The following is a 104,564-nucleotide window of genomic DNA, read 5'->3' on the forward strand; positions in this document are numbered from 1 at the left end:
AGGACCTCGCCGAGGTGCGCCACCTCCTGCACACCCGCGCCGAAAAGCTGTAGGGAGTGTAAGGAAGGGCCCCCTATTAACGCCTCCGGTAGAGGAAGGGCCCCCTTTTAACAACGTGCCGCCCGACGCCCCGTCGTGCCGGCCGAATGTTAATAAGGGGCCCCTGCTATACACCAGGCGTTAAAAGGGGGCCCTTCCTTACACCTCGACCCAGACGGTGGTGTCGGTGGGGACGTGACCGGACTCGTCGAGCGGGCCGCTGCTGTGCAGCAGTTTCCCGGCGGGTGGCGGTACGGCGGCGGCACCGAAGTTGGTCAGTACGACCAGATTGCCGTTGCGGAACGCCAGCACCTCGTCGCCGGAGGCGAGCCACTCCAGGGTGCCCCGCCCCAGCCCGCGCTCACGCCGCAGGTGAAGCGCGGTCCGGTACATCTCGTACGTCGAGCCGGGCGTCCCGCGCTGGCGGTCCAGCGCGTACTCGGCCCAGATCGGTGGCTGCGGCAGCCAGCTCGCGTCGGTCGGCCCGAAGCCGTACGACGGGGCGTCGGCCTCCCACGGGATCGGTACCCGGCAGCCGTCCCGGCCCCGCTGGGTGTGCCCGCTGCGCTCCCAGGTGGGGTCCTGGCGGGCCTCGTCGGGCAGCGTGGTGTGCTCCGGCAGGCCGAGCTCCTCACCCTGGTAGAGGTAGGCCGAGCCGGGCAGGGCGAGCATCAGCAGGGTGGCCGCCCGGGCGCGGCGCAGACCGGTGGCCGCGTCCGGCTGCTCGTCGTCGACGCCGATGCCGTTGGGGCGGGGGGCGGTGCCGATCGGCAGCCCGAGCCGGGAGGCGTGCCGCACCACGTCGTGGTTGGACAGCACCCAGGTGGTGGGGGCGCCGACGGCATCGGTGGCCTCCAACGACCGGGTGATCACGGCGTACTGGGCCGGGGCCGTCCAGGAGGCGAGCAGGTATTCGAAGTTGAACGCCTGGTGCATCTCGTCCGGGCGGACGTACCGGGCCAGCCGCTCGGCCGGCTCCACCCAGGCCTCGGCCACCAGGATCCGCTCGCCGGGGTAGCCGTCCAGCAGCCGCCGCCACTCCCGGTAGATCTCGTGTACGCCGTCCTGGTCCCACATCGGCGGGCGGGGTTTCTCCGCCTCCTGCCCGGACAGGATCTCCTGCGGCTCCCGCCAGTCGGCCAGGTCGGCCTGCTTGATCAGGCCGTGTGCCACGTCGACCCGGAAGCCGTCCACCCCGCGGTCCAGCCAGAACCGCAGCACGTCCAGGAACTCCGCCCGCACCTCGGGGTCGTCCCAGTTCAGGTCGGGCTGGCCGGGGTCGAACAGGTGCAGGTACCACTGCCCGTCGGCGACCCGGGTCCAGGCCGGCCCGCCGAAGACGCTCTGCCAGTCGTTGGGCGGCTCGGCGCCGTCCGCCCCGCGACCGTCGCGGAAGACGTAGCGCTGCCGTTCGGCGCTGCCCGGCCCGGCGGCCAGGGCGGCCTGGAACCACCGGTGGGCGCTGGAGGTGTGGTTGGGCACCAGGTCGACGATGACCCGCAGATTACGGGCCCGAGCCTGGGCGATGAGGTTGTCGGCGTCGGCGAGCGTGCCGAAGAGGGGGTCGACGTCGCGGTAGTCGGCCACGTCGTAGCCGGCGTCGGCCTGCGGTGAGGGGTAGAACGGGGAGAGCCAGATCGCGTCGACGCCCAACTCGACCAGGTGGTCGAGGCGGGCGGTGATGCCCGGCAGGTCACCGATGCCGTCGCCGCCGGAGTCGGCGAACGAGCGCGGGTAGATCTGGTAGATCACCGCCTCGGTCCACCAGCCGGTGGCGGGGACGGCGGCCTGTTCCTGGTGCGTCGCGATGGTGTTCAGGGCGTACTCCCATGGTCGTGCCGGCAGCTCCGCCGGGCGACGGTGTGGCTGTCGTTCAGTGTGCCCGCGCCGGTGCGGTCGACTCACGCACAACGAGCCGAGTGGGCAGGATCACCGTGCCCATGTCGGTCCCGCCGCCCCGCCCGGCGAGCGGGTCCAGCAGCATCTTCGCCGCGAGCCGGCCCTGCTCCGCCGCCGGCTGGGCGATGGTGCTCAGGCCGAGCACGCCGGAGAGCGCGTGGTCGTCGATGCCGATCACGCTGACGTCCTGCGGGACCCGCAGGCCGGCGTCGCGCAGCGCGGTCAGCGCCCCCATCGCCATCTCGTCGCAGGCGGCGAAGATGGCCGTCGGCGGGTCGCCGCGGCGCAGCAGTTCCTCGGTGGCCCGGGTGCCGCCGTCGATGTCGAAGCCGGATTCCACGTCAAGAGCCGGGTCCGGCCGCAGTCCGGCCGCGCGCAGCGCCTCCTGATAGCCCCGCCGCCGGTCCAGGTGCGCGGTGAAGGCGAGCTCGTCGTCGGGGTCGCCGGAGATGTGCGCGATCCGCCGGTGGCCCAGGTCCAGCAGATGCCGGGTCGCGGTCCGCGCCGCGGCGACGTCGTCGATGCGTACGCAGGGCCAGCTCGGCACCGCGGCCCCGGAGCTGATGGTGACCCCGGGCAGGTCGAGCGCGGCCAGGGCGCTCATCTCCGCGTCGCGCAGCGGGGTGGCGACCAGCATGATCGCGTCCACCCGCTTCTGCAGGGCGGCGGTGCGCACCAGTCGCTGCCGGTTCCGCTCCCGCCCGCCGAGGTTGTGCAGCAGCAGGTCGTAGCCGGCCTCGTGGAGGAAGTCCTCGACCGCCTCGACGACCACACCGAAGAACCATCGGGTGATCCGGGGGACCACCACGGCGACACTGCCGGTCCGGCCGCCGGCCAGCCGTGACGCGCTCGGCGATACGGCGTACTGCAACTGCTCGGCCGCGGCCAGCACCCGGCGGCGGGTGGCTGCCGACACCGTCGGCAGTCCGCGTAGCGCCCGGGAGACGGTGGCCGTGGAGACTCCGGCCAGCCGGGCGACGTCGTCGATCTTCGTCACGCTAACCCCGATCACGCCCGTCGTGGGGGGGCCGCCCAGGCGGCGGCACCACGAGGGATCAACCCTTGACGCTGCCGGTGAGCAGCCCCCGAACGAAGTAGCGCTGCAAGGACAGGAACACGAGCAGTGGTACGACGATCGAGACGAACGCCCCGGCGGTCAGCCGTTGCCACTCGTTGCCCCGGGTGCCGGCCAGTTCGGCCAGGCGGACGGTGAGTGGCGCGGTGACCTCGCTGCCACCGGCGAAGATGAGCGCGACCAGCAGGTCGTTCCAGACCCAGAGGAACTGGAAGATGCCGAACGCGGCCAGGGCCGGCGCGATCAGGGGAAGAACGATGGTGCGGAAGATCCTGGGGTGGCTGGCCCCGTCGACCCGGGCCGCCTCCATCAGGTCCTTCGGTAGTTGCGACATGAAGTTGTGCAGCAGGAACACGGCGAACGGCAGTGCGAAGCAGGTGTGCGCGAACCACACCTGGGCGAAGTTCTGCGCGCCGTCGAGGTTCCAGGCGGGCATCAGGGTGACGCCGCCCAGGCTGAGTCCGCGTGAGAAGAAGCTCAGCAGCGGCACCAGGGCCATCTGCAGCGGCACGATCTGTAGCGCGAAGATGCCGATGTACACCCAGTCCCGGCCGCGGAAGTTCATCCACGCCAGCGCGTACGCGGCCAGGGACGCGAAGGCGAGCGGGAACAACACCGACGGCAGGGTGATCACCAGCGAGTTGATGAAGTAGTTGGCGAGCTGCCCGGAGGAGGAGGACTGCCCGAACAGCACGTCCTGGTAGTTCTCGAGGGTGAATTCCGGGTTGCTGAAGAAGTTCCACCAGCCGGTGGTCTTGATCTCCGCCTCCGGTCGGAGGGAGGAGACGAACAGACCGAAGGTCGGGATGGTCCAGACGATCGCGATCACGATCGCGACCAGGGTGGCGATGCGACTGTTCAGTCGCCTGCCCACCCGGGCGGCCCGGGTGGACCGCGGCTCGGTGGCCTGGGTGCCGATGGCAGCCGGGGGAGTGGTGGTGGTCATCTCAGCCCTCCCGGCGCTGTCGACGCAGGTTGCGGATCTGGAAGATCACGATCGGTACCACCAGGACGAAGAGGAAGACCGCGAGCGCGGAGCCCTGCCCGTTCTCGCCGTACCGGAACGCCTGGTTGTACATTTCGTTGGCGATCACGCTGGTGTCGTAGTTGCCGTTGGTCGCGGTGCGGACGATGTCGAAGACCTTCAGCGTGGCGATCGAGATGGTGACCACCACCACGATCAGCGCGGGTCGGATGCTGGGCAGAGTGATCTGCCGGAACATCTGCCACGGGTTGACTCCGTCGAGGCGGGCCGCCTCGACGATGTCGGCCGGGATGGCCTTGATGGCGGCGGAGAGCACCACCATGGCGAAACCGGCCTGGATCCACACCATGATCACGATGAGCAGCAGCGTGTTCAGCGGTGAGTCGAGCAGCCACTGCCGGGGTGCGCCGCCGAGGCTGACCACGATCTGGTTGAGCAGGCCGATCTGTTCCTGGTCCTCGTCCCGGTAGGCGTACACGAACCGCCAGATGATGCTGGCGCCGACGAACGAGATCGCCAACGGCATGAAGATCAGCGACTTCGCCAGCGACTCCAGCCGGGCCTTGTCGACCAGTACGGCGTAGAGCAGGCCCATGGCGGTGGCCACCAGCGGGACCAGGGTCACCCAGACCAGCGTGTTCAGCAGCACCCGGACGATCGCGTCCTCGGCGAACATCCAGCGGTAGTTGTCCAGGCCGACCCAGTTCTGGCTGCCGCTGTCCATGAACGACAGCAGGGTGGTCCGGACCGCCGGGACGACCAGGCCGATCAGGAGCAGCAGCACCGTCGGTAGCAGGAAGAAGAGCGCGAACAGCCCCTCCCGGGGCTTGGTTCGGCGAGGCGGCGGAGAGCCGCTGACGGACGCCGCGACGAGTTGCGCCTCGCGATGCCGGGCGAAGAAGGCCGGTACCGCGTCGAGCAGGACGATCAGACCGCCGACCACCACCGCGAAGGCGACCAGCCCCCACAGCAGCATCATGAGCTTCGGGGCCTGGTCGGCGAAGTCGAAATTCATCAACCCTCCCAGGGAACGGAGCCGGTGGGCCGGTCCGCGCGCGCGGACCGGCCCACCACTGGACTCACTTCCAGCTGCCCTCGATGCCCTTGAGCACGGTGGCGGTGTCCTTGCCGTTGATCCAGTCGACCATGCCCTTCCAGAAGGTCCCGGCGCCGACGGCGGCGGGCATCAGGTCGGAACCGTCGAACCGGAAGACCGACTTCTCGTCCTGCAGGGTCTGCACGGAGAGCTTGTCGATCGGGTTGGCGACGTTGGCCAGGTCGAGCTTCTTGTTCGCCGAGACCCAGTCGCCGATCTTCGCGCGGCTGTTGGCGTGCTCACCCGAGGCGAGGTAGGTCTGCACCGCCTGCACCTCCGGGCGGTCGCTGAAGGCGACCACGAACTCGCCGCCGCCGAGCACCGGCTTGCCCTTGGCCGGGTCGATGGCCGGGAAGTAGAACGCGAAGACGTCGCCGTCCTCGGCCACCCTGGTGCCCGACGGCCACTGGTTGGCGTAGAACGACGCCTGCCGGTGCAGCGCGCACTTGCCCTGCGTGATCGGTACGCCGGCCTCCTGGAACGCGGTGGTGGCGATGCTGCGTACCCCGCCGAAGCCGCCGTTGACGTACTTCTCGTTCTTCAGGATGGTGCCGGCGCGGTCCACCGCCTCAACGACCCGCGGGTCGTTGAACGGGATCTCGTGGGTGGTCCACTGGTCGTAGACCTCGGGGCCCTGCGTGCGCAGCAGCACGTCCTCGATCCAGTCCGTGGCCGGCCAGCCGGTGGCCTCCTGGGACTCGATGCCGGCGCACCACGGCTTGACGCCGCTGTCCGCGATCGTGTCACTGAGCTTGATCATATCGTCCCAGGTGGTCGGGACGGTCCAGCCCTTCTCCTGGAACATCTTCGGCGAGTACCAGACGAACGACTTCACGTTCGACCCGAGCGGCGCACCGTAGAAGGTGCCGCCGACGGTGCTGTACTTCAGCCAGTCGGCCGGGTAGTTCTCCTCGGCCATCGCCTTGGTCTCGGCGCTGGCCGCCTTGATCTGGCCGCGCTCGGCGAACCGCTGGAGCAGACCCGGCTGCGGGATGAAGGCGATGTCCGGGGCGTTGCCGCCGTCGGCGCGTACGGGCAACTGGGCCTCGAACTCGCCACTGCCTTCGTGGTTGATATCGATCCCGGTGCACTCCTCGAACTGCTTCCAGGACTGGTCGAGCCGGTCGGCCTCGATCTCCCGGATCGACGAGTAGATGGTGACCTTCTTGCCGTCGTGGCCCTGGTACTTCTCATAGGGAGCGCACTCGGCGGCACCGGCGTTGTTCTTGCCACTGTTGTCGTTGCTTCCGGTGCCGCACGCGGTGGCGCCGAGCGCCAGCCCGATCGCGCCAGCGATCGCGAGGGCCTGGCGTGGCCTGGCGTGGAACGCCATGCCGTCCTCCTTCCTAGCCGGCGCTGGCCAGGGTTGCATCCGGTTGACCGCGCGCCGGTCCGATGGGCGTTTCCACATGTAAGCGCTTGCATCCGGCGCGGTCCAGCCCGGAACGGACACGACCGAGTAACAATCCGAAAACCCGCTGGCTGCGGCTGAGCACCGCCGCGGGTGGCCGCGATGAATCCGCGGTCAGCCGTTCAGCTGCCAGACGGAGTAGTTCAGCGCGGCGGCGAAGGTGACCCAGGCCCAGTAGGGCAGCATGAGGGCCGCCGCGGGGCGGCTCACGCGCCGGAAGAACAGCACGGTCGCGCCGATCGCGAGCCAGAGCAGGACGACCTCGGCGAAGGCCAGCCCGTACCGTCCGGCGGCGAAGAAGAGCGGGGTCCAGGCGGCGTTGAGCACCAGTTGCACCACCCAGGCGACCAGCGCGGGGCTGAACCCCACCCGGCGCCAGGCCAGCCAGCCGGCCAGCGCGATCGTCACGTAGAGCACGGTCCAGACCGGCCCGAACAGCCAGGGCGGCGGGGCCCAGGTGGGCTGCTCGATGCTGGCGTACCTGGCCGCAGCGTTCGAGGCGGCCAGGCTGCCGACAGCGGCGGCGGCGAACACGGCCGCGACGAATCCGGCCAGCCCCCACCACCGTCGGGCCGTGCCGGTACGCCGTCGCGAGTGTTCCGTGGTTGTCCGCACGGGATCAGGGTTCGCCGCGGGCGGGGACGATAAACCTGCCCTCGCGGGTGGGCTGCTCCGGCGAGACCGACAGACACGCCGAGGTCGCCGCGTCCGGTGACTCCGGTCGGGAGGACGGAGTTCCGGTCACGACGACCTCGGCGGTCCGGTGCGCTGCGGCGCCCTGCGCCGCCGCGTCAATTGAAGATGCTGACGCCACCCGGGCCGACCAACAGCCCGACCACGATGAGGACGATGCCCCAGAGAATCTGCCGGCGGAACAGCGCGAGCACGCCGGCGACCACCAGTACCACTGCGAGAATCCAGAGAATCAGCTCCATGATTGCTGAATACCCCCGGCCCCGATTCCGGAAACCTGGGCCTGATCAAGGTGATCGCCCAGATGGAAGATGCTGTACGCCTGCTTGATCACCGGGTGGGCCACGTTGCGAACCCGTACTCCGCCGGGCGTGGTGCCCCGTTCCGAGCCGTGATGTGCGTGTCCGTGCAGGGCCAGCGCGGTCGGCGCCGAGTCGATCGCCTGGCCGAGCTGGTAGCTGCCCAGGAACGGGTAGATCTCCAACGGCTCGCCGGCGAGCGTGTCCGGCACGGGCGAGTAGTGGGTCAGCGCCACCAGCAGGTCGCAGTCCAGCGAATGCAGCGCCTCGGCCAGCCGGTCGGCGCTCTCGGTCGTGGTGCGGACGAACGCCTTCATCTCCGGCTCACCGAAGTCGCTGGCGCAACGGCCGGCGAAGCCGCCGCCGAAGCCCTTGACCCCGGCCACACCGAGCCGGCCGCCGGGGGAGTCCAGCACCACGCCGTTGCCCTCCAGCACGACGATGCCGGCCTCCTCCAACGCCCCGACCACCTGCGGCACCTGGTCGCACTGGTGATCGTGGTTGCCCAGGACGGCGACCACCGGCACGCCCAGCCCACCGAACTCCCGCGCCACACAGCGCGCCTCGACCTCGGTTCCGTGCCGGGTCAGGTCGCCGGCGAGCAGCAGTACGTCGGCATTGCCGGGCATTTCCTCCAATGCCGGCCGGAACCGGCCGACCACGTCCTCGTCCAGATGCACGTCGCCCACGGCGGCGATCCGGATAACCATCGAACCTCCCTCAGGGCAGTTGCTCGATCTCCGTGGGCGCCTGTTTACGGATCACCCCGATATCGCTGGTGATCGGCACGTCCGGGAAACGTTCGGACACCCGGCGCAGGATCTCGTCCCGCCGCTGGGCGCTCTCGACCTCGCCGTACAGCACGAGGGCGCGTTCGGTGCGGACCACGCTGATGCCCTGTTCGGCGACGGCCGGATCTTCGGTGAGCAGCCGGTGAATCTCCGCCTCGACGTACTCGTCGGGTGGCCCGGCGCCGAGGCCGCGGTGCCTGGTCACGGTAATCCCCTCCCGTCGGCCATGCCCGGTTGCGGCACGACGTCCAGCCTGTCCAGCAGCACCAGGAACGCCTCGGCATACGGCGAGCGCTGCGTTTCCTTGCGTACCCGTTCCCAGTCGATCTGCTCCCGCAACGATCGGGCGAGCGGCAGCCCGCGTGCGAAGTCGCAGTAGTGCTGGGAGAAGCTGAGCAGCTTGTGCACCATCAGCTGGGTTGCCGACAGCACCGGCATGTGGATGGCGTCGACCGAGCGGACCACCGTGTCGGCGAAGGTCTCCTCGGTCACCGGCGTCTCGATCGGTCGGTGGATCAGGTCCACCATCCGGCCGCCGTCGTAGACCTTGACGAGCCAGTCCTCCGGCGGCCGCTCGGCGGTGAAACCGGCCGCCACCAGCGCCTCCAGCGCGGCCGTCACGTCCGGCTCGCGGATCAGGAAGTCGACGTCGTGTTCGCTGGAATGCCCGCCATGGGCGTAGACGGCGAAGCTGCCGCCGAGCGCGAACGGGATGTCGGCCTGCTTGAGCACCGCGGCGACCTTCTTCAGGGTGTGCAGGAGAGTCTCGTCGTCCCGCTCGGCCATCTCGCCTCTCCCGTCGACTCGGCACCGGGTGGATGACCGATCCGTACCCGGCATTCCGGTCGTCCACACCTGAGCCGCTCGCGCAAGGGTGCGAACGGCATCAAACGGGACCAACCACGCGGTCCGCGTGCCTGGGCCGGATAACCTGTCGGGAGTGGCCAGATCAACGCGAGTCAGGCGGCCGGTACGGGCAGCCGCGGCAGGCAGCAGACCCCGACTCCGCACGGTGGCTCTGATCGGCATCGACGGTTCGGGCAAGACCACCCAGGCGCATCAACTCGCCCAGGCGCTCACCGTGGCCGGGCATCCCGCCACCTACCATCGCAACGCGGGCGGCCGGCGCTGGTTGGGCCGGGCGGCGTACCGGCTGGGGCGGCCGGACGCCCAGGCGCTGCTCGGGCGGACCGGGATGCTCGTGGTGGAGTCCGTGCTGCGCTGGCTGGCCATCGCGATGGCGTTGCTCGGCGGCCTGCTGACCGGTCGGGTGGCGGTGATGGACCGCTACGCCGCCTGCCAGTACGCCAGCCTGCGGGCACACGGCGGGGCACAGCGCTGGGAACGGCTGGTCCGCGCCGCGTACCGCCTCTTTCCGCGACCGCAGGTGACGTTCCTGCTCGCGGTGGACCCGGCGGAGGCGTACCGACGGATCGAGCGGCGCGGCACCGACCACGAGAGCCTGGGTTACCTGACGGCCGCCGACCTCGCCTACCGCACCCTGCCCGAGTACCCCACCTTCGTGGTGATCGACGCCGCCCGGCCGGTGCAGGAGGTGGCCCGGGAGATCCAGGGGCATCTGGCCGGCTGGCTGGCGGCCGGCGACGGATCGACCGCCCGGCGTCCGGGGTGCGACAGGTCGCGGGTCGCCGCCCCGGCGTCGCCGGGTCTGATCCCGGCTCAGGCCCGGCCGTAGACCGGCACGGCGGCACCGCTGGTCGGCGCGGACTCGTCCGAGGCCAGAAAGCGGATCACCGCCGCGATCTCGGCCGGATCGACCCACCGGGAGTGGTCGGCGTCGGGCATGGCGGCCCGGTTCGCCGGCGTGTCGACGACGCTGGGCAGGACCGTGTTGCAGCGTATGCCGGTCGCCTTGTACTCCACCGCCACGGCGGAAGCGAAGGCGAGCACCGCCGCCTTCGCGGTGACGTAGCCGGCGACGCCCGGAAAGGGGTTGAGCGCGGCGCGGGCCGCCACGCAGACCACCGCGCCCCCGCCGGCGGCGACCAGGTGCGGCAGCGCCGCCCGGGTGACCAGATGGGTCGGGCGCAGGTTGAGGGTGAGCATCCGGTCGAACTCGTCGACCGGGGTCTCGTGCACCAGGCCGCTGCTGGCGTACCCGCCGACCAGGTTGATCACGGCGCGCAGCGGCGCCTCCGGGTCGCCGGCGGCCACCTCGGCCGCCCGCGCCGCGTCGGTCGGATCGGTGAGGTCCGCGACGAGCCGGACCGGCGCGTTGGCGCCCGGGTCGGTGGTCACCGTCGGCGGTTGGCGCTGTGGTGCGACCACCCGCCAGCCCGCTTCGACGAACACGGCGCTGACCGCCGCGCCGAGCCCGCCCGTGCCCCCGGTTATCAGCACACTGCGATCTGCCATGAAGACACGTTAGTACGGCGACGGCGGCACATCCTGCCCGGAGCGGGCATAGGAGCGGGCCGTCGATTGTTCATCTGGGCGTGGGGTATTACCACCGGCGTGGATGAACCATCCGGTCCGCGTACGCGTATCTGGCAGTGACCAGGATCGCAGCACGGTGGGTGACCCGGGTCGCTGTGCCCGTGCCCAGGCAGTGTTGCCATGGAAATGGGACGGCCGGCGATCCGTCGACCCGTCGACCTCACGAGGTGGCTGTCAGCGCGGGGCGAGCAGGGTGCTGACAGCAAACATGGACCGCACTCTCAGCTGATTATCAGGCATTCGTGACACTTTCGACCCATGACATGGAATCCCCGACACGTCTCAGCTGTTGTGTAGGTGCCAGCACTGGTGGGCACAGCGGAGGTTACGGGGGAGGGCTGATGAGCGTGGAGACGGCTAGGAACCGGGCAACCGGCGCGAGCGAGGGGACCGTGGGCAACGTGGACAAGAACATCGGTATGCGAACTGATGAGGTCGCCGAGGAGCGCGACCTGGTCGGAGTCTACCTGCACGAGATCTCCCGGACGCCACTGCTGGACGCCGCCAAGGAGGTCGACCTCTCCAAGGCCATCGAGGCGGGCCTCTACGCCGAGCACCTGCTCGGCGCGGATCGCGTCCCCGACGGCGCCACCCCGCAGGAACTGGCCCAGCTGGTGGCCGAGGGTGAGCAGGCCAAGGATCTGTTCATCCGGGCCAACCTACGGCTGGTCGTGTCGATCGCCCGGCGCTACGTCCGGTCGGGCATGCCCATGCTGGACCTGATCCAGGAGGGCAACACCGGTCTGGTCCGGGCGGTGGAGAAGTTCGACTACGAGCGTGGCTACAAGTTCTCCACCTACGCGACCTGGTGGATCCGGCAGGCGATCAGCCGGGCCATCGCCCAGCAGGAGCGCACCGTACGACTGCCGGTGCACCTGGTCGAGGACGTCAACCGGATGCGCAACGTGACCCGCCAGCTCACCCGCGAGCTGGGCGGCGACCCGGAGCCGGAGCAGATCGCGGCGGCCCTCGGGGTGACCGTCGAGCGGGTCAGGGAACTGGTCCGCTGGTCGCAGGACACCGTGTCGCTGGACACGCCGGTCGGCGACGACGGCGACACCAAGCTCGGCGACCTGGTCGCCGACAGCGACGCCCCCTCGCCGGAGGACATCGTTCTCACCGGGCTGGAGCGGCAGCGGATCGAAGGGCTGCTCAACCACCTGGACGACCGCTCCGCCGGCATCATGCGGGCCCGCTACGGGCTCGAGGACGGCCGGGAGCACTCGCTGACCGAGGTGGCTTCGCGGTTCTCGCTGTCCCGGGAGCGGATCCGGCAGTTGGAGATCCAGGCGCTCGGCCGGCTCCGGGAGCTGGCCCGTGCGGAGGGCCTACAGGCGGCCTGACCTGGTATTTGAGTGACGGCGAACGGCCGGCGTCCCGCTATCGGACGCCGACCGTTCGCCGCTCTGCCCGGAGGGCTCAGCGGACCCGGCCGTAGCCGTACGGCGTCAGCAGATCCACGTTCCGCTTCTCCACGTTGCGCCCGAAGGTCGGCGCGTGAATGACCTGCCCGTCGCCCACGTAGATCGCCACGTGCCCGAGACTGCGGTAGAAGACGAGGTCACCGGGGCGTAGCTCGCTGCGGCTGATGTGTGCCACCACGCCCCACTGCATCCGGGTGTTGTGCGGCAGCTGCTTGCCCGCGGCCCGCCAGGCGGCCGAGGTCAGCCCGGAGCAGTCGTAGCCGTTCGGCCCGTCCTGCCCCCAGGCGTACGGCTTGCCCAGCGCGCCGTAGGCGTACCGGACGGCGGTGCCGGCCAGGCCGGAGACGGCTGGCGCGTCCTTGGCGCTGTTCGACCGGTTGGCCGGACGCTCGGTGGCCCGGCCGTACGCCTGCCGGCGCAGCTCGTACAGCCTGGACAGGTCGCGTTCGATCCGTCGCTTCGTCGCGCTCAGTTCCTTGGACCGCGCCGCCTGCTGGCCGAGCGTCACGTCGAGCCGGGTCTTCTCGCCGAGCAGCCGCTGCTGGTCGGTGGTGTAACTGGCGATGCTCGCCTGGCGCTGCCGGGTGAGGTGGTCCAGCGTGCCGAGCCGGTCGAGCACCGACACCGGGTCGCCGCCGTGCAGCAGCGCGTCAACGGTGCCGAGGTTGCTGGTCCGGTACGCGGTGGCGGCCATTTCGCCGACGTCCGCCCGGCTCTGCGCGGCCTGCCGCTCGAGCGGGCCGATCCGCTCCCGCAGCCGATCCACGGCGGCCCGGTTCTCCTTGATCTTTTCGCGTAGCTCGTTGTGGGCCTCCACCACCCGTTCCAACTCGGCGGAGGACTTCTCGATCCGCCGGGTCAGCTCGGCGGGCGAAGGCTCGGCCCGGGCCACCGTGGCGGGCGCCACCAGCGCCAGCGTGAAAGCGGCGACCGTCAGGGCGCGCAGCGTGTGTATCAGGGGCGACAAGAGCGGGTTGCTCCTCTCCCAGGCCGTGGCGGGCTGCTGAGGCCCGGCGGCGGCATCGACCCGGTGCCGTCCGGATGGACGGCGGCCGACCGGGCCGACCCGCCCAAGGTAGTACGGGGCAGGTGTCATCCGCAGGGAAAGGCGTGACCGGTGGGAACGCTGAGGCGAAACTCATTCCGTTCGCAGCGATATGTCCCGTTATCTAATCCGATGCCGGAAGAGTCGCTCTCGACGCATGACGCCGGTCGGCTGACCGTCATGCCGGGTGGAGGTGGCGAATGACGCACACAATGAATCGCACGGCCGCACATTCCCGCCCCGCCGGCATCCGATTGGGCAGGCGGACGGGACCGGCCCGGCCTCACCGAGCGTGAAGGGAGGGGCCGTGGATCCTGACGGTACGACGACGCGAACGTCTCGCTCACCCCGCGACGCCGCCGGCCGAGGACCGGCGCTGCTCTACGCCCGACCAGGCATCATCGTCACGGCGGACCGGTTCACCGTCGGCAGCACCAGTTGGCGGATCGCCGAACTGACCCACCTGCACACCACCCGGGGACCACACGACCGGGTCGCGGTCCGCGCCGTCCTGGTCTCGACAGCGATGATCGTCGGTGCCGGCCTGGTGCTCGGCTTCACCGGGGGGCTGCAACGGCTCACCGCCGGGGCGTACCTCCTGCTCGGCGCCGTGTTCCTGGTGCCGGTGCTGCTCGCCGTCGCCGGCGACCGGTGGCGTCCGCCGCCCCACGAGCTGTGGGGCCGACGCGGAGACGCGGAGGAACTGCTGTTCAGCAGCGACGACGAGCAGCAGTTCGGCCAGGTGACCCGGGCGTTGCGCCGGGCGCGGGAGATGAACAGCTACGGCGGCTGGGACGACCCGTTCGCCACCATGCAACCGTGGCGACCGCAGCGCTGACCCGGGCTGGCGGCGTCGGTCGTTCGCCGGCCAGGCGCTCGCTCGGCGTGCCGACTAGCCGGCCACCGGTTCCGGGGCCTGCTCGCGCTCCCGCTGCTCGGCGACGACCAGGGAGCTCACCCGGCGCTCGGCCCAGAACGAGAGGAACGGCACGGTGCCGGCCAGCATCACCAGCACCATGCGCTTGAGCGGCCAGTTGGCCCGCCGGGACAGATCGAAGGCGGCGACCAGATAGACCATGTACAGGAAGCCGTGCGCCTGGCCCACGGTCTCCACCACGACCGGGTTGCCGAAGCCGTACTTCAGCGGCATGCCGATCACGACCAGCAGGATCAGCACCACACCGACGATCCAGGCGATCACTCGGTAGCGGGTGAGGGCAGCGCGCACTTGTCGTCCGTCCTTCCGGGCCGGCTCAGCCGGGGTAGTCCTCGGGCTTCGCGCCCGGGTTGGCGTTCAACCATGACAGGTAACGGTTGTAGGCAGCCAGGTCGGCGTCCTCCCCGCCGTCGTCGACGGCGACCCGGGTGACACGTACCGGCCGACGGACCGCGGGCCGTGGCCGGTCGGCACCGGCGGTGGCCTGCTCGGTGGCCACCGGGCCGGTGCCCGGGGCCGGAGCTTGGGACTCACCGGTGGTGGGCGCCCCGCGCAGCGCGTGCTTGACCTCACGCCACCAGACGAACACCACGAATCCCGCGAAGACGGGCCACTCCACGGCGTAGCCCCAGCTGATGGCGTTCCCCGCGGCGGCCCGGCTGACCTGCCACCAGCCGAGTCCGAGGAAGGACGTCACCAGCACGACCATGGCCACGTGGCGAGCTATCCACGACGGGGTCCAGAGCCGCTTCATGCGACGAGGGTACCGCCACGACCGCCACTCTCCGACGACGTGTCGTAGTCGCGGCGATGGTTTGGCCGCAGCCGGCGTGGGCAACCGTACAGATGCCAACCCATGACGCACGAGGGGGCGCGAGATGACGGCATCGGGACGACAGGACGGATTTCCCGCCGGCGGCACCGAGGTGAGCCCCGAGCAGCGGATCCCCGAATGGGGCGACGACCGGGTGGCGACCCCGACGCTCGACGGAGACCTGCTCGGCATCGACCCGGTCGAGCTGACCGACGCGGATCTCATCCGCGAGATGCAGAGCCTGCACCGCACCCGGCTGGACACGCTGCGGCACGCCACCGACTCCGCGCTGGCCAACCACCTGCGACGTACCGCCGACCTGGAGACCGAGTACCTCGCCCGGCACCCCGGGCGGGAGGTCGACCCGAGCCGGCTGCGGGACGCGTGATGGCGTACGCCGAGCGGGGGATGTCCGCCCCGCCCGAGGTCGTGTTCAACACGGCGATCGACCCGGCTCGGGCCGCCGCCTGGCTGCCCGAGCCGCTGCTGTCCGCGTTCCGCAACGGCGACACCGCGCAGCTGCGGGCCCGCTGGGACGCGCCGGACACGGACTGGGCGGCGGAGCTGACCGTGCAGCCGGTCGACGCCGGCGGCGCCCGGCTCCGGCTCGATCTGGCCGGCGGCGGCCAGGAGGCCGGCCGGCTGGCCGAGGAGGCTCTCACCAACCTGGTCCGGGCGGTGGCCGACAACCTGCAGGCCGGTTGACCCCGGCCGAGCCGGTCCCGGTTTCAGGACGACCGATCACAACGTGACCCGAAGGAGGCCGGGTGGGCGAACTCAAGCAGAAGGTGACACGGTTACGCCAGGCATACGCTCCGCACGAGCACCGGCCGCTCGGCGGCTACCTGGCGTCGATGGGCACTTTCGCCGGGGTGACCGCTGCCATCGCAACGCTGGTCAAGGCGGCCGGTCGTACGGTGCCGGAGCGGCCCGCCGCCTCCGACGTGGTGCTGCTCTCCATCGCCACCCACAAGCTCAGCCGGCTGCTGGCCAAGGACGCCGTGACCAGCCCGCTGCGTGCACCCTTCACCCGTTACGACCGACCGATCGGCAGCGGCGAGGTGCTGGAGCAGGTCCGCGACTCGGGCAGTCCGACCCGACACGCCATCGGCGAGCTGCTCAGCTGCCCGTTCTGCCTGGCGGTCTGGGTGTCCACCGGATTGACCGGCGGCCTCGTGCTCGCGCCGAGACTGACCCGGCTGGTCGCCACCGCGCTGACCGCGGTGGCCGCGTCGGACTTCCTCCAGATGGCGTACGCGATCGCGCAGCAGAGCGCCGAGGGCCACAAGGACTGAGCTCCTGGTCCGGATCGCGCGCGGCGACATCGATGCCGCCGGCTCGGGTTTCTCCCCGACCGGCGGCATCGTGACGTCGGGTCAGGCGTCGAAGTGTCCTCGCGCCGGGCCCCGGCTCAACGTTGCATGCCGGACCAGCCGCGCGGCGACTCCGGCTCGCGCTCGTCCTCGTCCGCGCCGGTGATGATGTCCCGGTCGACGGCGGTGCGGTCGTGTTCGTTGGCGAAGTCCGGTTCGGGGAGCGTGTCCGTACCTTCCGGTGGCTGGCCGAGCGCCGGCATCCGCTCGTGGCGCTGTTCCTCGGGCTGCGACATGCTGCTCCTCTTCTCCTCGCCGGGCCATACCTGGCGGCCGGTGGCCTCGGCGGCGCGTGGGATGCGAGCGCCTGGTCAGCCTGCCGAGCCGCCCAGCAGGTCGGCCAACTCGTCCACCGCGTACTCGCCCTGCGGCAGCGCGTTCAACCGGGAGAGCAGCTGTGCCGGCAACTCCGCGGCGACCGCGCGGCGGTAGATGTCGACCTGACTGATCCGCTCCTGACCGTGGTAGAGCTCGTCCAGCAGTTCGTCGAGCGGCCGGGTGTCCACCTCCTCGGTCCCTACCTCGTCCGGCACGGCGGCAGCCGTACCGGGCAGGTCGGTGAGGGGCGGATCGATCGCGGCGGTGTCGACCACGGGCACGTCGGACAGAATGGCGTCCGGCAGTCGCACGTCGCGCGTGGCCGCCGTCTTTGCCGTGGGTGCCTCGGTCACGGGTACGTCGTCGCTCACCCCCGTCGGCTACCCGCACCCCCACCCCCCAAACCCACCCCCCTCCCCTCCCCACCTCTCCCGCCTTCGGTCCACCCTTGACCCCGTCGATCATGAAGTTGTTGTGCTGGAAAGCGTGTTCCCGTGACAACAACCTCATGATCAACGCGACGGGGGCAGGGAAGGGAGGGGAGGGGGAGGAAGGGGAGGGGGTCAGGCGGGTGTGGGGTCCAGGTGGGCGGAGTGGGTTCGGCGGGTGCGCACGGCGGCGGCGAGGTGAGTGAGGACCTCCTCGGTGGTGTCCCAGCCGATGCAGGCGTCGGTGATCGACTGGCCGTACGTCAGCTCCCGGGTCGGGTCGAGATCCTGCCGGCCGGGTGCGAGGAAACTCTCCAGCATGATCCCGACGATGCCGGACTGCCCGGCGGCGATCTGCGCGGCCACGTCGGCGGCCACCGTGGGCTGGTTGCGGTGGTCCTTGCCGCTGTTGCCGTGGCTGACGTCCACCACCAACCGCTCCGGCAGCCCGGCGGCGCGCAGCAGGTCGAGCGCCCCCGCCACCGACGCCGCGTCGTAGTTCGGCTGCCCGCCACCGCCGCGCAGTACCAGGTGGCCGTCCGCGTTACCCCGGGTGTGCATGATCGCCGGGGTGCCGGAGACGTCGATGCCGGGGAAGACATGCGGCACGCCGGCGGCCCGGATCGCGTCCACCGCCGTGGCGATGCTGCCGTCGGGGCGGTTCTTCATGCCGATCGGCATGGACAGGCCGGAGGCGAGCTGGCGGTGTACCTGGCTCTCCACGGTGCGGGCCCCGATCGCGCCCCACGCCACGGTGTCCGCGATGTACTGCGGGGTGATCGGGTCGAGGAACTCGCAGCCCACCGGCAGGCCGAGGCGCAGCACGTCGAGCAGCAGCGTCCGGGCCATCCGCAGGCCGTTGTTGACGTCACCGGAGCCGTCCAGCCCGGGGTCGTTGATCAGGCCCTTCCAACCCACCGTGGAACGCGGCTTCTCGAAGTAGACCCGCATCACCACCAGCAGGTCCTCGGCGACCCGCGCGGCCGCCTCGCGCAGCCGGTGGGCGTACTCCAGGGCGGCGGCCGGGTCGTGCACCGAGCAGGGGCCGACCACCACCAGCAACCGGTCGTCGTCCCGGTCGAGCACCCGACCGACGGCACGCCGGCCGGCCAGTACGGCCGAGGTCAGGCTGTCGTCGAGGGGCAGTTCGTGGTGCAGCAGGGCCGGGGTGGTCAGCGGTACGACACGGTCGATCCGCTGGTCGATGACCCGGTGGTTGTCCGGGGTCGTCACGGTGGGCATCCTTTCGCCGACCGCACCCGGGGCCGGTGCCCGGGTCGAGCCGGCTGCTCGTACGCGAAAGGGCAGGAACGAAAGCTCCTGCCCGGCCGGCTCGAAAACGGTGACGTCAGATCATGGTGAGGTCACCGGCCTGCGAGCCGGCTGCCTAAACCATCGATACGACCGTGTCACGCCGGTAAGCGTACCCGACGGTGGCCGAACCCTCACCCCCTCGTCGGCGCCGCCTCGTTCGGTGTTCACCCCCGTCGATGAGGCTGCGGGCAGTTCCCATCGAACGTCATCGACCGGAGGTGCGGAATCCGACTGCCCGCCGGATTCACCAGCCGGGTCGTCGCAGCTCCCGCCAGGCGGTGGCCGGCACGTCGTACACCTTCAACGCGGACGGCAGCATCGCCTCGGCGTACCGGATCCTCTCCGGCACCAACCAGAACTGCGCCGGCGGCGTGCGACCCCGACCGCAAGGTGATCCACCTGACCGAGGACGAGAGCAACGGCTGCTTCTACCGGTTCCGGCCGAGGAACTGGGGCAACCTCTCCGCCGGCACGCTGGAGGTGCTGGTTGTGGGCGCCGCCACCAGCGGTCCGGTGACCTGGGCCCCGGTGCCCGATCCCTCGGCAGCGAGCACGTCGACCCGTAACCAGATCTCCGGCGCCAAGCGCTTCAACGGTGGCGAGGGCTGCTGGTACGCCGGCGGCACCTGCTGGTTCACCACGAAGGGCGACAACCGGGTCTGGGCGTACGACGCCGTCGACCAGCGCATCTCCCTGGCGTACGACGATTCGCTGGTCTCCGGCACCGCGCCGCTGACCGGGGTGGACAACATCACCGGTGCCCGCTCCGGCGACCTCTACGTCGCGGAGGACGGCGGCGACATGGAGATCTGCGTGATCACGCCCGACGTCTTAACGCGACGCGTTAAGAAGGGGCCCTTCCTTCCTCGCGTGCCGGCGGTTGGGGTGGGGTATGGGAACGGTATGAGTGATGAACTGAGCGACCAGGAGCGGGTGGAGTCCCGCGCCCACCTGTTGCCGGAGGAGGCTGCCGCCGGCAGCGACGACGCGCAGGCGCAGGCCGACGCGATCCTCACCGAGTCCGACGTCCGGGAGGCCGATCGCAACGCCGCCCCGGACACCGTCCTGGAGCGGCGCACCTCGGATCAGACGGTGACGCCGGTGGAACCCCCCGACTGATGCCCCCACGCCCACCGGCGTTGATCATGAGGTTGGCGGCAGTGACTGCGATCAACATCGCCGCCAACCTCATGATCAACGGGGTGGGGTGCGGCTCGGCGGGTGGGAGATCGGATAGCGTCGGGGCCATGCCCGACAGCGGTTACCCCTGGCCCATCTCGATGACTCGACTGGACAACGGCCTGCGTGTGGTGGTCAGCGAGGATCGCACCGCCCCGGCGGTGGCGGTCAACCTCTGGTACGACGTCGGCTCGCGGCACGAGCCGGCCGGACAGACCGGCTTCGCGCACCTCTTCGAGCACCTGATGTTCGAGGGCTCGATGCATGTGGCGAAGACCGAGCACATGAAACTGGTGCAGGGGGCGGGTGGGTCGCTGAACGCCACCACCAACCCGGATCGCACCAACTACTTCGAGACCGTCCCCGCCGAGCATCTCGAGCTGGCGCTCTGGCTGGAAGCCGACCGGATGGGCGGGCTGGTGCCGGCGCTGACCCAGGAGACGCTGGACAACCAGCGGGACGTGGTCAAGAACGAGCGTCGCCAGCGCTACGAGAACGTGCCGTACGGCGACGCCTGGTTGCGGTTGCTGCCCCTGCTCTATCCGCCGGGCCACCCGTACCACCACGCCACCATCGGTTCGATGGCCGATCTGAACGCCGCCGACCTGGCCACCTTCCAGGCGTTCCACCAGACCTACTACGCGCCGAACAACGCCGTGCTGACCGTGGTCGGCGACACCGGCGTCGACGAGGTCGTCGCGCTGGCCGAGAAGTACTTCGGCGCCCTCCCGGCCCGGGCGGAGATCCCGCCCGCACCCGACGGCCGGGTGGTGCCCGCCACCGGTGTGCCGGCCACCGAGACGGTGGTCACCGACGTGCCGGCGCCGCGGGTGTACGTCGCGCACCGGACCCACCCGTTCGGCAGCTCGGGTTACGACGTGGTGACCGTGCTCGCCACCGTGCTCGGCAGTGGCCGGGGCAGCCGGCTCTACCAGCGGCTCGCCGACGGGGAGCGGATCGCCCAGCCGGATCTGGTCGGGGCGTACGGGGTGGATCTGGCGCACGCGCCGGCGCCGCTGATCGCCACCGCCACCGCCCGTACCGGGGTCGGCGCCGAGCGGCTGGCCGCCGGGCTGGCCGAGGTGGTCGACGAACTGGCCACCGTGCCGGTGACCGCCGCCGAGCTGGACCGCGCGAAGGCGCTGTTGACCACCGCCTGGTGGCGGCAGATGTCCACCGTGGACGGTCGGGCGGACGCGTTGGGCAGGTACGCCACGCAGTTCGGCGACCCGGCCACCGTCGCCGACCGCCTGCCGGCCTGGCTGGCGGTGACCGCCGACCAGATCGCCGAGGCGGCCGCCGAGGTGCTCGCCGCCGACGACCGGGTGACCCTGATCTACCACGCCGAGGAGAAGTCGTGACTCTGATCGCCGATCGTCCCGGTCCGGGTGCGGCCCGCCCGTACCGTTTCCCGCAGGTGGTCCGCCGGGACGTCGCCGGCGGCCAGGTCGTCGCCGCGCACCTGCCCGGGCAGAACCTCGCCGTGGCGTTGCTGCTGCTCGACGCGGGGGCCGGCCGGGAGCCGGTGGGCTCCGAGGGGCTCGGCGGGGTGCTGGCCAAGGCATTGGAGGAGGGCACCGCCCAGCGGGACGCGACCGCGTACGCGCTCGCCATCGAGGCGCTCGGCACCGAACTGGTGACCGGGCTCGACTGGGACACCTTCCAGGCCAGCGTCCAGGTGCCGGTGGACCGGCTGGGCGCGGCCGTGGAACTGCTCGCCGAGGCGGTGCGCACCCCGAAGCTGGACCCGGAGGACGTACGGCGGGTCCGCGACGACGAGGCGACCGCGCTGCGGATGGACTGGGCCAACCCCGGCCCCCGCGCCGACGCGGTGCTGCGCGCCGACCTGTTCGGCGTCGACAACCGGTGGGGCCGCCCGATGTACGGCACCCCGGACTCGGTGGCCGCCCTGGACGTGGAGGACGTCACCGTCTTCCACTCCGAGTGGTTCATCCGGCCCGGGACCCTGGTGGTCGTCGGTGACCTGGACCGGATCGACCTGGACGCGCTAGCCGCGTCGGCGTTCGCCGGCACCGTCGGCGGGCCGGTGGACCGGGGCGCGCCGATCGAGGTGCCGTTGCACGCCAACCGCCGGATCATCCTGGTCGACCGGCCCGGCTCGGTGCAGTCCACGCTGCGCCTCGGTCACCCCGCACCGCACCGCGCCCACCCGGACTACGTGCCGATCGCCCTGGCCGGCACGGTGCTCGGCGGCGCGTTCACGTCCCGGCTGAATCACCTCATCCGGGAGGTACGCGGCTACACGTACGGCATCCGGGGTGACTTCGCCTCGTCCCGCCGGTTCGGCCGGTTCGCGGTCAGCTCCGGCGTGCAGACCGCCGTCACCGCACCGGCCCTGGTGGAGGCGGTCGGGGAGATCGCCCGTACCCAGGCCGGCGGGGTGACCGAGGACGAGCTGGCGGTGGCCCGGTCCTGGCGGGCGGGGCAGCTCTCGGTCGAGTTGCAGAGCCCGCGGGCGATCGCCGGGGCGCTGACCACCCTGGTGGTGCACGACCTGCCCGACGACTACCACGCCCGGTTGCGCGAGTCCCTGCTCGCCGCCGACGTGGCGCAGGTGTCGGCGGCGGCCGCCGCCCACCTGCACCCGGAGTCGCTGACCCTGGTCCTGGAGGGAGACGCCGCGCTGATCCGCGACGAGTTGGCCGCCACCGGCCTCGGCGACCTGATCGACCACGCCCCGACGGCCTGACCCGCCGTGTCGGAAGTGTGATGTTGGTCGCGGTGGTGGTGGGGTGGGACTGAGAAGTTGCGGCGGGGGAGGGTGACGAGGCCGGTTCTTCCGCCGGATCCGACCGATCGCGGGCCGGCTGTTCGCCGGGCGGCGGCCCGAGCCGGTCGGTGTCGGGCCCGGGCGGTGGGAAACCGTTCCCGGTGGACGTGCCGGGCTGGGTAGCCTCGCGGGCATGAGGATCGGCATTGTGGGGGCCACCGGCCAGGTCGGTGGCGTCATTCGGCAGGTGTTGGCGGATCGGGAGTTCCCGGCGGAGCAACTGCGGCTGTTCGCGTCGGCCCGTTCGGCGGGGCGTACGCTGCCGTGGCGCGGCGAGGAGGTCACCGTCGAGGACGCGACCACCGCCGACTACTCGGGGCTGGACATCGTGCTCTTCTCCGCCGGCAAGAGCACCGCGAAGGAGCTGTCGGCGCGGGTGGCCGCCGCCGGGGCGGTGGTCATCGACAACTCGTCGGCTTTCCGGATGGACCCGGACGTGCCGCTGGTCGTCGCCGAGGTCAACCCGCAGGCCGCCGCACGCCGGCCGAAGGGGATCATCGCCAACCCGAACTGCACCACGATGGCCGCGATGCCGGTGCTGCGCCCGTTGCACGCCGAGGCGGGGCTGATCAGTCTGGTCGTCTCGACGTACCAGGCGGTTTCCGGTGCCGGGCTGTCCGGCGTCGCCGAGCTGGACGAGCAGGTCCGCAAGGTCGCCGAGAGCGCCTCCGGGCTGGCCTTCGACGGCGCCGCGGTGGACTTCCCCGCCCCCCGCTCGTTCGCCCGGCCGATCGCGTTCAACGTGCTCCCGCTCGCCGGGTCGATCGTCGACGACGGGTCGGAGGAGACCGACGAGGAGCAGAAGCTGCGCCACGAGAGCCGCAAGATCCTCGAGATCCCCGAGCTGAAGGTCTCCGGCACCTGCGTCCGGGTGCCGGTCTTCACCGGGCACTCGCTCCAGATCAACGCCCGGTTCGCCCGGCCGATCAGCCCGCAGCGGGCCCACGAGCTGCTCGCCGACGCGCCCGGGGTGGCGCTGTCGGAGGTGCCGACGCCGTTGCAGGCGGCCGGGCAGGACCCGACCTTCGTCGGCCGGATCCGCGCCGACGAGACCGTCGAGCACGGGCTCGCGCTGTTCTGCTCCAACGACAACCTGCGCAAGGGCGCCGCACTCAACGCCGTGCAGCTGGCCGAGCTGGTCGCCGCCGAGCGCTAGCGAGGGCGCCGCCACGGCCTCCCGCCACGGGCGTTACTGGTCGGGGCCGTCGGGTAGACGCATGGCTGCCCTACACCGAGAGGGAGGCACCATGACAACGGTCGGAGAGTTCATGACGACCCGGTTGGTGACCATGGACGGCAACGACACGCTGGTCGCGGCGGCCCAGGAGATGCGTGACTCCGCAATCGGCGACGTGGTGGTGACCGACGGCGACAAGGTTGCCGGCATCGTCACAGACCGCGACATCACGGTCCGGGGCGTGGCGGAGAACATGGACCCGGACACCACCCGGCTGAACCAGATCACCACCAAGGAGGTGGTGACGGTGAGTCGGTACGACGACGCCGTCGCCGCCGCCGACCTGATGCGGACGTACGCCGTACGGCGGCTGCCGGTGACCGAGGACGGCCGGCTGATCGGCCTCGTGTCAATGGGCGACCTGGCGGTCGAGCGCGAGCCGCAGTCCGTGCTGGCCGACGTCAGCGCCGACGATCCCAACAACTGATCCGTCCCGTAGGCGAGCCGGCTTCCCGATCCCGGGGGGCCGGCTCTCGCCACTTCCAACCCGCCGGGGAAGTGGGCTCACCCGATCCGGGCGAGATTGATCCCCCGCCGGGCGGGCACCCGTCGTCGGACGCGAGGAAGCCGGTCGGCGCAGCAGACGCCCGCGGCCGGCCGGAACCGACGGGGAGGACAGGAGCCGATGGCGGACGCGACCATGCGGTTCTTCGAGGACCTCGACCAGCGGGGGTACGACCCGCTGCTGGCGAAGATCTCCGGGACCCTGCGCTTCGACCTGCATGAAGGGCCACAGACCACGCACTGGCTGGTGCGCATCGACCGGGGCAGGATCCAGGTCAGCCGGCAGGACATGGAAGCGGACACGGTGATCGGTGCCAGCCCCGCGATGATGGAGGGCATGGTCACCGGCCGGGAGAACGGGCTGGCGGCGCTGCTGCGCGGGGACATGACGGTGAGCGGTGACGCTCGCCTGATGGTGGAACTGGAACGGATCTTCCCCGGGCCGCCGCACGCCCAGGGGCCGCGCTGGTACGGGAAGGGGGTGCGCTGATGGCGGCGTCCGACACCGTCCGGATCCTGGACGGCAACACCTTCGTCGTCTCCGAGTCCACCGGAGACATCGAGGCCACGCCGACGGAGCCCACCGGGCTGTTCTCCATCGACACCCGGTTCCTGTCGAAGTGGATCCTCACGGTCAACGGCGAACGGCTCCACGCCCTCTCCTACGACGATCTCCAGTACTACGAGGCCCGTTTCTTCCTGGTGCCCGGAGTGGCCACGCATTACATCGACGCGAAACTGTCGATCATCCGGGAACGGAGCGTGGGTGGCAGCTTCCGGGAGAGCATCACCATCCTCAACCACGACGAGAAGGCGGTCGACCTGGAGATCAGGGTCGACGCCGGCGCCGACTTCGCGGATCTGTTCGAGGTCAAGGACGAGATCCTGAACAAGAAGGGCGAGATCTACACCGAGGCGGCGCCGGACCGGCTACGCCTGGGCTACCGACGCGGGAACTTCAACCGGGAAACCATCATCTCCTCCTCCGTTGCGGCGCGGTTCGACCGCGACGGGTTCGCGTACTCCATCCACCTGGAACCGAACGAAGAGTGGCACACCTCCATCGACGTACAGACTCGGGCGCTCGGTCCGGGCGGCCGGGACCTGCGGATGGGGTTGCAGGTGCACGGCGCCGAACGGCTCGCCCTCCAGCAGGACCTGGCGGAGTGGATCGCCAACGCGCCGAAGGTGAACAGCGAGCACGGGGAGATCTGTGACACGTACCGGCGGTGCCTGATCGACCTGGCCGCGCTGCGCTTCTCGCCGCTGTCGCTCGGTGGCCAGACGCTGCCGGCTGCCGGCCTGCCCTGGTTCATGACCATGTTCGGCCGGGACAGCATCCTGACCTGCCTGCAAACCCTGCCGTTCACGCCCGACCTGAGCCGCACCACGCTGCGGATCCTGGCCGCGCTCCAGGGCAGCCGGTTCGACGACTTCCGGGAGGAGGACCCGGGCCGGATCCTGCATGAGATGCGCTACGGCGAAACCGTCGCGTTCGAGGAGCAGCCGCACTCGCCGTACTACGGTTCGGTGGACGCCACGCCGCTGTTCGTGGTGCTGCTCGACGAGTACGAGCGGTGGAGCGGCGACGTCGCGCTGGTCAAGGAGTTGGAGCAGGAGTGCCGCCGGGCGTTGCGGTGGATCGACGAGTACGCCGACCTGGTGGGCACCGGCTACGTCTGGTACCAGCGGCGCAACACCGAGACCGGGCTGGACAACCAGTGCTGGAAGGACTCGTGGGACTCGATCTCGTACGCCGACGGCACGCTGCCGCCGTTCCCCCGGGCCACTTGCGAGGTGCAGGGGTACGCGTACGACGCGAAGGTGCGCGGGGCGCGGTTGGCCCGTGAGTTCTGGGACGACCCGGCGTACGCCGAACAGTTGGAGCGGGAGGCGGCGGCGCTGAAGGAACGGTTCAACCGGGACTGGTGGGTCGCCGACGGCGGCTACTACGCGCTCGCGCTCGACCCGGACGGACGGCAGTGCGACGTGCTCAGCTCCAACATCGGCCACCTGCTGTGGAGCGGGATCGTCGATGAGGACCGGGCCGAGCAGGTCGCCCAGCACCTGATCGGTGAGCGGCTCTTCTCCGGTTGGGGGGTGCGGACGCTGGCCGAGGGGGAGGTCCGCTACAACCCCATCGGGTACCACAACGGCACGGTCTGGCCCTTCGACACCTCCTTCTGCGCCTGGGGGCTACGTCGGTACGGCTTCGCGGAGGAGGCGGCCATCATCGCCAACGGGATCCTCGGCGCTGCCCGGTACTTCGACGGCCGGTTGCCGGAGGCGTTCGGCGGCTACCCGCGTGAGCAGACGAAGTTCCCGGTGGAGTACCCGACGGCGTGCAGCCCGCAGGCGTGGTCGACCGGTGCGCCGCTGCTGCTGCTGCGTACCATGCTCGGCTTGGAGCCGCACGAGGGGCACCTGGCGGTCGAGCCCCGGCTGCCGGCGGGCATGGGCCGGATCGAGCTGTTGGACATCCCGGGCCGCTGGGGCCGGATGGACGCCTTCGCCCGGGGCCGACTGGACCTGCACCGGCTCGCCGAGTGACCGATCCGGCCCGGGGTTCACGTCCCTACCGGCGCGTAACTTACCCGGGATAATGTTCCGGCATGCCGGAACTCGTGTATCCGCCCGTGATCGCCGCCGCCAAGACGATGTTCCGGGTTCTCGACCTGAAGCTCACCGTTGAGGGCTCGCATCATGTGCCGCGCGCCGGCGGGGCGGTGCTGGCCAGCAACCACGTGAGCTACCTGGACTTCATCTTCTGCGGCCTGGGTGCGCTGGAGTCGGGGCGGCGGGTCCGGTTCATGGCGAAGGACTCGGTGTTCCGGCACCGGGTGTCCGGGCCGCTGATGCGCGGGATGCGACACATCCCGGTGGATCGGCGCGCGGGCGCCGAGTCGTACGCCGCCGCGGTGGCCGCGCTGCGGGCCGGCGAGGTGGTCGGGGTCTTCCCGGAGGCGACGATCAGTCGCTCCTTCACGGTCAAGGAACTCAAGAGCGGTGCCACCCGGATGGCCCGCGAGGCCGCCGTCCCGGTGCTGCCGGTGGCGCTCTGGGGCACCCAGCGGTTGTGGACCAAGGGCCGCCCGCGCACGCTCACCCGCCGGCACACGCCGATCACCGTGTTGGTCGGCGAGTCAATGGATCCCGCCGCCTATCCGGACGCCGCCGCGATGAGCGTGGAGTTGGGTGAGCGGCTGCACGCGTTGGTCGAACGGGCCCAGCGGGAGTACCCGGACCAGCCGACCGGGCCGACGGAGCGCTGGTGGCTGCCGGCGCACCTGGGCGGCACCGCACCCACGCCGGAGCAGGCCGCCGCCCTCGACGCCTCCGCCCACCGCCCCCACCCCGCCTGACCACCCCACCCCACCCCCGCCCCCGCCCTCCGCCCCGCCGATCTTGGACTTTGTGTCGCCGCATAACTGGCAAAAGGCCCCAAAGCGGCGACCGAAACTCCATGATCGGCGGGGGTTACTGCTGGCCCGACGCCGCGCTGTACGACAGGTGGTCGGCGTGTCGTGGGCGGTAGTAGTCGTCGCGGGAGTGGAACTCCACCGGCAGCGAGCCGGGCAGGACCACCCGCGCCTGGTTGGGGCGCGGCGCGACGAAGGTGAGCCGCGACAACGCGTCGCGCTCCGGCGGGGACAGATCCACCAGCTCGGGCCGGGCCAGCCGGAACGCGGCCACCGCCCGGCGGATCTGCTGGCTCAGCTCGTCGACCTGCGGGCTCGGCCCGATCAGCGCGAGCGCGGGCTGCTGGATGGTGCGCAGCGCGTCGCAGACCACCAGCACCCGGGCGGGAGCGTCCTCGGTGGCCGGCACCGACTCCAGCCGGGACGGCCACTGCCAGCGGACCTGTCCGCTCACCAGCGCCGGCATCCGGCGTCCGCGGCGATGTCGGGCACCGACGAGACCCAGCTGCGAGCCGGTGCTGGCGTACGCCATCCGGCGGTCGGTGACGGTGAGGGCGACCGGGGCGGGCAGCGCCCATCGCAGCCAGGTCTGGCTCGGGCCGAGCAGGTGACCCGCCACGTGCAGCCGGTGGCGCCCGAGCACCCGCTCACCGTCCTCCGGCACCAACTCGTGCCGCCGGTCCAGCAGCGGGCCGGTGCCGTCGTCCGCCGCGTCGAAGCGATGCGGCGCGATGAAAAAGGGGGACGCGTCATGGTGCATCGTCACGGACCTCCGGTTCGGACGGCAGCTACGGACGAGCTTCGCCCAACCCGACATCCGTGTCATGACGCCCGTTAGGGGGTCGGCCAATCGGTCGCCGCGTGTGACCGGTAGATGCCGATCTCCTCCGGTCGGATGAGCCCGTCCTCGATCGCCCGCGCGAGCAGTGCCGCCTTCGTCGCCGCCGGCCTGCCCACCCGGCTGTATTTGATCCTCGCCCGGTCCACGTACTGCTTCACGGTGTGCTCGCTGATCCGCATCCGCCGGGCCACCGACGCCTTCGACATGGACTGGAACCACAGCAGCAGGGCTTCGCGTTCCTTGTCGGAGAGCACCGGCCGGTCCGGCCGCGAATCGCCGACCATCGCTCCGGCCAGCGCGGGTGCCACGTACGGGCGGTCGGCCGCCGCGTCCAGGACGGTCGCCACACAGTGTTCCCGTCCCTCGTGCTTGGCGAGGAAGGCCACCGCCCCGGCATCGAGGGCGGCCAGCATCGTCTGCGGGTCGGAGTGCTCGGAGTAGACCACCACCCGTCGGCCGGCGGTGCTCAGTTCGGCCAGCTTGTCCAACACGATCCGGCCGTGCAGCCGGAGGTCGAGCAGGATGACGTCGGCGGTGGGGGCGGCCCGCAGCACCTCGTCGGGATCGTCACCGGTGGCCAGTACGGCCAGCCGTGGCTCGGTGGCCAGCCAGGCGCGTACCCCGTCGATGACCACCGGGTGGTCGTCCACGATCGCCACACCGACGGGTCGCCCCGGCTTCACCGGTGCCAGCGTGTCTGCGTCCATCTGATCTTCCCGTCCCGTTCGTAGCGGTGCTCGACCTGTCCATCACCATCCTCCGGCGGGGGCCCGTGGGCATCGGGACCCGCCGCATCGGGGGTGACCAGCGCGACCACCACCTCGTCCGAGCTGGAGACGACGGTCAGCCGGGCCCAGTCCCGCGCGTCCGCGAGAACGGCGATGAGCGGGTCGGTCAGGCTCCGGCGGACCTGCACCGGCAGCGGCGGCGGTGTGCCGATCGTGACCAGCTCGATCGGCAGGCCGTTGCGTTCGGCCAGGTCGGCCGCGGCTCGCAGCTCGTGTAGCAGTGGATGGGGTACGTCGTCGGATTCGGCGATCAGCCGGCGTAGCCGGGCGGCGGCGTGGGTGCAGCGCCGCTGCACCTGCGGGTCGGCCGGATCGGCCCGGCCCTGCGCCAACTCGGTCAGCACCTCCCCGGCGGCGGCGCTGACCAGTGCCAGCCGTTCGCGCCGGTCCCGCCGCGCCTGCTCGGCGGCCTCGCGTTCGGCCACCATCGTGTTGGTGGTGGCGGCGGTGGCGGCGCGGTCCCGGGAGAGCGCGGTGAGCGTGGCACCGCCGGCGAAGACGGCCGCGGGCAACGAGGACGTGCCGTAGAGGGCCATGGTGGCGCGGGCCAGATCCGCGGCCTCGGTGGCGCCGTACAGCACGACGGCCGTCAGCCCGGTGCACGCATGGGCGGCCAGCAGGGCGAACAGCCAACGCACCGGCCGTTGCCAGAGGGCCACCACGAAGAACCAGGCGAGCCCGCCCCAGACCCAGTTGGCCGGGCCGAACAGCTGCGAGCGGCCCACCGCGGCGAAGACCGCCACGTCCACGGCGAGCAGCAGCACGGCCAACGGGGGTGCGGGCAGCGCAGCGTCGCGCAGCAGCCACACCCCGGCGAGCCCGCCGAGCACCGCCACCAGCAGCCAGCCGCCGACCACCACCTGCGGCGCCGCCAGCTCCGACCGGGCCGCCAGCACCGCGGGCAGCCCGATCGCCAGGTGCCAGACCAGCGCGATGGTCACCACCCCGATCCGGGCGCCCCGGTCGGAGATCCGCACCACCGCGGCCGCCGCCCGTCCGGCCCGGGTCGCCATGACCAGTTCGGGGGTACGCGGCACCGGAATGCGCTCGGTCTGTGCCATGCCGGTGGTGCCCGGTTCAGCCGACATCGGACCACTCCAGCCGGATCCGGGTACCGCGACCGGGCGCGGATTCGATGTCGGCCCGGCCGCCGACCGTCGCCATCCGGCCGCGTACCGCCTCCCGTAGGCCGTACCGATGCGCGGGAACCGCGGCCGGATCGAAGCCGGGACCGTCGTCGATCACCTCGACCGCGACGGTGCCGGCGAGGCGCCGCAGCCGCAGCAGGGTCGAGGCGCCCGGTGCGTGGCGGGCCACGTTGGCGAGCGCGGCGTGGGCGCTCTCCGCGATCGCCTCGGCGACCGGCGGCGGCACCGTGCACGGCGGAAGGTCGGCGTTGACAGGCAGGTTGGGCAGGCGCTTCAGCACCGCCCGCAGCCGTTCGTCCACTCGGGCCGTACCCGGCATCGATCGCGCCTCGGCCAGGGCGGCGAGGGTACGCAGGTCGGCCGCGCACCGCTGGCGCAGTGCCACGGTGGGGCCGGCGACCGCACCCTGCCCGACCATGGTGAGCGTGGCCAGGACGGTGTCGTGCAGGTCGCGGTTCTGCTGCCGCTCCGCCTCCCGCGCGGTGCGCTCGATCAGCGCCTCCCGGGTGGCTCGCTGGTTGGTCAGGAAGGCGGCATCGGCCCGGGCGATGCGTCGCCGCAACACCGCGGTCAACATCGCCGCGCAGCCGATCTGCGTCAGCAGGGTCGCCGCGTGGGCGCTGGCCTCGGCGTCGGCACCGGCCGTGCGAGCGCCGATCACGTACGCGACGATGACCAGCAGCCCCGCCGGGATCGACCAGCGTGCCGGTGCGGCCGCCTGCGCGTTGATCACGGTGGCGCTGGCCAGCACCGCGATCCAGCTGACCTCGCCGGGCAGCACCTCCGGTGCGACCAGGACCGGGATCGCCAGGCAGGCGGCACTGGTCAGCGCCACGTCCCCGGCGACCAGGGTCGGGCCGAACCCGTGCCGCCGGGCGCGCAGCGCGTACCAGATCGACCATGCCGTCAGCGCCACCGTCGCCGGCAGCAGCAACTCGGTCCGCACCGGCGGGGTGCGCACGGCGAGCGCCACCGCCGCGCCGACCAGGCCGCAGGAGAGCCGCAACAGCGCCGGCAACCGGGTGAACGCGAACGCGAACGCGCCGGCGGCCGGACGCTCCACCGTGTCGGGTGCTGACCGGGCCGGCGGCATCGGTCCGACCGGCGGCGGCGCGCTCAAGTGGGGCAAGGCCGGCATCGGGGTAGGCGTCCTTTGCGACAATTGACCCGATCCGGGTCCGCGCTGCGGAGATCGACGCCGGAGAATAGCACGGGGCAGGGGCGCCGGCGACGCTTGGTGATGATCGTGTCGGCGATGCGTCCGCCCGCCACGCGTCGTGGAGTCGGTGCTCTTTCCGCCCGAGCTGTATGGTATTTGTGAATGTCTATGAATGAGGGGGGTGGCATGAAGATCCGACTCGCGGTCGGTGCCGCACTCGCCGCCGTGCTGGTCGCCGGCGTCGGTGCCGGCGGTCTCGCCGGCGCGGCACCGACCGCCGAAGCCCAGCCCGCCGCCGTCGGCGCCCCGATGCCCGCCGGCGGCGTCCCGGTGCCCGGCGTCGCGGCCGGTCAGCCGCCCGGGGCGCTCGCCGTCGGCGACTTCGACTTCACCCGGCCGGAGACGGCCGCCACCGGGCTCCAGGTGCCGTGGGGAATGGACTTCCTGCCCGACGGCAGCGCCCTGGTCGCCCAACGCCCCACCGGCCAGGTGGTGCGGGTACGCCCGGGCCAGCCACCCGAGCCGGTGGCCCAGATCTCCGGTGTGACCGCCACCGGCGAGGGTGGCCTGCTCGGCCTCGCCGTCTCACCGAGCTACGCGCAGGACGGCTGGATCTACGTCTACTTCACCACCGCGACCGACAACCGGATCGCCCGCTTCCGGCTCACCGCACCGCAGAACCAGGAGCCCATCCTCACCGGGCTGGCCCGGGCGTCGTTCCACGACGGTGGCCGGATCGCCTTCGGCCCGGACGGGCTGCTCTACGTCGGCGTCGGTGACGCCGGACAGACGTCCTCCGCGCAGGACCCGCAGAGCCGCAACGGCAAGATCCTGCGAATCCGGCCGGACGGCTCGGTCCCGCCGGGCAACCCGATCGCCGGCTCGCCGGTCTACAGCCTCGGCCACCGCAACGTGCAGGGCCTGGCCTGGGACGCCCAGGGCCGGCTGTACGCCACCGAGTTCGGCCAGAACGCCTGGGACGAGGTCAACCTGATCGTCGCGGGCGGCAACTACGGCTGGCCCACGGTCGAGGGGCGGGCGGGCGACCCCCGGTTCCGTGACCCGCTGCTCACCTGGACCACGGCCGAGGCGTCGCCGAGCGGCGCGACCATCGCCGGCAACCGGCTCTTCGTGGCCGCCCTGCGGGGCACCCGGCTGTGGAACGTACCGCTGAACGGCTCCGGCGGCGTCGGCACCCCGACCGCCGAACTGCTCGGCACGCACGGGCGGCTGCGCACGGTGGAGTACGGCCCGGACGGCTGGCTCTGGGTGACCACGAGCAACCGCGACGGCCGGGGCACCCCGGCGGCGAACGACGACCGCGTCCTGCGCTTCCCACCCCGCGACCTTTCCACGCCGCCGCCGACGCCCACGCCGCCGGTGACCACCCAGCCTCCGACGTCAACGCCCACGCCGACGCGGACCCCCACCACGCCGCCGCCGACCACCACTTCGCCGCCCACCACCGGGCCGGCGTCCTGTGTGGTCGACTGGACAGTCAACCAGTGGAACAACGGCTTCACCGCCGAGGTCCGCGTCACCAACCGCGGGCCCGCCCTGACAAGCTGGACCCTGACCTGGTCGTTCACCGGCAACCAGCAGGTCACCAACGCGTGGAACGCCCAGGTCACCCAGTCCGGGCGGAACGTGACCGCGCGCAACGTGGCCTGGAACGGCAACCTGCCGACCAACGGCACGGCCAGCTTCGGCTTCCAGGCCACCTACTCCGGCACCAACACCCGCCCCACCGACTTCCGCCTAAACAACACCCCCTGCCAAACCGCCTGACCGACCCTCACTTTCCGGTTTCTCTTGGTTGATCATGAGGTTAGCGGCAGTGGTTGATCTCCACATTGCCGCTAACCTCATGGTCAACGCTGAAATGGAATAGGTGCGCGTTTCCTTCAGGAGGTTTCGTGCCGGACCTGATCGTGATGCTGCAGCGGCGGATCGACGTTAATGCCCAGCGTGCGGTGGACGCTTATCAGCGCGACGTACCCGAGTACGCGATGCCGTCACCGGGTCAGCTCGCGCACATGCTCGACTTCGCACGCTTCATCAGGCGGGTGAGTCTGAACCGCGCCCGAGACGACACTCCCCTCAAGGAGGACGACCTGGCGGCCATCGGCGACGTTGGCCGGCGGCGGGGTGAGGACCGGCTGTCGCTGGCGTCGCAACGGCAGGCGCTCAGCACGCACACCGCACTGATGCTGGGCGATGTGGTGGAGGCCGCCGGCCCGGCGAACACCGAGGACGTCCTGCACATGGCGACCTGGCTCGGACGGGAGGGCTCCCGGGCCCGCTCCGCCTACCTCGGCGGGTACCTCGCCGGCGTCGCCCAGACCTGGTCGGTGTCGGCTCAGGTCCAGATGCTCGCCCAGTCGCTGCTGGCCGACGAACCACCGCCGACCGGCATCGCGCGAGCGGTCGGCGTACGCCTCGGGCATCAGTGCCTGGTGACGGTCGTCCGGTGCGACCCGCCGGACCTGACCGCCCCGGAGCGCAGACGCATCGCCGAGGCGGCGCTGTCGTCGTGGCGGATTCCGATGTCCTGGCTCGGGCCGACGGAACTCGCCCTGCTCCCACCGACATCAGTCGACGTCACCGCGTCGGCGCTGTTCATCGACGGTGGCGTGCACGGTCCGGTTGGGGACCGCACCCTGGACCTGGTCCGTGGCATCGCCGTCGACTCGGGTCGGCGGTGCGCCGCCGGCGCGGTCGTCGGACCGGTGGGTCACCTGGCTGCCGCGCTGGACCAGGCTCGACAGATCAGTCGGCTGACACCGCCGGAGCCCAAACCGGAGCGCCTCCACACGGTCGCGGACAGGTTCGTCGAGCTCGGTGTCGCCCACTCACCACAGATGGACAGTTGGCTGCGAGATTTCATCACCCTGCTCGAAGCCGGCCCGGATCTGGTGCGCACTCTCGACACGTACTACCGGCACGACATGTCTCGACCTGCAACGGCGCACGCGTTGACCATCCACCCGCGTACGCTCGACTATCGCCTTCGGCGGGTACACGAGCTGACCGGGCTGCGTCCCGCCTCCACCCGCGGCGTCCGGATCCTGACCGCGGCCGTGGCCCGGGTGTTCGCCGAGCGAGGGTGGGAAGCGTGACGGGACGGGTGCGGGTCGACCAGCGCCTGCTGGCGGTGGTCGACCCGGCTTGTCCGTGCCATGCGTTTCAGCAGCTCACCTCGGTGATGGGCGACTGCGACACCAACCTCAATGACGGCGGGTAGTACCCACCGGGGGCGGTGAATGTGTGAATGCCCCTCAGGATGTAGTAGTTCGGCACACCCTGACAGATTGTCCAGGCGACGCTGGTGTAGGTCTTCGTTCCGGAGCCGTAGTTGAGGCTTCCCACCCCCACGAGGAAGAAGCCGCCGCCCGGGACGTACTGGTACAGCTCGGCCTGGGCGCCGACGTAGGGAACAGCGGCGTCACACCAGGAATCCGCCTTGCCGTTGAGGCTGCCCGGGATGCCGTTGCCACCGGTGGAGGCGTGTGGATTCTGGGCCTGGCCGAAGCAGTTGATCACATGTTCTGCCGCAATGGCGGCCGGTCCACGGGCGGTCGGTTTCCGGCTGAACGTGGGGGCCACCGCTGCGGCCTGCGCTCCGGCCAGGGCATCCGCCGCATCCAGCACGGCCTGGGGGATCCTCCCGGCAGTGCTGGCAGACTCTGCTGCGCTGGCTGGAGACGGGACGGCGGCCACGCACACCGCCAGAAGCGCGGCAAGCCCGGTGCCGAGCATACGACGTCTGAGCATTTCCCCTCCTGCAATCGTTCCTCGGAAGCACGGTGAGGAAACTATTCAGTGGGCGGTACGCCAGCGTCATCGTGATCGATCACAAACCTGCACCCTGATCGACGCCCCCGATTGTCAACCCGCACAACGACGCCGGCACGGCACCCGGACCGTCGAGGCACCAGCGAAACCTGGATGGCGCTCGCGCGCGGCTTGCCCTGCCTGACCTCGATGACGAAGACAGCCCGTCAGCGGTGGCGAGAGCTGGCGGTACGACGGGCCGACGGGCGGTCAGGGATCGCCCTAGGCTGACGCCATGTCGGCGGAGCATGAAGCGATTGACCTGGATGAGGACGACCAACAGTCGGTGGAGGTGGGCAGCGTTCCTGACCGCCTCATCTCCAGGCGGAGGATGAGTGTCCGGCTCGTCGCTGCCTTTCTGCTCGGCGTGGTGCTTGGTGGGTTCGGTGTCAGCGAGCTGTGGGGCTCGCGGGAGGAGCGGGAGCGGAATGCTTCGGTCGCACTCGTGGCCTTTCCTGCATCCATCGGTAGCGGGGGTTCGGACGTCCCGGGCGTTCTCCAGATGGACGGGCAACTGGCATTGATCAACGCTGGCCCTGCGCCGATCACGGTTCGTGCAGCGACTGGGGAAGGACCGGGTGCCCTGGTCCGTGACACCGGCAAGTCTCAGGTGCTACGCCCCGGCGGTACCGGCTGGATCGATGTCAAGCTGCGCCTCGAATGCACGACCGCGTTCGGGAGTGAGCCGATGTCGATACGACTCTCGGTCGAGACCGCCGATCGACAGATCAGAGAGGTCAGCTACCCCATCGCCCTGGTGGGGAGCATCTGGCACGTTAAGACTGAGCAGCCGTGCGCGCACTACCGCGAGATGGAGAAGCGTGGCGGCTAGCGCTGAAGTGGATCTCCTCGTCGACACCCCCACTTGGCTGTACGGGGGCCGTGGCGACCTACTGGACCGGGAACGACAAGCCGTTGACCCCGGGTGAGGGTGGTGCGCCCGGCAGGATTCGAACCTGCGGCCTTGGGATTAGAAGTCCCCTGCTCTATCCGCTGAGCTACGGGCGCGTGGTACCGCGCGAGAAGGGTACCGCCGCATCGGGTCGGCGTGCTGAAACGGGTGGCCGGGTCAGTGCCGCGGGCGGGGGATGTCGGGGTGGATGGCTGTCGGGCCGGCGGCGAGGAACGCCTCGGCCCAGCGTCCGACCTCGGCGAAGACCTTCTCGCGTACGGCGGGGCCGGAGAGTGTCAGGTCGTGCAGGCCGCCGTCGAAGCGGGCCAGCGTGATGTGCTGGCCGAGGCGGGGCGCCCAGCGGACCATGTGCTCGACGTCGAGGACGGCGTCGGCGAGGGTCGCCGACTCGTGCCACTTGCGGCCCCGGAACGAGCGGGTCGAGCAGGCGAGCAGCACCGGCACCGGGATGTCCAGCCCGGCGCGCAGCCGCCGCTGACCGGTGCGGACGGCGTCCAGCCAGCCGGCCCGGACGGGGAAGCCGGCGAGCGGCTTCCAGGCCAGGTCGTACGTCCATTCGCCGCGATGGTCGGCGTGGAGGCTCTCGCCGTACACCGTGGGGAGCGCGAGCGGCAGGACCCGGTGCGGCGCCCTGCGGCCCAGGCGCGCGACGGCGGCCGCGAGGGGTCGACGCACGAACCAGGGGGCGTTGAGATCGAAGAAGGGGCTGTTGAGGAAGAGGCCGTCGATCAGGCCGGCGTCCCGGCGGGCGTGTGCCCAGAGCGAGATGATCAGGCCGCCGGTGGAGTGGCCCATGGCCAGCAGGGTGTCGTGGCCGTCCTCGGTGCGGACGATCCGCGCGGCGGCGTCCAGCTCGGGGAAGTAGTCGCCGAGGTCGCGGCAGAAGTTGGCGGTCTGGTGCGGCAGCAGGCTGCGGCCGTACTTGCGCAGGTCGAGGGCGTAGAAGTCCCAGCCCCGGGCGGCGAAGAAGTCGGCCACGTGGGTCTGGAAGAAGTAGTCGACGAAGCCGTGCACGTGGAGCACGGCCCGGCCGGTGGGGCGCTCGGCCCGGCGGCGGACCAGGGTGGCGACCACCGGACCTTCGTCGTCGCTGCCCAGGTCGATGGTGTGCCGCTCGTAGGGCGGGCCCAGCAGGTCCGGTTCCATCTCGCCGACGGTACGCCGGCACGCTACCGAGGGGTAGCCCCCGCCCGCCGCATCACAGCGGGCGGGGGCGTACGTCGTTACCTCTCCTCGGTTGTCGTTCCGGCACCGGCCAGGGCGTCGGTCGGTGCCTGGGCCTGACCGGGTGGGGTGTTGACCCGCAGGTGCTTGTTGTTGCGCGGCTCCTGCCGGGTCTTCGCGTCGTTGAGCTTGCGGCGCAGGTCGTCGCGGACGTCGTTGAGCGCGGCCCGTAGATCCTCCTCGCCCGACGTGGTGACGATCTTCGGCCAGCCGGCGATCCGGCACTCCAGGGTGATCCGCTGACCCTTCGCCTCGCGGTCCTTGACCGAGAGTTCGAGGTCGGTGGCGTCGGCGTCGAAGGTGGCCAGGCGGGCGTCGAGCGTGGCGAACTGAGTGACGATCCAGTCCCGGTCGGCCTGCGTGAAGCCGGCGTTGAACCGGAGGCACTTCGCCACGGTGGCCGGGTTGGCGCTCATCGCCGCACCTGACCGGGGACGTGGGCGGAACGGATGGCGGTCATCTTCATGATCGTTGACCTTTCGTTCGACGTCGTGTTCACAGGTGCGGTTGAAAGATCCCTACCCAGGTCGGGTGCGTCCGGAACGCTGTCTCTCTTTGATCATCACCCACCGCCCACCGGCACCCCAGGGCCACAAGCCCCACCCCACCGGGACCTTGGATCAGCACCCCATCCATCCCCGTCGATCCGGCCGACGACCCCTACATCTCGTTGATCATGAGGTTAGCGGCAGTTTGGAGATCAACCACTGCCGCTAACCTCATGATCAACGCCGAAGTGGCCCTGCGGGCGGGTGGGCGCTCGCCGCCCGGCGGGCAGGGTGCGGCCGGTGCCCGCCGAGCCGCAGCCCTAGCACATCGGGGCCTTGATCAGGCGTTTGTCCACAAGCGGTCCGGTTGTCCACAGGTGCGGGGTGTGGGGCTGCCGCCGGGTCGTGCGGCGGTGCACGCTCGGTCCCGAGCCGGCTCGCGAAGACAGAACCCCGATCCCGCTGGAGGGACGATGTTCGATACCCATGTAACGATCGTCGGAAATGTGCTGACGGCGCCGGAGTGGCGTCGCACTACCCAGAGCAACACCCTGGTGGCCAACTTCAAGGTCGCCTCGACCGCCCGCCGTCTCGACCGCGACAGCGGGCGCTGGGTAGACGGCAACAGCCTGCGGGTACGCGTGAACTGCTGGCGCAAGCTCGCCGAGGGGGTGGCCGCCTCGGTGATGCTCGGCGACCCGGTGGTGGTCTGCGGGCGGCTATACACCCGGGACTGGACCGACGACGCCGGCAACCACCGCACGCTCTACGAGCTGGAGGCGGTCGCGGTCGGTCACGACCTGTCCCGGGGGCGCGGGCGGTTCCTGCGCAACCGGCCCACCCTGAGCACGAGTGTCGTCTCCGACGCCGAGGCCGAGCAGCGGGTGCACGGCGAGGCCACCGAGTCGGTACCGGACGACGAGGCGCCCGCCCGGTTCGACGACCAGCCGATCGACGACGATTTCGAGCTGGCCGCCGCCATGCCGTCGCGGGTCGACGCGGCGCGGCGCAGTCCCGCCCGCGACGGCATCTTCCCGGACGATCCGTTCGACGACCTGATCAGCCGCGGGCAGGCCCGCGCCGACGAGTTGGCCCCGGTCGATGCCGAATCCCGGCGGACGTTCTCGGACGAGCTGGCCGCGATCGATGCCGAGGACCAGCAGGATGCGTCCGCCGATGAGTTGGCTGCGGTGGGCGCCGACATCCGGGCGGTGTCCCCCGACGAGCCGGCGTCGGTGGACTCCGAGACCAGCGTGACCGGCGGCGGATCGGCGGGACGCCCGGAGGAATCGGGAACGGGCGTCGTCGGCACCGGTCGCGGGCGGCGGGGCCGCGGCCGGCAGCCACAGCCGGTCTGACCATTGGGCGTGGTTCGCCAGCCATCCGTCGAAGTCGTCGGTCTCCGGGCCGTTCGCCGGCTGGCTGGCGGGCCCTGCTCCGCTCGATCCGCGGGGCGGGCGTCTACTCGGAGCGGACCGGAACCCAGTCCGTGAAGCGCGTGTGCAGGTTCGTCGGGAGTTCGCCGGAGTTCAGCTCGGCGAGTTGCGTGGCGGCCTCCTCGCGCAGGGCCACCAGGTAGACCATGAGCCCCGGCATGTTGCCCCTGTATTGCGCCAGCAGCAGCAACTTCGCCGGAGAGCAGGGCCACCCGGCACCGCACGCCCGGCAGCGCCACGTCGGGCGGGCCACGACGTGATCCCGTACGTGCGGCCGGGGCTTCACCGGTCCGCCCTCGATGCGTTGGCGCGGCCACGCCGACGCTCGGCGTACGGAACCGGTGGCACCTGAACCGGGCGCAGTCCCGCCGGCATCACGAACAACTGTCGCTTGTCGACCGCGTCGCCGTACCGGTCGAGCACGTAACAGTCGACCCATGCCCATCCGTGGTACGTGCGTCGTGCGGTCAGTTCACGGATCACGCGGACCAGGATCGGCTGGCGGAACTGCACCGACGCCGCACGGGTCAGCAGATACACGCCGGGAGCGATCCGGGGTGTCCCGTCCTCGCGCGGGCCGTAGGCCCGCCCGGGGGTACGCGGTACCCATCGGGCGTCAGGGGCAGCGTTCGTGGGCCTCTGCACAGGCACGGGTCAACCTCCGTCTACGCGCGATATTGGGAAGGGGCCGCCCCGCGAAGGTGCTCGCCCGGTGGGGGCGGCCCCTGCGAACACTCACGGGGGTTGCCGGTCCGGCCCGCGAATGCCGCCTGATGACACTCTGGTGTGGAGGTCGTTACTCTCGGAAGGTGCCTGCGGTGTTCGGGCTGCGCTGGCGGAGCTGCCCGGAGTTCTGCGGCAGCGTGGGTAGCCGATCTTCAGTTTGAGGAGTCCTGAATGCCTGATGTGCCGAACCCCGTGGCGGCCTTCATCGTTCGCGAGATCCGTCGGGGCCGAGGGGCAGCAGGCATGACGCAGGAGGCGTTTGGTCGTGGCGCGGGCTTTAGCGCGTCCCATGTCAGCGCCGTCGAAGGCGGCACTAGGGCACTGACGGCGGACTTCATCCGAGGAGCCGACCGCGCGCTGAACAGCGGTGGACTGTTCGAGCGCCTAGCAGGAGAACTAGGCACCCCATCCTGGTTTCTGCCCTGGCTCGACGCTGAACGCGGAGCGACACAGCTTCGCTATTTCGAGCCGAACCTGATCCCGGGTCTGTTGCAGAGTGAGGCGTACGCTCGCGCCGTACTACGGCTTGACCCCTGCCTCACCGATGAAGAAGTAGACCGCCGGGTCGCCAGTCGACTTGAACGGCAAGCCGTCCTCACGCGTGAGTCCCCGCCTCGACTTGTGGTTGTCGTTGACGAAGGCGCGATTCGTCGAGTTGGTGACGAGGCCGAGAAGCTGATGGCCGAGCAGCTGTGCCACGTTTTAGCATGCGCAGAGCGACCCAACATCAGCATTCACGTCATCCCGGCGGACGCTGGCCTCCATGCCGGGCTGTCCGGCCCGCTGTCGTTGGCGCACATGCCAGATGGGAGCTGGATAGGACACCTTGAAAGCCAGCTAGGCGGCGATGTCGTGGAGCGGCCAGCTGACCTGGATACGCTCTTCGAGCGATGGGAGAGCGTCCGGACCGAGGCCCTGCCCCGGAAGCAGTCTCTAGACCTGATCAAGGAAGTGGCGAACCAATGGACTTGAACGGCGCGCAGTGGCGAAAGGCCACCCGTAGCGGTACCAGCGGTGGTAACTGTGTCGAGGTTGCCGACAACCTTCCCGGCGTGGTCCTCGTCCGGGACACGAAGGACCGCGATGGCGGAACCCTGACCTTCGGTCCGATGGCATGGAAGGCGTTCGTCGCCCAGGTGGCCGAGCGGGCCTGACCGAGACGCGCGAGAGCGCCCGTCCCCATGCCGGGGCGGGCGCTCCTGTTTATCTCGGGTCCGTTTCCGTTTGGATCTTGGTGCGTTAGCGCCCTCCTGGGGGCGTTCTCGGACCAAGATCCCTGCTCGCAGAGGGGGCGGCGAGCGGGGGAGGGGCTGGGTGCCGGGGGCGGCAGTAGGCTGGCGGGTCGGGGGTGGTGCGGGTGCGGTACTCGGGTGCGGCGGCCAATGCGGCGGGACTGGTGGCCGGGTACGCGCTGGACGCGGTGCTCGGTGACCCGCGTCGCGGGCATCCGGTTGCCGGCTTCGGGCGGGCTGCTGCCGCCCTGGAACACCGTCTCTACCGGCCCGATCGGCTCTCCGGGGCCGCCTTCACCGCACTCGCCGTCGGCGGGCCGGTGCTGGTCGGGGCGGCCGCCGCGGTCGGCACCCGGCGTCGGCCGGTGGCCCGGGCGGTGCTGGTCGCGGCCGGCACCTGGGCGGTACTCGGTGGACGCAGCCTGCGGCACGAAGCGGGTGCTATGGGCCGGGCACTGCGTGCCGGCGACGTGCCGGCCGCCCGGCAGCGGCTCGGAAATCTCTGCGGGCGGGACCCGTCGGCCCTGGACGAGCCCGAACTGGCCCGAGCGACCGTCGAGTCGGTCGCGGAGAACACCTCCGATGCCGTGGTCGCCCCGCTGTTCTGGGGTGCGGTCGCCGGGCTGCCGGGTCTGCTCGGCTACCGCGCGGCGAACACGCTCGACGCGATGGTCGGTCACCGGTCGGCCCGCTACGCGCGCTTCGGCACCCCGGCCGCCCGCCTGGACGACCTGCTCAATCTGGTGCCGGCGCGACTGACCGGCCTGCTCACCGTCGCCCTGGCACCGGTCGCGCACGGCGACCGGGAGCGGGCCCGGCGGGTGTGGCGGCGGGACCGGGCCGACCATCCCAGCCCCAACGCCGGGCAGTGCGAATCGGCGATGGCCGGGGCACTGGGCGTACGGCTGGGCGGGCGCAACGTCTACTTCGGCCGCTCCGAGGTGCGCCCGTTCCTCGGCGACGGCCCTCGTCCCGAGGCGCGCCACCTGAAACGGGCGGCTCGGCTCTCCGGTGCGGTCGGGCTGGCGGCGCTCGGGCTCGCCGCGACGTACCCCCTGACCGTCGGCCGCCTGGCCGGAGCCCTCACCCGCCGCGCCACCCGCGCCGGTGCCGCCGGTGCGGCGAGCCGGCCGGGGGCCGGTGCCGAGCGGGCGGGGCGCTGACGGTGACCGGAGGACTGCTGGTCGCCGGGACCACCTCCGACGCCGGCAAGAGCGTGCTCACCGCCGGCATCTGCCGCTGGCTGCACCGGCAGGGCGTGAAAGTGGCGCCGTTCAAGGCACAGAACATGTCCAACAACTCCGCCGTCGTCATCGGGCCGGACGGCCGGGGCGGCGAGTTCGGCCGGGCCCAGGCGATGCAGGCGGCGGCCTGCGGAATCGCCCCGGACCTGCGGTTCAATCCGGTGCTGCTGAAGCCGGGCAGCGACCTGTCCAGCCAGGTCGTGCTGCTGGGCGAGGCGGTCGACACCATCACCGCCGACACGTTCCGGTCGCTGCGACCCCGGCTCGCCGAGACGGCGTACGCCGCGCTGGCGGAGCTGCGGGAGGCGTACGACGTGGTGATCTGTGAGGGTGCCGGCAGCCCCGCGGAGATCAACCTGCGCGACGGCGACTACGTGAACATGGGCCTGGCCCGGCAGGCCCGGTTGCCCACCATCGTGGTGGGCGACATCGACCGGGGCGGCGTTTTCGCCGCCATGTTCGGCACCCTGGCCCTGCTGGACCCGGCCGACCAGGCGCTGCTCGCCGGCTTCGTGGTCAACAAGTTCCGGGGCGACCGTGGCCTGCTCGCCCCCGGGCTGGAGATGCTGCGCCGGCTCACCGGGCGGCCGACGTACGGGGTGCTGCCCTGGGCGCTGGACCTGTGGCTGGACGCGGAGGACTCGCTCGCCTACGGGCGGGTGCTCGGCCGCCCGGCCGGCCCGCACGGCACCGAGTGGCTGGACGTGGCGGTGGTCCGGTTGCCCCGGATCAGCAACGCCACCGACGTCGAGGCGCTGGCCACCGAGCCCGGGGTGCGGGTGCGGCTCACCGTCGAGCCGGCCGAGTTGGCCGCCGCCGACCTGGTCGTACTGCCCGGCTCCAAGTCGACCGTGGCCGACCTGGCCTGGCTGCGCGAGACCGGCCTGGCCGACGCGGTCGCCGCGCACGTGGCGGCGGGTCGGCCGCTGCTGGGCATCTGCGGCGGCTTCCAGATGCTGGCCCGCGCCATCCACGACGAGGTGGAGAGCCGCCGGGGCAGCGTTCCCGGCCTCGGCCTGCTCCCCATCGAGATCACCTTCGAGCCGCGCAAGACCGTCCGGCCGGCGGTGGGCAGCGTCGCCGCCGATCTCCCGGTCCGCGGTTACGAGATCCACCACGGGTACGTCTCGGCCGCCGACCCGGAGCTGTCCCCGCTGCTGCGGGATCACCGTGGTGGCGGAGAGGGAGCCGTCCACGGCGTGGTGCACGGCACGCACTGGCACGGCACCTTCGAGTCCGACGAGTTCCGCCGCTGGTTCCTGACCCGGGTGGCCCGCCTCGCCGGGCGTACCGGATTCCGGGTCGCGCCGGCCAACTCGTTCGCTGCCGCCCGCGAACGCGCCCTCGACCTGCTCGGTGATCTGGTCGAGGAACACCTGGACACGACGGCGCTGTGGCGGCTGATCGAGTCCGGACCCCCCGCCGACCTGCCGTTCGTCCCACCCGGCGCCCCGCCGCGCTGACCCCTGCCGCCCGGTCAGTAGCGGACGTCCGCCGGCTGGTCGGTGAAGGGCAGGCCGGCCGAGCGCCAGGCGTCCACTCCGCCGATCATGTCGGTGGCGCGGTGCAGGCCGAGGGCGCGCAGGCTCGCCGCGGCGAGGCTGGAGCTGTAGCCCTGGCGGCACACCACCACGATCTCGATGTCGTACCCGGTGGCCTCGGGGATGCGCCAGTCGCTGGCCGGGTCGAGCCGCCACTCCAGCACGGTCCGGTCGATCACGATGACGCCGGGCAGGTCACCCTGCTCCCGGCGCTGCGCGTCGGTGCGGGTGTCGATCACCAGTGCACCCCGACCGGCGGCCTGCACCGTCTCCTGCGGGGTCAACCGGGTCATGCCCGCACGGGCCTGTTCCAGCAACGCCTCGACGCCGGGACTCATCACGGAATGGGACACGACACGATCATGCCCGCCCGCCCTCGGACTTGCGCTCCGAAGCGGCGCGGGACAACCCGATCGGTAACGTCGGTGCCCGTGGTGGTGACGGTCTTTGAGGCGTACGCCGGATTGGCGCGTCGGGTGCTGGCCCGGCCGGCGTGGCTGGGGCGTACCCGGTTGGTGGCGGTCGACGGGCCCAGCGGCGCGGGCAAGACGGTCTTCGCCGCGCGGCTGGCCGACGCCCTTGCCCGCCTTGGCAGTGGCCGGCCGCCGGTGGTGAACACCGACGACCTGCTCGACGGGTGGGACGATCAGCTCACCTTCTGGCCCCGGCTGGAGGAATCGGTGCTGACGCCGCTACGCGCGGGGCGGGCCGGGGCCTACCACCGGTACAGCTGGGTACGTCGCCGCTTCCTGCCCCGCCCGGTGCCGGTGCCGGCCGCGCCGGTGCTGATCCTGGAGGGGGTCAGCGTGGCCCGCGCCGCTGTCGGCCCCGAGCTGTCCCTGGCGGTCTTCGTCACCGCCCCGGCAGCGCTGCGGCTGACCCGGGCGGTGGCGCGCGACGGCCCGTCGATCCTGCCGGAGCTGCGCCGCTGGCACGACGGCGAACGGGCCCACTTCGCCGCCGACGACACCGAGGCCCGCGCCGACCTGCTGGTCGACGGCGCACCCACACTGCCCCACGACCCCGACCGCTACTACCAGCGGATCGCCCGCCATCCACGGCCGGCTTGAGAGCCCGGCGGCCGGGCTGCCATCCCGGCGATACCACCCGCTACGGCCGGCATACGATGCCGGGCATGACCACACCGATCATGACCGAGGCCGAGCTGCGGGCCGCCGTCGCGCGGGAGTTGCCCGGCGTCCGGGCCGACCTGGAGCGGCTCGTCCGTATTCCCGGCATCGCCTTCGACGGCTTCGACCACGCGCACGTGGAACGGTCCGCCGAGGCGGTGGCCGAGCTGCTGCGCGGCTGCGGGCTCGACGTGCAGATCGCGCGGGCCGGTGGCCAGCCGGCGGTGATCGGCCGGAAGGCGGCGCCGCCCGGGGCGCCCACGGTCATGCTCTACGCCCACCATGACGTGCAGCCGGTCGGGGACCGGACGCTGTGGGAGTCCGACCCCTTCGAGCCGGTCGAGCGGGACGGCCGGCTCTACGGGCGGGGCGCCGCCGACGACAAGGCCGGCATCATGGCGCACGTCGCGGCGCTGCGCGCGTTCGGCGACCAGCTGCCCGTCGGCGTGGTGGTGTTCGTCGAGGGCGAGGAGGAGTACGGCTCCGACTCGCTGGAGCAGCTGCTGGCCGAGCACCGGGAGGCGATCGCCTCGGACGTCATCGTGATCGCCGACTCGACCAACTGGGACGTCGGCGTACCGGCCCTGACCACCTCGCTGCGCGGCATCGTCAACTGCTTCGTCGAGGTGCGCACCCTGGACCACGCGGTGCACAGCGGCATGTTCGGCGGCCCGGTGCCCGACGCGCTCACCACCCTGGTCCGGCTGCTCGCCACGCTGCACGACGACGCCGGGAACGTCGCGGTGGCGGGACTGGTCAGCCAAGAGACCGCCAGCGTCGATTACCCCGAGTCCCGGTTCCGCGCCGAGGCCGGGCTGGCCGCGGGCGTACAGCTGATCGGCACCGGTCGGATCACCGACCGGCTCTGGACCAAGCCGGCGCTGGCCGTGCTCGGCCTCGATGCCCCGGCCACCGCCGAGGCAGCGAACGCCCTGGTCCCGGCGGCCAAGGCCAAGCTGAGCGTACGGCTGGCGCCGGGTGACGACCCGACCCGGGCGTACGCGGCGCTGCGCGAGCACCTGGAGCGGCACGCCCCGTGGGGCGCGGAGGTGACCGTCACCTTCGAGCATGACGGCGCTCCGTGCGTCATCGACGCGACCGGACCGATGTTCGACGCGGCCCGGTCGGCCTTCCGCACCGCCTGGGAGGGCACCGACCCGGTGGACATCGGTGTCGGTGGTTCCATCCCGTTCATCGCCACGTTCCAGGAGATGTTCCCCCGGGCGGCGATCCTGGTGACCGGGGTGGAGGACCCGCACGCCCGGGCGCACGGGCCGAACGAGAGCCTGCACCTGGGCGAGTTCGCCAAGGTCTGCCTGGCCGAGGCGTTGCTGCTGGCGAAGGTGGCCGCGGCGGGGCGCGGCTGAGCTGGGGGTTTTCGGCGTGTCGGGCGGGGGGCTGTTGTAGCCTTTCGAACATGCGTACGAATGAGGTGATGGCCCGTCTGGAGGCCGCCGTCAACGCACTGGGGGACGTCGATGTCTCCGCGTGGCCCGAGGACACGCTCAAGGAACGGCTCGGTGAGCTGTCCGCCGCCCTGGTCGCCCTGGACACGTCGCTGTCCCGCATCGCCGAGGGGGTCCGTGCCCGTGGCCTGCGCGTCGAAGAACCGGTGCCGGTCTGACCCCCCGGCCCGGCCCGCGGGTTAAAAGGGGGCCCCTCCTATACACGAGGCGTTAAGAGGGGGCCCTTCCTTACACCGGGTCGGCGGCGCGGTCGCGGGGGCGGTCGTCGGTCACGCCGGCCAGGCGGCGGGCTTCGCGGCGGGCGACCCAGCCGTAGCCGAAGAGGGTCATCGCGGCGAAGATCCACCACTGGACGACGTAGCCGAGGTTCTGCCAGTTGTTGGCGTGCCCGATCGGCACCGCCTTGAACACCGGGTCGGCGGCCGGGGTCTGCTCGTCGAGCAGCAGGTAGGCCCCGTGCACCGGGTACGGCAGTTCCCGGGCGAGGTGGGGCAGGGCGATCCGACGGGTCTCCAAGCGGCCGTCGCGCCGGGTCACCGTGCCGGCGCCGCTCTCGCTCACGCGCACCCGCCCCTCGACGGCCACCTCGCCGGCCGGTGCCGCCGGCACCTCCGGCCGCGCCGTCGCCCCACCGGGTGCAGGCGGGATCCAGCCCCGGTTCACCAGCACGGCGGTGCCGTCGGCCAGCACCAGCGGGGTGACCACCTCGAAGCCGACCCTGGTGTCGACCGTGCGGCCCCGGACCAGGACGACGTGGTCGGTGTCGTACCGGCCGGTCACGGTGACCCGGGTGAAGGTCCGCTCCTCGGCCGGCGCCGCGCCGACCGTGCCGGGCCCGCCGGTCGGGGCGGGCAACGCGTCGCGCAGCGGCACCGGCGCCATCCGCAGGCCGGCGTCGATGCGTTCGTTGACCGCCGTACGGCCGTGGTAGCGGTCCAGCTGCCAGTTGCCGAGCAGCACCATCACCGTGGCGGCGACCAGGGTCAGCGCGAGGATGCCCAGCCAGCGCGGCGTCAGCAGGAACCGGTACACACCCCGAGGCTACCGCTATGGCCGTCGCCACCGGGCCGGGCGGTCGCGCGTCGGGTATGGGAGGGGTACCGGGCGGCGTGGACGCGTCGCGGGGGTCGGCTATCGTCACGCGGGCGGAGCGCGCCGACGGTCGGCACGCCGTCCGCTCGCGAGGAGTCGATGATGACCGTCGTGCCGCGTCTGGTGCTCAGCGCTCCCTCCTCCGGACACGGCAAGAACGCCTTGGCGATCGGCCTGCTCGCCGCGCTCGCCGACCGGGGGCTGGAGGTGGCCGGGTTCAAGGTCGGGCCGGATCAGGTCGATGCGGCCTATCTCGGGCTCGCCGCCGGCCGACCCGGGCGCACCCTGGATCCGCGGCTGGTGGGCACCGAACGACTCGCCCCACTGCTGTTGCACGGCGCGGCCGGGACCGGCCTGGCGGTGGTGCAGGGCAGCATGGGCCTGTACGACAGCCTCACCGGCCGCTGCGAGACCGAGTCGACCGCCGCGGTGGCCACCGCGTTGCGCAGCCCGGTCGTGCTGGTGGTCGACGTCGCCGCGATGGGTCAGTCGGTGGCCGCCCTGGTGCACGGCTTCCGGGCGTACGACGAGCAGCTGTGGCTCGGCGGGGTGATCCTCAACCGGGTCGCCTCCGCCCGGCACGAGGCGCTGCTGCGCGAGGTGCTCGACGACATCGGTGTGCCGGTCTACGGCGCGCTGCGTCGCCAGGATCTGCCCGCGGTGCTGCCGGCCCGCCGGCACGGGGTGATGCCCGTGCTCACCGGGGCCGGCGAGGCCACCCGGGCGGTACGCCGCCTGGGCGAGGCGGTGACCGCCACCGTGGACCTGGACCGGCTGCTCGGGTTGGCCAACTCCGCCCCGCCGCTGAGCGCACAGCCGTGGTCGCCGGAGCCGCCGACGGGCGCCGACGGGATGCCGTCGGGCCTCCCTGCCGGAGCTGCCCCGCCGATCGTGGCGGTGGCCGGCGGACCGGGTGGCAGTTTCGGCCACGTCGAGGCGACCGAGTTGCTGCGGGCCGCCGGTGCGCAGGTGGTGACCCTCGACCCGTTGACCGACGAGGTGCTGCCGGCCGGGACCCGGGCGCTGGTGGTCGGCGGTGCCCTGCCGGAGTCGTACGCCGAGCAGCTCTCCGCCAACCGCCGGCTCTGCATCGCCGTCGCCGAGCTGGCGCGGACCGGCCGGCCGGTGGTCGCCGAGGGCGCCGGTCTGCTCTGGCTGGCCCGGGAGGTGGACGGGCTGCCCATGTGCGGCGTGCTCGACGCGATCGGCAGCGTCCGCGACGGCCTGGTCGTCGGGTACCGGGAGGCGACCGCCCAGAGCGACAGCGTGATCGTCAGCCGGGGCGAGGTGGTCACCGGGCACAAGGAGCACCGGGCGGTGCTCAGCCCTCGGGGCGGGCAGCGGCCGGCGTGGAGCTGGCCGGGCGGGGCGCCGGAGGGGTTCGTCTGGCGGGGGGTGCACGCCTCGCAGCTCGTACCGCACTGGGCCGCGTACCCGCGGTTCGCGGCGCGGCTGGTGGCCGCGGCGGCGGCCGAGCCGGTGCCGATCCCGACCGGCCCGACCGGTGCGGACCAGGCGGTCGCTGCCACGCCGACGCCGACCGGCCCGGCCGAAGTGGGGTCGGCTGGGCCGCCGGCGTGAGCTCACGAGGCGCGGTGCGGCGAGCGGGTCAGCCGACTATCCGGTCCGACGGCGGGGTGAAGTCGCGGAGCGGTCTGCCCTTGAGCGCGTCGCGGAGGGTGTTCGCGACCGCCGCGATCGGAACCTCCGACTGGCCGTCACCGACCGCGTTGAACGGGTTGTCCGGGTCGGAGATGAAGCTCGCCGCCGCCAGTTCCGGCGTGTAGCCGACGAACCAGGCCGACCGGGTGCTGTCCGTGGTACCCGTCTTGCCGGCCACCGGGCGGCCCACCGTGCCGCGAACGCTGTCCGCCGTCGACCAGCCGCCGCAGCCGCCCTTGGCCGGGCTGTCGCCGGTGGGGCAGCGCGCGGCGTCGGTCGCGGCCCGCGCGGCGTCGGCGCTGACCACCTGGCGGCAGCGGGGCTTGGCGACCTCCCGCTGGATGCCCCCGGCGGTGGTGAACATGGCCGGCGTGCCGTCCCGGGTGTAGATCGCGGACACCGGCATCGCCTCGCAGTACCGTCCCTCGGCGGCGACGGCGGCGTACGCGTTGGCCATCTCCAGCGGGGTGGCGTCGGAGACGCCGAGCGTGAACGCGCCCCACTTGTTGGCCTTCGACGGGGAGGCGTGTTCCCGGTCCACGTCGGTACGCCAGCGCAGCCCCAACTGCTCGGCGAGCCGTACGGCCTTCTCCGCCCCGACCTGCTCCTCCAGCCAGACGAAGTAGGTGTTGACGGACTTGCCGAAGCCGGACCACATGGTCTGCTCGCCGCTCATCGCGCCGCTGGCGTTGGTCGGCGCCCAGCCGTCGTAGATCTCCGACTGGTACCGGTGCGGCGCGTTGAAGGTGGTGCTCAGGGTCATCCCGGCGTCCAGCGCGGCCAGCATCGGGAACATCTTGAACGTCGACCCGGCCTGGTAGCCCGGCAGGTCGCCGCCGCCCATCAGGGGCGCCACCGTGTTCGGGTAGTTGGCCCGCACGTTGGGTCCGGCCTCCGGGTTGGAGCTGAGCGGGTTCTCGTCCACCTCCAGGGAGTAGGTGCGGTTCACCGCCATCGCCTTCACCCGCCCGGTGCCCGGTTCGGAGACCACGATGCCGTTGGCGAAGGGGCTGCCGGTGTTGCCCTCGGTGCCGACGTTCTGCTCCGCCACCTTCTGGATCTTCGGGTCCATGCTGAGCACGATGCGGTAGCCGCCGCGGCGCAGCTTGTCCATCCGTTCCAGCCGGTTCCCCCCGAACGCGGGCTGCGCGCTCCACCAGTTCTTCAGGTAGTCGCAGAGGAAACCCCAGCTGTTCCACTTCTCCGGCACTGCGGCGCAGTCGTTGGGCGGGTAGCTCAGCTTGAGTCGGATCGGCTCGGTCTTCGCCGCCGCCGCCGAGTCCGGCGACAGGTAGCCGAGTCTCGTCATGTTGTCCAGCACGTAGTTGCGGCGTGCGGTGGCCTCCTTCTGGTCGGAGCTGGCCGGGTCGTACTGCGACGGCGACTTCACCAGCCCGGCGAGGGTGGCCGCCTCGACCGGGGTGAGTTCCTTCGGGGTCTTGGAGAAGAAGATCTCGCTGGCGGCGTAGATGCCGTACGCCCGGTGCCCGAAGTACGCCGAGTTGAGGTAGCGCTCCAGGACCTCCTCCTTGCTCAACTCCTTCTCCAGGTCGACCGCCATGCGCATTTCCTTGATCTTGCGGACCGGGGTCTGCGCGGTGGCCTCCTGCACCTCCCGCGGGCTGGTGGCGCTGTCCCGCAACGCCATCCGGACGTACTGCATGGTCAGTGTGGAGGCGCCCTGGGAGACGCCGCTGGAGCGGGCGTTGGCCACGAAGGCGCGGGCGACGCCCTTCGGGTCGACGCCGTGGTGCTGGTAGAAGCGGTTGTCCTCGGCGGCGACGATGGCCTGCTGCATGTGCGGCGAGATGTCGGCCAGCTCGGTGTACTGCCGATACTCCTCGTAGAACATGGTCAGCACGGTCCGGCCGTCGGGTGCGTACAGGTAGGAGGTCTCGGCGGGCATGGCGTTGGCCAGCAGTCTGGTCTTGCTCTCCACGGCGTGTGCGGTGGCCTTCGCGCCGATGCCGGTGAGGGCGACCACGGGGTACGCCACGGCGGCGACCACGACGCCGGCGATGAGCCCGGCACGGAGGAGAGGAACGAGACGACCAGCGGCAGCAAGGGGTCGATTGCTCACACCACAAAGTTATGACATTTCCGATTCTTTTATGAGAAATACTCATGAAGTGATCGGTGGTGATGCGGCCCACCCCCGGGGCGGCTGTCCCCCGCGCCGGCTTCCCGGCAGGATCGCGGTCATGCACGCTCAGCTGACCGGAGCCTCCGCCGCGTCGCCGGCCGAGCCGGATCCCCCCGGCGACGCGCGGGCGGGCCAGGACCTGGTCGATCTCGCCCACCACGGCGACGCGGAGGTGGGCGAGGGCCTGGTCGACCTCGCCGTCAACGTGCGGCAAGCCCCGCAGCCGAGCTGGCTGGCCGGGCCGATCACGGCATCGCTCGCCGACCTCGCGGCGTACCCGGACCCCCGGCCGGCGCGGGCCGCCGTCGCCGCCCGGCACGGCCGGCCACCGGCCGAGGTGCTGCTGACCGCCGGTGCCGCCGAGGGCTTCGTGCTGCTCGCCCAGGCGCTGCGCGGGGCACGCCGGCCGGTGGTGGTGCACCCGCAGTTCACCGAACCGGAGGCGGCGTTGCGGGCTGCGGGCCACCCCGTCGAGCGGGTGCTGCTCGACCCGGCGGACGGGTTCCGGCTGCGCCCGGACCGCATCCCCGCCGACGCCGACCTGGTCATGATCGGCAACCCGACCAATCCCACCTCGGTGCTGCACCCCGCCGCCGACCTGGCCGCCCTGGCCCGGCCGGGCCGCGTGCTGGTGGTCGACGAGGCGTTCGCCGACACCACCTGCGCGCCCGGCGTACCCGGCGAGCCCGAGTCGCTGGCGGCCCGACGGGACCTGCCCGGACTGCTGGTCGTGCGCAGCCTCACCAAGACCTGGGGCCTGGCCGGGCTGCGGATCGGCTACCTGCTCGGCGAGGCCGCGCTGCTGGAGCGACTGGCCGCCGTACAGCCACTCTGGGCGGTCGGCACACCGGCCCTGGCCGCCGCGACCGCCTGCGCCAGCCCCGAGGCGGTCCGGGCCGAGCGCGCCATCGCCGCGCGACTCGCGGCCGACCGCGACCACCTGGTGGCCCGGCTGTCCGCCCTGCCCGGGGTACGCGTCGCCGGCCGCCCGGCCAGCGCGTTCGTGCTGATCCACCGGCCCGGTGCCGATCAGGTACGGGTCGAGCTGCGCCGACGCGGCTGGGCGGTACGCCGGGGCGACACGTTCCCGGGGCTCGGCCCGGACTGGCTGCGGATCGCGGTGCGGGACCGGTCGACCACCGACGCGTTCACCACCGTGCTGGCAGAGATCCTGGAGACATGATGTTGGAAACCACGATCGCGGAGATCGCTCCGCTCGACGAGCCGGCGATGACCGCGGCCCGGCAGTTGCAGGCCCGGTTGACCAAGCCAGCCGGCTCGCTCGGTGCACTGGAGGAGCTCTCCGTACGCCTCGCCGGCCTGGCCGGGGCGTGCCCGCCGCCGCTGCCCACCCCGGCCGCCGTGGCGATCTTCGCCGGGGACCACGGCGTGCACGCCCAGCGGGTCACCCCCTGGCCGCAGGAGGTCACCGCTCAGATGGTCGGCAACTTCCTGGCCGGCGGCGCGGTGGTCAACGCGTTCGCCCGGCAGGCCGGTGCCTCGGTGACCGTGGTCGACGTCGGGGTGGCCAACCCGCTGCCCACCCCGGAAGACGGCCCGGCCGGTCCAGGCGGTGCGGCCGGTGCGGGCGGTGCCGGCGGCGTGGCCGGTCCGGGCGGTCCGGGCGATGTGCCCCGGCTGGTCAGCGCCGTCGTCCGCCGGGGCACCCGCGACATGACCGTCGCCGCCGCGCTGACCCGTGACGAGGCGCGGGCGGCGGTCGAGGTCGGCATCCGGACCGCCGGGGAACTGGTCGACGCCGGGGCGGGCATCCTGCTCACCGGCGACATGGGGATCGCCAACACCACTCCGGCCGCCGCGCTGATCGCCGCGTTCACCGGGGTCGACGCCGCCGAGGCGACCGGTCGGGGCACCGGGGTCGACGACCCGACGTACCAGCACAAGATCGAGGTGGTGCGGGCCGCGCTGCGCCGGCACCACCCCGACCCGGCGGACCCGCTGGGCGTGCTGGCCGCCGTCGGCGGCCTGGAGCACGCCGCGCTGACCGGGCTGCTCCTCGGGGCCGCCGCGCGTCGCGTTCCGGTGCTGCTGGACGGGGTGATCGCGGTCGCCGCCGCACTCGCCGCGGTGGCCTTCGCCCCCGACGCGGTCGGCGCGATGATCGCCGGTCACCGGTCCGCCGAGCCGGGTGCCACCGTCGCGCTGCGGCGGCTCGACCTCACCCCGCTCATCGACCTCGGGCTGCGGTTGGGCGAGGGCACCGGTGCGCTGCTCGCCCTGCCGGTGGTCACCGGCGCGGTCCGGGTGCTGCACGAGGTGGCCACCTTCGACTCCGCCGGGGTGGTCGAGAAGTGACGGCGAATCCCTATCCGCTCGGGCTCCGGCTGACCGGCCGGCGGGTGGTCGTGGTGGGCGGGGGGGCGGTTGCCACCCGACGGGTGCCGGCACTGCTCGACGCGGGCGCGGACGTGCTTCTGGTGGCGCCGGAGATCAGTCCGGCGCTGCGCGCCCACGCCGACGCCGGGCGACTGCGCTGGCTGCCGCGCCGGTTCACCCCCGACGATCTGGACGGCGCCTGGCTGGTGCACGTCGCCGTCGACGACCCGGCCGCCGCGGCCACGGTCAGCACCGCCGCCGACGCCCGCCGCATCTTCTGCGTACGCGCTGACGATCGGCAGGCGGCGAGCGCCTGGACTCCGGCGGTGACCCGGCACGGCCCGGTCACCGTGGCGGTCCTCGGCGGTGGCGACCCACGCCGCGCGATGACCGTCCGCGACGCCATCCGCACCCTCCTGGATGCAAGGAAGGGCCCCTTTTTAACGGATTCGGTAGAGGAGGGGCCCCCTCTTAACACTTCCGGCGGCGCGGGTGGCGCGGGCGCGGGGCGGGTCGCCCTGGTCGGTGCCGGCCCCGGCGATCCGGAACTGATCACCGTGAAGGGCTGGCGGCTGATCACCGAGGCCGACGTCGTGGTGGCCGACCGGCTCGTGCCGGGCCTGCTGCTGGACGAGTTGCGGTCCGGCGTGGAGTTGGTGGACGCCTCCAAGATCCCGTACGGCCCGTCCCGCGCTCAGGAAGAGATCAACTCGATTCTGGTCGACCGTGCGCGGGCCGGCGCCCTGGTGGTGCGACTCAAGGGGGGCGACCCGTACGTCTTCGGTCGCGGCGGTGAGGAGTTGCTGGCCTGCGCGGCGGCCGGGATACCGGTGACCGTGGTGCCGGGCGTGACCAGCTCGGTCGCCGCCCCCGCCGCGGCGGGCATCCCGGTCACCCACCGGGCGGTGGCGCACGAGTTCACCGTGGTGTCCGGGCACGTCGCGCCCGACTCGCCGGCCTCGCTGGTGCGCTGGGATGCGCTGGCCCGGCTGCGCGGCACGCTGGTGATCCTGATGGGGATGAAGAACCTGCCGGTGATCACGGGCACGCTGCTCGAACACGGCCGGCCGGCGGACACCCCGGCGGCCGTGATCCAGGAGGCCACCACCGGTGCCCAACGGGTCGTCCGCTCGACGCTGGGTCGGGTCGCCGCCGACGTGGCCGCCGCGGGGCTGCGCCCACCGGCGGTCGTCGTGGTGGGCGACGTGGTGGCCGCACTCGCCCCGGCCTGACCGAGCCGGCTCCGTTTCGCCGGAATGGCGGTATCCCAACGGTGCGGATACCGCCATTCCGGCGAAACCCAGCGCGACCTAGGGTCAGGCCTTGAGCATGTCGTCCAGCAGCAGGGCGCACCGGATGACCCCGAGGTGGCTGTACGCCTGCGGGTGGTTGCCCAGCCCACGCTCGGCGAGCGGGTCGTACTGCTCGGGCAGCAGCCCGGTCGGACCCGCGGTGTCGATCATCTGGAGGAACAGCTCCTCAGCGTCGGTGCGCCGGCCGGTGCGCAGGTACGCCTCGATCAGCCACGACGTGCAGATGTGGAAGCCACCCTCGCGGCCGGGCAGGCCGTCGTCCCAGTGGTAGCGGTAGACGACCGGGCCGCTGCGCAGATCCGCCTCGATCTTCAGCACGGTGGAGAGGAAGCGCGGATCGTCACCGGGCAGGAGGCCGGACAGGCCGATCCACAACGACGAGGCGTCCATCTCCTCGTCGCCGTAGGCGACGCTGTACGCCTCGGCGTGCTCGTGCCAGCCGTACTCGAGCACGTTGGCGGCGATCCGGTCGCGCAGCTCCACCCACTCCGACCGGTCCCCGCCGCCGTGCTGGCGCGCGACGTGCAGCGCCCGGTCGACGGTCATCCAGCACATCACCTTCGAGAAGATGTGGTGCCGGGGTGGCAGCCGGGCCTCCCAGATGCCGTGGTCCGGCTCGTGCCAGCGGCGGCGGACCGCCTCGACCATGTTCTCCAGCACCCGCCACTCCTCGGACCGGACCGAGCCGCGCACGTCGGCGGTGGCGGCGATCAGGTCGGCGATCGGGCCGAAGACGTCCAACTGGAGTTGGTGGTTGGCGAGGTTGCCGACGCGTACCGGCCGGGAGCCGGCGTAGCCGGGCAGGGTGTCGATGACGGCCTCGGCGCCCAGCTCGTAGCCGTCCACCGTGTAGAGCGGGTGCAGCCGCTCGGGGTGCCCTCCGGTGCGCTCCACGCAGCCGTCGACCCAGCGCAGGAACGCCTCGGCCTCGGTGATCGAGCCCAGGTCGACCAGCGCCCGGGCGGTCATCGCGGCGTCGCGCAGCCAGCAGTAGCGGTAGTCCCAGTTACGGACGCCACCCAGTTCCTCGGGGAGCGAGGTGGTCGCCGCGGCCAGGATCGAACCGGTCGCCTCGTGGCAGAGCCCCCGCAGCGTCAGCGCGCTGCGGGCGACCAGATCCCGCGCGGTGGTGGGCAGCCGTAGCGTGGACACCCACTCCTTCCAGGGTCGCTCCGCCGCGGCCTGGCGCTCGTGGATCGGCAGCCGGTGGTGCTCCAGGCTGTGCGTGCCGAAGCGCAGCTCCAGCACCACCTGCCCGCCGAGCGCGGTGAGGTCCACCACCGCCTTGGCGCTCGCGTACCCGCCGTCGTTGCTCACCTCCCACTGCACACCGGGGGCGTAGAGCGCGGCCGGCTCGTTGGAGCCGAGCACCAGCAGACCGTCGCCGAGCGGTTGCAGCTGCACCGCGACCTGCGCGAACTCCGGCCGGGGGGCGAACTCCACCCGGACCCGGCCGGTGCCGGTGAGCACCCGGATCAGGGTGGAGTCCCCGGAGATGATCGCCGGACCGTCCGGCGTGGCCTTGGGGTCGGGCTTGTCCAGCCAGTCGGTGACGGTCAGCCCCGACCAGCGGGTCTCCACGGTCATCGTGCCGGAGCGGTAGCGCTGGCCCAGCGGGATGCCGCCGCGCTCCGGGGCGACGCTGAAGTGCCCGGCCGGGCTGCCGCCGACCAGGTCGGCGAAGATCGCCGCCGAGTCGGGCTTGGGGTTGCAGAGCCAGGTCACCTTCGCGTCGGGCGTGAGCAGCGCCACCGTACGCCCGTTGGCCAGCATCGAGTGCCGCTCGATCGGCACCGCGCGTTCGCCGAAGAGCCAGTGCCGGCGGGTCTCCAGGAGCAGCCCGAGCGCCCGGGCCGCCTCGATCGGCTCGGCTACCCGGTAGCCGGCCTTGGTCTCGCCCGGCCCGATCTTGATGCCGACATCGGGGCCGGTGAGGTTGCCGAAGGCGTTCTCGTCCGTGACGTCGTCGCCGATGAAGAGCACCCCGCTGGCCGAGAGCTGGGTGCGCAACTGGTCGACCGCGGTGCCCTTGTGGGTGGCCACCACGGAGAGCTCGATGACTTCCTTGCCCTGGGTGACCGTGACGTCCGGCCAGGTGGCGGGGCCGTTGCGGACCGCCTCGATGGCCGTGGCGGCGATCTGGGGGTCCATCCCCCGGGTGTGTACGGCGACGCTGGCCGGCTTGCGTTCGAGTCGTACGCCCGGGTGGGCTGCGGCGATCTCGCGCAGCGCCTCCCGGAGCCGGGTGCGCACGGCGATCAGCTCGGGGGAGAGTCGCTCGACGAAGCCGATGTCGAACTCGGAGCCGTGGCTGCCGACCAGGTGGACCTCGCTGGGCAGCCGGGAGAGCGCGGCCAGGTCACGCAGCGCGCGCCCGGAGACCACGGCCACCGTGGTCTGCGGCAGCGCGGCCAGGGCGCGCACCGCCGCGACCGACTCCGGCAGGGGTACGGCCTTGCTCGGGTCCGCCACGATCGGCGCGAGCGTGCCGTCGTAGTCGCAGGCGACCAGGAGTTGCGGCACCCGGGCGATCCGCCCGATGGCGGCCCGCAACTCCGGATCCATGCTGCCGGCCGCCGGCGTGATGATCTCGTTCGAGACGGCGTTCACGGCGCCTCCATGTCGGGCACACCGAGTTCGGTGAGGAAGGACTTCGCCCAGTGCCCCACATCGTGGGTGCGCAAATGGCGTTGCATGGTCCGCATACGGCGACGAGCCTCCGGCTTCTCCACATGTACGGCCCGGAGCAGGGCGTCTTTGACCGCGTCCGGGTCGTGCGGGTTGCACAGGAACGCCTGACGCAGCTCGGTGGCCGCGCCGGCGAACTCACTGAGTACGAGTGCGCCCCCGTGGTCCGCCCTGGATGCGACGTACTCCTTGGCCACCAGATTCATACCGTCTCGTAGCGGGGTCACCATCATCACGTCGGCGGCGGCGTACATCGCAGCCAGCTCGGTGCGACTGTACGACTGATGCAGATAGTGCACCGCAGGCACGCCGACCCGGCCGAATTCGCCGTTGATCCGGCCCACCTCGCGCTCGACTTTGACCCGAAGTGCCTGGTAGTGCTCGACCCGCTCCCGGCTCGGTGTGGCGACCTGCACCATGACGGCGTCCGGCACTGTCAACTTTCCGTCAGCCAGCAGTTCGCGGAACGCCTTGAGTCGCAGCTCGATGCCCTTGGTGTAGTCGAGGCGGTCCACCCCCAGGACGATCGTCCGGGGGTTGCCCAGCTCCTCGCGGATCTCCTTGGCCCGGGCCTGGATCGCCGGGTCCGCCGCCAGCCGCTCCATCTCCTGCGTGTCGATGGAGATGGGGAACGCGCCGGCCTTCACCTGGCGACCGTCCACCTGGATCATCTGGCCCTCGTAGCGCAGGCCGAGCAGATGCCGGGCCAACCGGACGAAGTTCTGCGCGGCGAGCCGCTGCTGGAAGCCGACCAGGTCGGCGCCGAGCAGCCCGCGCAGGATCTCACTCCGGAAAGGCATCTGCATGAACAACTCGATGGGCGGGAAGGGGATGTGCAGAAAGAAGCCGATCCGCAGGTCGGGGCGCAACTCCCGGAGCATCGCCGGCACCAGTTGAAGTTGGTAGTCCTGCACCCACACCGTGGCGCCCTCGGCCGCGACATCCGCCGCGGCCTCCGCGAACCGGGCGTTGACCAGGCGGTACGCCTCCCGCCAGCGGCGCTTGAAGGCGGGCGTCTCGACGGCGTCGTGGTAGAGCGGCCAGATCGTCGCGTTGGACTGGCCCTCGTAGTAACGCTCCAACTCCTCGGCGCTCAGCGGCACCGGATGCAGCCGGATCCCCTCCAGATCGAACGGTTCGGGCGCGGCGCCGGTGCCGCCGGCCCAGCCGACCCAGGTGCCGTGATGCTCGGCGAGGACGGGGTGCAGCGCGGTGACCAGCCCGCCCGGGCTGCGCCGCCACTGCCGTCCCTCGGGTGTGCTCACCTCGTCGACCGGCAGGCGGTTCGCCACTACGACAAAGGAGCTACGGACGGTCACGATCGGCCACCTCCGGGTGCTGACGGGTCCACCGCGATGAGCGTACTGAGCGTAGCCGCGGTGTCTGATCCCCCGTGCCGGAGTCACGTACCCGTCCCAGACTGGCCGAAGCGCCGGCGTGATCATGGTGACAGGTGCCTCGTCAGTGGTCTCCGCCACCCCGCCACCCCGCCGCCACGGCGGTCCGGGCGGGGCGATGTGGGCGCGAGGCCGCGTACCTGTCAGGATTGAGGATGGCGTGCGCGCGGCCGGCTCCCGGCCGGCGGCGGCGGGTGGCGGCGCGGCCCGCGCCCCGCACCACGCAATTCGGCGATCGCAACCGACGGAGGTAGCCCGCACCGTGGCCCAGTACATCTACGTCCTGGAAAAGGCGCGCAAGGCGCACGGCGACAAGGTCGTGCTCGACAATGTGACGCTGAGCTTCCTGCCGGGCGCCAAGATCGGGGTGGTCGGTCCGAACGGCGCCGGTAAGTCCAGCCTCCTCAAGATCATGGCAGGCTGGGACCAGCCGAGCAACGGTGAGGCCCGGCTGATGCCCGGCTACACGGTCGGCATGCTGGCCCAGGAGCCGCCGCTCAACGACAGCAAGACCGTCCTCGGCAACATCGAGGAGGCGGTCGCGGAGACCAAGGCCAAGCTGGAGCGGTTCAACAAGATCGCCGAGCAGATGGCGACCGACTACTCCGACGAGTTGATGGAGGAGATGGGCAAGCTCCAGGAGGAACTGGACCACGCCGACGCCTGGGACATCGACTCCAAGCTCGAGCTGGCGATGGACGCGCTGCGCTGCCCGCCGCCGGACGCCGACGTCACTGAGCTCTCCGGTGGTGAGCGGCGCCGGGTGGCGCTCTGCAAGCTGCTGCTGGAGGCGCCCGACCTGCTGCTGCTCGACGAGCCGACCAACCACCTGGACGCGGAGAGCGTGCAGTGGCTGGAGCAGCACCTGGCCAAGTACCCCGGCACCGTGCTGGCGATCACCCACGACCGGTACTTCCTGGACAACGTGGCCAACTGGATCCTGGAGCTCGACCGCGGCCGGGCCATCGGCTATGAGGGCAACTACTCCGTCTACCTGGAGAAGAAGGCGGCCCGGCTCTCCGTCGAGGGGCGCCGCGACGCCAAGATGAAGAAGCGGCTCTCCGACGAGCTGGAGTGGGTCCGCTCCAACGCCAAGGCCCGCCAGACCAAGTCCAAGGCCCGTCTCGAGCGGTACGACGAGATGGCCGCCGAGGCGGAGAAGACCCGGAAGCTGGACTTCGAGGAGATCCAGATCCCGCCGGGCCCGCGCCTGGGCAACACGGTCATCGAGGCGCACAACCTGACCAAGGGCTTCGGCGACCGGGTGCTGATCGACAACCTGTCGTTCTCGCTGCCCCGCAACGGCATCGTCGGCATCATCGGCCCGAACGGCGTCGGCAAGACCACCCTGTTCAAGACCATCGTCGGGTTGGAGCAGCCGACCGACGGCTCGGTCAAGGTCGGTGAGACGGTCTCGCTGTCGTACGTCGACCAGAACCGGCAGGGCCTGGCCGGCGACAAGACCGTCTGGGAGGTCGTCTCGGACGGGCTGGACCACCTCATGGTGGGCAAGGTCGAGATGCCGTCCCGGGCGTACATCGCCGCCTTCGGGTTCAAGGGGCCGGACCAGCAGAAGCCGACCAAGGTGCTCTCCGGTGGCGAGCGCAACCGGCTCAACCTGGCCCTCACGCTCAAGATCGGCGGGAACGTGATCCTGCTCGACGAGCCGACCAACGACCTGGACGTGGAGACGCTGTCCAGCCTGGAGAATGCGCTGCTGGAGTTCCCCGGCTGCGCCGTGGTGATCTCCCACGACCGGATGTTCCTGGACCGGGTCGCCACGCACATCCTGGCCTGGGAGGGCGACGACGAGAACCCGGCCAAGTGGTTCTGGTTCGAGGGCAACTTCGAGGCGTACGAGAAGAACAAGATCGAGCGGCTCGGCGCCGAAGCGGCCCGGCCGCACCGGGTGACGTACCGCAAGCTGACCCGCGACTGACCGGGGCCGATACCCGTGGCTGACCGGTTCGTCTTCGAGTGCACCCTGCGGTGGTCCGACCTTGACGCCTACGGCCACCTCAACAACGCCCGTTTCCTCACCCTCTACGAGGAGGCCCGGGTGGCGTTGATGTTCGTCGGTGCCCGGGCGCAGGGCGTCGACTCGTTCGCCGACGGCGTGGTGATCCGCCGACACGAGATCGACTACCTGCGCCCGGTCGGTTACGCCCTGAGCCGGGCCACCGACGAGGCGGCTCCCACCGTACGGATCGAAATGTGGGTGGAGCAGGTCCGGACCGGCTCCTTCACCCTGGGCTACGAGATGTACGACGGCGAGCTGCTGGTCAGCCGGGCGAGTTCGGTGCTGGTTCCGTTCGACCTGGCCCGGCAGCTGCCCCGGCGGCTCAGCGATGAGGAGCGCACCTTCCTGCTCGGGTACGCCGCGTGAGCGGCATCGGTGCCGGTGCGCGGCACGGAATCGAGAGCGTCGCCGACGCCGAGACGTTCCTGGCCCGGCTCGTCCGGCTGGAGCGCGCCGCGCTGGTCCGGCTGCGTCCGGCCGGTACGCCGGCACATACCGCCCTCTGGGCCCGACTGCCCTGGGGGGTGCTGGCGGTCCGCACGGTGGCCGGCGCGGGCGCCGGCGACGTCACCGTCGAGGCCGGGCAGCTGCTCGCCGAGCTGGCGGCCGGACGCAGCGCACTGCCGGCCCGCCACGACGCCCGGTGGCGGTGGCCGCTCCCGCCGCCGGCCAGTCGGCGGATCGAGACGCTGCCCGGCGCGGAGCTGCGCCGGCTCGCCGAGGCGGCGGCCGACACCCTGCGCACGGCGGGCACGCACGGGATCGCCGGCCGGGCGGTCGGGCAGCGGGCGCTGCGCGACGCCCTGCTGGACCACGTCGCGGTGGTGGTTACTCCCAACGACGAACCGGAGCACCCGGTGCCGGTGACCCAGCGGACGGTGCAGGGTCTGATCCGGATGGGGTTTCTCGGTCCCGGGGGTTCCCCCGGCCCGGACGAGGTCCACGTCCGCGCGACTGGCCGATGGGTCGGCCTGGTGGGACCGTACGGAGCCGTCTGGTCGCAGAAGGCCGCTGATCTTGTCGTACGACCCGCCGGGGCTCATCCGAACGGATGACCGCCTATCGTCATTCCGGCCTGGGGCTGGCGTTGGGGGGATGCTTCGCACCGGCTGTCCGGGTACCGTCCATCCTCGGATCCAACCCACCGTAGGCGACTGGATCCGCTGGGGAGTGAGGTGCGCGAGCGATGCCGTGGTGGTCATGGCGCCCTGGTCCCGCCAGTGGCGGCGACGCGGAAATTCGAAGCAGGATCACGGTGGAGGAGGCTGTCCGAGTCGGACCGCCAACGCCCCGTAAGCCAGGGGACGACTGTCCGGGCGGTGAGCATCACTTGATCGCCGACATGCCGGCCACCGTCGAACCGGTCACCCTGCGCCGGATCTGCGACGCACTCGACCTGCTCGACGTGCGCTATCTCGCCGACGGTGACGGCAATCTGCTGGCCATGTGGGAGCGGCACGCCGTGCTGGTCGCACTGGAGGGCCCGGAGGACGAGATCCTCGTGCTACGGGCCCGACCGCACGCCACCGTGCCGCCCGACTGGGCGGACCGGGCATACCGGGTGGTCAACGAGTGGAACCACACCCGACGCTTCTGCAAGGCGTACGTGGGTGACGCCACCGAGCGGGGCCAACTGCCGATCTACGCCGAGTTGCAGGTGCCGCTCGCCGCAGGTACCCACGACGCGCTCCTGGTCGAGTTGCTCGATTGCGGGGCCGCCGTGGCGACGAGTTTCGTCGACTGGTTGCACGACGAGGGCGCCCTGCTCTGACGCCGATGGTCCGGCCGGGTCACGCGGGTCCGGCCGGGTCACGCGGGTCCGGCCGGGTCACGCGGGTCCGGCCGGGTCACGCGGGTCCGGCCGGGTCACGCGGGTCCGGCCGGGTCACGCGGGTCCGGCCGGGTCCTCCATCACGTTGACCATGAAGTACGCCGCGCGCTCCAGGTAGTTCCAGAGTTCGCTGGCGATCGCCGGCGGCAGATCGAGGCTGTCGACGGCGCGACGCATGTGGCGCAGCCAGGCGTCGCGTTCGGCGGGGCCGATCCGGAACGGCGCGTGCCGCATCCGCAGCCGGGGATGACCCCGCTGGGCGGAGTATGTGTTTGGGCCACCCCAGTACTGCATGAGGAAGAGCCGCATCCGCTCGTTGGCCGGGCCCAGATCCTCCTCCGGATACAACGGGCGCAGCAGCGGGTCGGTGGCGATGCCGGCGTAGAACTCGTCGACCAGCTTGCGGAACGTGGGCTCGCCGCCGACGGCGTCGAACAGCGTGACCGCCTCGCCGCGGGGTTCGGACTCAGCTGCGGGATTCACCATTCCATCCTGCCAGGCTTCGCCGGTGGACGGCCGGGCCGGGACGGTCCTGCGGACGGTGGTTCAGGTCACCGCGTGCCGAGGTCGGTCCGGTCCCACGCGTTCGGGGCCCGGGTCACCGGAGGGCGGCTGCGCCCCGGCGGCGCCGGTCGGGCCCTGTCCGGCGGCATCGATGGCAGCCGCCACGGTCTGTTGGTCCGGAAAGCTCCGGGCGACGAACGCCATCAGCACCACGCCGACGGTGCTCCACACGCCGACCACGACCGGGATCGGGAACCGCTCGGCGAGCAGCCCGGTCACCAGCACCGCCGCACCCTGGATCACCTGGAGGCCCGTGGCCATCACCCCGAACGCCCGGGCGCGGAAGCCGTTGGGGAGGGCCTGGACGAAGAGGCCGTTGGACACCGGGAGGATGCCCGCGACCGCGAACCCGCAGACGGCAGCGAGCAGTGCCACCACCACCGGCGGTGGATCGAGCAGCGCGGGCACCAGGGCCAGCGGGGCCAGGACGGCCAGTGGCCGCAGCAGTGCCTGCTGGCGGGCCGGCGTGAGGGCCCGCCCGACCACCAGGCCGCCGAGGATGAAGCCCACCGGGCTGGCTGCCATGATCAGGGCCTGGGCCGCTCCCGCGTTCATCCGGTCGGCGTGCTCGTTGGCCCAGGCCGCCGCCAGCCCCTCGGGCACGATGGAGAAGAGCACGGCACTGAAGACGAGCACGGCGATCGCCCGTAGCACCGGAGTGCGGAAGATCAGATTGAACCCGTCGGCGGTTTCCCGCAGCAGATGGCTGCGGTGCTTGCTGGTCATCGCCGGCGGACGGTCGTTGACGCCGAACCGGATGATCAGGGCCGACGCGGCGAAGGCGCACGCGTTGAGCAGCAGCGCCCCGGAGGGGCTGAACGCCGCCACGGCGGCGCCGAGCAGATAGCCGACGACCTGGGCGGCCTGCCCTCCGCTGGTGATGAGCGAGAGCCCGAGGACGAGCCGCTCCTTCGACAGGATCAGCGGCGTCAGCGCGGAGCGCGAGGCCTGACTCGGCGGATGGGCCAGGGTGGCGAGGAAGATCAGCACCAGGATCGCCGGCACCGACATGCCCGGGATGGCGATGAGCAGCATCAACGCCACGCGGAAGAGGTCACAGACCACCATGACCTGCCGGTAGCTGTGCCGCTCGGCGACGGCGGCGAGCAGTGGCCCGCCGATCAGCCAGGGCAGGAAACTGACCGCGAAGGCGGCGGCGGAGAGGGCGACGGACTCGGTCTCCCGGTAGACGAGGAGGGTGACCGCCGCCTTGGCGACGTAATCGCCGATCCAGGTCAGCATTGCGGCCGTGAAAACGGCACGGTACTCACCCTGGGCGAAAACCTCCCGGAAGGTGGCTGGCCCTTCTTGAGGAGGTTGCTCGTCCGACACCATCGCCTCCATCGCCCCGGCAGCGTGCCACTCGTGATGGCTGCCCCGGTGCCATCGTCAGATCAACCGATCAGCGAGGACGTGACCACGCTCTGGGGAGCGCGTGCACCGGATTCTGCCCGATTGTCTGACAGCTGGCTAGGGCGAACGGCTAGATCGTCGCATCTCCGACTGAACCGAACGGACGATACCTGAGGGGCCGCTCGGCCGCGACCCCGCCGTCGGTCGGGTTACCGAGCCTCGCCCCGATCGGTTTCGGAGTCTCCGTGGGTAGTCGCGCCGGGAAAACCACGCCCGGCCGCGATCCGCGCCGTGATGCCCGAGTTCTCCAGCGCCTCGGCGAGCCGGCGGCGCAGTTCCCGGGCCACGGCGCCCTGCCCGTCGGCGGTGGTCTTGACCACCGTCCGGATCACCGTTCCCTCCACCGTGATCTGTTCGACGCCCAGCACCTGCGGCGGCTCGACGATCGACGGCGCGAGTTCCGGATCCGCCGCGATCGAGGCGGCGGCGGTACGCAGCACCGCGTTGGCCTCCTCGGTGCCGGCGAAGCCGATCGGCAGGTCGACCACCACCAGCGCCCAGCCCTGGCTCTTGTTGCCCACCCGGACGACCTCACCGTTGCGGATGTACCAGAGCACGCCCCGTCCGTCACGTACGGTGGTGACCCGCAGCCCGACCGCCTCGACCACGCCGGTCGCCTCGCCGAGGTCGACGGTGTCGCCGACGCCGTACTGGTCCTCGATCAGCATGAACAGCCCCGCGATCAGGTCCTTCACCAGGCTCTGCGCGCCGAATCCGAGGGCGACACCGGCGATGCCCGCGCTGGCCAGCAGCGGCGCCAGGTCGAAGCTGAACTCCTTGAGCACCATCAGCAGGGCGATGCCGAAGATGAAGGCGGTGCTCATGCTGTGCAGCACCGAACCGATCGCCTCGGCGCGCTGCCGGCGACGCTCGGGGACGAACTCGCCGGGCTCGACGGCGGCGGACGGGATGCGCTCGCGCAGCGGGCGGAGCATGGTGGGTACCCCGGAGTCGCTGGTGGTCCGCACCAGCCGCCGGATCGTTCGGTGCACCAGCCACCGGGCGGCCACCGCCAGCAGCAGGATCAGGATGATCCGCAGCGGTTTGATCAGGATCCAGTAGCTGCCCTCGGCGAACCACACCGAGCCGGTCAGTTCCCAGGCCCACTTGCACAGGCTCAGGCTCTCGGTGAGGCACTCCGGGCTGGGGACGTCGACGGTCTCGGTCGGGGGCGAGGTCGGGGACGGGCTCGGCGTGACTGGTACGCCGCTGGGCATGCTGAGGGTCACGCCTGTGTTCGTACCGCAACCGTCCGGCGGACCCGCCATCGACCCACCGAGCGGGTGACGCGGGCCGCGCGGCCGGCGCCAACGTCGAAAGCTCCGCCAGGTACCCCGGATTAGTGCGTGCAATCGCGGGTCCGATCAGGGACGATTGGCGCAACGGACGTCGGTTATTCGGCCGGCGTCGGCGCGGTGTGGGCTGTGTCCGACACCGGTCGGCGGTGGCGAGTTGACAGCCGCTTGACCGGGAGGGTGACGCGATGCCTGACATACGACCCACGGTGGGCTCCGGCGCGCTGGTTCTCAACGCCACCTACGAGCCGCTGTGTGTCGTATCGGTACGTCGGGCCGCGATCCTCGTGCTCTCCGCCAAGGCGGTCTGTGTCGCCGACGGCGACGGCATCCTGCACAGCGCCCGCAGCGCGCTGCCGGTGCCCTCGGTCGTCCGGCTCACCCGGTTCGTCCGGGTGCCGTACCGCACGCACGTGGGTCTGTCCCGCCGGGCGATCTTCGCCCGGGACGGCTGGCGGTGCGCCTACTGCCGAGGCCCGGCCGAGACGATCGACCACGTCTTCCCGCGCAGTCGGGGCGGTCGGCACGCCTGGGAGAACGTGGTGGCCGCCTGTGCCCGGTGCAACCACACCAAGGGCGACAAGACCCCGGCCGAGCTGGGTTGGCGGCTGCCCGCACCGCCGGCCGCGCCGAAGGGGATCGCGTGGCGCGTACTCGGCCACCGCGCTCCCGATCCGCGCTGGGCCGACTGGCTGGACCTGCGCGAAGCCGAAGCCGCCTGACGGCCCCGCCGGGAGTTCACCGTGCCTCGACCAACGAGGCGAACACGACCACGTTGTCCGCGTAGCCGGTCGCCCCGCCCACCCAACGGCCACCACAGGTCATCAGCCGCAGCTGGGGCCGGCTGAAGTCGCCGAAGATCTCGTCCGCCGGCAGCTTCTCCTTGTCGTACCGGCCGACCCGGTCGACCTCGAAGACCGCCACCGAGCCGTCCGAGCGGGCGACCTCGACCCGGTCCCCGGGGCGCAGCTCCCGCAGGTGCGCAAAGACCGCCGGGCCGGTGTCGGTGTCGACGTGTCCGACGATCACGGCGGGACCGTACTGGCCGGGTGTCGGGCCCTGGTCGTACCAACCTGCCTCCTGGGCCCGGGCCGCCGTCGGCGCGGCGATGCTGCCGTCCGGGGCGATGCCCACGCTGTGCACCGGTGCGTCGAGTTCGATCGAGCCGATCTCGATGCCGAGCGGCTGGCTCGCCGCCATCAGCGGGAACTTCTTCGGCGGTGGCGCCAGCCCGGCGATGAAGCGGTCCGGCAGAACGCTCACGCCGGTCAGCCGCTCGACGCCGAGCATCGTGATGATCAACAGCATCAGTACGCCGATCACCAGCACGGGCAACCCCGGGCCGGAGCGGATCCGCCGCCGAAACCCCGGCGACCCGGTGTGGCGCGGTCGCGGCGGCAGCGGCGGGGCCGACGGGTCGGGTGTGGCGACGCCGGCCGAACCCACCTGCGCGGCGAGCCGGCGCAGTCGGCCCGCTGCCGTGGCCACCCGCCGCGGCCAGGCGCGGCGCCTGCGGCGGACGGTGGCCCGGGGCGAGCCCGGACCCGGTTCCGGCGCGGGTACGCGGGAGCCGATCATGGCGATGGTGGGTCAGGAGCCGGTCCGGCGTCGGCTGCTGACGAGCCCGAACACCACCGCTGCGGCCACTGCCGTGGCCCCGCCGAGCAGCAGCATCGAGCCCATGCTCCGGCCGGCGGTGCCGCCGCCACCGGTCGCCGGGCCCTTGGTCGGCTGTTCCATGTTCAGCACCTGCAGACTGGTGCTGGCCGTCTGGCCGTTGTTGCAGCGCAGATGCACCGGATAATCCCCGGCCGCCTTGTTGCCCGGGACGGTGACGTCGCCGGTGAGGAAGCCGTTGTCCGGCCGGAGGAAGACCCGGTTGAAGGCGTCCGAAGTCACCTCGGCCTGCCGGTTGTTGGCGTTGTCGCAGCTGGCCCGGATGTGCACCCGGGCGCCGGCCTGCACGCTGTTCGGCGTCACCTCGATGAAGGTGTTGTCACCCGCGCGGGCGGGTGGCGCCCCGAGCAGGACGAAGGCCCCGAGCAGGACGAACGCCCCGAACAGTCGGACGATGGCGGACGAGGCGTGGAGCACGCCTCCGTACGGTCGCAGATCCCGCATGATCCTCCCTTTCCGGCACCGGCGTACCGGTCCTGCTGGGGCGACCCGGGGCGCTTTCCCCCTGTCCACGCGGCTAACCCGGCACCCCCGACGGAGGGGCGGGTGTCGGGTGTTAAGAAGGGGCCCTTCCTCTACCGGAGGCGTTAAAAGGGGGCCCTTCCTTCTCCCGCGTCAGCGGGCGCCAGCCGAGGGGGGTGGAGAGCACCATGGTGCTGGACGGCTGGCCGTACGGGGCGAGCCGGTCGATGACCGCCTCGAACTCGCCGATCGAACCGGCCGCGACCTTCAGCACGCTGCACGCGTCGCCGGTGATCCGGTGGATCTCCAGGATCTCCGGCCAGCCGGCGACGTCCGGGTTGTGCAGGATGCACCGCGCGCCGTAGCAGGACATCCGGATCAGCGCGACCACCGTGCGCCCGGCCCGGGCCAGGTCGACGTGGGCGTGGTAGCCCGTGATCACGCCGGTTTCCTCCAGCCGGCGTACCCGCTCGGCCACGGCCGGCGGCGAGAGGTGCACCCGCCGGGACAGCTCGCTGAACGACAACCGCGCGTCGGCCTGCAACTCGCGCAGCAGGGCCCAGTCCATCTCGTCCATCGCTCGACCTTACGCGCGACAGGTCGAGCCGGGCCAGCGCCTTTCATTCGGCAGGCCGATCGCCGGGAGTGCCGTTGAAGAGGCATTCCATCCGGCGTAGCGGACGGGAGATCATGACGGAACGGGTGGCCGGAAGGAGCGGACGTATGGAGCAGACCGAGCTGCGCCCCCGGGCGGCGGTGCGTCCGGTCACGCCACGGCAGCGCGCGGCCCGTGCCGCCCGCAACGGTGGCGAGCCGACCCTGGAGTTCGTCGACCGGGTGCCGTACGACGCGTACGTGCACGCCAGTACGCTGCACCGGCTGCAACAGCCGCTGAGCGACGACCCGGGCGAGATGTCCTTCCTGATGGTCAGCCAGATCATGGAGCTGTACTTCGGCCTGACCTGCCACGAACTGCGGGACACGTCCCGGCTGCTGCGCGCCGACCGGGTATGGGAGGCGCTGGCCCCGCTGCGGCGGGCCGCGCTGCACCTGGAGGCGCTCAACGCCGCCTGGCGGGGCCTGCGCTGGATGACCCCGGCCGACTTCAACCGCTTCCGCAACCTGCTCGGTGAGGGTTCGGGCTTCCAGTCGGCCATGTACCGCCACCTGGAGTTCCTGCTCGGGCTGCGCGACCCCGCGCTGATCCGGCCGTTCCGCCGGCAGACCGAGGTGTACGCCGAGCTGACCGGCGCGCTGGCCACGCCGAGCGTCTGGGACGAGGTGATCGCCCTGCTCGCCCGACACGGTCACGACCTGCCCGCCGAACTGCTGGAGCGGGACGTGGCCACCGAGCACGAGGTGCACCCCGCCGTCGAGGCGGCCTGGGTGCGGGTCTACGCCGACGCCGGCCCGGACAACCACCTGCGGCTGCTCGGCGAGGCGTTGACCGAGGTGGCCGAGCAGTTCGGCGACTGGCGGCACCACCACATCAAGGCGGTGCAGCGCACCATGGGTGCCAAGGTCGGCAGCGGCGGCTCGGCCGGGCTGGCGTGGTTGCAGCGCAGCATGGCCCGGGTGGTCTTCCCCGAGCTGTGGTCGGCCCGGACGGCGATGTGAGGCGAGCAGAGATGACAACGAGCAGGACCGGGACCGAGTCGCCACGCCTCGGCGAGGCCGAAGCCCACCACCTCGACGACACCGATCCGGGGCACCGGCACCTGTTCCACGTGCCCCCGGCCGGCGGCGGGCGCTACCCCGATGCCGCGTACCTGGCCGGTAACTCGCTCGGCCTGCAACCGAAGGCCACCCGCGCGGAGTTGCTGGCCGACCTGGACGCCTGGCGCCGGCTCGGTGTCGAGGGCCACCTGGAGGGGGAACGGCCCTGGCTGCCGTACCACGAGTTCCTGACGGCACCCGCCGCGCGACTGGTCGGTGCCCGGCCCACGGAGACCGTGGTGATGAACTCGCTGACGGTCGACCTGCACCTGCTGATGGTCAGCTTCTACCGGCCCGCCGGCGAACGGACCAGGATCGTCATCGAGGACACCGCCTTCCCGTCCGACAGCTACGCGGTGCGCAGCCAGGCCCGGTATCACGGGCTCGACCCGGACAGCACCGTGGTCCGGCTCCGGCCGCGCCCCGGTGAGGAGAACCTGCGCACCGAGGACGTCACCGGGTTCCTGGCGGCCGAGGGGCACACCGTCGCGTTGGTCCTGCTCGGCGGGGTCAACTACCTCACCGGCGAGCTGATGGACATTCCCGCGATCACCGCCGCCGGCCGGGCCGCTGGTGCGGTCGTCGGCTGGGACCTGGCGCACGTGGCGGGCAACGTGCCACTGGCCCTGCACGACTGGGACGTCGACTTCGCCGCCTGGTGCTCGTACAAGTACCTCAACTCCGGTCCCGGCGCGCTGGCCGGGGTCTTCGTGCACGAGCGGCACCACGGTGACCCCGCCCTGCCCCGCTTCGAGGGATGGTGGAGCACGGCCGCGGACACCCGCTTCGAGATGACCCCGGTGTCCCGGCCGCCGGCCACCGTCGAGGCGTGGCAGATCTCCAACCCACCGATCTTCGCGATGGGCCCGGTCCGCACCTCGCTGGAGCTGTTCGACTCGGTCGGCATGCCCGCGCTGCGGGAACGCAGCCTGCGGCTCACCGGCTACCTGGAGCGGCTGTTGGACGAGGTGATCGCCGACCGGCCGCTGACCGTGATCACCCCCCGCGACCCGAGTCGGCGCGGCTGCCAGCTCTCCGTACGCATCGCCGAAGGTAGCGCCAACGAGCTGACCAAGCGGCTGCGGCACGAGCACGGCGTGATCGCCGACGCCCGGGAGCCGGACGTCGTCCGGTTCGCCCCGGTGCCGCTCTACTCGACGTACCACGACTGCTGGCGGGTCGCCGACGCGCTGGCCGCGACCGTGGAGGCTGGGGCATGAGCGAGCGCCAGCGAGCGAATCATCAACTCAGCGCGGGACGCGACGAGATCGCCGTGGTGGGGGCCGGGCTGGCCGGCTGCCTGCTGGCCTGCTTCCTGGCTCGTCGGGGCTATCCGGTGGCGCTCTACGAGCGGCGGCCGGACCCGCGCATCGGGACGCCGGAGCGGGGGCGATCGATCAACCTGGCGCTCTCCGAGCGGGGCCTGGACGCGCTGCGCCGGATCGGGCTGCACGACGAGGTGCTGGCCGAAGCCCTGCCGATGCGCGGCCGCATGATCCACCCGGTGGTGGGTGCGCCGCAGCTCCAGCCCTACAGCGCGGGCGGCGACCTGGCGATCAACTCGATCGGCCGGGGCGCGTTGAACAACGCCCTGCTGGCGGCCGCGGCCAAGCTGCCCGGGGTGCGGGTGGTCTTCGACCACCGGCTGGTCGGACTCGACCCGGCCACCGGCGAGATGGCCTTCGAAACCCCGCAGGGCCCGGTCACCGCGAACGCCGAGGTCGTGCTCGGCGCCGACGGCGCCGGTTCGGCGGTACGCGGGCAGCTGCTCGAACACGACCTGCTCACCGAGAGCGCCGACTTCCTCGACTACGGCTACAAGGAACTCACCATCCCGCCGCTCGGCGGCGACTTCGCGCTCGACCCCGGCGCCCTGCACATCTGGCCGCGCGGCACCTCGATGATGATCGCGCTGCCGAACCCGGACCGCTCCTTCACCTGCACGCTGTTCTGGCCCACCCACGGCACCGCCAGCTTCGCCTCACTGGGCAGCAGGGCAGCCATCGAGCGGTACTTCGCGCAGCACTACCCGGACGTGCCGCCGCTCGCCCCGAACCTGGTCGACGACTACCAGCACAACCCGATCGGCCTGCTCGGCACGGTGCGCTGCGACCCGTGGCAGGCCGGTGGGCGGGTCGGCCTGCTCGGCGACGCGGCGCACGCCATCGTGCCGTTCTACGGTCAGGGCGCGAACTGCGCCTTCGAGGACGTGGTGGAGCTGGACCGCTGCCTCGACGAGTGCGCCGACGACTGGTCGGCCGCGCTGCCGCTCTACCAGCACCGTCGGCAGGACAACGCCGAGGCGATCGCCCAGATGGCGCTGACCAACTTCGTGGAGATGCGGGACAAGGTCGCCTCACCGGTGTACCAGACCCGCAAGAAGCTCGAGCACGCCCTGGAGCGGGCGCTGCCCGGCCGGTACGTCTCCGAGTACGAGCTGATCTCCTTCGCCACCCTCCCGTACGCGCAGGTGCAGCGCCGGGTCCGCCGGCAGTACCAGGTGGTCGGCGCGGTGGCGGCCGGTGTGCTGGCGGCGCTGGCCGGTGCGGCGGTGGCCCTCGGTCGCGGGAGGCGCCGATGACGCTATGGGATCCCCGGCTGATGGGCGGACGGGCACCGGACGGGCCCGGCCTGCTGCGCAACTTCGTCGGCGGCGAGTTCGTCGACACCGGCACCCGCTTCACCAAACGCTCCCCGGTGACCGGCGAACCGGTCTTCGAGGTGGTCGAGGCGGCGGAGTCCGTGGTGGACGACGCGGTGGCCGCCGCCCGCGCGGCGTTGCGCGGCCCGTGGGGCCGGATGGGGGAGCGGGAGCGCGCCGAGGTGCTGCGTCGGGTCGCCGACGAGCTGGAACGCCGCTTCGAGGATCTGGTCGCCGCCGAGGTCGCCGACACCGGCAAGGCCATCTCGCAGGCCCGTACGCTCGACATCCCGCGCGGCGCGGCCAACTTCCGGGCCTTCGCCGAGATCGTGGCGACCACGCCGACCGAGTCGTTCACCACCGTCACCCCGACCGGCGGCCGGGCACTGAACTACGCGGTCCGCAAGCCGGTCGGGGTGGTGGCCGTGATCGTGCCGTGGAACCTGCCGCTGCTCCTGCTCACCTGGAAGGTCGCCCCGGCCCTGGCCTGCGGCAACGCGGTGGTGGTCAAGCCCAGCGAGGAGACCCCGGCCTCGGCGACGCTGCTCGCCGAGGTGATGGCCGCGGCCGGCGTACCGGAGGGGGTGTTCAACCTGGTGCACGGCTTCGGCCCGGACTCCGCCGGGGAGTTCCTCACCCGGCACCCGGGCGTCGACGCGATCACCTTCACCGGCGAGTCGGCCACCGGCGGCGCCATCATGCGGACCGCCGCCGACGGGGTGAAGGCGGTCAGCTTCGAGTTGGGCGGCAAGAACGCCGGCCTGGTCTTCGCCGACGCCGACCTGGACGCGGCGGTCGCCGGCTCGGTGCGTTCCAGCTTCACCAACGGCGGGCAGGTGTGTCTCTGCACCGAACGGATCTACGTGCAGCGGCCGGTGTTCGAGGAATTCACCGCCCGGCTGGTCGAGCGCGCCGGGGAACTGGCGTACGGCTGGCCGGCCGACGAGGCGACGGTGAACATGCCGCTGATCTCGCACGCCCACCGGGACAAGGTGCTCGGTCACTACGACCTGGCCCGCGCCGAGGGCGCGCAGGTGCTCGCCGGCGGCGGGGTGCCGCGCTTCGGCGACGCCCGCGACGGCGGCGCGTACGTGCAGCCGACCGTGCTGACCGGGCTCGGCCCGAACGCCCGGACGAACACCGAGGAGATCTTCGGCCCGGTGGTGCACGTGGCGCCCTTCGACACCGAGGACGAGGCGTACGCGCTCGCCAACGGCACCGACTACGGCCTGGCGGCGACGGTCTGGACCCGGGACGTGGGCCGGGCGCACCGGGCCGGCGCGCGCCTGGACGCCGGGATCGTCTGGGTCAACACCTGGTTCCTGCGCGACCTGCGCACCCCGTTCGGCGGGATGAAAACCTCCGGCATCGGCCGCGAGGGCGGCGTGCACTCGCTCGACTTCTACTCCGAACTCACCAACGTCTGTGTGGACATGTCATGACCGTTGATTTCGACGCGGCCAGCCGCGAACTGACCGAGGCCCGGCGCAGCGGCAAGCCCTGCCCGCCCCTGCGCGGGCGCCTGATCCCGGAGGGGGACGTCGAGTCCGCGTATCGGGTGCAGCAGCTCCAGGTACGCGAGTGGCTGGCCGCCGGGCAGCGCCGGGTGGGCGCGAAGGTCGGGTTGACCTCCCGGGCGGTGCAGGAGAACCTCGGCGTGTACGAGCCGGACTTCGGCGTGCTCACCGACACCATGGCGGTGCCCGACGGTGCCGAGATCGGCCTCGGTCGGCTGCTTCAGCCCCGGGTCGAGGCGGAGGTGGCGTTCGTGCTCGGCACCGACCTGCCCGACGACCGGGTCACCACCGCCGACCTGCTGCGCGCCGTGGACCACCTGCTGCCGGCCATCGAGATCGTCGACTCGCGCGTCGCCGGCTGGGACATCTCCATCGTGGACACCGTGGCCGACAACGCCTCCAGCGGACTGTTCGTGCTCGGTACCACCCCGCGTCGTCCCGGCGACGTGGACCTGCGGCTGTGCGGAATGGTGCTGGAGCACGCCGGTGAGCCGGTGTCGGTCGGCGCCGGCGCGGCCTGCCTCGGCAACCCGCTGCACGCGCTGGCCTGGCTGGCCGGCACCATGGCCCGCGCCGGTGACCCGCTGCGCGCCGGCGACGTGGTGCTCTCCGGCGCGCTCGGCCCGATGGTGCCGGTGACGCCCGGCGCGGCGTACGAGGCCCGGATCTCCGGCCTGGGCTCGGTGCGGACCTGCTTCTTCAGGGAGGTCGCCGCGTGACGGGTGTGGCGGTGCTCGGGTCGGGCAACATCGGCACCGACCTGATGATCAAGGTGCTCCGGCTGAGCGGTGACAACCTGCGGATGGTGGCCATGGCCGGCATCGACCCGGCCTCCGACGGGCTCGCCCGCGCCCGCCGGCTCGGCGTGGCCACCACCGCGGCGGGCGTGGACGGTCTGCTGGCGATGCCCGAGTTCGCCGACGTCGAGCTGGTCTTCGACGCCACCTCGGCCGGCGCGCACCGGCACCACGACGCGGTGCTGCGGGCGCACGGTCGCACGGTGGTGGACCTCACCCCGGCCGCGATCGGCCCGTACGTGGTGCCGCCGGTCAACCTGGACGAGCACCTGCACCAGACGAACGTCAACATGGTCACCTGCGGCGGCCAGGCGACGGTGCCGATCGTCGCCGCGGTGCGCCGGGTCACCCCGGTGGCGTACGGCGAGATCGTCGCCTCTATCGCCTCCCGCTCGGCCGGCCCGGGCACCCGGGCCAACATCGACGAGTTCACCGAGACCACGGCCCGGGCGATCGAGGTGGTCGGTGGCGCCGAGCGGGGCAAGGCGATCATCGTGCTCAACCCGGCCGAGCCGCCGCTGCTGATGCGCGACACCGTCTACTGCCTCTGCCCGGACGCCGACGCCGACCGGGCCGCCATCGCCGACTCGGTCGCCGCGATGGTGGCCGACGTGCAGGAGTACGTCCCGGGGTACCGCCTCAAGCAGGACGTGCAGTTCGACCGGGTGGACACCTACGTGCCGGCGCTCGGGCGGCACCTCACCGGATTGCAGGTCTCGGTCTTCCTGGAGGTCTCCGGCGCCGGGCACTACCTGCCCGCGTACGCCGGGAACCTGGACATCATGACCTCGGCCGCGCTGCGTACCGCGGCACGGCTGGTGGCCCTGCGGGCGGAGGGGGCAGCAGGGTGAGCGCGAGGAGTGCAGCCCAGCGGAGCCCCGCAGCCGCGAACGGAAGGAGGCTCCGGTGACCGACCTGTACATTCAGGACGTGACGCTGCGTGACGGCATGCACGCGATCGCCCACCGCTACACCGTCGACCAGGTCCGCACCATCGCCGCCGCGCTGGACGCCGCGGGGGTGGCCGCGATCGAGGTGGCGCACGGCGACGGTCTGGCCGGGTCGAGCGTCAACTACGGCCACGGCGCGGCGAGCGACGCCGAGTGGATCTCGGCGGCGGCCGAGGTGATGCCGAACGCGAAGCTGACCACCCTGCTGCTGCCGGGCATCGGCACCATCGCCGACCTGAAGGCGGCCAAGGCGCTCGGCGTGACCAGCGTCCGCATCGCCACCCACTGCACCGAGGCGGACATCTCGGCCCAGCACATCTCCTGGGCCAGGGAGAACGGCATGGACGTGGCCGGCTTCCTGATGATGTCGCACATGAACGATCCGGCCGGGCTGGCCGCACAGGCCAAACTGATGGAGTCGTACGGGGCGCACTGCGTCTACGTCACCGACTCCGGCGGCCGGCTGCTGATGTCCGACGTGGCGCAGCGGGTCGACGCGTACCGGCAGGTGCTGGAACCGACCACGCAGATCGGCATCCACGCCCACCACAACCTCTCGCTCGGCGTGGCCAACAGCGTGGTGGCCGTCGAGCACGGCCGGGTCGCCGGCGACGGCCCGGTCGGGTCGGCGGCCGGCCGGACCGTCCGGGTGGACGCCTCCCTGGCCGGGATGGGCGCCGGAGCCGGCAACGCGCCGCTGGAGGTCTTCGTCGCGGTCGCCGAACTGCACGGCTGGAAGCACGGCTGCGACGTCTTCGCGCTGATGGACGCCGCCGACGACGTCGTCCGACCGATGCAGGACCGGCCGGTCCAGGTCGACCGCGAGACCCTCTCGCTGGGGTACGCGGGGGTCTACTCCAGCTTCCTGCGGCACGCCGAACGGGCCTCGGCGAGGTACGGCGTGGACGTCCGCTCGATCCTGGTCGAGCTGGGCCGGCGCCGGATGGTCGGCGGCCAGGAGGACATGATCGTGGACGTGGCGCTGGGCCTCGCCACCGGCAAGGGGGAATCATGATCGGGCCGGACATCGCCGGGATCGCGCAGACGCTGGGTGCGGCGGCCGACAACGCCTCGGCGATCCCGCAACTGGCCGCCGAGGCCGGCCTCGGCGTCGACGCCGCGTACGCGGTGCAGGCCGCCCTGCTGCAACGCCGGCTCGACCGGGGGGAGCGGCTGGTCGGCCTCAAGATGGGGCTGACCAGCAAGGCGAAGATGGCCCAGGTCGGGGTGGACGAGGTGATCTGGGGGCGGCTCACCGACGCGATGCGGGTGCCCGACGGTGGCAGCGTCGACGTGGCCGAGTTCATCCACCCCCGGGCCGAGCCGGAGGTGGCGTTCCTGCTGGACCGGCTCCCGGAGCCCGGCGAACCGGTCGGCGACTTCACCGACGCGGTACGCGCCGTCGCCCCGGCGATCGAGCTGATCGACTCCCGGTACGCCAACTTCACCTTCTCCCTGCCGGACGTGATCGCCGACAACACCTCGGCTGCCGCGTTCGTGATCGGACCGTGGTCGCCGGTGCCGGACGGGCTGGAGAACCTCGGCGTGCTGCTGGAGGTCGACGGGCGGGTGGCGCAGGTCGGCTCGACCGCGGCCATCCTCGGCGACCCGCGCCGGGCGCTGGACGAGGGAATCCGACTGGCCGGGCGGTACGGGGCCCGGATGCGGGAAGGCTGGGTGTTCCTGGCCGGTGCCGCGACGGCTGCTGTTCCGCTGCGGCCCGGTGCTCATGTCCGGGTCGTTGTCGAGAAGCTCGGCACCGCCTCCCTTCGGGCTTCGTCATGACTGACGGGGCTCGGGTGGTGGCGGGGAAGGCCGTTCCTCGCGGTGCCTTTCCGCACGTCAAGGTGGCGGGAGGACTCGTCTTTGTTTCCGGTACGTCGTCGCGGCGGCCCGACAACACGTTCGCCGGGGTGTCGGTGGACGAGTTCGGCACGACGGACCTCGACATCCGGGCACAGACCCGGGCGGTGATCGAGAACATCCGAGGTCTGCTGGCGTCCGTGGGTGCCGAGTTGCCCGACCTGGTGCAGGTGACGTCGTACCTGGTCAACATGAACGACTTTGGTGGGTACAACGAGGTGTGGGCGGAGTTCTTCGACGCCACCGGGCCGACCCGGACCACCGTGGCCGTGCACCAGTTGCCGCATCCGCACCTGTTGATCGAGATGCAGGCCGTGGCCCTGCTACCGACAGGAGGCAGCCGTGAGTGAGATCGCCGAGCCGTTCAGCTTTCCCGGCTGGATCGCCGAGAATCAGCACCTGCTCAAGCCGCCGGTGGGCAACAAGGAGATGTTCCCCGGCTCCGACGACTTCATCGTGATGGTGGTGGGCGGGCCCAACCAGCGCACCGACTTCCACGTGGACCCGTACGAGGAGTTCTTCTACCAGGTCAAGGGCAACATGCACATCAACCTGATGACGCCCGAGGGGCCGCGTACGGTGCACGTGCGCGAGGGGCAGATGTGGATGCTGCCGCGCAAAGTGCCGCACTCGCCGCAGCGGCCGGAGCCCGGCTCGATCGGCGTGGTGGTCGAGCGGGTCCGTCCGGAGGGGACACTGGAGAAGTTCCAGTGGTACTGCCCCGCGTGCGGGCACAAGGTGCACGAGGTCGAGTTGCAGGTGCGCGACATCGCCGCCGATCTGCCCCCGGTCTTCGGCGCCTTCTACGCCGACGAGTCGGCCCGCACCTGCGACAACTGCGGCACGTTGCACCCGGGCAGGGGCTGATGGCGGATCCCGTCGCCGGGCTGCCGGCATCCTCGGTGTCGCCGGTGGTGGACGTGCACACGCACGTCGTACCGAAGGGCTGGCCGGACCTGGCCGCGGCGTGCGGTGGGTCCGACTGGCCCTGGCTGCGGGTCGACTCGGAGCGCGCCGCCATGATCATGGTGGGGGAGACCGAGTTCCGGCCGATCGGCGCCGAGTGCTGGGACGCGCCGACCCGGCTGGCCGACATGGCCGCCGACGGCGTGGACGTGCAGGTGGTCTCGCCCACCCCGGTCTTCTTCGGCTACGACCGTCCGGCCGAGCAGGCGGTGCGGGTGGCCCGGATCTTCAACGACCTGACCCTGGAGGTCACCGCGGCTGGCGGCGACCGGCTGCTGCCGTTCTGTCAGGTGCCGTTGCAGGACCCGGACGCGGCCTGCGCCGAACTGGACCGCTGCCTGGCGGCCGGGCACGTCGGCGTGGAGATCGGCAACCACGTCGGCGACCGGGACCTGGACGACGCCGGGATCGTGACGTTCCTGACCCACTGTGCCGAGGTGGGCGCGCCGGTCTTCGTCCACCCGTGGGACATGCCCGCAGGCCCGCGACTCGACCGGTGGATGGCCCGGTGGCTCACCGGGATGCCGGCCGAGACCCACCTGTCGGTGCTGTCGATGATCCTCGGCGGGGTCTTCGACAAGGTGCCGCCGAGCCTGCGGATCTGCTTCGCCCACGGCGGCGGCAGCTTCCCGTTCTGGCTGGGCCGCGCCGACAACGCCTGGCACCGCCGCGGCGACCTGGTCCGCGGAGCCTCCGCCGCCCCGCCCAGCTCCTACGTCGACCGGTTCTACGTCGACTCGGTGGTCTTCTCGCCGCCCGCCCTGCGGCTGCTGGTCGACACCATGGGCGCCGACCGGGTGCTGCTCGGCAGCGATTACCCGTACCCGCTGGGCGAACGCCCGGTCGGCCGGGTGATCCACGACGCCGACTTCCTCACCGCCGAGGAGCGCGACAAGCTGCTTTCCCGCAACGCTCTGCGCTTCCTCGGCGAGATCGGTATATAACAGCGACCCGAACGTATATACTTCACCCGTGAAAACCGTTATCGATCTTGACGACGAGCTGCTGGAGCGGGCGCGTCGCGAGCTGGGCACCAAGAGTAAGAAGGACACGATCCACGCCGCGCTCCGGATTGTCGCGGAGCGCGGCGAGCGCATGGAGGCGATCCGGGAACTGCTCTCGATCGACCGCGACTGGACCGGCCTGCTTGAGGACGACAAGGCGCCTCGCGGCGAGCAGGACGCCGCGTGACACCTCCGGTCGGTCTGTATCTCATCGACACCTCCGCCTGGGGGCGCCTCCGCCATCCGGTCGTACGCAAACGCATCATGGCGATCCTCGAGGAACGGCTCGCCGCGACCTGCCTTCCGCTTGACTTGGAGGATGGCCGGAGCGCCCGGGACTTCCGCGACGCGATGGCGGTACGGGCCCGCCGCGCGGAACTGATGGTCGACCTTCCGATCACCTCCGCCGTGGCTACCCGGGCCCGGGATCTGCAGTTGGCGTTGACGGCTCGGGGTCACCACCGGGCAGCGATTCCGGTGGATGTCATGGTGGCGGCAGCCGCTGCGGAGTACTCGTCGACCGTTCTGCATTACGACCGGGACTTCGACCTGCTGACAGACGTGGGCGGTCCTCGATCGGAGTGGGTGTCACCCCCCGGCACTCTCTCCTGACGCGCCGCCGTGTCGCGGCGCGGCTGCCGCCGACGAGCGGGCAGGATGGCGGTATGGCCGAGCCGCACGACCTGACCGCGTTGGAGCAGGCTGCGGCGATCGCCCGGGGTGAGCTGTCCAGCCTGGAGCTGACCGAGCACCACCTGCACCGCGTCGACGCCCTCGGCGACACCGTCGGCGCGTTCGTCACGGTCACCGCTGAGCTGGCCCGCGCCGCCGCGCGGGTCGCCGACGCGGCGCCGGTCGACGAGCGTGGCCCGCTGCACGGCGTACCGACCGCGATCAAGGACCTGACGTTGACCGCCGGCGTCCGCACCACCTTCGGCTCGGCCGCGTTCGCCGATTTCGTGCCGCCGGTCGACGCCGACGTGGTGCGTTTCCTGCGCGCGGCCGGCCTGGTCAGCCTCGGCAAGACCACCACCTCCGAGCTGGGCTGCTCGCTCTACTCGGAAGGGCTGGTGGCCCCGCCGGCCCGGAACCCGTGGGATCTGGCGTACACCGCCGGTGGTTCCAGCGGTGGCGCGGCGGCGGCGGTGGCCGCGGGCCTGGTGCCGGTGGCCCAGGGCTCCGACGGTGGTGGCTCGCTGCGCATCCCCGCGTCGCTGTGCGGCCTGATCGGCTACAAGCCCAGCCGTGGCCTGGTCTCCGGTGGCCCGCTCGGCTTCGGTGCCTTCGGCCTGCCGACCAACGGCCCGATCGGTCGGACCGTCGCCGACGTCGCCGCGCTGCTCGACGTCCTGGCCGAGCCGGTACCCGGCGAGCCGTACCTGCCGCCCGCGCCAACCGCCGGTGGCTACCTGGCCGCCGCCCGCGCCGCCGCGCCCGGTCGGCTGCGGGTCGGCCGGTTCACCGCCCCGATGCTCGCCGACGAACCGGTCCACCCCGACTGCCTCGCCGCCGTGGACCGGGCCGCCGCGTTGCTCGCCGCCGCCGGTCACGAGGTGGTCGAGGTGTCACCGCCGCTCGGGCCCCAGGTCTGGCCGCTGTTCGAGGTCGTCTGGTACGTCCTCGCGCTCGCCCCGGTGCCGCCCGAGCGGGAGCGCGAGCTGCTGCCGTTGACCCGCTTCCTGCGGTCCCGGGCGGCCGGGATCTCCGCCGGCACCCTCACCGCCACCCTGGGCGAGATCCAGGCGCAGGTACGCCTCGGCGCCCGCCGCACCGCCGACTGCGACCTGCTGCTCTGTCCGACGCTGGCGACCCCGCAGGCGCCGATCGGCTGGTTCACCGAGGGGCGTACCCCGGAGGAGGACTTCGACCTGCAACGGCGGTTCTCGCCGTACTGCGCGGTGTTCAACGTCACGGGGGCGCCGTCCGTTTCGCTCCCGGTCGGGGTGGCCGCCGAGGGACTGCCCGTCGGGGTGCTGCTCACCGGGCGGTACGGCGACGACGCGAGACTGATCGCGACCGCTGCGCAACTTGAGAGGTCCAGTGGCGGATGGGATCGCCACCCCGCAGTCTGGCGGGGCATCGGCTCCGCTAACGTGAATGGCAGCGGAGTCGGGAGGTCACCGCGGTGACCAGTCACCCGATCCGGTCGAAGGTCTCTCTTTCCGCCTGGGGGCGTTGGGATTGTCTGTAACCGACACGTTGCTGGTCTTCGTCGGCATCCCGGCAGCCATCGTGCTGGTGATCACCGGCCTCGTCTACGCGGGTAGCGGCAGCGGTGGCGGCGGTGCCAAACGCTACCGCCCGGGCCGGCCGTTCAACTTCACGCCGGTCTGGTTCCTCGCCCGGCCGGAGGAGCTGGCCGACTCGGCCGGCACCGCGCTGGCAGCGGGGGCGCAGGCGCCGGCGCTGACCAGTCGGAAGCAGCAGCAGGCCGGCGTCGAGGCGCCGGCCGGTGGAACCGGAGGCGCAAGTGACCGTTGGTGAGAAGCAGGCCGAGGCCGGGACGGGTACTCCGCCCGCCGTGCTCGACGGGCCGTTCTCGACCCGCCAACTGCTACGCATCGACGAGGCGCTCCGGTTGGCCGACCGGTCGTCCGGCCTGGTCTTCTCGGTCTTCGTCGGCGGTCTCGACGAGCCGGTCCGGGAGCACGCCGAGCGGCTGCACCAGCAGCTCGCCGAGCCCGACCGGTCGGTGCTGATCGCGCTCTCGCCCAACCAGCGGCAGCTGGAGATCGTCACCGGGCGGTATGCCCGCAAGCGGATCCCGGACACGTACGCCAAGCTCGCCGCGCTGTCGATGGTGTCCGCGTTCGGCGGCGGTGACCTGGCCGGCGGCATCATCCAGGGGCTCGACCAGCTCTCCCGCTACGCCGGCAAGGGCTGACGCACCCGACGCACGACAACCGCGGCCGGCGTGAGCTGTCGCCCACGCCGGCCGCGAGGTTCGTCCGTCAGGCGCTGCGGGCGTCCCGGGCGCGGGCCTTCACCGCGCGGAGCACGCCGTCGCGGCCCTCGGCGACCAGCCGGCGCAGCGGGGCCGGGTGGCCCTCCTGCGCCAACCAGTCGTCGGTGGCCTCGATCGTCTCGTCGTCGACCAGGTACGCCGGGTACGCCAGCATGGCGAACTCCTGCGCCGGCTCGCTGTCCCGGCTGGCCCAGACCTGTCCCACCGCAGCGAAGTACCGCTGGCGGTACGGCGTGATCAGCTCGACCTGCGCCGGATGGGTGAAGCCCTGCAACAGCGCCCGGTTCCGCCAGTTCGGCAGCGACTCGGAGCCGGTCAGCTGCGCCCAGACCGCTGCCTTGTTCGCCTCGGTCGGCACCAGCGCGTGCGCGTACGCGGCCTCCCGCTCACCGCTGGAGGTCTTGTCGTCGGCCAGCTCGGCCTCGATCTCCGGCCCCCCGGCCGCGCCGTTGGCCGTCAGCGCCTGAACCACGCTCCAGCGCAGCTCGGTGTCGATGGTCAGCCCGGCCGTGACCTCCGTCCCCTCCAGCCAGCCGCGCAGGATCGCCAGATCCTCCGGCGCGCGGGCGGCCGAGACGAAGGCCCGGGCCCAGGCCAGCTGGAAACCGCTGCCCGGCTCGGCCGCGGCGAGGGCAATCCGCGCGGTGCGGGCCAGCTCGGCCCAGCCGGTCGGCGCCCAGGCCGGATCGGCGTAGAAGGTGAGCGCGCTGCTGGCCTGGCGCAGGGTCGCGGTGACCAGGTTGATGTCCGTCTCGGCGGGCAGGCCGGCCAGCACCAGCGCCACGTAGTCGCGGGTGGCCAGCTCCGCATCGCGGGTCATGTCCCAGGCGGCGGTCCAACACAGCGCCCGCGCGAGCGACGACTCGAAGCCGGCGATGTGCTGCACCACCGTCGCCATCGACCGCTCGTCCAATCGCAGCTTGGCGTACGTGAGGTCGTCGTCGTTGAGCAGCAGCACGTCGGCGGCGCGTACACCGGCGAGGTCGGTCAGCTCGGTCAGCGCACCGTCGATGTCGACCTCGTACCGCTCGCGGCGCACCAACCGGCCGTCGGTGAGGTCGTACAGGCCCACGCCGATGCGATGGGTCCGCAGCGTCGGGTGTTCCGCCGGCGCCTCCTGGCGGATCGACACCCGCTGGTACGTGCCGTCCGGGCCGATGCTCAGCTCCGGCCGCAGGGTGTTGACCTGCGCGGTCTCCAGCCACTGCGTGGCGAACTGGCGCAGCTCGCGGCCGGAGGCGGCCTCCAACTCGGTGAGCAGATCGTCGAAGGTGGCGTTGCCCCAGGCGTGCTTGGCGAAGTACGACCGCAGGCCCGCCAGGAACGGCTCCTCGCCCACGTACGCGACGAGCTGCTTGAGCACGCTGGCGCCCTTGGCGTACGTGATGCCGTCGAAGTTGACCTCGACCGCCTCCAGGTCCGGCATCTCGCAGTAGACCGGGTGGGTGGAGGAGAGCTGGTCCTGCCGGTAGCCCCAGTTCTTGCGGATGGACAGGAAGGTCGTCCAGGCGTCGTGGAACCGGGTGGCGTGGGTGTTGCACCAGTGGCTGGCCCACTCGGCGAACGACTCGTTCAGCCACAGGTCGTTCCACCAACGCATGGTGACCAGGTCGCCGAACCACATGTGGGCCATCTCGTGCAGGATCGTGTTGGCGCGCTGCTCGTACTCGAAGTCGGTGACCTGCGAGCGGAAGATGTAGTGCGACTCGGCGTGCGTGACGCAGCCGAAGTTCTCCATCGCGCCGGCGTTGAAGTCGGGCACCCAGAGCTGGTCGTACTTGGGCAGCGGGTAGCGCACCCCGAACTTCTCGTGGAAGAAGTCGAAGCCCTGCGTGGTGACCAGGTGCAGATCCTCGGCGTCGAGGTACTGCGCCATGCTCGCGCGGCAGAAGTAGCCCAGGTCGATCCCGTCGTGGGCGTACCGGACCTCGTGGTAGGGGCCGGCGCAGAGCGCGGTGATGTAGGTGCTCATCCGGACCGACTCGGCGAAGTGGACGGTCCTGCACCCCTCGCCGGCCGCCTCCTCCCGCTCCACCGGCATGTTGGAGACCACCTTCCAGTGCTCCGGAACGGTGGCGTGCCAGGTGTAGACGCTCTTCAGGTCCGGCTGGTCGAAGCAGGCGTAGACCCGCTGCGCGTCCGCGGTCTCGAACTGGCTGTAGAGGTACGTCTCACCGTCGACGGGGTCGACCGTGCGGTGCAGGCCCTGCCCCGAGTTGGAGTATGCGAAGTCCGCGTCGACGACCAGGGTGTTCTCGCTGGCCAGCCCGGTCAGCGTCAGTCCTTTCTCGGCCGACCAGTCGGACAGGTCGACCGGGGCGCCGTTGAGCGTCGCCGAGCGCACCGAGTCCGCCGCCACCTCGATGAAGGTGCTGGCACCCGGTTCCGCACAGCGAAAGCGCACCTGGGTGGTCGATCGGAAGGTGCGGCCTCCGGCCGCGTGGACGGCGCTGGACAGGTCCAGACTGATGTCGTACCCGGTCACGTCGAGCAGTCGGGCCCGCTCGATCGCCTCATCCTGCGTCAGGTTGCGCACTCCCGGCACTGTTCGTCTCCATCCCGCTCTCGCCGTGCGTCACGGTCGCGTCGTTCGTCGACCGCTCGTGACGGCCGGTCGCGCCTGAGTCTTCCATGTATGACCAGCCGACGGTGGGCGAGGTCACGCTCCCACTTTCCGCCCTTAGGGGCCGCTACGGAGCAATGATCAAGGGTACGCCGACCGGGTCGGTGTCGTCGCTATGAAGGGAGAGCACCGTGAACGAGCGAGTCGCTGTCGACATGTGGTTCGATCCGATCTGCCCGTGGGCGTGGATCACGTCCCGCTGGCTGCTGGAGGTGGAGCGGGTCCGCGAGGTCGAGGTCCGCTTCCACGTGATGAGCCTGTCGGTGCTCAACGAGGGTCGGGAACTGCCCGAGCAGTACCAGGAGCTGATGCGCACGGGGTGGGGCCCGGTACGCGTCTGCGTCGCCGCGCAGCAGCGGTACGGCTCGGACGCCGTCGGCAAGCTGTACACCGCCCTCGGTACCCGGATCCACCTCGGCAAGGAGCAGCTCGGGCCGGAGCTGTTCGCCGCGGCCCTCACCGACGCCGGACTGGACCCGGAACTGGCCGCCGCCGCCGAGGACACCGGGCTCGACCCGGCGCTGCGGGAGAGCCACGAGGCCGGGATGCGTCCGGTCGGCACCGAGGTCGGCACCCCGGTGATCCACGCCCCCGGCCCGGACGGCCGACCGGTGGCCTTCTTCGGCCCGGTGGTCACCCCGGCACCGAAGGGGGAGGCCGCAGGCCGGCTCTGGGACGGCGTACTGCTGGTCGCCGGCACTCCCGGCTTCTTCGAACTCAAGCGCAGCCGCAACGTCGACCCCATCTTCACCTGAGGTGTTTCCTCCACCCACCCACTGGACGGGGTGAGGGTCCGGCGGCGGAACCGTGGCGGGCGACGGTAGCGTGACCGGTCATGAAGGTCGTGCATCCGATCACCCGGGCCTGGATCACCACTGGCGGCACCGGTGCCCAGAACTACGACGAGTTCGCCGACGACGCGGAGATCACCGCGATCATCGAGTCGAACCCGCACAGTGCCCTCGGCATCGAGATGCCGCACCGGGCCCCGGAGAGCCTCGGCAAGTCCTTCGCCGACGCCCTCCCGGACGCGGTGAGCCGGCTCACCGAGGCGAAGGCCGACGGCAGCTACACGCCGGCCGAGCAGGTGGTGGTGCTGTACCGGATCAGCGCCCCGGGTGAGGCGTCGGCCTACGGCCTGTTCGCCATGGTCGACACCGACCAGATCTCCACCCGGGCCGACGAGCCGGGCCTGGTCATCCGCAACGAGGACGTCTTCATCGCCAAGGTGCGCGAGCGGGTCGCCCTGGCCGAGGCGCTGGGGCACCTGCTCTCGCCCGTACTCCTGCTGCAGACCGGGCGGGGCGACGAACTGCACGCCGCGCTCGCGAAGGCCACCGACGCGGCCGGCGCGCCCGCCGCCACCGACACCGACCAGGCCGGGCGTACGCACGCCATCTGGCCGATCGGCCCGGGCCCGGCGCAGGACGAGCTGACCGCCCTCGCGAGCGGCGGCGAGCTGGTCGTCGCCGACGGCAACCACCGCAGCCTGGCGGCGCAGACCGGTGGCCTGCCCCGCTTCCTGGCCGTGGTCACCACGCCCGCCTCGGTGGCCATCCAGCCGTACAACCGCCTGGTCAGCGAGCTGCCGGCCGCGCCGCAGGAGCTGCTCGACCGGCTGCGCGCCGCCGGCGCGCAGATCACCCCGGTCGACGGCCCGGTCGAGGTCCCGGCGGCCGGCGGCACCGTCGTGCTTCAGCTTCCCGGTCAGGCGTACGCGGTGACCCTGCCGCACACCGGCGCGAGCCGGCTGGAGAACCTCGACCACGCCCTGGTCGAACGGCTGCTGCTGCGCGACGCCCTCGGGCTGGATCCGGGCGACAAGCGGATCACCTACGTCGGCGGCGACTACCCGGCGAGCTGGCTGACCGGTGAGGTCGAGGCCGGGCGGGCCGAGCTGGCCATCCTCATCGCGCCGGTGACCGTCGACGACTTCGTCGCGGTGAACCTGGCCCGGGAGAAGATGCCCCGCAAGAGCACCTGGTTCACCCCGAAGGCGCGGGGCGGCCTGGTGGTCGCCGAGTTGCCGGAGCGGGCGTGACCCGGCGTCCCTCCCTTCCTCCGGCGCCGCCCCGGCGGTGCCCGGTTCGGCGGGCCTGACAGACTGCCCGGTATGCGCGTCTACCTGGGATCCGATCACGCCGGTTTCGAGCTGAAGGTGCACCTGGCCAACCATCTGGCCAAGCAGGGCTACGAGGTGGTCGACGTCGGCCCGCACGCCTACGACCCCGACGACGACTACCCGGCCTTCTGCCTGCACGCCGGTACGCAGGTGGTGGCGGACGCGGGCAGCCTGGGTGTGGTCATCGGCGGCTCGGGCAACGGCGAGCAGATCGCCGCCAACAAGGTCGCCGGGGTCCGGGCGGCGCTGGCCTGGAGCGTGGAGACCGCGCAGCTCGCCCGGCAGCACAACGACGCGAACGTGGTCGCCGTCGGGGCCCGCCAGCACACCCTCGACGAGGCCACCGCCATCGTCGAGGCGTTCCTGACCACCGGGTTCTCCGGCAGCGACCGGCACGCTCGCCGCATCGGTCAGGTGGCGGAGTACGAGAAGACCCGGGAGCTGCCCGACCTGCCCTGACCCTTCCGCCCCCGACCCTTCCGCCCGGTCCGGGTCACGTTGGCCGGCCCCGCTCATTCCGCCCGGTCCGGGTCACGTTGGCCGGCCCTGCCTCGCCGGCCGGTCTCCGGCGTGTCCCGTCTTCGCGGGCAGATCGGACGACGAACGGCTCCCCGGCTGATGGCTCGGGCCGGTCAGCGGCGGGGCAGTTCTTCGCGGGGTGTCCAGTTGCGGCGCACGATGACGATCCGTGCCGCCGCCTCGGCGAGATCCTCGTCGGTGGGCCGGGCAGCGTCCCGAGCCCGCATCGCCGCTGTCACGCTCACCTGCGACGAGCCGGAGCCGACCAGCCCGCGGAGTCCCCGCTCGCCCTCCTCGGCGCCGTTGCGCCGCCCGCGCGGCGCGTCACCGCCGTCGTGCACCCCTGCGGTGGTAGCGGCCGTACCCGCCTCCCCAGCACCGTCCTGCCCGCCGTGGTGCCGGTGCCGTCGCCGCCGTCGCCCCTCATCCCCCACCTCCCCGACATTACCCGTCCCACCGCCCTCGCCCGCCCCCTCGCCCCCGCCCCACCGCCCCACCGCCCCACCGCCCCCGCCCCACTGCCCCACGCCACCCCGCACCCGCACCCCGCACCCCACGCCCCACGCCCCACCAAGCCACGCCGATCATGCACTTTTGATCAGCGCAAAAGCTGGCAAAATACCGCAAAATCCCGACCAAAAGTGCATGATCGCCGGGGCGGGGTGAAGGCCGTCATCGGTGCGATGCGGTCCGATCTAGCGCCACCGGTAATAGGGCGGTGGCGGCGAGGCGGGGTTGTGGTCGAAAGCGGCCCGGGGGTAGGACATGAGGGTCAATCACGTCCGCAACCGGCGCAGCCTGTAGGACACCCCCAACCCGTGGCCCCTTGCACAGGACTCCGCAACTCGTGGCACTGTGCACCGGACTCCGCAACTCGCGGTCTCAATCGGCCCGGAAACCCCGACATGCCGCAACTCATGCCGCCCACGGGGCCGGACACCCCGACATGCCGCAACCCGCGCCCGCCCTGGGCGCCCCAACACTCCGACATGCCGCAACCCGCGCCCGCCCTGGGCGGCCCCAACACCCCGACATGCCGCAACCCGGTGGTGACCGGGGTGACCGGGGTGGCCGGCTCGGGGGCATGGCGGGGCAAGGTGGTCTGGTCTACGGATCAGGTCGTCGGGGCGGGCCGGGGCGTGGCAGAACGGGGCGGGGCGGGGCAGAACGGGCCGGGGCGTGGCAGAACGGGGCGGGGCGGGGCGATCAGATCGTCGTGGCGTGGCGTCCGGGCCGGTCACGCCTGCGCACCATCCAGGTCAGTACCGCAGGCCGCCGGTCTGGTCGCGGGACGTGGGGTGGCGGGGCATGGCGGGGCGCCGGCAGCGGCATCACCCCGGCCGCCGATGGCGGGGCGGGCACCGCCGGGGCGGGGTGGCATGGGGTCGGTCAGAAGACCTCCATGGCGGAGGCGGCGCGGTGCCAGGCGAAGGCGGGCCCGGCCGAGGCCAGGGCGCCGGGGTGCAGTTCGCGTACCCGACCGGCGTCGGCCAGCGCGGTGAGTTTGGCGCCGCCGAGGAACAGTTCGCCGAGGCAGCGTACGTCGCAGGCCAGATCAGCCGGGCCGCTCGCCGGGGTGCAGACGGCGGTCTTCGGGCCGCCGCGCAGCCGCCACCGTCCCGTGTTCTCCGGCAGCAGTTCGTCGGTCACCTCGATGACCACGTCGACGTCGGTGGCGTAGCGTCGGGCGGCCAGCGCGGCCGGCACGTCGACCACGCGTACCCACAGTGCGTCGATCAGCTGGGGGCCGAGCCGACGCGGTTCGTCGACCAGCCGCAGCAGTGGTTCGTCCTCGGCCGCCCGCCCCCAGGACAGCTGCCGGGTCAGGTCGATCGACAGCAGCATCCGCCAGATCGCCTGGTACGCCACCGGGCTGGTCGTCACCACCTCGTCGACGGTGGTGGTGGACTTCGGGCCGGTGCTGCCCCACTCGGCCTTGGTGCGGAAGAGCCCGTACCCGTCGATGCCGTCCGGTCCCTCGTGCAGCACCACTCGCCGTTCGGTGGCGCCGCCGCGCTGCGATTCCGGGTCGACCAGCACGTACCGCCACCACCGGTCGTCACGAGCGGACCAGCCGGGCCGGCCGGCGCGGGCGCGGTCGTACACCCGGGCGAGGTCGGGCTGGCGGTCGGCGGGCCGGTCCAGTCGCAGCCGGCCCTCGTCGGGGGCCGGGGCGGGCATCCGCAGTTCGGCGGTCTCAGCGGTGATCAGGACCCGCTGCGACGCCAACCCGTAACCGAAGCGGGGGTAGATCCGGCCTTCGCTGGCCCAGAGCACCGCGACCGGCTCCCGGCCGGCGTCGTGGATCTCCCGCAGCTGCCGGCGCATCATCGCGGTGAGCAGGCCCCGGCGGCGATGGGTGGGTGCGACCCCGACCATGCTGACGTGCGCCGCCGGCATCCCGCCGCCGGGCACGGTCAGCTCCCGGGTGAAGGTCGCGGTGGTGGCCACCACATCCGCTCCGTCGCGTACGACGAGAGCCCGCTCCGGTTCGAAGATCGCGCGTTCGGCCTCGTGTGCCTCGGGCTCGACCCCGTGGTGGAACAGGGAGTTGAGGAAGCCGTTCATCTCGCCGAAGTCTTCGGCACGGGCGGTCTCGATGGGCAGGGAAGACGTCGTCACTTGGTTGTGTCTAACCGATGGGTGCGGCGAACGCGACCCATTTGCCGGCTGGCTACCCTCGAAGTCTCCAGCGGTGACCGGTGGTCGCCGCCGGTCAAGGGGAGGGGACTAGATGGCCGACCAGACGCAGCCGTGGGCGGAACGGACCGTCGAGGTGCCGCCCGGTGCCGCAGTGCCGCCGCAGCGCGACCCGTATCGGCGCGGTGTGGCATCGGTCGGGCCCCGGACGCCCACCGAGCCGTTCGCGACGGTGGAACACGAGCCGACCGGCACCGGTTGGCCGGGCGAGCCCGCCCCGCGTCGGCCACTCAGTTGGCACGTGGCGCAGCTGAAGCGGGGCGGCGAGTGGAGCGTGGCGGGTGGATTGTTCGCCTTCGTGTGCTGGGGCATCTGGGCGATCTCCGGCGGCGGCGACCTGGCCGGGCAGTTCCTGATCTTCGTCCTGAGCCTGCTGGTGGCGGTCGGGCTCTTCGCGTTGGCCCGGCTGCTGGGCCGGTTGGTGCTGGAACGGCAACTCGGTCGGATACGGCGCAGTGCCCGCGGCGCCCACCTGGTCACCGCGATCTTCCTGACCGGCCTGGGCATCGCCTACCTGCAACAGACGCAGTGGATCGTGGACGCCTGGAACTGGGTGACCGGCTGAGCCCGCCGCCGGGCGGGTGGCGCCACGCCAACCCGCCCGGCCGGGCCGGCCGCGGCACCGCGACCGGAAGGTCGTCACTCCACCAGGACGCGCCTGCATACCCGGCCGCCGCCGGTTCATCCGTGGCCGGCTCCGGATCCACCCTCGGGGCGGAACCGGGACGCCGAGCGAGTTGACCTGAACCGAACTTCAGGTTCTAGCGTCGGCGGATGAGCTTGCTCGACGAGGCGTACCAGCAACTCCGGCACTCCGGTCCGGAGCGTGACGGCTGGCTGTCCAACCACGCACCGATGGCGGTGGAGGCGCTGGTGCGGCACGGCCACGAGGCGGAGGTGCCGCGCTGGCTCGACGGGTACGCCGACCGCTTGGAGGAGCGCCCACGCGGCATCGCGCCGATCGTCGCCGACGAGTGGCGCGACCCGCTCGGCGACCCGGTGCGTACCGGCGACTGGCTCGACCACTTCGACCGGGAGCTGGCCGACGCACCGTGGCGGGAGGTGCTCGCCCGCTGGTGGCCGCGCCTGCTGCCCGGCATCGCGGCCGGCGCCACCCACGGCGTGATCCGGGTCGGCCACGCCGTGCGCGCACTGCTCGACCAGGAGACCGCCCCACGCGTCACCGAACTCGGCCAGGGGCTGGCCTACTGGGCGGCCCGATGGCAGCCCCTTGCACCGCCCGGCGTCGGACCGTACCCGGTCACCGATCCGCGTACCGCGCTCGACGCGGTGCCCCGGGTGCCCGACCAGCGCGCCGGCATCCGGGCCCGCCTTGCCCAGTTGGCCGAGCTTCCATACTGGCCGGACGCCGCCGGCGCGGTCCCCGACACCGCGGTTCCCGGCACCGCGGCCCCCAGCATGATCGGTGCGGTGCCCGACGCGGCGGTGGCTCGCGCGTCGTGGGCCAGCGGGAACGGGGACGAGGGAGCGGCTCGGGCCAGCCGGGGCCCGGAGGCCGTACCCGAGCGGCTGGCCGGCATCGTGGCCGCCGCCGTGGCCCGGCACGGCACCCATGGGTACGCCAACCCGGTCATGCTCGTCCACGCCGCCACCGCGCCGAACGCGGTGCTGCGTACCCTGCCCGCCCTGCCGCGGACGCTCTGGGCGCCGAGCCTCGCCGCCGCCTGGGCGGCAACGGCGGCGATCACCTCGGCGTACGCCCCGGCGATGGGGCGTCCCGTCCCGCCGCCCCGGCCAGAGCTGGACGCCGCCGAGGTGATGAGGCGGGCGGTGGACTCCGGCGACGCCCACGCGATCAAGTTCGCCGACGCCGCCGTCGAGGCGTACGCCCGTTGCGGCGACCCCGCCCTGCTCGCCGCCTCGGTACGCGCGCAGATCGCGGCCTGACGACTTCCGGGCCGGGACCCGGGCATGCCTGTCACCGGTTTCCGCCGTACCGTCGTCTCATGCAGGTGATCTCCGTGAACGTGGGCAGGCCGCGACGCAACCCGTGGAAGGAGGGGTTGGGGCTGACCGGCATCGACAAGCGACCGGTCGAGGGCCCGGTGGCCGTGGTCGCGCCCGGCCCCAAGGGCACCGGCGAGGTCGGTCTGGCCGGCGACCGCGTCTACGACGTGGCCCACCACGGCGGCACCGACCAGGCCGTCTACGCGTACGCGCGGGAGGATCTCGACCGCTGGGCGGGCGAGTTGGGCCGGACCCTCGACAACGGCTCCTTCGGGGAGAACCTGACCACCGCGGGCATCGACGTCAACCGCGCTCTGATCGGCGAGCGCTGGCGGATCGGGCCGGACGTCGTCCTGGAGGTCTCCGGCCCGCGGATCCCGTGCGGGACGTTCCAGGGCTGGCTGGACGAGCGTGGTTGGATCAAGCGGTTCACGCAGGCCGCCGTGCCCGGCCCGTACCTGCGGGTGATCGAGCCCGGCCAGGTTCGCGCCAGCGATCAGATCGAGGTCGTGCACCGGCCCGACCACCAGGTGACCGTCGAACTTGCCTTCCGCGCGATGACCCTCGAACCGGAGCTGTTGCCGCAGCTGCTGGTCGCCGACGCCCTGCCCGAGGAGGACCGGGAACGCGTCCGCCGGCGCAGTTCCACCGGGTAGCCGGGACGGGGAACGACGGAGCCAGCACTGACCGCGTCACCGGCGCTGGTGACGGTACGTGGCCGGACCCGTCGCGTTGCCGGATCCTGTTTCAATGACCGCCATGACGATCGATCCGACGATCGCCGTTGACATCGAGGCGGGATACATCTACCTGTTCGACGACCGGGCGGAGCGTCTGGCGTGTATCCGGCTGATGCGGAAGAACCTCGGTCTCCTCCGGAACCTGCTGTAGCCCCGAACGCGGTCATTCCGCGAGATAGCCGGTGGCGGGATCGATCTCGGCGAGGAAGTCGCGGATGGCCTGCTCCATCTCCGGCCGGCTCATCGCCCAACCATCCGACCGGGAGAGCCCGAAGCCGTAGTCGTGCGGCCCGCTGAGCCAGTCGAAGTTGTACGTGCCGGGCGCCGGTGACCAGACGCGGAAGTCCTGCCCGTCGATCGTCAGCAGGAGCGAGTCACCGTCGCCGGGTGTGGGCCGCAGATGCTCGGGCACCACACCGGGCTGTGGCTCGCTGGAAATGTCCGTCCTCCTCACCATCCGAAACGGGACAGGTGGCGTGGTCTGCGGACAGCAGAGTGTGGGCGCACCCTTGCCGGTCTGCTCCGAGCCTGACCGCCGGTGCCGGCACGCGTCTCGACCCCGCCCGTTGCCGTCGGCTGCTTCGATGACGTCCATGAGGATCGATCAGCCATCGGCATGATTGCAGCGACAACAGCACTGACGGCGACCGAGGGGTGGTGATCTGATGACGTTCGCTGACGGAGTGATCCAGGTGTCGCCGCGCTCGCCGCCGCTCTGACCCTGGACCAGCCCGGGTGGGCGGTGTTCTCCGGGCTGGCGGCGGCCGGACTCGTCGCGCTCTGCTGGCACCTGCTGCCCTGACCGCCCCCGAGCGACGCCCCCCATCCGTGCCGAGCCGGTCCTAGACTCGGTTGCCGACCACTTGACGCCCGGGTCGATCCTGAGTGGAGGCATCCGGAGGAGGAGGACTCCGTCATGGTGGACAACGCGGTGCAGGCGTACATCACGGCGACCGCGGCGCGGCTGACCGCAGACGGCTGCGACGTGCACACGGAAGACTGGCACGGCACTGCCGTTCTGGTCGGCTACCGCTCGGATTTCCGCGTCCAGTGGATGGCGACGAAGTTGCATTTGCTCACGATCGTGGCCCCCGCATCCGACGTCACCATGGCAGACGCGGAGTCCTTCACGAAAGCGGCATTCGCGTACGCGGAAACGCGTAAGGGACAGTGGCGCGGCTTTCAGTCCGGTGTCGCCGTCTTTCCCGGCCTCGTCGGCACGCACGTCGACCCGGCCGCGATGGCCTGGGCGCAGAAGCAGCAACTGCTGCACTTCGCCAGCATGGCGCGCCCGGTCGTCGTGGATGTGACTGCCGGCACCGTTGGGTGCTACCGCCGTACCCCGGCCCTCGGTTTTGTCTATGCGGGACATCTTCGCCGCAAACTCGACGCGTACTTTCCCGCTCCTGGCCGGCAAGGCGCCCTCGGCGGCTCGTGATAAGCGGAGAAAGCTGGTGGAAAGTGTCGGTGCCCGCGCGTACGGCGCGGGTCCGGTCGGGGTGCGCGGCGCGAAGCCCATCGGCCCAGGCCTCGGCGGTGGCCGACCACCCCGCGATCCTTCCCCCGCGCCAGCGAGTACGACTCAGGACAGCGCCGGTCCCGAGTCTCCGGTACGTTCCGCCGGATGAACCCTGCGTCGAGGCGTGCCTCCACCATCCGCATCATCGGCAACTTGGCCCTGGTCGCCGGACTGCTGGTCTCGATCATCACGCTGTCGAGCGACACCGGGTGGATTGAGCCGCACATCCTGGCGGGCTTCCTCGTCGCCGTGGGGATCGGGTTGCGCATCGAAGCCGCGATCAGCGAACCTCGGGCTTGACCACCGAACCGGCGGCGTCAAGGGTGGGCCCGCATCCGTCGTCACCCAGTTGGTCACTCAGACAGTTTCTGCGGCAGTCGGTTCAGCCGCCGTCGTGCGTGCACGTCGTTCTCACTGAGGGCAGCAAGTTCATCGTGCCGCCCGGCCCGGACGAGTAGGTCCATGTGCCACAGGTGAGCGTTGTGCCGGACGTGGTCGGAGCTGTAACACTCCGCTACGGCACTGACCTCTGAGACAGCTCGGTTCCAGTCACCGCGCTCCTCAGCGATACGCGCAGCTTCGTACCAGGTAAACATGAACCAATGGTAGGGCGCCGCTTTTTCACGCGCCAGAATTCCGGTGCGTATGGCGGGATGCTCGACCATGAGGAATGAGATTGCGCAGACGGGGAAGGAGCTGCGGTCGGGCGCATTTCCGCGAGGGCGCCATCCACCCTTTCTGCTGCATTGCCGATGTGAAGTTCAAAGGGTGAAGACATGCAGGGCGACGACCTTCGTGGCCAGCCCGGGGGACGATTCCCCGTTGCACCCGATGAGGTGACGAAGCTGCAGTTCGTCCGCCGAGAGTGGGGCTTGATGTCGACCTGTAGCCGCACGGCCGAACCGGCTGTCGCGGCCCGCACCTCCGACAGGTTGACGCCGTTGATTGCGACAGCAAATTAGCGAAGCTGGGACAAGTCTGCTACGGTCATAAGAACATCTGTCTGTCTCTGAACTGGTCGATACGTGCGGATTCTGGCGACCGGATGGCTCCGTCCTGCCCGTGAGGGTGGGTGCGGGTCCGCATGGCGAGAATAGAGGAACATACGTGACGAACGGAAAAAGAGTAGCGATTGTCGGTGCCGGCCCCTCGGGCATGGCCCAGTTGCGGGCCTTTGAGACCGCAGCGCGTGCGGGGGTGGACATCCCCGAGATTGTCTGTTTTGAGAAACAGGCTGACTGGGGTGGCCAGTGGAACTTCACCTGGCGCACCGGACTCGACGAGTACGGCGAGCCCGTGCACACGAGCATGTACCGCAACCTGTGGTCGAATGGACCGAAGGAAGCACTGGAGTTCGCTGATTACACCTTCGACGAGCACTTCGGTCGCGCCATCTCCTCATACCCGCCGCGCACGGTTCTGTGGGACTACATCGCCGGCCGGCTGAAGAAGACGAACGTGCGCGATTTCATCCGTTTCCAGACCGTCGTGCGCTGGACGGAATACGACGCCGAGCGTGAGGTCTTCACGCTCACGGCCGAGAATCTCCCCACCGGAGAAACGACGACCGAGGAGTTCGACCATGTGGTCGTCGCCAGCGGCCACTTCTCTTTCCCTCACGTGCCGCAATTCCCTGGCATCGAAACCTTTCCCGGGTACATCGCCCACGCGCACGACTTCCGCGGCGCGGAAGCCTTCAAGGGGCAGGACGTCCTCGTCGTCGGCTCCAGCTACTCGGCCGAGGACATCGGCAGCCAGGCGTTCAAGATGGGCGCACGCTCGGTGACGGCGAGCTATCGTTCCGCGCCGATGGGCCACGACTGGCCCGAGGGCTTCGAGGAACGCCCCGCCATCAGGCGCATCGAGGGCAACAGGGTCCACTTCGCAGACGACTCCTCGAAGCACATCGACGCGATCATCCTGTGCACCGGCTACCTGCACAAGTACCCGTTCCTGCCCGACGAGCTCGCGCTGGCATCCCCGAACAACGTGTACCCGGACGGCCTTTACCGCGGTGTCGTGTGGCAGGACAACCCGCGTCTGGCCTACCTCGGCGCGCAGGACCAGTGGTTCACCTTCAACATGTTCGACGCGCAGGCCTGGTACGTACGCGACCTCATCCTGGGCCGCGCCGAGCTGCCGTCGGAGGCCGAACGCTCGGCGTCCATCGCCGAGTGGCGGGAACGTTTCGAAAAGCTTTCCTCGGCCGACGAAGAGATCCGCTTCCAGGCCGACTACGTGCGTGATCTGCTGCGGCAGACGGACTACCCCGAGTTCGACCTCGACCGGGTCGTCGAGATCTTCCTCGCGTGGATGCGCGACAAGAAGGCCGACATCATGGGCTACCGCGACCGTGTCTACCGCTCGGTCATGACGGGAACCCTGGCCGCCGAGCACCACACACCGTGGCTCGAAGAGCTCGACGACTCGATCGAGCGCTACCTCGCCGAGGACCCCGCCAAGACCCCGCAGAACGCTGAGCTCAAGCGCAGCGGCGTAACTCCCCGAGGTCGAGGTCGGACCCCACTACGGGTCAGGGGCACAGCAGCTCTCACTGCGGGCTCCTGACCCGTATCCAATGGCACGCAAGATCAAAGGTGCCTGAGACGAGAAACGGCCCAGGTTTGGCGATCACGCCGCTGACCTGGGCTGGAAGGGGTGGAGCGGGCGACGGGAATCGAACCCGCACCGTCAGTTTGGAAGACTGAAGCTCTGCCATTGAGCTACGCCCGCGTACGCCCGGAAAGCCGGACGCGCCCGACAGCCTACCGAATGCCGGCGGCGCCCGCGCGGCCGCATCCCCTGCGCCACGCCATCATGATCCACACAACTTCGGCGATGTTGCGGTATCCACAGCGGCGGGATACCGCAACATCGCCGAAGTTGCGCCCAGCCAGCCAGCCAGCCAGCCAGCCAGCCAGCCCAGCCCGCCCGCCGAGGCCGCACTGACCGGTTCGTCCTCGTTCGGCGGGTTGGGTGATGCCCCGGCACCCGGGTGCCGGGGGGACGGCATAGACTGCTCGTCGCCACGGGGTGTGGCGCAGCTTGGTAGCGCACTCGCTTTGGGAGCGAGGGGCCGTGGGTTCAAATCCCGCCACCCCGACTGCCGCAAGATCAGGGTGTCGGCACCCGGGACCGCCGGCGTGCGGGGCAGCCTCGCCGTGGGCCCCCGGGCGCTGCCGGCCGGCCGCGCCGGCTCGCCTACACTCGATGGGCCGAAAAGAGCGCCCAGATTCAACCGAGATCCGTCAAGGAGTACGCCTGTGAAGAGCACCGTCGAGACTCTGAGCCCGACGCGCGTGCGGCTCGCCATCGAGGTGCCGTTCGTCGAGCTCGAGCCGAGCCTCAAGAAGGCGTACCGGGAGATCGGCCAGCAGATCCAGATTCCCGGCTTCCGTAAGGGGAAGGTGCCGCCGGCGATCATCGATCAGCGGGTGGGCCGGGGCACCGTGCTCAACGAGGCGGTGCAGGAGGCGATCCCGCAGAACATCCTCTCCGCGGTCCGCGAGCACGACCTGAAGACCCTGGGCCGCCCCGAGGTCGAGATCACCGAGTTCAACGACGGCGACTCGCTGAACTTCACCGCCGAGGTCGACGTCCGGCCGGAGATCACCCTGCCCGACCTGGCCGGCATCGAGGTCACCGTCGACGAGCTGCAGATCGACGAGAGTGAGATCGACGAGCAGGTGAACGGCCTGCGCGAGCGGTTCGCCACCCTCAAGACCGTCGAGCGGGCCGCCGTCGAGGGCGACTACGTCCAGATCGACCTGCGGGCGACCGTCGACGGCGAGGAGGTGCCGGGCGGCTCGGCCACCAACATCTCCCACGAGGTGGGCAGCAAGCAGCTGCTGCCCGGCCTGGACGAGGCCCTCGTCGGCCTCGCCGCGGGCGAGGAAACCACCTTCGTCACCCAGCTCGTGGGCGGCGACTTCGCCGGCCGGGACGCCGACGTGGCGGTGACCGTGCGTACGGTCAAGGAGAAGGAGCTGCCCGAGCTGGACGACAGCTTCGCCGAGATGGCCAGCGAGTTCGACACCATCGAGGAGCTGCGCAACGACCTGCGCGAGCGGGTCACCCGGGGCAAGCGGGTCGAGCAGATCTACGCCGCCCGGGACAAGGCCCTGGAGCAGCTCGTCGAGGCCGCTGACGTGCCGGCGCCGGAGGGCGTGATCCGCGACGAGGTGGAGAGCCGCAAGGAGGCGATGACCGACCAGCTGGAGCGCATCGGCGCCTCGCTGGAGGACTACCTCGCCGCCGAGGAGAAGACCGAGGAGCAGATCGACGTCGAGCTGACCGAGGCCGCCACCCAGGGCGTCAAGGTCCAGCTGCTGCTCGACACCCTCGCCGACGCCGAGGACGTGCAGGTCTCCGACGACGAGTTCGGTCACGAGATCGTCCACCGCGCGCAGCGTGCCGGCATGGCGCCGCAGCAGTACTACGACCAGCTGGTCCGCTCGGGTGCGGCCGGCGCGGTCTACGGCGACGTCCGCCGCGGCAAGGCGCTCGCCGCGATCATGGAGCGCATCACGATCAAGGACGCGGCCGGCAACGTGGTCAGCCTGGACGCGCTGCGTGAGGCGAGCGAGGCGGAGCACGGCCACGAGCACTGATCGCCGGGTGGGGCCACCGTCCGCCGGTCGCGGTGGGTGGTGGCCCGATCCCTTTTCCGGGTACGCCTTCCGAAGGCTGCGCTGAGAGCGAACAGTGCCCGGAGCGGGCGTCCGGCCCCGGACTCAGCGGTTAGTGTCGGACACGACGGTACGGAGAGCGAAGGGCTGCCATGACCGACATGCACATCCCAGCGAAGCCGCTCCGGGCGATCGAGGCCCGTGGTGGCGACAACATTGGCAACCTCGACGACTCGGTCTACAACCGGTTGCTCAAGGAACGGATCATCTTCCTGGGCAGCGAGGTGAACGACCAGGTGGCCAACCGCATCTGCGCGCAGTTGCTGCTGCTCGCCGCGGAGGACCCGGACCGGGACATCTTCCTCTGGATCAACTCGCCGGGTGGCTCGGTCTACTCGGGCATGGCGATCTACGACACCATGCAATACATCGACAACGACGTGTCGACCGTGGCGATGGGCATGGCGGCGTCCATGGGTCAGCTGCTGCTCTGTGCGGGCACCCGGGGCAAGCGCTACGCCCTGCCGCACGCCCGGATCATGATGCACCAGCCCTCCGGTGGCGTGGGCGGCACCGCCGCCGACATCGCCATCCAGGCCGAGCAGATGCTCTACACCAAGCGGATGTTCCAGGAGCGGGTCGCCTTCCACACCGGCCAGTCCCCGGCGCAGATCGAGGCGGACTCGGACCGGGACCGCTGGTTCACCGCCCAGGAGGCCGTGGACTACGGCTTCATCGACAAGGTGATCACGGGGGCCGCCCAGGTTCCCGAGGGCGCCGGGACCCTGAGCTGATCGAGGAGCAGACGATGACCGACCTGAGCCTGCCGCCGCAGTTCGCGGCGGTGCACAACCGCTACGTCCTGCCGTCCTTCGTCGAGCGCACGTCGTACGGGGTCAAGGAGTCCAACCCGTACAACAAGCTCTTCGAGGACCGGATCATCTTCCTCGGGGTCCAGGTGGACGACGCGTCGGCCAACGACGTGATGGCCCAGCTGCTCACCCTGGAGGGGACGGACCCCGACCGGGACATCATCATGTACATCAACTCGCCGGGCGGCTCGTTCACCGCGATGACGGCGATCTACGACACCATGCAGTACGTCCGGCCGGACATCCAGACGGTCTGCCTCGGCCAGGCTGCCTCCGCCGCGGCGGTGCTGCTGTCGGCGGGCACCCCGGGCAAGCGGATGGCGCTGCCGAACTCGCGGATAATCATCCACCAGCCGGCCACCGAGGGCGGCTACGGGCAGGGCTCGGACATCGAGATCCAGGCCCGGGAGATCCTGCGGATGCGTACCCAGCTGGAGGAGATGCTCTCCCGGCACTGCAACCAGCCGGTCGAGAAGGTCCGCAAGGACATCGACCGTGACAAGATCATGACGGCCGAGGAATCCCGCGAGTACGGGCTGGTCGACACGATCCTCACCAGCCGTAAGAAGGGGCTGCTGGCCGCGAACGCCGCCAGCTGACCGGTACCAGATCAGAGGTCGGCCGGGTCTGCCGCCGGCCGACCTCTGACACACCCGTTTTGGGGGTCGGAGAAACCTCCGCCAGCGGGTAACGTCGGGTCCGTACCACTTGGTCGGGCGATCGACAGAGTGGGAAGAAGACGGGCGGAACCAGTGTCCGCAGGTCGTGGCCGGGGCTCCGGCCGATGAGTGCGCAGGGAGACTAGGTGGCACGGATCGGTGACGGCGGCGACCTACTCAAGTGCTCCTTCTGCGGCAAGTCGCAGAAGCAGGTCAAGAAGCTCATCGCGGGCCCCGGGGTCTACATCTGCGACGAGTGCATCGATCTCTGTAATGAGATCATCGAAGAGGAGTTGGCCGAGTCCGGCGAGGTGAAGTGGGAAGAGCTTCCCAAGCCGATGGAAATCTGCCAGTTCCTCGACACCTACGTCGTGGGGCAGGAGCACGCCAAGAAGGCGCTCGCCGTCGCGGTCTACAACCACTACAAGCGGATCCAGGCCGAGGCGGCCGGCGCGCCGGGCGCCGGCGGCGACGGCGTGGAGTTGGCCAAGTCGAACATCCTGCTGCTCGGCCCGACCGGGTGCGGCAAGACGCACCTGGCGCAGACCCTCGCGCGGATGCTCAACGTGCCGTTCGCCATCGCCGACGCGACCGCCCTGACCGAGGCGGGCTACGTCGGCGAGGACGTGGAGAACATCCTCCTCAAGCTGATCCAGGCCGCTGACTACGACATCAAGCGCGCCGAGACCGGCATCATCTACATCGACGAGGTCGACAAGATCGCCCGCAAGTCGGAGAATCCTTCGATCACCCGCGACGTCTCCGGCGAGGGCGTCCAGCAGGCGCTGCTGAAGATGCTCGAAGGCACCGTGGCGAACGTGCCGCCGCAGGGTGGCCGGAAACACCCGCACCAGGAGTTCATCCAGATCGACACCACCAACGTGCTGTTCATCTGCGGTGGTGCCTTCGCCGGTCTGGATCAGATCATCGAGGCCCGTACGGGCCACGGCGGCACCGGCTTCGGTGCCCGCCTCCGTGCCGTCTCCGAGCGCTCCACCGACGACATCTTCAGCCAGGTGATGCCGGAGGACATGCTCAAGTTCGGGCTGATCCCGGAGTTCATCGGCCGGCTGCCGGTGATCACCAGCGTCCGCAGCCTCGACCGCGCGGCCCTGGTCCGGATCCTCACCGAGCCCCGCAACGCCCTGGTCCGGCAGTACCAACGCCTCTTCGAGCTGGACGGCGTCGAGCTGGAATTCGAGCGGCCGGCACTGGAGGCGATCGCCGACCAGGCGATGTTGCGCGGCACCGGGGCCCGCGGCCTGCGCGCCATCATGGAGGAGGTCCTGCTCTCCGTGATGTACGAGGTGCCCAGCAACCCCGACGCCGCCCGGGTGCTCATCAGCCGCGAGGCGGTGCTGGAGAACGTGAACCCCACCATCGTTCCGCGCGAGTTCACCGGCCGCCGGGCCCGGCGCGAGCGCGAGGAGAAGTCGGCCTGAGTCGCCGGCCGCCGACTCGCACTGCACTTGGCGCTCCTCCGCCCGTACGCTGGCAGCCATGCGCGTCGCCGTCTGCCAGCTGAACTCCCGGGACGACCGGAAGGCCAACCTCACCGCCGCCGAAGCCCTGATCGACCGCGCGGCCGACGCCGGTGCGGACCTGGTGCTTCTCCCCGAGTACGTCGACTACCTCGGGCCGGGTGCCAGGATGCCCGCACCAGAGTCGGCCGGCGGTGAGGTCGGGAGTTTCTTCGCCGCCGTCGCGCAGCGTCGCGGCGTCTGGCTGATCGCCGGTTCCTTCCACGAGGCCGGTCCCGATCCCGAGCGCACCTGGAACACCACACTGGTCTTCGACCGCTCCGGCACGCTCGCCGCCAGCTATCGCAAGATCCATCTGTACGACGTGGAGATTCCCGGCCGGGTCTCGTACCGGGAGTCGGCGACGGTGGCGCCGGGTGACCGGACGGCGGTGGTCGACGTCGAAGGGCTCCGGGTGGGCCTGTCGATCTGCTACGACCTGCGCTTTCCTGAGCTGTACCGCGAACTCGCCACCGAGGGTGGTGCTCACCTGCTGGTGGTGCCGGCGGCGTTCATGATGCACACCGGGCGGGACCACTGGGAGGTGCTGCTGCGGGCCCGGGCGATCGAGAACCAGTGCTTCGTCGCCGCGGCCGGCCAGACTGGTGATCACGAGCCGGGTCGTACCTGTTACGGGCGCAGCATGGTGATCGACCCGTGGGGAACGGTGCTGTCGCAGGTGCCCGACGGCCCGGGGTTCGCGGTCGCCGACATCGACCTGGACTCCCTGGCGCGCATCCGTGCCGAGCTGCCGAGCCTGGCCAACCGCCGGCTCTGAGCGCAAAGCTACCCCTGCAACAGGACACCCAGCAGCGCGAATCCGACGATCACGGCGGCGGTGACCAGCAATGCCGTGCTCATCCGCGACGGGCCGCGCCGCGCCAGGCGTCCGATCGAGACCACGACGGCGAAGAGCACGAGCGCTCCGATGATCAGCTGCCAGAAGGGCAGCAGGAGGCCGAGCAGAGCGTCCTCGGCGAGGACCGGGGGCCGGGACACGTCATCCATGCCAGACACTCTGGCACGCTCGGGCCTGCCACGGTCCCCACCAGGAGGACTGGATATCGGGGGCGGGAACCTGCCAGCCGGCCGGGACAGCTCCGCCTCGGTCGGCCCGCGGCTCCCGGGAGCAGACGTGGAGCGCGTCGACGAAGAGATCGACAGGCTATGATTTGCCTTCTCCTGGCCGGACGCGTAACTTCCTCTCTGCACGAAGGAGGCCGGGGCAAACCGGCCGAGAGCGGGCGCCAGGATCGCGGTGACGATGTCGACGTGAGACTGAGACCGGGCGGTGCGGCGACTTCATGAGATGGAGTTGCGATCGCGAAGCCGACCGGGTAGAGTTCGGGAGCCGGCAGGAGCCGGGCGGGTCGCCGCAAGCGATCGGCCGGTCTGCGGCTTTCCACGACAGAAACGACCGCCGCAAGGCGTGCGTCATCGTGGGTCTTGAGCAAAGCTACGGAATAAACCTGAGGCATCAGGTTGACCCCGAAGAGCGGCTCGGATAGTTTGGAGCGGTTGCCCCAGACACGATTCCAGTAAAAGGGATCGGCGTGTGGTGTGTGGTTGTTCTTTGAGAACTCAACAGGGTGCTTGATAAGCCAGTGCCAAGTTATTGCTCGTGGCTGGCCTTTCGGGGTTGGTTGTGGGTGTTTTTGGCAGCATTTTTGTTGCTGGGATTTT

The 104,564-nt window shown here is 71.4% G+C and carries 106 protein-coding genes, 3 tRNA genes and 2 pseudogenes (1 of these 111 running past the window's edge); 67 read left to right on the forward strand and 44 right to left on the reverse strand.

Annotation, left to right across the window (positions count from 1 at the left end; all coding sequences use genetic code 11):
* Positions 1 to 53, forward strand: partial view of an MFS transporter gene (locus tag IEY61_RS17920; protein WP_189045802.1) — the 3' portion only. 1,372 nt of this gene lie to the left of the window's left edge; 53 of the gene's 1,425 nt are visible here — the last part of the coding sequence; its start codon lies off the left edge, out of view; its stop codon occupies positions 51 to 53.
* 145 nt (positions 54 to 198) lie between these two features.
* Here the strand turns inward: IEY61_RS17920 and IEY61_RS17925 are convergent, their stop codons facing one another.
* From IEY61_RS17925 to IEY61_RS17970, 10 genes are all read right to left on the reverse strand, one after another.
* Positions 199 to 1,857: a glycoside hydrolase family 13 protein gene (locus IEY61_RS17925; protein WP_189045997.1), complete on the reverse strand. Its 1,659-nt coding sequence runs from the start codon at positions 1,855 to 1,857 to the stop codon at positions 199 to 201.
* 55 nt (positions 1,858 to 1,912) lie between these two features.
* Complete coding sequence (locus IEY61_RS17930; protein WP_189045804.1) at positions 1,913 to 2,935, reverse strand: LacI family DNA-binding transcriptional regulator; 1,023 nt, start codon at positions 2,933 to 2,935, stop codon at positions 1,913 to 1,915.
* A gap of 58 nt (positions 2,936 to 2,993) precedes the next feature.
* Positions 2,994 to 3,959, reverse strand: a complete 966-nt coding sequence (locus IEY61_RS17935) for a carbohydrate ABC transporter permease (protein ID WP_189045806.1) — start codon at positions 3,957 to 3,959, stop codon at positions 2,994 to 2,996.
* 1 nt (position 3,960) lies between these two features.
* Positions 3,961 to 5,013 (reverse strand): carbohydrate ABC transporter permease, encoded by a 1,053-nt coding sequence (locus IEY61_RS17940; protein WP_189045808.1) that lies wholly within the window; start codon positions 5,011 to 5,013, stop codon positions 3,961 to 3,963.
* A 64-nt stretch (positions 5,014 to 5,077) separates the two neighbouring features.
* On the reverse strand, positions 5,078 to 6,427 hold the full coding sequence (locus IEY61_RS17945; protein WP_189045810.1) for an ABC transporter substrate-binding protein: 1,350 nt from the start codon (positions 6,425 to 6,427) through the stop codon (positions 5,078 to 5,080).
* Between the two features lie 192 nt (positions 6,428 to 6,619).
* Positions 6,620 to 7,120 carry a TspO/MBR family protein gene (locus IEY61_RS17950; protein ID WP_189045812.1) on the reverse strand — a complete coding sequence of 167 codons (501 nt, stop codon included), beginning with the start codon at positions 7,118 to 7,120 and terminating at the stop codon, positions 6,620 to 6,622.
* Positions 7,121 to 7,296: 176 nt separating this feature from the next.
* Positions 7,297 to 7,440 carry a GPGG-motif small membrane protein gene (locus tag IEY61_RS17955; protein WP_189045814.1) on the reverse strand — a complete coding sequence of 48 codons (144 nt, stop codon included), beginning with the start codon at positions 7,438 to 7,440 and terminating at the stop codon, positions 7,297 to 7,299.
* Complete coding sequence (locus IEY61_RS17960) at positions 7,431 to 8,207, reverse strand: metallophosphoesterase family protein (RefSeq protein WP_189045816.1); 777 nt, start codon at positions 8,205 to 8,207, stop codon at positions 7,431 to 7,433. The genes IEY61_RS17955 and IEY61_RS17960 overlap by 10 nt, the downstream gene beginning before the upstream one ends.
* A 10-nt stretch (positions 8,208 to 8,217) precedes the next feature.
* Positions 8,218 to 8,493, reverse strand: coding sequence for a BON domain-containing protein (locus tag IEY61_RS17965; protein ID WP_189045818.1), 276 nt, complete (start codon positions 8,491 to 8,493; stop codon positions 8,218 to 8,220).
* Entirely contained in the window at positions 8,490 to 9,128 is a 639-nt protein-coding gene (locus IEY61_RS17970) for a nucleotidyltransferase (RefSeq protein ID WP_189045820.1), read from the reverse strand. The genes IEY61_RS17965 and IEY61_RS17970 overlap by 4 nt, the downstream gene beginning before the upstream one ends.
* Positions 9,129 to 9,228: 100 nt before the next feature.
* Here IEY61_RS17970 and IEY61_RS17975 point away from each other — a divergent pair, with 100 nt between their 5' ends.
* The gene (locus IEY61_RS17975) at positions 9,229 to 9,984 is read left to right on the forward strand and encodes a thymidylate kinase (protein ID WP_373293173.1); all 756 of its coding nucleotides are present in this window, start codon (positions 9,229 to 9,231) and stop codon (positions 9,982 to 9,984) included.
* Here IEY61_RS17975 and IEY61_RS17980 read toward each other — a convergent pair.
* The gene (locus tag IEY61_RS17980; protein ID WP_189045825.1) at positions 9,969 to 10,664 is read right to left on the reverse strand and encodes an SDR family NAD(P)-dependent oxidoreductase; all 696 of its coding nucleotides are present in this window, start codon (positions 10,662 to 10,664) and stop codon (positions 9,969 to 9,971) included. The genes IEY61_RS17975 and IEY61_RS17980 overlap by 16 nt on opposite strands.
* Positions 10,665 to 11,086: 422 nt before the next feature.
* On the opposite strand from IEY61_RS17980, the gene IEY61_RS17985 reads away from it, so the two are divergent.
* Positions 11,087 to 12,088, forward strand: coding sequence for a sigma-70 family RNA polymerase sigma factor (locus IEY61_RS17985; RefSeq protein WP_189045827.1), 1,002 nt, complete (start codon positions 11,087 to 11,089; stop codon positions 12,086 to 12,088).
* A 76-nt stretch (positions 12,089 to 12,164) separates the two neighbouring features.
* Here IEY61_RS17985 and IEY61_RS17990 read toward each other — a convergent pair whose 3' ends face one another.
* Complete coding sequence (locus IEY61_RS17990; protein ID WP_229706009.1) at positions 12,165 to 13,136, reverse strand: C40 family peptidase; 972 nt, start codon at positions 13,134 to 13,136, stop codon at positions 12,165 to 12,167.
* A gap of 385 nt (positions 13,137 to 13,521) precedes the next feature.
* Here IEY61_RS17990 and IEY61_RS17995 point away from each other — a divergent pair, with 385 nt between their 5' ends.
* On the forward strand, positions 13,522 to 14,052 hold the full coding sequence (locus IEY61_RS17995) for a DUF6232 family protein (RefSeq protein ID WP_189045831.1): 531 nt from the start codon (positions 13,522 to 13,524) through the stop codon (positions 14,050 to 14,052).
* Positions 14,053 to 14,106: 54 nt separating this feature from the next.
* Here the strand turns inward: IEY61_RS17995 and IEY61_RS18000 are convergent, their stop codons facing one another.
* Both IEY61_RS18000 and IEY61_RS18005 read right to left on the reverse strand, forming a co-directional pair.
* Complete coding sequence (locus IEY61_RS18000; RefSeq protein ID WP_189045833.1) at positions 14,107 to 14,442, reverse strand: DUF3817 domain-containing protein; 336 nt, start codon at positions 14,440 to 14,442, stop codon at positions 14,107 to 14,109.
* 25 nt (positions 14,443 to 14,467) lie between these two features.
* A complete protein-coding gene (locus IEY61_RS18005) occupies positions 14,468 to 14,905 on the reverse strand; it encodes a hypothetical protein (protein ID WP_189045836.1) in 438 nt (145 codons plus the stop codon).
* Between the two features lie 124 nt (positions 14,906 to 15,029).
* Between IEY61_RS18005 and IEY61_RS18010 the strand changes: the two genes are divergently transcribed.
* From IEY61_RS18010 to IEY61_RS18020, 3 genes are all read left to right on the forward strand, one after another.
* Complete coding sequence (locus IEY61_RS18010; protein WP_189045838.1) at positions 15,030 to 15,353, forward strand: DUF6158 family protein; 324 nt, start codon at positions 15,030 to 15,032, stop codon at positions 15,351 to 15,353.
* Positions 15,353 to 15,670, forward strand: a complete 318-nt coding sequence (locus IEY61_RS18015) for a hypothetical protein (protein ID WP_189045840.1) — start codon at positions 15,353 to 15,355, stop codon at positions 15,668 to 15,670. The genes IEY61_RS18010 and IEY61_RS18015 overlap by 1 nt, the downstream gene beginning before the upstream one ends.
* 62 nt (positions 15,671 to 15,732) lie before the next feature.
* Positions 15,733 to 16,260: a DUF1360 domain-containing protein gene (locus IEY61_RS18020; RefSeq protein ID WP_189045842.1), complete on the forward strand. Its 528-nt coding sequence runs from the start codon at positions 15,733 to 15,735 to the stop codon at positions 16,258 to 16,260.
* Positions 16,261 to 16,376: 116 nt separating this feature from the next.
* On the opposite strand, the gene IEY61_RS18025 is transcribed toward IEY61_RS18020, so the two are convergent.
* From IEY61_RS18025 to IEY61_RS18035, 3 genes are all read right to left on the reverse strand, one after another.
* The gene (locus IEY61_RS18025; RefSeq protein ID WP_189045844.1) at positions 16,377 to 16,574 is read right to left on the reverse strand and encodes a hypothetical protein; all 198 of its coding nucleotides are present in this window, start codon (positions 16,572 to 16,574) and stop codon (positions 16,377 to 16,379) included.
* A gap of 75 nt (positions 16,575 to 16,649) precedes the next feature.
* A complete protein-coding gene (locus tag IEY61_RS18030; protein ID WP_373293175.1) occupies positions 16,650 to 16,913 on the reverse strand; it encodes a hypothetical protein in 264 nt (87 codons plus the stop codon).
* A 306-nt stretch (positions 16,914 to 17,219) separates the two neighbouring features.
* Positions 17,220 to 18,326 carry a 3-deoxy-7-phosphoheptulonate synthase gene (locus IEY61_RS18035; protein WP_189045846.1) on the reverse strand — a complete coding sequence of 369 codons (1,107 nt, stop codon included), beginning with the start codon at positions 18,324 to 18,326 and terminating at the stop codon, positions 17,220 to 17,222.
* A 294-nt stretch (positions 18,327 to 18,620) separates the two neighbouring features.
* Between IEY61_RS18035 and IEY61_RS18040 the strand changes: the two are divergent.
* The 8 genes and pseudogenes from IEY61_RS18040 to IEY61_RS18075 form a co-directional block, all read left to right on the forward strand.
* A pseudogene (locus tag IEY61_RS18040) lies at positions 18,621 to 19,226 on the forward strand (alkaline phosphatase PhoX); the annotation flags it as partial.
* 419 nt (positions 19,227 to 19,645) lie between these two features.
* Positions 19,646 to 20,938 (forward strand): M16 family metallopeptidase, encoded by a 1,293-nt coding sequence (locus IEY61_RS18045; RefSeq protein WP_189045848.1) that lies wholly within the window; start codon positions 19,646 to 19,648, stop codon positions 20,936 to 20,938.
* Positions 20,935 to 22,287: a M16 family metallopeptidase gene (locus IEY61_RS18050; RefSeq protein ID WP_189045850.1), complete on the forward strand. Its 1,353-nt coding sequence runs from the start codon at positions 20,935 to 20,937 to the stop codon at positions 22,285 to 22,287. The genes IEY61_RS18045 and IEY61_RS18050 overlap by 4 nt, the downstream gene beginning before the upstream one ends.
* 214 nt (positions 22,288 to 22,501) lie before the next feature.
* Entirely contained in the window at positions 22,502 to 23,524 is a 1,023-nt protein-coding gene (locus tag IEY61_RS18055) for an aspartate-semialdehyde dehydrogenase (RefSeq protein WP_189045852.1), read from the forward strand.
* A 91-nt stretch (positions 23,525 to 23,615) separates the two neighbouring features.
* Positions 23,616 to 24,032, forward strand: a complete 417-nt coding sequence (locus tag IEY61_RS18060) for a CBS domain-containing protein (protein WP_189045855.1) — start codon at positions 23,616 to 23,618, stop codon at positions 24,030 to 24,032.
* 198 nt (positions 24,033 to 24,230) lie between these two features.
* Positions 24,231 to 24,599 carry an SCP2 sterol-binding domain-containing protein gene (locus tag IEY61_RS18065; RefSeq protein WP_189045857.1) on the forward strand — a complete coding sequence of 123 codons (369 nt, stop codon included), beginning with the start codon at positions 24,231 to 24,233 and terminating at the stop codon, positions 24,597 to 24,599.
* A complete protein-coding gene (locus tag IEY61_RS18070) occupies positions 24,599 to 26,659 on the forward strand; it encodes an amylo-alpha-1,6-glucosidase (protein WP_189045859.1) in 2,061 nt (686 codons plus the stop codon). The genes IEY61_RS18065 and IEY61_RS18070 overlap by 1 nt, the downstream gene beginning before the upstream one ends.
* 62 nt (positions 26,660 to 26,721) lie before the next feature.
* Complete coding sequence (locus tag IEY61_RS18075; protein ID WP_189045861.1) at positions 26,722 to 27,471, forward strand: lysophospholipid acyltransferase family protein; 750 nt, start codon at positions 26,722 to 26,724, stop codon at positions 27,469 to 27,471.
* Between the two features lie 115 nt (positions 27,472 to 27,586).
* Here IEY61_RS18075 and IEY61_RS18080 read toward each other — a convergent pair whose 3' ends face one another.
* The 4 genes from IEY61_RS18080 to IEY61_RS18095 form a co-directional block, all read right to left on the reverse strand.
* Positions 27,587 to 28,288, reverse strand: a complete 702-nt coding sequence (locus IEY61_RS18080; protein ID WP_189045863.1) for a hypothetical protein — start codon at positions 28,286 to 28,288, stop codon at positions 27,587 to 27,589.
* Between the two features lie 74 nt (positions 28,289 to 28,362).
* Positions 28,363 to 29,076: a response regulator transcription factor gene (locus IEY61_RS18085; RefSeq protein ID WP_189045865.1), complete on the reverse strand. Its 714-nt coding sequence runs from the start codon at positions 29,074 to 29,076 to the stop codon at positions 28,363 to 28,365.
* A complete protein-coding gene (locus IEY61_RS18090) occupies positions 29,049 to 30,170 on the reverse strand; it encodes a hypothetical protein (protein WP_189046001.1) in 1,122 nt (373 codons plus the stop codon). Before IEY61_RS18090 ends, IEY61_RS18085 begins: the two co-directional genes overlap by 28 nt.
* Before the next feature lie 64 nt (positions 30,171 to 30,234).
* Positions 30,235 to 31,443 (reverse strand): sensor histidine kinase, encoded by a 1,209-nt coding sequence (locus IEY61_RS18095; RefSeq protein ID WP_229706010.1) that lies wholly within the window; start codon positions 31,441 to 31,443, stop codon positions 30,235 to 30,237.
* Between the two features lie 207 nt (positions 31,444 to 31,650).
* Here IEY61_RS18095 and IEY61_RS31990 point away from each other — a divergent pair, with 207 nt between their 5' ends.
* Together IEY61_RS31990 and IEY61_RS18105 are read left to right on the forward strand one after the other, a co-directional pair.
* Positions 31,651 to 33,252 carry a PQQ-dependent sugar dehydrogenase gene (locus IEY61_RS31990; protein ID WP_189045867.1) on the forward strand — a complete coding sequence of 534 codons (1,602 nt, stop codon included), beginning with the start codon at positions 31,651 to 31,653 and terminating at the stop codon, positions 33,250 to 33,252.
* Between the two features lie 128 nt (positions 33,253 to 33,380).
* Positions 33,381 to 34,583 carry a PucR family transcriptional regulator gene (locus IEY61_RS18105; protein ID WP_189045869.1) on the forward strand — a complete coding sequence of 401 codons (1,203 nt, stop codon included), beginning with the start codon at positions 33,381 to 33,383 and terminating at the stop codon, positions 34,581 to 34,583.
* Between the two features lie 67 nt (positions 34,584 to 34,650).
* On the opposite strand, the gene IEY61_RS18110 is transcribed toward IEY61_RS18105, so the two are convergent.
* Complete coding sequence (locus tag IEY61_RS18110; protein WP_189045871.1) at positions 34,651 to 35,238, reverse strand: hypothetical protein; 588 nt, start codon at positions 35,236 to 35,238, stop codon at positions 34,651 to 34,653.
* 295 nt (positions 35,239 to 35,533) lie between these two features.
* Here IEY61_RS18110 and IEY61_RS18115 point away from each other — a divergent pair, with 295 nt between their 5' ends.
* Entirely contained in the window at positions 35,534 to 36,130 is a 597-nt protein-coding gene (locus IEY61_RS18115; RefSeq protein ID WP_189045873.1) for a hypothetical protein, read from the forward strand.
* Between the two features lie 100 nt (positions 36,131 to 36,230).
* Here IEY61_RS18115 and IEY61_RS18120 read toward each other — a convergent pair.
* The 3 genes from IEY61_RS18120 to IEY61_RS18130 all read right to left on the reverse strand — a co-directional run bounded on the left by IEY61_RS18120 (position 36,231) and on the right by IEY61_RS18130 (position 37,851).
* Positions 36,231 to 36,306, reverse strand: a tRNA-Arg gene (locus IEY61_RS18120).
* A gap of 61 nt (positions 36,307 to 36,367) precedes the next feature.
* On the reverse strand, positions 36,368 to 37,357 hold the full coding sequence (locus IEY61_RS18125; RefSeq protein ID WP_189045875.1) for an alpha/beta hydrolase: 990 nt from the start codon (positions 37,355 to 37,357) through the stop codon (positions 36,368 to 36,370).
* A gap of 77 nt (positions 37,358 to 37,434) precedes the next feature.
* Entirely contained in the window at positions 37,435 to 37,851 is a 417-nt protein-coding gene (locus IEY61_RS18130; protein ID WP_189045877.1) for an HPF/RaiA family ribosome-associated protein, read from the reverse strand.
* Positions 37,852 to 38,396: 545 nt separating this feature from the next.
* On the opposite strand from IEY61_RS18130, the gene ssb reads away from it, so the two are divergent.
* Positions 38,397 to 39,281 carry a single-stranded DNA-binding protein gene (gene ssb, locus IEY61_RS18135; RefSeq protein WP_229706011.1) on the forward strand — a complete coding sequence of 295 codons (885 nt, stop codon included), beginning with the start codon at positions 38,397 to 38,399 and terminating at the stop codon, positions 39,279 to 39,281.
* 103 nt (positions 39,282 to 39,384) lie between these two features.
* Here the strand turns inward: ssb and IEY61_RS31830 are convergent, their stop codons facing one another.
* Together IEY61_RS31830 and IEY61_RS18150 are read right to left on the reverse strand one after the other, a co-directional pair.
* A complete protein-coding gene (locus IEY61_RS31830) occupies positions 39,385 to 39,519 on the reverse strand; it encodes a hypothetical protein (RefSeq protein ID WP_268240659.1) in 135 nt (44 codons plus the stop codon).
* 122 nt (positions 39,520 to 39,641) lie between these two features.
* Positions 39,642 to 40,010 carry a hypothetical protein gene (locus IEY61_RS18150; protein ID WP_229706012.1) on the reverse strand — a complete coding sequence of 123 codons (369 nt, stop codon included), beginning with the start codon at positions 40,008 to 40,010 and terminating at the stop codon, positions 39,642 to 39,644.
* Positions 40,011 to 40,256: 246 nt separating this feature from the next.
* Here IEY61_RS18150 and IEY61_RS18155 point away from each other — a divergent pair, with 246 nt between their 5' ends.
* The 4 genes and pseudogenes from IEY61_RS18155 to IEY61_RS18170 all read left to right on the forward strand — a co-directional run.
* The gene (locus IEY61_RS18155; protein WP_189045883.1) at positions 40,257 to 41,057 is read left to right on the forward strand and encodes a helix-turn-helix domain-containing protein; all 801 of its coding nucleotides are present in this window, start codon (positions 40,257 to 40,259) and stop codon (positions 41,055 to 41,057) included.
* Positions 41,048 to 41,239 carry a DUF397 domain-containing protein gene (locus IEY61_RS18160; RefSeq protein ID WP_189045885.1) on the forward strand — a complete coding sequence of 64 codons (192 nt, stop codon included), beginning with the start codon at positions 41,048 to 41,050 and terminating at the stop codon, positions 41,237 to 41,239. Before IEY61_RS18155 ends, IEY61_RS18160 begins: the two co-directional genes overlap by 10 nt.
* A gap of 203 nt (positions 41,240 to 41,442) precedes the next feature.
* Entirely contained in the window at positions 41,443 to 42,480 is a 1,038-nt protein-coding gene (locus tag IEY61_RS18165) for a cobalamin biosynthesis protein (protein ID WP_189045887.1), read from the forward strand.
* Positions 42,477 to 44,143: pseudogene (locus tag IEY61_RS18170) on the forward strand (cobyric acid synthase); the annotation flags it as partial. The gene IEY61_RS18165 and the pseudogene IEY61_RS18170, both read left to right, overlap by 4 nt.
* Here IEY61_RS18170 and IEY61_RS18175 read toward each other — a convergent pair.
* The gene (locus tag IEY61_RS18175; RefSeq protein ID WP_229706017.1) at positions 44,039 to 44,440 is read right to left on the reverse strand and encodes a rhodanese-like domain-containing protein; all 402 of its coding nucleotides are present in this window, start codon (positions 44,438 to 44,440) and stop codon (positions 44,039 to 44,041) included. The pseudogene IEY61_RS18170 and the gene IEY61_RS18175 overlap by 105 nt on opposite strands.
* Positions 44,441 to 44,536: 96 nt before the next feature.
* Between IEY61_RS18175 and IEY61_RS18180 the strand changes: the two genes are divergently transcribed.
* The 3 genes from IEY61_RS18180 to IEY61_RS18190 all read left to right on the forward strand — a co-directional run bounded on the left by IEY61_RS18180 (position 44,537) and on the right by IEY61_RS18190 (position 46,856).
* Positions 44,537 to 45,172, forward strand: a complete 636-nt coding sequence (locus IEY61_RS18180) for a uridine kinase family protein (protein ID WP_189046007.1) — start codon at positions 44,537 to 44,539, stop codon at positions 45,170 to 45,172.
* A 65-nt stretch (positions 45,173 to 45,237) separates the two neighbouring features.
* Positions 45,238 to 46,599 carry a dipeptidase gene (locus IEY61_RS18185; RefSeq protein WP_189045893.1) on the forward strand — a complete coding sequence of 454 codons (1,362 nt, stop codon included), beginning with the start codon at positions 45,238 to 45,240 and terminating at the stop codon, positions 46,597 to 46,599.
* A 50-nt stretch (positions 46,600 to 46,649) separates the two neighbouring features.
* Positions 46,650 to 46,856, forward strand: coding sequence for a hypothetical protein (locus IEY61_RS18190; protein ID WP_189045895.1), 207 nt, complete (start codon positions 46,650 to 46,652; stop codon positions 46,854 to 46,856).
* 70 nt (positions 46,857 to 46,926) lie between these two features.
* Here the strand turns inward: IEY61_RS18190 and IEY61_RS18195 are convergent, their stop codons facing one another.
* The gene (locus IEY61_RS18195) at positions 46,927 to 47,730 is read right to left on the reverse strand and encodes an SURF1 family cytochrome oxidase biogenesis protein (RefSeq protein WP_189045898.1); all 804 of its coding nucleotides are present in this window, start codon (positions 47,728 to 47,730) and stop codon (positions 46,927 to 46,929) included.
* A 162-nt stretch (positions 47,731 to 47,892) separates the two neighbouring features.
* Here IEY61_RS18195 and IEY61_RS18200 point away from each other — a divergent pair, with 162 nt between their 5' ends.
* Entirely contained in the window at positions 47,893 to 49,371 is a 1,479-nt protein-coding gene (locus IEY61_RS18200) for a cobyrinic acid a,c-diamide synthase CobB (RefSeq protein ID WP_189045900.1), read from the forward strand.
* 28 nt (positions 49,372 to 49,399) lie between these two features.
* On the opposite strand, the gene IEY61_RS18205 is transcribed toward IEY61_RS18200, so the two are convergent.
* Positions 49,400 to 51,532: a transglycosylase domain-containing protein gene (locus IEY61_RS18205; RefSeq protein ID WP_189045902.1), complete on the reverse strand. Its 2,133-nt coding sequence runs from the start codon at positions 51,530 to 51,532 to the stop codon at positions 49,400 to 49,402.
* A 121-nt stretch (positions 51,533 to 51,653) separates the two neighbouring features.
* On the opposite strand from IEY61_RS18205, the gene cobC reads away from it, so the two are divergent.
* Genes cobC through cobA form a run of 3 tightly spaced genes read left to right on the forward strand, consistent with a single transcriptional unit; the run spans position 51,654 to position 55,164 of the window.
* On the forward strand, positions 51,654 to 52,778 hold the full coding sequence (gene cobC / locus IEY61_RS18210; RefSeq protein WP_189045904.1) for an Rv2231c family histidinol phosphate aminotransferase CobC: 1,125 nt from the start codon (positions 51,654 to 51,656) through the stop codon (positions 52,776 to 52,778).
* The gene (locus IEY61_RS18215) at positions 52,778 to 53,911 is read left to right on the forward strand and encodes a nicotinate-nucleotide--dimethylbenzimidazole phosphoribosyltransferase (protein WP_189046009.1); all 1,134 of its coding nucleotides are present in this window, start codon (positions 52,778 to 52,780) and stop codon (positions 53,909 to 53,911) included. The genes cobC and IEY61_RS18215 overlap by 1 nt, the downstream gene beginning before the upstream one ends.
* Positions 53,908 to 55,164 carry a uroporphyrinogen-III C-methyltransferase gene (gene cobA / locus IEY61_RS18220; protein WP_189045906.1) on the forward strand — a complete coding sequence of 419 codons (1,257 nt, stop codon included), beginning with the start codon at positions 53,908 to 53,910 and terminating at the stop codon, positions 55,162 to 55,164. The genes IEY61_RS18215 and cobA overlap by 4 nt, the downstream gene beginning before the upstream one ends.
* An 84-nt stretch (positions 55,165 to 55,248) precedes the next feature.
* Here the strand turns inward: cobA and otsB are convergent, their stop codons facing one another.
* The gene (gene otsB / locus IEY61_RS18225) at positions 55,249 to 57,810 is read right to left on the reverse strand and encodes a trehalose-phosphatase (RefSeq protein WP_189046011.1); all 2,562 of its coding nucleotides are present in this window, start codon (positions 57,808 to 57,810) and stop codon (positions 55,249 to 55,251) included.
* Positions 57,811 to 57,851: 41 nt separating this feature from the next.
* Entirely contained in the window at positions 57,852 to 59,252 is a 1,401-nt protein-coding gene (locus IEY61_RS18230; RefSeq protein ID WP_189045908.1) for an alpha,alpha-trehalose-phosphate synthase (UDP-forming), read from the reverse strand.
* Between the two features lie 340 nt (positions 59,253 to 59,592).
* On the opposite strand from IEY61_RS18230, the gene ettA reads away from it, so the two are divergent.
* The 4 genes from ettA to IEY61_RS18250 all read left to right on the forward strand — a co-directional run bounded on the left by ettA (position 59,593) and on the right by IEY61_RS18250 (position 63,121).
* A complete protein-coding gene (gene ettA, locus IEY61_RS18235; RefSeq protein WP_189045910.1) occupies positions 59,593 to 61,269 on the forward strand; it encodes an energy-dependent translational throttle protein EttA in 1,677 nt (558 codons plus the stop codon).
* Positions 61,270 to 61,284: 15 nt separating this feature from the next.
* Complete coding sequence (locus tag IEY61_RS18240; RefSeq protein WP_189045912.1) at positions 61,285 to 61,716, forward strand: acyl-CoA thioesterase; 432 nt, start codon at positions 61,285 to 61,287, stop codon at positions 61,714 to 61,716.
* The gene (locus tag IEY61_RS18245; RefSeq protein WP_189045914.1) at positions 61,713 to 62,405 is read left to right on the forward strand and encodes a DUF8185 domain-containing protein; all 693 of its coding nucleotides are present in this window, start codon (positions 61,713 to 61,715) and stop codon (positions 62,403 to 62,405) included. The genes IEY61_RS18240 and IEY61_RS18245 overlap by 4 nt, the downstream gene beginning before the upstream one ends.
* Before the next feature lie 131 nt (positions 62,406 to 62,536).
* Complete coding sequence (locus IEY61_RS18250) at positions 62,537 to 63,121, forward strand: type III secretion system chaperone family protein (protein WP_189045916.1); 585 nt, start codon at positions 62,537 to 62,539, stop codon at positions 63,119 to 63,121.
* 114 nt (positions 63,122 to 63,235) lie between these two features.
* Here the strand turns inward: IEY61_RS18250 and IEY61_RS18255 are convergent, their stop codons facing one another.
* The 3 genes from IEY61_RS18255 to IEY61_RS18265 all read right to left on the reverse strand — a co-directional run bounded on the left by IEY61_RS18255 (position 63,236) and on the right by IEY61_RS18265 (position 66,387).
* Positions 63,236 to 63,667, reverse strand: a complete 432-nt coding sequence (locus IEY61_RS18255; protein ID WP_189045918.1) for a globin — start codon at positions 63,665 to 63,667, stop codon at positions 63,236 to 63,238.
* A 60-nt stretch (positions 63,668 to 63,727) separates the two neighbouring features.
* On the reverse strand, positions 63,728 to 65,080 hold the full coding sequence (locus IEY61_RS18260) for an MFS transporter (RefSeq protein WP_189046013.1): 1,353 nt from the start codon (positions 65,078 to 65,080) through the stop codon (positions 63,728 to 63,730).
* Between the two features lie 227 nt (positions 65,081 to 65,307).
* Positions 65,308 to 66,387 carry a mechanosensitive ion channel family protein gene (locus IEY61_RS18265; RefSeq protein WP_373293174.1) on the reverse strand — a complete coding sequence of 360 codons (1,080 nt, stop codon included), beginning with the start codon at positions 66,385 to 66,387 and terminating at the stop codon, positions 65,308 to 65,310.
* Positions 66,388 to 66,641: 254 nt separating this feature from the next.
* On the opposite strand from IEY61_RS18265, the gene IEY61_RS18270 reads away from it, so the two are divergent.
* Complete coding sequence (locus IEY61_RS18270) at positions 66,642 to 67,175, forward strand: HNH endonuclease (RefSeq protein ID WP_189045920.1); 534 nt, start codon at positions 66,642 to 66,644, stop codon at positions 67,173 to 67,175.
* Positions 67,176 to 67,191: 16 nt separating this feature from the next.
* On the opposite strand, the gene IEY61_RS18275 is transcribed toward IEY61_RS18270, so the two are convergent.
* The 3 genes from IEY61_RS18275 to IEY61_RS18285 form a co-directional block, all read right to left on the reverse strand.
* A complete protein-coding gene (locus tag IEY61_RS18275; protein WP_189045922.1) occupies positions 67,192 to 68,031 on the reverse strand; it encodes a class F sortase in 840 nt (279 codons plus the stop codon).
* A gap of 12 nt (positions 68,032 to 68,043) precedes the next feature.
* Positions 68,044 to 68,574 carry a hypothetical protein gene (locus IEY61_RS18280; RefSeq protein ID WP_229706013.1) on the reverse strand — a complete coding sequence of 177 codons (531 nt, stop codon included), beginning with the start codon at positions 68,572 to 68,574 and terminating at the stop codon, positions 68,044 to 68,046.
* A gap of 112 nt (positions 68,575 to 68,686) precedes the next feature.
* Positions 68,687 to 69,169, reverse strand: coding sequence for an Lrp/AsnC family transcriptional regulator (locus tag IEY61_RS18285; RefSeq protein ID WP_189045924.1), 483 nt, complete (start codon positions 69,167 to 69,169; stop codon positions 68,687 to 68,689).
* 146 nt (positions 69,170 to 69,315) lie between these two features.
* Between IEY61_RS18285 and IEY61_RS18290 the strand changes: the two genes are divergently transcribed.
* From IEY61_RS18290 to IEY61_RS18365, 16 genes are read left to right on the forward strand one after another with little or no spacing between them, the layout of a single operon-like run.
* Positions 69,316 to 70,209, forward strand: coding sequence for a tryptophan 2,3-dioxygenase (locus IEY61_RS18290; RefSeq protein WP_189045926.1), 894 nt, complete (start codon positions 69,316 to 69,318; stop codon positions 70,207 to 70,209).
* Between the two features lie 11 nt (positions 70,210 to 70,220).
* Positions 70,221 to 71,528, forward strand: coding sequence for a kynureninase (kynU, locus tag IEY61_RS18295; RefSeq protein WP_189045928.1), 1,308 nt, complete (start codon positions 70,221 to 70,223; stop codon positions 71,526 to 71,528).
* Complete coding sequence (locus IEY61_RS18300) at positions 71,525 to 72,889, forward strand: FAD-dependent oxidoreductase (protein ID WP_189045930.1); 1,365 nt, start codon at positions 71,525 to 71,527, stop codon at positions 72,887 to 72,889. The genes kynU and IEY61_RS18300 overlap by 4 nt, the downstream gene beginning before the upstream one ends.
* 20 nt (positions 72,890 to 72,909) lie before the next feature.
* Complete coding sequence (locus IEY61_RS18305) at positions 72,910 to 74,391, forward strand: 2-hydroxymuconic semialdehyde dehydrogenase (protein ID WP_189046019.1); 1,482 nt, start codon at positions 72,910 to 72,912, stop codon at positions 74,389 to 74,391.
* Positions 74,388 to 75,185, forward strand: a complete 798-nt coding sequence (locus IEY61_RS18310; RefSeq protein ID WP_189045932.1) for a 2-keto-4-pentenoate hydratase — start codon at positions 74,388 to 74,390, stop codon at positions 75,183 to 75,185. The genes IEY61_RS18305 and IEY61_RS18310 overlap by 4 nt, the downstream gene beginning before the upstream one ends.
* A complete protein-coding gene (locus IEY61_RS18315; protein ID WP_268240660.1) occupies positions 75,182 to 76,114 on the forward strand; it encodes an acetaldehyde dehydrogenase (acetylating) in 933 nt (310 codons plus the stop codon). Before IEY61_RS18310 ends, IEY61_RS18315 begins: the two co-directional genes overlap by 4 nt.
* 55 nt (positions 76,115 to 76,169) lie before the next feature.
* Positions 76,170 to 77,228, forward strand: a complete 1,059-nt coding sequence (dmpG, locus tag IEY61_RS18320; RefSeq protein WP_189045934.1) for a 4-hydroxy-2-oxovalerate aldolase — start codon at positions 76,170 to 76,172, stop codon at positions 77,226 to 77,228.
* Positions 77,225 to 77,998, forward strand: a complete 774-nt coding sequence (locus IEY61_RS18325; protein ID WP_189045936.1) for a 2-keto-4-pentenoate hydratase — start codon at positions 77,225 to 77,227, stop codon at positions 77,996 to 77,998. Before dmpG ends, IEY61_RS18325 begins: the two co-directional genes overlap by 4 nt.
* Entirely contained in the window at positions 77,995 to 78,426 is a 432-nt protein-coding gene (locus IEY61_RS18330; RefSeq protein WP_189045938.1) for a RidA family protein, read from the forward strand. The genes IEY61_RS18325 and IEY61_RS18330 overlap by 4 nt, the downstream gene beginning before the upstream one ends.
* A complete protein-coding gene (locus IEY61_RS18335; RefSeq protein WP_189045940.1) occupies positions 78,419 to 78,943 on the forward strand; it encodes a 3-hydroxyanthranilate 3,4-dioxygenase in 525 nt (174 codons plus the stop codon). Before IEY61_RS18330 ends, IEY61_RS18335 begins: the two co-directional genes overlap by 8 nt.
* Entirely contained in the window at positions 78,943 to 79,986 is a 1,044-nt protein-coding gene (locus IEY61_RS18340; protein ID WP_189045942.1) for an amidohydrolase family protein, read from the forward strand. Before IEY61_RS18335 ends, IEY61_RS18340 begins: the two co-directional genes overlap by 1 nt.
* A 28-nt stretch (positions 79,987 to 80,014) precedes the next feature.
* Entirely contained in the window at positions 80,015 to 80,233 is a 219-nt protein-coding gene (locus IEY61_RS18345) for a type II toxin-antitoxin system VapB family antitoxin (protein WP_189045944.1), read from the forward strand.
* Positions 80,230 to 80,658, forward strand: a complete 429-nt coding sequence (locus IEY61_RS18350) for a PIN domain-containing protein (protein WP_189045946.1) — start codon at positions 80,230 to 80,232, stop codon at positions 80,656 to 80,658. The genes IEY61_RS18345 and IEY61_RS18350 overlap by 4 nt, the downstream gene beginning before the upstream one ends.
* Before the next feature lie 53 nt (positions 80,659 to 80,711).
* Positions 80,712 to 82,175, forward strand: coding sequence for an amidase (locus IEY61_RS18355; RefSeq protein WP_189045948.1), 1,464 nt, complete (start codon positions 80,712 to 80,714; stop codon positions 82,173 to 82,175).
* Positions 82,176 to 82,221: 46 nt separating this feature from the next.
* Positions 82,222 to 82,530, forward strand: a complete 309-nt coding sequence (gene ctaJ / locus IEY61_RS18360; RefSeq protein WP_444543353.1) for an aa3-type cytochrome oxidase subunit CtaJ — start codon at positions 82,222 to 82,224, stop codon at positions 82,528 to 82,530.
* Positions 82,517 to 82,930 (forward strand): DUF5130 family protein, encoded by a 414-nt coding sequence (locus IEY61_RS18365; protein ID WP_189045950.1) that lies wholly within the window; start codon positions 82,517 to 82,519, stop codon positions 82,928 to 82,930. The genes ctaJ and IEY61_RS18365 overlap by 14 nt, the downstream gene beginning before the upstream one ends.
* Positions 82,931 to 82,997: 67 nt before the next feature.
* Here IEY61_RS18365 and pepN read toward each other — a convergent pair whose 3' ends face one another.
* A complete protein-coding gene (gene pepN, locus IEY61_RS18370) occupies positions 82,998 to 85,547 on the reverse strand; it encodes an aminopeptidase N (protein WP_189045952.1) in 2,550 nt (849 codons plus the stop codon).
* A 218-nt stretch (positions 85,548 to 85,765) separates the two neighbouring features.
* Here pepN and IEY61_RS18375 point away from each other — a divergent pair, with 218 nt between their 5' ends.
* From IEY61_RS18375 to IEY61_RS18385, 3 genes are all read left to right on the forward strand, one after another.
* On the forward strand, positions 85,766 to 86,389 hold the full coding sequence (locus IEY61_RS18375; RefSeq protein WP_189045954.1) for a mycothiol-dependent nitroreductase Rv2466c family protein: 624 nt from the start codon (positions 85,766 to 85,768) through the stop codon (positions 86,387 to 86,389).
* 80 nt (positions 86,390 to 86,469) lie between these two features.
* Entirely contained in the window at positions 86,470 to 87,675 is a 1,206-nt protein-coding gene (locus tag IEY61_RS18380; RefSeq protein ID WP_189045957.1) for a DUF1015 family protein, read from the forward strand.
* A 72-nt stretch (positions 87,676 to 87,747) separates the two neighbouring features.
* Complete coding sequence (locus tag IEY61_RS18385; protein ID WP_189045959.1) at positions 87,748 to 88,215, forward strand: ribose-5-phosphate isomerase; 468 nt, start codon at positions 87,748 to 87,750, stop codon at positions 88,213 to 88,215.
* A gap of 173 nt (positions 88,216 to 88,388) precedes the next feature.
* On the opposite strand, the gene IEY61_RS18390 is transcribed toward IEY61_RS18385, so the two are convergent.
* Positions 88,389 to 88,709, reverse strand: a complete 321-nt coding sequence (locus tag IEY61_RS18390; RefSeq protein WP_189045961.1) for a hypothetical protein — start codon at positions 88,707 to 88,709, stop codon at positions 88,389 to 88,391.
* Between the two features lie 955 nt (positions 88,710 to 89,664).
* Positions 89,665 to 90,897, reverse strand: a complete 1,233-nt coding sequence (locus IEY61_RS18395) for a GNAT family N-acetyltransferase (RefSeq protein WP_189045963.1) — start codon at positions 90,895 to 90,897, stop codon at positions 89,665 to 89,667.
* Between the two features lie 112 nt (positions 90,898 to 91,009).
* Here IEY61_RS18395 and IEY61_RS18400 point away from each other — a divergent pair, with 112 nt between their 5' ends.
* From IEY61_RS18400 to IEY61_RS18415, 4 genes are all read left to right on the forward strand, one after another.
* The gene (locus IEY61_RS18400) at positions 91,010 to 91,540 is read left to right on the forward strand and encodes a hypothetical protein (protein ID WP_189045965.1); all 531 of its coding nucleotides are present in this window, start codon (positions 91,010 to 91,012) and stop codon (positions 91,538 to 91,540) included.
* Positions 91,541 to 91,749: 209 nt separating this feature from the next.
* A complete protein-coding gene (locus tag IEY61_RS18405) occupies positions 91,750 to 92,883 on the forward strand; it encodes a questin oxidase family protein (protein WP_189045967.1) in 1,134 nt (377 codons plus the stop codon).
* Positions 92,884 to 92,942: 59 nt separating this feature from the next.
* Positions 92,943 to 93,599, forward strand: a complete 657-nt coding sequence (locus IEY61_RS18410; RefSeq protein WP_189045969.1) for an MOSC domain-containing protein — start codon at positions 92,943 to 92,945, stop codon at positions 93,597 to 93,599.
* A 94-nt stretch (positions 93,600 to 93,693) separates the two neighbouring features.
* Positions 93,694 to 93,834 (forward strand): hypothetical protein, encoded by a 141-nt coding sequence (locus IEY61_RS18415; protein ID WP_189045971.1) that lies wholly within the window; start codon positions 93,694 to 93,696, stop codon positions 93,832 to 93,834.
* Positions 93,835 to 93,846: 12 nt separating this feature from the next.
* Here the strand turns inward: IEY61_RS18415 and IEY61_RS18420 are convergent, their stop codons facing one another.
* A complete protein-coding gene (locus tag IEY61_RS18420; RefSeq protein WP_229706014.1) occupies positions 93,847 to 94,095 on the reverse strand; it encodes a hypothetical protein in 249 nt (82 codons plus the stop codon).
* A 504-nt stretch (positions 94,096 to 94,599) separates the two neighbouring features.
* On the opposite strand from IEY61_RS18420, the gene IEY61_RS18425 reads away from it, so the two are divergent.
* From IEY61_RS18425 to IEY61_RS18435, 3 genes are all read left to right on the forward strand, one after another.
* Entirely contained in the window at positions 94,600 to 95,121 is a 522-nt protein-coding gene (locus IEY61_RS18425) for a levansucrase (RefSeq protein ID WP_189045974.1), read from the forward strand.
* Between the two features lie 186 nt (positions 95,122 to 95,307).
* Positions 95,308 to 95,502, forward strand: coding sequence for a hypothetical protein (locus tag IEY61_RS18430; protein ID WP_189045976.1), 195 nt, complete (start codon positions 95,308 to 95,310; stop codon positions 95,500 to 95,502).
* 807 nt (positions 95,503 to 96,309) lie between these two features.
* On the forward strand, positions 96,310 to 97,770 hold the full coding sequence (locus tag IEY61_RS18435) for a trimethylamine monooxygenase (protein WP_229706015.1): 1,461 nt from the start codon (positions 96,310 to 96,312) through the stop codon (positions 97,768 to 97,770).
* A 91-nt stretch (positions 97,771 to 97,861) separates the two neighbouring features.
* On the opposite strand, the gene IEY61_RS18440 is transcribed toward IEY61_RS18435, so the two are convergent.
* Positions 97,862 to 97,935: transfer RNA gene (locus tag IEY61_RS18440), tRNA-Gly, on the reverse strand.
* A gap of 296 nt (positions 97,936 to 98,231) precedes the next feature.
* On the opposite strand from IEY61_RS18440, the gene IEY61_RS18445 reads away from it, so the two are divergent.
* The 6 genes from IEY61_RS18445 (at position 98,232) to IEY61_RS18470 (ending at position 103,659) form a co-directional block, all read left to right on the forward strand.
* Positions 98,232 to 98,305: transfer RNA gene (locus tag IEY61_RS18445), tRNA-Pro, on the forward strand.
* Between the two features lie 160 nt (positions 98,306 to 98,465).
* Entirely contained in the window at positions 98,466 to 99,812 is a 1,347-nt protein-coding gene (gene tig, locus IEY61_RS18450; RefSeq protein ID WP_189045978.1) for a trigger factor, read from the forward strand.
* 170 nt (positions 99,813 to 99,982) lie between these two features.
* Positions 99,983 to 100,624, forward strand: coding sequence for an ATP-dependent Clp protease proteolytic subunit (locus IEY61_RS18455; RefSeq protein ID WP_189045980.1), 642 nt, complete (start codon positions 99,983 to 99,985; stop codon positions 100,622 to 100,624).
* A 14-nt stretch (positions 100,625 to 100,638) separates the two neighbouring features.
* Positions 100,639 to 101,301 carry an ATP-dependent Clp protease proteolytic subunit gene (locus tag IEY61_RS18460; protein WP_012183908.1) on the forward strand — a complete coding sequence of 221 codons (663 nt, stop codon included), beginning with the start codon at positions 100,639 to 100,641 and terminating at the stop codon, positions 101,299 to 101,301.
* A 206-nt stretch (positions 101,302 to 101,507) separates the two neighbouring features.
* On the forward strand, positions 101,508 to 102,803 hold the full coding sequence (gene clpX, locus IEY61_RS18465; RefSeq protein ID WP_189045982.1) for an ATP-dependent Clp protease ATP-binding subunit ClpX: 1,296 nt from the start codon (positions 101,508 to 101,510) through the stop codon (positions 102,801 to 102,803).
* Between the two features lie 58 nt (positions 102,804 to 102,861).
* Complete coding sequence (locus IEY61_RS18470) at positions 102,862 to 103,659, forward strand: carbon-nitrogen hydrolase family protein (protein WP_189045984.1); 798 nt, start codon at positions 102,862 to 102,864, stop codon at positions 103,657 to 103,659.
* Positions 103,660 to 103,667: 8 nt separating this feature from the next.
* Here IEY61_RS18470 and IEY61_RS18475 read toward each other — a convergent pair whose 3' ends face one another.
* Positions 103,668 to 103,889, reverse strand: a complete 222-nt coding sequence (locus IEY61_RS18475) for a hypothetical protein (RefSeq protein WP_189045986.1) — start codon at positions 103,887 to 103,889, stop codon at positions 103,668 to 103,670.
* Positions 103,890 to 104,564 lie beyond the last annotated feature (675 nt).

Origin of the sequence: Micromonospora sonchi, from assembly GCF_014646235.1 — a bacterium.
Lineage (GTDB): Bacteria > Actinomycetota > Actinomycetes > Mycobacteriales > Micromonosporaceae > Micromonospora > Micromonospora sonchi.

What these genes read in the sequence shown, in the direction of transcription:
- IEY61_RS17935 (WP_189045806.1), bottom strand. Translation starts at nt 3,959, where the DNA reads ATGACCACCACCACTCCCCCGGCTGCCATCGGCACCCAGGCCACCGAG.
- IEY61_RS17940 (WP_189045808.1), bottom strand. Translation starts at nt 5,013, where the DNA reads ATGAATTTCGACTTCGCCGACCAGGCCCCGAAGCTCATGATGCTGCTG.
- IEY61_RS17945 (WP_189045810.1), bottom strand. Translation starts at nt 6,427, where the DNA reads ATGGCGTTCCACGCCAGGCCACGCCAGGCCCTCGCGATCGCTGGCGCG.
- IEY61_RS17955 (WP_189045814.1), bottom strand. Translation starts at nt 7,440, where the DNA reads ATGGAGCTGATTCTCTGGATTCTCGCAGTGGTACTGGTGGTCGCCGGC.
- IEY61_RS17960 (WP_189045816.1), bottom strand. Translation starts at nt 8,207, where the DNA reads ATGGTTATCCGGATCGCCGCCGTGGGCGACGTGCATCTGGACGAGGAC.
- IEY61_RS17970 (WP_189045820.1), bottom strand. Translation starts at nt 9,128, where the DNA reads ATGCCGGGTACGGATCGGTCATCCACCCGGTGCCGAGTCGACGGGAGA.
- IEY61_RS17980 (WP_189045825.1), bottom strand. Translation starts at nt 10,664, where the DNA reads ATGGCAGATCGCAGTGTGCTGATAACCGGGGGCACGGGCGGGCTCGGC.
- IEY61_RS17985 (WP_189045827.1), top strand. Translation starts at nt 11,087, where the DNA reads ATGAGCGTGGAGACGGCTAGGAACCGGGCAACCGGCGCGAGCGAGGGG.
- IEY61_RS18005 (WP_189045836.1), bottom strand. Translation starts at nt 14,905, where the DNA reads ATGAAGCGGCTCTGGACCCCGTCGTGGATAGCTCGCCACGTGGCCATG.
- IEY61_RS18010 (WP_189045838.1), top strand. Translation starts at nt 15,030, where the DNA reads ATGACGGCATCGGGACGACAGGACGGATTTCCCGCCGGCGGCACCGAG.
- IEY61_RS18015 (WP_189045840.1), top strand. Translation starts at nt 15,353, where the DNA reads ATGGCGTACGCCGAGCGGGGGATGTCCGCCCCGCCCGAGGTCGTGTTC.
- IEY61_RS18025 (WP_189045844.1), bottom strand. Translation starts at nt 16,574, where the DNA reads ATGTCGCAGCCCGAGGAACAGCGCCACGAGCGGATGCCGGCGCTCGGC.
- IEY61_RS18035 (WP_189045846.1), bottom strand. Translation starts at nt 18,326, where the DNA reads ATGCCCACCGTGACGACCCCGGACAACCACCGGGTCATCGACCAGCGG.
- IEY61_RS18045 (WP_189045848.1), top strand. Translation starts at nt 19,646, where the DNA reads ATGCCCGACAGCGGTTACCCCTGGCCCATCTCGATGACTCGACTGGAC.
- IEY61_RS18055 (WP_189045852.1), top strand. Translation starts at nt 22,502, where the DNA reads ATGAGGATCGGCATTGTGGGGGCCACCGGCCAGGTCGGTGGCGTCATT.
- IEY61_RS18060 (WP_189045855.1), top strand. Translation starts at nt 23,616, where the DNA reads ATGACAACGGTCGGAGAGTTCATGACGACCCGGTTGGTGACCATGGAC.
- IEY61_RS18065 (WP_189045857.1), top strand. Translation starts at nt 24,231, where the DNA reads ATGGCGGACGCGACCATGCGGTTCTTCGAGGACCTCGACCAGCGGGGG.
- IEY61_RS18070 (WP_189045859.1), top strand. Translation starts at nt 24,599, where the DNA reads ATGGCGGCGTCCGACACCGTCCGGATCCTGGACGGCAACACCTTCGTC.
- IEY61_RS18075 (WP_189045861.1), top strand. Translation starts at nt 26,722, where the DNA reads ATGCCGGAACTCGTGTATCCGCCCGTGATCGCCGCCGCCAAGACGATG.
- IEY61_RS18080 (WP_189045863.1), bottom strand. Translation starts at nt 28,288, where the DNA reads ATGCACCATGACGCGTCCCCCTTTTTCATCGCGCCGCATCGCTTCGAC.
- IEY61_RS18085 (WP_189045865.1), bottom strand. Translation starts at nt 29,076, where the DNA reads ATGGACGCAGACACGCTGGCACCGGTGAAGCCGGGGCGACCCGTCGGT.
- IEY61_RS18090 (WP_189046001.1), bottom strand. Translation starts at nt 30,170, where the DNA reads ATGGCGACCCGGGCCGGACGGGCGGCGGCCGCGGTGGTGCGGATCTCC.
- IEY61_RS18095 (WP_229706010.1), bottom strand. Translation starts at nt 31,443, where the DNA reads ATGCCGGCCTTGCCCCACTTGAGCGCGCCGCCGCCGGTCGGACCGATG.
- IEY61_RS31990 (WP_189045867.1), top strand. Translation starts at nt 31,651, where the DNA reads ATGAAGATCCGACTCGCGGTCGGTGCCGCACTCGCCGCCGTGCTGGTC.
- IEY61_RS18110 (WP_189045871.1), bottom strand. Translation starts at nt 35,238, where the DNA reads ATGCTCAGACGTCGTATGCTCGGCACCGGGCTTGCCGCGCTTCTGGCG.
- IEY61_RS18115 (WP_189045873.1), top strand. Translation starts at nt 35,534, where the DNA reads ATGTCGGCGGAGCATGAAGCGATTGACCTGGATGAGGACGACCAACAG.
- IEY61_RS18125 (WP_189045875.1), bottom strand. Translation starts at nt 37,357, where the DNA reads ATGGAACCGGACCTGCTGGGCCCGCCCTACGAGCGGCACACCATCGAC.
- IEY61_RS18130 (WP_189045877.1), bottom strand. Translation starts at nt 37,851, where the DNA reads ATGAGCGCCAACCCGGCCACCGTGGCGAAGTGCCTCCGGTTCAACGCC.
- ssb (WP_229706011.1), top strand. Translation starts at nt 38,397, where the DNA reads ATGTTCGATACCCATGTAACGATCGTCGGAAATGTGCTGACGGCGCCG.
- IEY61_RS31830 (WP_268240659.1), bottom strand. Translation starts at nt 39,519, where the DNA reads ATGCCGGGGCTCATGGTCTACCTGGTGGCCCTGCGCGAGGAGGCCGCC.
- IEY61_RS18155 (WP_189045883.1), top strand. Translation starts at nt 40,257, where the DNA reads ATGCCTGATGTGCCGAACCCCGTGGCGGCCTTCATCGTTCGCGAGATC.
- IEY61_RS18160 (WP_189045885.1), top strand. Translation starts at nt 41,048, where the DNA reads ATGGACTTGAACGGCGCGCAGTGGCGAAAGGCCACCCGTAGCGGTACC.
- IEY61_RS18175 (WP_229706017.1), bottom strand. Translation starts at nt 44,440, where the DNA reads ATGAGTCCCGGCGTCGAGGCGTTGCTGGAACAGGCCCGTGCGGGCATG.
- IEY61_RS18185 (WP_189045893.1), top strand. Translation starts at nt 45,238, where the DNA reads ATGACCACACCGATCATGACCGAGGCCGAGCTGCGGGCCGCCGTCGCG.
- IEY61_RS18190 (WP_189045895.1), top strand. Translation starts at nt 46,650, where the DNA reads ATGCGTACGAATGAGGTGATGGCCCGTCTGGAGGCCGCCGTCAACGCA.
- IEY61_RS18200 (WP_189045900.1), top strand. Translation starts at nt 47,893, where the DNA reads ATGACCGTCGTGCCGCGTCTGGTGCTCAGCGCTCCCTCCTCCGGACAC.
- cobC (WP_189045904.1), top strand. Translation starts at nt 51,654, where the DNA reads ATGCACGCTCAGCTGACCGGAGCCTCCGCCGCGTCGCCGGCCGAGCCG.
- IEY61_RS18215 (WP_189046009.1), top strand. Translation starts at nt 52,778, where the DNA reads ATGTTGGAAACCACGATCGCGGAGATCGCTCCGCTCGACGAGCCGGCG.
- otsB (WP_189046011.1), bottom strand. Translation starts at nt 57,810, where the DNA reads ATGGATCCGGAGTTGCGGGCCGCCATCGGGCGGATCGCCCGGGTGCCG.
- IEY61_RS18250 (WP_189045916.1), top strand. Translation starts at nt 62,537, where the DNA reads ATGCCGTGGTGGTCATGGCGCCCTGGTCCCGCCAGTGGCGGCGACGCG.
- IEY61_RS18255 (WP_189045918.1), bottom strand. Translation starts at nt 63,667, where the DNA reads ATGGTGAATCCCGCAGCTGAGTCCGAACCCCGCGGCGAGGCGGTCACG.
- IEY61_RS18260 (WP_189046013.1), bottom strand. Translation starts at nt 65,080, where the DNA reads ATGGTGTCGGACGAGCAACCTCCTCAAGAAGGGCCAGCCACCTTCCGG.
- IEY61_RS18270 (WP_189045920.1), top strand. Translation starts at nt 66,642, where the DNA reads ATGCCTGACATACGACCCACGGTGGGCTCCGGCGCGCTGGTTCTCAAC.
- IEY61_RS18275 (WP_189045922.1), bottom strand. Translation starts at nt 68,031, where the DNA reads ATGATCGGCTCCCGCGTACCCGCGCCGGAACCGGGTCCGGGCTCGCCC.
- IEY61_RS18280 (WP_229706013.1), bottom strand. Translation starts at nt 68,574, where the DNA reads ATGCGGGATCTGCGACCGTACGGAGGCGTGCTCCACGCCTCGTCCGCC.
- IEY61_RS18285 (WP_189045924.1), bottom strand. Translation starts at nt 69,169, where the DNA reads ATGGACGAGATGGACTGGGCCCTGCTGCGCGAGTTGCAGGCCGACGCG.
- IEY61_RS18290 (WP_189045926.1), top strand. Translation starts at nt 69,316, where the DNA reads ATGGAGCAGACCGAGCTGCGCCCCCGGGCGGCGGTGCGTCCGGTCACG.
- kynU (WP_189045928.1), top strand. Translation starts at nt 70,221, where the DNA reads ATGACAACGAGCAGGACCGGGACCGAGTCGCCACGCCTCGGCGAGGCC.
- IEY61_RS18300 (WP_189045930.1), top strand. Translation starts at nt 71,525, where the DNA reads ATGAGCGAGCGCCAGCGAGCGAATCATCAACTCAGCGCGGGACGCGAC.
- IEY61_RS18305 (WP_189046019.1), top strand. Translation starts at nt 72,910, where the DNA reads ATGGGCGGACGGGCACCGGACGGGCCCGGCCTGCTGCGCAACTTCGTC.
- IEY61_RS18310 (WP_189045932.1), top strand. Translation starts at nt 74,388, where the DNA reads ATGACCGTTGATTTCGACGCGGCCAGCCGCGAACTGACCGAGGCCCGG.
- IEY61_RS18325 (WP_189045936.1), top strand. Translation starts at nt 77,225, where the DNA reads ATGATCGGGCCGGACATCGCCGGGATCGCGCAGACGCTGGGTGCGGCG.
- IEY61_RS18330 (WP_189045938.1), top strand. Translation starts at nt 77,995, where the DNA reads ATGACTGACGGGGCTCGGGTGGTGGCGGGGAAGGCCGTTCCTCGCGGT.
- IEY61_RS18340 (WP_189045942.1), top strand. Translation starts at nt 78,943, where the DNA reads ATGGCGGATCCCGTCGCCGGGCTGCCGGCATCCTCGGTGTCGCCGGTG.
- IEY61_RS18355 (WP_189045948.1), top strand. Translation starts at nt 80,712, where the DNA reads ATGGCCGAGCCGCACGACCTGACCGCGTTGGAGCAGGCTGCGGCGATC.
- IEY61_RS18380 (WP_189045957.1), top strand. Translation starts at nt 86,470, where the DNA reads ATGAAGGTCGTGCATCCGATCACCCGGGCCTGGATCACCACTGGCGGC.
- IEY61_RS18385 (WP_189045959.1), top strand. Translation starts at nt 87,748, where the DNA reads ATGCGCGTCTACCTGGGATCCGATCACGCCGGTTTCGAGCTGAAGGTG.
- IEY61_RS18400 (WP_189045965.1), top strand. Translation starts at nt 91,010, where the DNA reads ATGGCCGACCAGACGCAGCCGTGGGCGGAACGGACCGTCGAGGTGCCG.
- IEY61_RS18405 (WP_189045967.1), top strand. Translation starts at nt 91,750, where the DNA reads ATGAGCTTGCTCGACGAGGCGTACCAGCAACTCCGGCACTCCGGTCCG.
- IEY61_RS18410 (WP_189045969.1), top strand. Translation starts at nt 92,943, where the DNA reads ATGCAGGTGATCTCCGTGAACGTGGGCAGGCCGCGACGCAACCCGTGG.
- IEY61_RS18415 (WP_189045971.1), top strand. Translation starts at nt 93,694, where the DNA reads ATGACCGCCATGACGATCGATCCGACGATCGCCGTTGACATCGAGGCG.
- IEY61_RS18425 (WP_189045974.1), top strand. Translation starts at nt 94,600, where the DNA reads ATGGTGGACAACGCGGTGCAGGCGTACATCACGGCGACCGCGGCGCGG.
- IEY61_RS18430 (WP_189045976.1), top strand. Translation starts at nt 95,308, where the DNA reads ATGAACCCTGCGTCGAGGCGTGCCTCCACCATCCGCATCATCGGCAAC.
- IEY61_RS18455 (WP_189045980.1), top strand. Translation starts at nt 99,983, where the DNA reads ATGACCGACATGCACATCCCAGCGAAGCCGCTCCGGGCGATCGAGGCC.
- IEY61_RS18460 (WP_012183908.1), top strand. Translation starts at nt 100,639, where the DNA reads ATGACCGACCTGAGCCTGCCGCCGCAGTTCGCGGCGGTGCACAACCGC.
- IEY61_RS18470 (WP_189045984.1), top strand. Translation starts at nt 102,862, where the DNA reads ATGCGCGTCGCCGTCTGCCAGCTGAACTCCCGGGACGACCGGAAGGCC.
- IEY61_RS18475 (WP_189045986.1), bottom strand. Translation starts at nt 103,889, where the DNA reads ATGGATGACGTGTCCCGGCCCCCGGTCCTCGCCGAGGACGCTCTGCTC.